Origin of the sequence: Streptomyces sp. CC208A, assembly GCF_030010625.1 — a bacterium.
GTDB lineage: Bacteria > Actinomycetota > Actinomycetes > Streptomycetales > Streptomycetaceae > Streptomyces.
The window spans coordinates 1-81,920 of record NZ_JASCXN010000033.1; the positions used below are offsets into that span (position 1 = coordinate 1).

At 72.7% G+C, this 81,920-nt stretch carries 84 protein-coding genes and 1 pseudogene; 54 read left to right on the plus strand and 31 right to left on the minus strand.

The genetic code is table 11. The features are described from left to right. From QK442_RS28750 to QK442_RS28765, 4 genes are all read left to right on the plus strand, one after another. Window positions 1-403: Hsp70 family protein (locus QK442_RS28750; RefSeq protein ID WP_282697006.1), on the plus strand; the 403-nt coding region annotated here is incomplete at its 5' end. Next, window positions 403-1,044, plus strand: a complete 642-nt coding sequence (grpE, locus tag QK442_RS28755) for a nucleotide exchange factor GrpE (RefSeq protein WP_282697007.1) — start codon at window positions 403-405, stop codon at window positions 1,042-1,044. The genes QK442_RS28750 and grpE, both read left to right, overlap by 1 nt. Before the next feature lie 33 nt (window positions 1,045-1,077). Continuing rightward, window positions 1,078-2,247, plus strand: a complete 1,170-nt coding sequence (dnaJ, locus tag QK442_RS28760; RefSeq protein WP_282697008.1) for a molecular chaperone DnaJ — start codon at window positions 1,078-1,080, stop codon at window positions 2,245-2,247. A 4-nt stretch (window positions 2,248-2,251) separates the two neighbouring features. Then, window positions 2,252-2,701: a helix-turn-helix domain-containing protein gene (locus QK442_RS28765; protein WP_282697009.1), complete on the plus strand. Its 450-nt coding sequence runs from the start codon at window positions 2,252-2,254 to the stop codon at window positions 2,699-2,701. 75 nt (window positions 2,702-2,776) lie between these two features. Here QK442_RS28765 and QK442_RS28770 read toward each other — a convergent pair whose 3' ends face one another. Then, window positions 2,777-3,760, minus strand: coding sequence for a helix-turn-helix transcriptional regulator (locus QK442_RS28770; protein ID WP_282697010.1), 984 nt, complete (start codon window positions 3,758-3,760; stop codon window positions 2,777-2,779). Window positions 3,761-3,885: 125 nt separating this feature from the next. Here QK442_RS28770 and QK442_RS28775 point away from each other — a divergent pair, with 125 nt between their 5' ends. Further along, complete coding sequence (locus tag QK442_RS28775; protein ID WP_282697011.1) at window positions 3,886-4,152, plus strand: hypothetical protein; 267 nt, start codon at window positions 3,886-3,888, stop codon at window positions 4,150-4,152. Then, window positions 4,149-4,469, plus strand: coding sequence for a (2Fe-2S)-binding protein (locus tag QK442_RS28780; RefSeq protein WP_282697012.1), 321 nt, complete (start codon window positions 4,149-4,151; stop codon window positions 4,467-4,469). The genes QK442_RS28775 and QK442_RS28780 overlap by 4 nt, the downstream gene beginning before the upstream one ends. Before the next feature lie 119 nt (window positions 4,470-4,588). On the opposite strand, the gene QK442_RS28785 is transcribed toward QK442_RS28780, so the two are convergent. Beyond that, window positions 4,589-4,993, minus strand: coding sequence for a pyridoxamine 5'-phosphate oxidase family protein (locus tag QK442_RS28785; protein ID WP_282697013.1), 405 nt, complete (start codon window positions 4,991-4,993; stop codon window positions 4,589-4,591). 119 nt (window positions 4,994-5,112) lie between these two features. Between QK442_RS28785 and clpB the strand changes: the two genes are divergently transcribed. The 4 genes from clpB (at window position 5,113) to QK442_RS28805 (ending at window position 8,884) form a co-directional block, all read left to right on the plus strand. Further along, complete coding sequence (gene clpB, locus QK442_RS28790) at window positions 5,113-7,710, plus strand: ATP-dependent chaperone ClpB (RefSeq protein ID WP_282697085.1); 2,598 nt, start codon at window positions 5,113-5,115, stop codon at window positions 7,708-7,710. Window positions 7,711-7,734: 24 nt separating this feature from the next. Further along, the gene (locus QK442_RS28795) at window positions 7,735-7,959 is read left to right on the plus strand and encodes a hypothetical protein (protein WP_282697014.1); all 225 of its coding nucleotides are present in this window, start codon (window positions 7,735-7,737) and stop codon (window positions 7,957-7,959) included. After that, window positions 7,956-8,276, plus strand: a complete 321-nt coding sequence (locus tag QK442_RS28800) for a type II toxin-antitoxin system PemK/MazF family toxin (RefSeq protein ID WP_282697015.1) — start codon at window positions 7,956-7,958, stop codon at window positions 8,274-8,276. Before QK442_RS28795 ends, QK442_RS28800 begins: the two co-directional genes overlap by 4 nt. Window positions 8,277-8,347: 71 nt before the next feature. After that, complete coding sequence (locus QK442_RS28805; protein ID WP_282697016.1) at window positions 8,348-8,884, plus strand: YbjN domain-containing protein; 537 nt, start codon at window positions 8,348-8,350, stop codon at window positions 8,882-8,884. 59 nt (window positions 8,885-8,943) lie between these two features. On the opposite strand, the pseudogene QK442_RS28810 reads toward QK442_RS28805, so the two are convergent. Next, window positions 8,944-9,390: pseudogene (locus QK442_RS28810) on the minus strand (aminotransferase class I/II-fold pyridoxal phosphate-dependent enzyme); the annotation flags it as partial. A gap of 66 nt (window positions 9,391-9,456) precedes the next feature. Here QK442_RS28810 and QK442_RS28815 point away from each other — a divergent pair. Both QK442_RS28815 and QK442_RS28820 read left to right on the plus strand, forming a co-directional pair. Beyond that, window positions 9,457-9,942, plus strand: coding sequence for a prevent-host-death family protein (locus tag QK442_RS28815; protein ID WP_282697017.1), 486 nt, complete (start codon window positions 9,457-9,459; stop codon window positions 9,940-9,942). Further along, a complete protein-coding gene (locus QK442_RS28820; protein WP_282697018.1) occupies window positions 9,939-10,289 on the plus strand; it encodes a hypothetical protein in 351 nt (116 codons plus the stop codon). Before QK442_RS28815 ends, QK442_RS28820 begins: the two co-directional genes overlap by 4 nt. A gap of 77 nt (window positions 10,290-10,366) precedes the next feature. On the opposite strand, the gene QK442_RS28825 is transcribed toward QK442_RS28820, so the two are convergent. Next, window positions 10,367-11,170 carry an alpha/beta hydrolase gene (locus QK442_RS28825; protein WP_282697019.1) on the minus strand — a complete coding sequence of 268 codons (804 nt, stop codon included), beginning with the start codon at window positions 11,168-11,170 and terminating at the stop codon, window positions 10,367-10,369. A gap of 160 nt (window positions 11,171-11,330) precedes the next feature. After that, window positions 11,331-12,536, minus strand: coding sequence for a pyridoxal phosphate-dependent aminotransferase (locus QK442_RS28830; protein WP_282697020.1), 1,206 nt, complete (start codon window positions 12,534-12,536; stop codon window positions 11,331-11,333). A 106-nt stretch (window positions 12,537-12,642) separates the two neighbouring features. Between QK442_RS28830 and QK442_RS28835 the strand changes: the two genes are divergently transcribed. The 16 genes from QK442_RS28835 to QK442_RS28910 all read left to right on the plus strand — a co-directional run bounded on the left by QK442_RS28835 (window position 12,643) and on the right by QK442_RS28910 (window position 28,703). After that, window positions 12,643-12,810, plus strand: coding sequence for a hypothetical protein (locus QK442_RS28835; protein ID WP_282697021.1), 168 nt, complete (start codon window positions 12,643-12,645; stop codon window positions 12,808-12,810). A gap of 305 nt (window positions 12,811-13,115) precedes the next feature. Further along, window positions 13,116-13,634, plus strand: a complete 519-nt coding sequence (locus QK442_RS28840) for a DUF2617 family protein (RefSeq protein WP_282697022.1) — start codon at window positions 13,116-13,118, stop codon at window positions 13,632-13,634. Window positions 13,635-13,726: 92 nt separating this feature from the next. Further along, window positions 13,727-15,421, plus strand: coding sequence for a polyamine aminopropyltransferase (locus tag QK442_RS28845; protein ID WP_282697023.1), 1,695 nt, complete (start codon window positions 13,727-13,729; stop codon window positions 15,419-15,421). A 71-nt stretch (window positions 15,422-15,492) separates the two neighbouring features. Then, window positions 15,493-16,332, plus strand: a complete 840-nt coding sequence (locus QK442_RS28850; RefSeq protein WP_282697024.1) for an SRPBCC family protein — start codon at window positions 15,493-15,495, stop codon at window positions 16,330-16,332. 99 nt (window positions 16,333-16,431) lie between these two features. After that, a complete protein-coding gene (locus QK442_RS28855; protein WP_282697025.1) occupies window positions 16,432-17,223 on the plus strand; it encodes an aldose 1-epimerase in 792 nt (263 codons plus the stop codon). A 25-nt stretch (window positions 17,224-17,248) separates the two neighbouring features. After that, entirely contained in the window at window positions 17,249-17,797 is a 549-nt protein-coding gene (gene pyrE / locus QK442_RS28860) for an orotate phosphoribosyltransferase (RefSeq protein ID WP_282697026.1), read from the plus strand. A gap of 235 nt (window positions 17,798-18,032) precedes the next feature. After that, window positions 18,033-19,055: a class II fructose-bisphosphate aldolase gene (gene fbaA / locus QK442_RS28865; RefSeq protein ID WP_282697027.1), complete on the plus strand. Its 1,023-nt coding sequence runs from the start codon at window positions 18,033-18,035 to the stop codon at window positions 19,053-19,055. Window positions 19,056-19,171: 116 nt separating this feature from the next. After that, window positions 19,172-20,626 (plus strand): MFS transporter, encoded by a 1,455-nt coding sequence (locus QK442_RS28870; RefSeq protein ID WP_282697028.1) that lies wholly within the window; start codon window positions 19,172-19,174, stop codon window positions 20,624-20,626. Window positions 20,627-20,656: 30 nt separating this feature from the next. Then, on the plus strand, window positions 20,657-21,070 hold the full coding sequence (locus tag QK442_RS28875; RefSeq protein WP_282697029.1) for a DUF3151 domain-containing protein: 414 nt from the start codon (window positions 20,657-20,659) through the stop codon (window positions 21,068-21,070). Between the two features lie 237 nt (window positions 21,071-21,307). Continuing rightward, window positions 21,308-22,111 carry a DUF3152 domain-containing protein gene (locus QK442_RS28880; RefSeq protein ID WP_282697030.1) on the plus strand — a complete coding sequence of 268 codons (804 nt, stop codon included), beginning with the start codon at window positions 21,308-21,310 and terminating at the stop codon, window positions 22,109-22,111. 122 nt (window positions 22,112-22,233) lie between these two features. After that, window positions 22,234-23,097 carry a tryptophan 2,3-dioxygenase gene (locus QK442_RS28885; RefSeq protein ID WP_282697031.1) on the plus strand — a complete coding sequence of 288 codons (864 nt, stop codon included), beginning with the start codon at window positions 22,234-22,236 and terminating at the stop codon, window positions 23,095-23,097. Further along, window positions 23,090-24,310: a kynureninase gene (gene kynU / locus QK442_RS28890; protein ID WP_282697032.1), complete on the plus strand. Its 1,221-nt coding sequence runs from the start codon at window positions 23,090-23,092 to the stop codon at window positions 24,308-24,310. The genes QK442_RS28885 and kynU overlap by 8 nt, the downstream gene beginning before the upstream one ends. A 160-nt stretch (window positions 24,311-24,470) precedes the next feature. After that, a complete protein-coding gene (locus QK442_RS28895; RefSeq protein ID WP_282697033.1) occupies window positions 24,471-25,340 on the plus strand; it encodes an alpha/beta hydrolase in 870 nt (289 codons plus the stop codon). A 144-nt stretch (window positions 25,341-25,484) separates the two neighbouring features. Continuing rightward, window positions 25,485-26,759: a histidine kinase gene (locus QK442_RS28900; protein WP_282697086.1), complete on the plus strand. Its 1,275-nt coding sequence runs from the start codon at window positions 25,485-25,487 to the stop codon at window positions 26,757-26,759. Then, window positions 26,756-27,418 carry a response regulator transcription factor gene (locus QK442_RS28905; RefSeq protein WP_282697034.1) on the plus strand — a complete coding sequence of 221 codons (663 nt, stop codon included), beginning with the start codon at window positions 26,756-26,758 and terminating at the stop codon, window positions 27,416-27,418. Before QK442_RS28900 ends, QK442_RS28905 begins: the two co-directional genes overlap by 4 nt. Before the next feature lie 28 nt (window positions 27,419-27,446). After that, complete coding sequence (locus QK442_RS28910; RefSeq protein ID WP_282697035.1) at window positions 27,447-28,703, plus strand: cytochrome P450; 1,257 nt, start codon at window positions 27,447-27,449, stop codon at window positions 28,701-28,703. 32 nt (window positions 28,704-28,735) lie between these two features. Here QK442_RS28910 and QK442_RS28915 read toward each other — a convergent pair whose 3' ends face one another. Together QK442_RS28915 and QK442_RS28920 are read right to left on the minus strand one after the other, a co-directional pair. Continuing rightward, a complete protein-coding gene (locus QK442_RS28915) occupies window positions 28,736-30,316 on the minus strand; it encodes an ABC transporter permease (protein WP_282697036.1) in 1,581 nt (526 codons plus the stop codon). After that, complete coding sequence (locus tag QK442_RS28920) at window positions 30,313-31,230, minus strand: ABC transporter ATP-binding protein (RefSeq protein WP_282697037.1); 918 nt, start codon at window positions 31,228-31,230, stop codon at window positions 30,313-30,315. Before QK442_RS28920 ends, QK442_RS28915 begins: the two co-directional genes overlap by 4 nt. Before the next feature lie 92 nt (window positions 31,231-31,322). On the opposite strand from QK442_RS28920, the gene QK442_RS28925 reads away from it, so the two are divergent. Continuing rightward, complete coding sequence (locus QK442_RS28925; RefSeq protein WP_282697038.1) at window positions 31,323-31,826, plus strand: MarR family transcriptional regulator; 504 nt, start codon at window positions 31,323-31,325, stop codon at window positions 31,824-31,826. A 100-nt stretch (window positions 31,827-31,926) separates the two neighbouring features. Here the strand turns inward: QK442_RS28925 and QK442_RS28930 are convergent, their stop codons facing one another. Next, the gene (locus QK442_RS28930; protein WP_282697039.1) at window positions 31,927-32,766 is read right to left on the minus strand and encodes a diacylglycerol kinase family protein; all 840 of its coding nucleotides are present in this window, start codon (window positions 32,764-32,766) and stop codon (window positions 31,927-31,929) included. Window positions 32,767-32,908: 142 nt separating this feature from the next. Here QK442_RS28930 and QK442_RS28935 point away from each other — a divergent pair, with 142 nt between their 5' ends. Beyond that, on the plus strand, window positions 32,909-34,192 hold the full coding sequence (locus QK442_RS28935) for an adenylosuccinate synthase (protein WP_282697040.1): 1,284 nt from the start codon (window positions 32,909-32,911) through the stop codon (window positions 34,190-34,192). Between the two features lie 142 nt (window positions 34,193-34,334). On the opposite strand, the gene QK442_RS28940 is transcribed toward QK442_RS28935, so the two are convergent. The 3 genes from QK442_RS28940 to QK442_RS28950 are packed head-to-tail and all read right to left on the minus strand — an operon-like array spanning window position 34,335 to window position 37,015. Next, the gene (locus QK442_RS28940) at window positions 34,335-34,748 is read right to left on the minus strand and encodes a PIN domain nuclease (RefSeq protein ID WP_282697041.1); all 414 of its coding nucleotides are present in this window, start codon (window positions 34,746-34,748) and stop codon (window positions 34,335-34,337) included. After that, complete coding sequence (locus tag QK442_RS28945; RefSeq protein ID WP_282697042.1) at window positions 34,745-34,996, minus strand: type II toxin-antitoxin system VapB family antitoxin; 252 nt, start codon at window positions 34,994-34,996, stop codon at window positions 34,745-34,747. Before QK442_RS28945 ends, QK442_RS28940 begins: the two co-directional genes overlap by 4 nt. 57 nt (window positions 34,997-35,053) lie before the next feature. Then, window positions 35,054-37,015 (minus strand): serine/threonine-protein kinase, encoded by a 1,962-nt coding sequence (locus QK442_RS28950; RefSeq protein WP_282697043.1) that lies wholly within the window; start codon window positions 37,013-37,015, stop codon window positions 35,054-35,056. A 165-nt stretch (window positions 37,016-37,180) separates the two neighbouring features. On the opposite strand from QK442_RS28950, the gene QK442_RS28955 reads away from it, so the two are divergent. The 4 genes from QK442_RS28955 (at window position 37,181) to QK442_RS28970 (ending at window position 40,080) form a co-directional block, all read left to right on the plus strand. Next, the gene (locus QK442_RS28955) at window positions 37,181-38,116 is read left to right on the plus strand and encodes an NADP-dependent oxidoreductase (RefSeq protein WP_282697044.1); all 936 of its coding nucleotides are present in this window, start codon (window positions 37,181-37,183) and stop codon (window positions 38,114-38,116) included. Between the two features lie 72 nt (window positions 38,117-38,188). Beyond that, window positions 38,189-38,458: a hypothetical protein gene (locus tag QK442_RS28960; protein WP_282697045.1), complete on the plus strand. Its 270-nt coding sequence runs from the start codon at window positions 38,189-38,191 to the stop codon at window positions 38,456-38,458. Beyond that, window positions 38,455-38,580, plus strand: coding sequence for a hypothetical protein (locus tag QK442_RS28965; RefSeq protein ID WP_282697046.1), 126 nt, complete (start codon window positions 38,455-38,457; stop codon window positions 38,578-38,580). Before QK442_RS28960 ends, QK442_RS28965 begins: the two co-directional genes overlap by 4 nt. A 138-nt stretch (window positions 38,581-38,718) precedes the next feature. Beyond that, entirely contained in the window at window positions 38,719-40,080 is a 1,362-nt protein-coding gene (locus QK442_RS28970; RefSeq protein ID WP_282697047.1) for an aspartate aminotransferase family protein, read from the plus strand. A gap of 269 nt (window positions 40,081-40,349) precedes the next feature. Here the strand turns inward: QK442_RS28970 and QK442_RS28975 are convergent, their stop codons facing one another. Then, complete coding sequence (locus QK442_RS28975) at window positions 40,350-40,553, minus strand: DUF397 domain-containing protein (protein ID WP_282697048.1); 204 nt, start codon at window positions 40,551-40,553, stop codon at window positions 40,350-40,352. Continuing rightward, the gene (locus tag QK442_RS28980; RefSeq protein WP_282697049.1) at window positions 40,550-41,434 is read right to left on the minus strand and encodes a helix-turn-helix transcriptional regulator; all 885 of its coding nucleotides are present in this window, start codon (window positions 41,432-41,434) and stop codon (window positions 40,550-40,552) included. The genes QK442_RS28975 and QK442_RS28980 overlap by 4 nt, the downstream gene beginning before the upstream one ends. 175 nt (window positions 41,435-41,609) lie before the next feature. Here QK442_RS28980 and QK442_RS28985 point away from each other — a divergent pair, with 175 nt between their 5' ends. The 4 genes from QK442_RS28985 (at window position 41,610) to QK442_RS29000 (ending at window position 44,618) form a co-directional block, all read left to right on the plus strand. Continuing rightward, window positions 41,610-42,224 (plus strand): ATP-binding protein, encoded by a 615-nt coding sequence (locus QK442_RS28985; RefSeq protein WP_282697050.1) that lies wholly within the window; start codon window positions 41,610-41,612, stop codon window positions 42,222-42,224. Window positions 42,225-42,296: 72 nt separating this feature from the next. Continuing rightward, window positions 42,297-42,890, plus strand: coding sequence for a Uma2 family endonuclease (locus tag QK442_RS28990; protein ID WP_282697051.1), 594 nt, complete (start codon window positions 42,297-42,299; stop codon window positions 42,888-42,890). Window positions 42,891-43,151: 261 nt separating this feature from the next. Continuing rightward, on the plus strand, window positions 43,152-43,871 hold the full coding sequence (locus tag QK442_RS28995; RefSeq protein WP_282697052.1) for a GntR family transcriptional regulator: 720 nt from the start codon (window positions 43,152-43,154) through the stop codon (window positions 43,869-43,871). A 96-nt stretch (window positions 43,872-43,967) separates the two neighbouring features. Beyond that, on the plus strand, window positions 43,968-44,618 hold the full coding sequence (locus tag QK442_RS29000; protein ID WP_282697053.1) for a hypothetical protein: 651 nt from the start codon (window positions 43,968-43,970) through the stop codon (window positions 44,616-44,618). A 25-nt stretch (window positions 44,619-44,643) separates the two neighbouring features. On the opposite strand, the gene QK442_RS29005 is transcribed toward QK442_RS29000, so the two are convergent. After that, window positions 44,644-45,348: an SLATT domain-containing protein gene (locus tag QK442_RS29005; protein ID WP_282697087.1), complete on the minus strand. Its 705-nt coding sequence runs from the start codon at window positions 45,346-45,348 to the stop codon at window positions 44,644-44,646. Window positions 45,349-45,638: 290 nt separating this feature from the next. Here QK442_RS29005 and QK442_RS29010 point away from each other — a divergent pair, with 290 nt between their 5' ends. The 6 genes from QK442_RS29010 to QK442_RS29035 all read left to right on the plus strand — a co-directional run bounded on the left by QK442_RS29010 (window position 45,639) and on the right by QK442_RS29035 (window position 51,254). Further along, window positions 45,639-45,974 carry a YbaB/EbfC family nucleoid-associated protein gene (locus QK442_RS29010; protein WP_282697054.1) on the plus strand — a complete coding sequence of 112 codons (336 nt, stop codon included), beginning with the start codon at window positions 45,639-45,641 and terminating at the stop codon, window positions 45,972-45,974. 91 nt (window positions 45,975-46,065) lie between these two features. After that, entirely contained in the window at window positions 46,066-46,665 is a 600-nt protein-coding gene (gene recR / locus QK442_RS29015; protein ID WP_282697055.1) for a recombination mediator RecR, read from the plus strand. Between the two features lie 56 nt (window positions 46,666-46,721). Then, window positions 46,722-47,399, plus strand: coding sequence for a DUF5063 domain-containing protein (locus QK442_RS29020; RefSeq protein ID WP_282697056.1), 678 nt, complete (start codon window positions 46,722-46,724; stop codon window positions 47,397-47,399). A gap of 182 nt (window positions 47,400-47,581) precedes the next feature. Then, the gene (locus QK442_RS29025; RefSeq protein WP_282697057.1) at window positions 47,582-48,850 is read left to right on the plus strand and encodes an aspartate kinase; all 1,269 of its coding nucleotides are present in this window, start codon (window positions 47,582-47,584) and stop codon (window positions 48,848-48,850) included. Between the two features lie 398 nt (window positions 48,851-49,248). Further along, complete coding sequence (locus QK442_RS29030; RefSeq protein ID WP_282697058.1) at window positions 49,249-49,995, plus strand: SigE family RNA polymerase sigma factor; 747 nt, start codon at window positions 49,249-49,251, stop codon at window positions 49,993-49,995. Between the two features lie 131 nt (window positions 49,996-50,126). After that, a complete protein-coding gene (locus QK442_RS29035) occupies window positions 50,127-51,254 on the plus strand; it encodes a hypothetical protein (protein WP_282697059.1) in 1,128 nt (375 codons plus the stop codon). A gap of 102 nt (window positions 51,255-51,356) precedes the next feature. Here the strand turns inward: QK442_RS29035 and QK442_RS29040 are convergent, their stop codons facing one another. From QK442_RS29040 to QK442_RS29050, 3 genes are all read right to left on the minus strand, one after another. Next, on the minus strand, window positions 51,357-52,106 hold the full coding sequence (locus tag QK442_RS29040; RefSeq protein WP_282697060.1) for an SURF1 family protein: 750 nt from the start codon (window positions 52,104-52,106) through the stop codon (window positions 51,357-51,359). A gap of 57 nt (window positions 52,107-52,163) precedes the next feature. Beyond that, entirely contained in the window at window positions 52,164-52,466 is a 303-nt protein-coding gene (locus tag QK442_RS29045; protein WP_282697061.1) for a DUF6191 domain-containing protein, read from the minus strand. Window positions 52,467-52,878: 412 nt separating this feature from the next. Beyond that, window positions 52,879-53,907, minus strand: coding sequence for an Lrp/AsnC family transcriptional regulator (locus QK442_RS29050; RefSeq protein ID WP_282697062.1), 1,029 nt, complete (start codon window positions 53,905-53,907; stop codon window positions 52,879-52,881). 169 nt (window positions 53,908-54,076) lie between these two features. Here QK442_RS29050 and QK442_RS29055 point away from each other — a divergent pair, with 169 nt between their 5' ends. Next, window positions 54,077-55,474: a tetratricopeptide repeat protein gene (locus QK442_RS29055; protein WP_282697063.1), complete on the plus strand. Its 1,398-nt coding sequence runs from the start codon at window positions 54,077-54,079 to the stop codon at window positions 55,472-55,474. Between the two features lie 68 nt (window positions 55,475-55,542). Further along, window positions 55,543-55,824, plus strand: a complete 282-nt coding sequence (locus QK442_RS29060; protein ID WP_282697064.1) for a hypothetical protein — start codon at window positions 55,543-55,545, stop codon at window positions 55,822-55,824. A gap of 29 nt (window positions 55,825-55,853) precedes the next feature. On the opposite strand, the gene QK442_RS29065 is transcribed toward QK442_RS29060, so the two are convergent. Continuing rightward, window positions 55,854-57,047, minus strand: a complete 1,194-nt coding sequence (locus QK442_RS29065) for a serine/threonine-protein kinase (protein ID WP_282697065.1) — start codon at window positions 57,045-57,047, stop codon at window positions 55,854-55,856. Window positions 57,048-57,400: 353 nt separating this feature from the next. Here QK442_RS29065 and QK442_RS29070 point away from each other — a divergent pair, with 353 nt between their 5' ends. Then, the gene (locus QK442_RS29070; protein WP_282697066.1) at window positions 57,401-58,279 is read left to right on the plus strand and encodes a glycosyltransferase family 2 protein; all 879 of its coding nucleotides are present in this window, start codon (window positions 57,401-57,403) and stop codon (window positions 58,277-58,279) included. A 21-nt stretch (window positions 58,280-58,300) separates the two neighbouring features. On the opposite strand, the gene QK442_RS29075 is transcribed toward QK442_RS29070, so the two are convergent. The 5 genes from QK442_RS29075 to QK442_RS29095 all read right to left on the minus strand — a co-directional run bounded on the left by QK442_RS29075 (window position 58,301) and on the right by QK442_RS29095 (window position 61,815). After that, window positions 58,301-58,522, minus strand: a complete 222-nt coding sequence (locus tag QK442_RS29075) for a hypothetical protein (RefSeq protein ID WP_282697067.1) — start codon at window positions 58,520-58,522, stop codon at window positions 58,301-58,303. Between the two features lie 89 nt (window positions 58,523-58,611). Further along, window positions 58,612-58,947: an alpha/beta fold hydrolase gene (locus tag QK442_RS29080; RefSeq protein ID WP_282697068.1), complete on the minus strand. Its 336-nt coding sequence runs from the start codon at window positions 58,945-58,947 to the stop codon at window positions 58,612-58,614. A gap of 185 nt (window positions 58,948-59,132) precedes the next feature. Then, window positions 59,133-60,662, minus strand: coding sequence for a flotillin family protein (locus QK442_RS29085; RefSeq protein WP_282697069.1), 1,530 nt, complete (start codon window positions 60,660-60,662; stop codon window positions 59,133-59,135). Window positions 60,663-60,723: 61 nt separating this feature from the next. Beyond that, window positions 60,724-61,227: a hypothetical protein gene (locus QK442_RS29090; protein ID WP_282697070.1), complete on the minus strand. Its 504-nt coding sequence runs from the start codon at window positions 61,225-61,227 to the stop codon at window positions 60,724-60,726. A gap of 93 nt (window positions 61,228-61,320) precedes the next feature. Beyond that, window positions 61,321-61,815 (minus strand): hypothetical protein, encoded by a 495-nt coding sequence (locus QK442_RS29095; RefSeq protein ID WP_282697071.1) that lies wholly within the window; start codon window positions 61,813-61,815, stop codon window positions 61,321-61,323. A 267-nt stretch (window positions 61,816-62,082) separates the two neighbouring features. On the opposite strand from QK442_RS29095, the gene QK442_RS29100 reads away from it, so the two are divergent. Next, on the plus strand, window positions 62,083-62,973 hold the full coding sequence (locus QK442_RS29100; protein WP_282697072.1) for an NAD(P)-binding domain-containing protein: 891 nt from the start codon (window positions 62,083-62,085) through the stop codon (window positions 62,971-62,973). Here QK442_RS29100 and QK442_RS29105 read toward each other — a convergent pair. Beyond that, window positions 62,954-63,691 (minus strand): alpha/beta fold hydrolase, encoded by a 738-nt coding sequence (locus QK442_RS29105; protein ID WP_282697073.1) that lies wholly within the window; start codon window positions 63,689-63,691, stop codon window positions 62,954-62,956. The genes QK442_RS29100 and QK442_RS29105 overlap by 20 nt on opposite strands. A gap of 158 nt (window positions 63,692-63,849) precedes the next feature. Here QK442_RS29105 and QK442_RS29110 point away from each other — a divergent pair, with 158 nt between their 5' ends. From QK442_RS29110 to QK442_RS29125, 4 genes are all read left to right on the plus strand, one after another. After that, on the plus strand, window positions 63,850-64,245 hold the full coding sequence (locus QK442_RS29110) for a nuclear transport factor 2 family protein (protein ID WP_282697074.1): 396 nt from the start codon (window positions 63,850-63,852) through the stop codon (window positions 64,243-64,245). Window positions 64,246-64,337: 92 nt separating this feature from the next. Then, window positions 64,338-65,792 carry an NAD(P)/FAD-dependent oxidoreductase gene (locus QK442_RS29115; protein ID WP_282697075.1) on the plus strand — a complete coding sequence of 485 codons (1,455 nt, stop codon included), beginning with the start codon at window positions 64,338-64,340 and terminating at the stop codon, window positions 65,790-65,792. Between the two features lie 104 nt (window positions 65,793-65,896). Next, on the plus strand, window positions 65,897-67,072 hold the full coding sequence (locus tag QK442_RS29120; RefSeq protein WP_282697076.1) for an acyl-CoA dehydrogenase family protein: 1,176 nt from the start codon (window positions 65,897-65,899) through the stop codon (window positions 67,070-67,072). 83 nt (window positions 67,073-67,155) lie between these two features. Then, complete coding sequence (locus QK442_RS29125; RefSeq protein WP_282697077.1) at window positions 67,156-67,572, plus strand: nuclear transport factor 2 family protein; 417 nt, start codon at window positions 67,156-67,158, stop codon at window positions 67,570-67,572. An 89-nt stretch (window positions 67,573-67,661) separates the two neighbouring features. Here the strand turns inward: QK442_RS29125 and QK442_RS29130 are convergent, their stop codons facing one another. After that, the gene (locus tag QK442_RS29130) at window positions 67,662-68,156 is read right to left on the minus strand and encodes a flavin reductase family protein (RefSeq protein WP_349239689.1); all 495 of its coding nucleotides are present in this window, start codon (window positions 68,154-68,156) and stop codon (window positions 67,662-67,664) included. A 303-nt stretch (window positions 68,157-68,459) separates the two neighbouring features. On the opposite strand from QK442_RS29130, the gene QK442_RS29135 reads away from it, so the two are divergent. Then, a complete protein-coding gene (locus tag QK442_RS29135; RefSeq protein WP_282697078.1) occupies window positions 68,460-70,058 on the plus strand; it encodes an aminotransferase class III-fold pyridoxal phosphate-dependent enzyme in 1,599 nt (532 codons plus the stop codon). Between the two features lie 85 nt (window positions 70,059-70,143). Here the strand turns inward: QK442_RS29135 and QK442_RS29140 are convergent, their stop codons facing one another. The 5 genes from QK442_RS29140 to QK442_RS29160 form a co-directional block, all read right to left on the minus strand. Beyond that, the gene (locus QK442_RS29140; protein ID WP_282697079.1) at window positions 70,144-72,423 is read right to left on the minus strand and encodes a BTAD domain-containing putative transcriptional regulator; all 2,280 of its coding nucleotides are present in this window, start codon (window positions 72,421-72,423) and stop codon (window positions 70,144-70,146) included. A gap of 346 nt (window positions 72,424-72,769) precedes the next feature. Next, the gene (locus tag QK442_RS29145) at window positions 72,770-72,997 is read right to left on the minus strand and encodes a ferredoxin (protein ID WP_282697080.1); all 228 of its coding nucleotides are present in this window, start codon (window positions 72,995-72,997) and stop codon (window positions 72,770-72,772) included. 25 nt (window positions 72,998-73,022) lie between these two features. Next, a complete protein-coding gene (locus QK442_RS29150) occupies window positions 73,023-74,249 on the minus strand; it encodes a cytochrome P450 (protein WP_349239690.1) in 1,227 nt (408 codons plus the stop codon). A 199-nt stretch (window positions 74,250-74,448) separates the two neighbouring features. Next, window positions 74,449-75,030, minus strand: a complete 582-nt coding sequence (locus QK442_RS29155; RefSeq protein WP_282697081.1) for a maleylpyruvate isomerase N-terminal domain-containing protein — start codon at window positions 75,028-75,030, stop codon at window positions 74,449-74,451. Window positions 75,031-75,215: 185 nt separating this feature from the next. After that, on the minus strand, window positions 75,216-76,721 hold the full coding sequence (locus tag QK442_RS29160) for an MFS transporter (RefSeq protein WP_282697082.1): 1,506 nt from the start codon (window positions 76,719-76,721) through the stop codon (window positions 75,216-75,218). Between the two features lie 156 nt (window positions 76,722-76,877). Here QK442_RS29160 and QK442_RS29165 point away from each other — a divergent pair, with 156 nt between their 5' ends. Continuing rightward, a complete protein-coding gene (locus tag QK442_RS29165) occupies window positions 76,878-77,885 on the plus strand; it encodes a helix-turn-helix domain-containing protein (protein ID WP_282697083.1) in 1,008 nt (335 codons plus the stop codon). Window positions 77,886-77,914: 29 nt separating this feature from the next. On the opposite strand, the gene QK442_RS29170 is transcribed toward QK442_RS29165, so the two are convergent. After that, window positions 77,915-81,920 (minus strand): thioester reductase domain-containing protein (locus QK442_RS29170; protein ID WP_282697084.1); only part of this gene is annotated, 4,006 nt, incomplete at its 5' end.

Below are 81,920 nucleotides of genomic sequence, written 5' to 3' on the forward strand. Positions count from 1 at the left end.
GGTCGACCGGATGCGCCAGGAGGCCGAGCAGTACGCGGAGGAGGACCACCGCCGCCGCGAGGCCGCCGAGGCCCGCAACCAGGGCGAGAACCTCGTCTACCAGACCGAGAAGTTCCTCAAGGACAACGAGGACAAGGTCCCGGGTGACGTGAAGTCCGAGGTCGAGGCCGCCGTCGCCGAGCTGAAGGAGAAGCTCAAGGGCGAGGACAACGCCGAGATCCGCACCGCCACCGAGAAGGTCGCGGCCGTCTCCCAGAAGCTCGGCCAGGCCCTCTACGCCGACGCCCAGGCCGCGCAGGCCGGGGGCGGCGCCGGGGCGGCCGGCCAGGCCCAGTCCCAGGACGACGACGTCGTCGACGCCGAGATCGTCGACGACGAGAAGCCGAAGGGTGGCGCTGCCTGATGTCGGAGGAGACCCCGGGCTTCGAGGAGAAGCCCGACGTCCCCGCCGACGGCACGCCCGAGGAGCCGAAGGCCGCCGACTCCGCCGACCGTGCGGAGGGGGCGGCCCCGGCCGGGGACGCTACGGACGTAGCCCTGCTGGCGCAGCTGGACCAGGCCCGTACCGCGCTCGACGAGCGCACCGCGGACCTCCAGCGGCTCCAGGCCGAGTACCAGAACTACCGGCGCCGGGTCGAGCGGGACCGGGTCACGGTCAAGGAGGTCGCCGTCGCCGGCCTCCTGTCCGACCTGCTCCCGGTCCTCGACGACATCGGCCGGGCCCGGGACCACGGCGAGCTCGTGGGCGGCTTCAAGTCGGTCGCCGAATCCCTGGAGACCGTCGTCGCCAAGATGGGGCTCCAGCAGTTCGGCAAGGAGGGCGAGCCCTTCGACCCGACGGTGCACGAGGCCCTGATGCACAGTTACGCGCCGGACGTCACCGAGACGACCTGCGTGGCGATCCTGCAGCCGGGGTACCGGATCGGCGAGCGGACCATCCGGCCCGCCCGCGTGGCCGTCGCCGAGCCCCAGCCGGGCGCTCAGCCCGGCGGTGCCGCGGCGAAGGCCGAGGAGTCGGACGACTCCGAGCAGGACAGCGAGTAGGAGCCGTACCCGTACGCGGGAGGAGGGACGTCGATGAACACGAAGGACTTCGTCGAGAAGGACTACTACAAGGTCCTCGGCGTCCCCAAGGACGCCACCGACGCCGAGATCAAGAAGGCGTACCGGAAACTCGCCCGCGAGAACCATCCGGACGCCAACAAGGGCGACACGGGCGCCGAGGCGCGCTTCAAGGAGATCTCCGAGGCGAACGACGTCCTCGGCGACCCCAAGAAGCGCAAGGAGTACGACGAGGCCCGCGCGCTCTTCGGGAACGGAGGCTTCCGGGCCGGCGGGCCCGGCGGCGGCTCGTTCAACTTCGACCTGGGCGACCTCTTCGGAGGCGGCGCCCAGGGCGGCGCCGGCGGCTTCGGCGGGGGCGGCCTCGGGGACGTCTTCGGCGGCCTGTTCAACCGCGGCGGCGCGGGTCCCCGCACCCAGCCCCGCCGCGGCCAGGACATCGAGTCCGAGGTGACGCTCAGCTTCACCGAGGCCATCGAGGGCGCGACCGTACCGCTGCGGATGTCCAGCCAGCAGCCGTGCGCGGCCTGCTCCGGCACCGGCGACAAGAACGGCACCCCCCGGGTGTGCCCGACCTGCGTCGGCACCGGCCAGGTCTCGCGCGGCAGCGGCGGCGGCTTCTCGCTGACCGACCCGTGCGTGGACTGCAAGGGCCGGGGCCTCATCGCCGAGGACCCCTGCGAGGTCTGCAAGGGCTCCGGCCGGGCCAAGTCCTCGCGCACCATGCAGGTCCGGATCCCGGCGGGAGTCTCCGACGGGCAGAAGATCCGGCTGCGCGGCAAGGGCGCGCCGGGCGAGCGCGGCGGTCCTCACGGCGACCTGTTCGTCGTGGTGCACGTCGACGCCCACCCGGTCTTCGGCCGCAAGGACGACAACCTCACCGTCACGGTGCCGGTCTCCTTCACGGAGGCGGCGCTCGGCGGCGAGATCAGGGTGCCGACCCTCGGCGGCCCCGCGGTCACGCTCAAGCTGCCCGCGGGCACCCCGAACGGCCGGACGATGCGCGCCCGCGGCAAGGGCGCGGTCCGCAAGGACGGCACGCGCGGCGACCTGCTGGTGACGGTGGAGGTCGCGGTGCCGAAGGAGCTGGACGACAAGGCCCGCGAGGCCCTGGAGACCTACCGTGAGGCGACCGCCTCCACGGACCCCAGGGCCGAGCTGTTCCAGGCGGCGAAGGGAGCGTGACGCGGTGGAAGGGCGCCGGCGCAATCCGTACGAACTGACCGACGAGACACCGGTGTACGTCATCTCGGTGGCGGCCCAGCTGTCGGGGCTGCACCCGCAGACCCTGCGCCAGTACGACCGCCTGGGCCTGGTCTCCCCGGACCGCACGGCCGGGCGGGGCCGCCGCTACTCGGCCCGCGACATCGAACTGCTCCGCCAGGTGCAGCAGTTGTCGCAGGACGAGGGCATCAATCTGGCCGGTATCAAGCGCATCATCGAGCTGGAGAACCAGGTCGCGGCGCTCCAGGCCCGTGTCTCCGAGCTCTCGGCGGCCGTCGAGGGCGCGGCGGCCGCGATGCGCCAGCGCGAGGCCCAGGTGCACGCCTCCTACCGGCGCGACCTGGTCCCGTACCAGGACATGCAGCAGCCGAGCGCCCTGGTGGTCTGGCGGCCGGCGCCGAAGCGCGGCGAGTAGCACCGCGGACCCTGTGACCGGGCCCCTCCCCATGCCGGGGGAGGGGCCCGGTCGTGTCCGTCGGTGTGCCGCCGCTCAGTCGTCGCGGTCCAGGATGCCGGAGCGGGCGATCAGGTAGCCGAGTTGGGCGCGGCTGCCGCTGCCGAGGGTGGCCGCCAGTTTGGCGATGTGGGCGCGGCAGGTGCGTACGTTCATGCCGAGGCGCCGGGCGATGGCCTCGTCGACGTGTCCCTCGACGAGGAGTTTGGCGATGGAGAGCTGGATGCCGCTGACGCCCTCGACGGAGGTCGTGTAGGGGACCTCCGCCTCCCACGGGACGCCGTAGAGCCAGAACTGGTCGAAGACGCCCACGAGATAGCGCACGAGGCCCTCGTGGCGCAGTTCCAGGGCGACGCGCCGGTCGGTGCGGGCGGGCACGAAGGCGACCTTGCGGTCGACGACGATCAGTCGGTCGACGATCTCCTCCAGGGTGCGGACCTCCAGGCCGTACGGGCCGATCCGCTCCACGTACCCCATGGTGGCGGAGTGGTGCCGGGCGGTGTGCTGGTAGAGGGTCCGCATCCGGATGCCGCGTTCCAGGAGGGGTTCCACCCGGCGCAGGCCGTCCTGGACGACCTCGGGCTTGCGGCCGCTGCCGGGCTGGATGGTGAGCAGTTCCTCGCCGCACTCGTCGAGGACGCGGTCGAGCGCGTCGTTGATGGCGTCGAGCCCCTCCAGGACGGTGATGGCCTGGACGGCGGAGGGGTCGGGGGTGCTGATCGACATGAACGGCTCGAAGGCGTCGGCCAGTTCCAGGGCCCGCTGCCGCTGCTGCTGGATCTCCTGCTCGATGGGGTGGACCAGCTTGTTCAGGGCGACCGACGGCGGTACGGGGCGGAGCCAGCGCACGTCGTCGGGATCGGTGCGGAGCAGGGCCAGGTCGATGAGACAGGGGTCGCCGTCGAGGTCCTCGCGGGCTATCCGGCCGGCGCGCAGAGCGGCGGCGTACCGGGCTTTTCCGGCATCGCACGGCACTCCGGGGAGATGGCCGGTGTCCATTCCCTCCCGTATTGACACCATGTGGGCCCCCCTCAGGGTCTTGAATTACAGGAACATGATGCCTGGCGGTGGTGGCAGAAGGGATCGGTGTGAGTCATCGTTTTGGACGCGGGGGAGGTAGTGATTAAAAGAGGTGGAGATCGGCCATGACCAGGATGGTTCGTGCACTTGGCGCCATAGCTTTCGCCGCCGCGGCTGCTGTCGGCGCTCTCGCCCTCAACGGCGAACCGACGTGGGACGCTCCGCCCGCGCACGTCGTCGCGGCTCCGAACGAGCCGACGTGGGACTTCGCCCCGGTCGCCGATCGGGAGCCCACGTGGGACTTCGCGCAGGGCGAGCCGACGTGGGACTTCGCCCCCGTCGCCGAGCGGGAGCCCACGTGGGACTCCGCTCCGCTGGACCTCGACGCATGACCGTCCCTCCGGACGACCGGGTCTTCCGCAGGGAGATGGCCTCGGCCTACCGGTCCGGCTGGCACTTCGTCGATCTCGTCACGGCCATCCCCCACCGTGGCGACTCGCTGAAGGTCACCCTGTTCGGAGAACCTGTGATCGTCGCGCGGGAGCAGGACGAGGACGTCCGGGCCTACCGGTGCCTCAGGCGTCCGCGCGGTGCCCCGCAGCCGATCCGCTGTGCCATCCGGTACGGCATGATCTTCGTCAACCTCGACCAGCGGGACCACCGGCTGATCGAGCCCGAGACCCTCACCGCCACCCCCCGCAGTGCCTGAGCGATGCCCCCGTCGTTGTAGATCGCTCAGGTGCTTCCCCCACACAACGGCGCCATCGCGGACCTGAAACGCGATGGCGCCGTTGTGCTTTGTCCGGAAGTCGGCCGTGTCCGGAAGCCTCAGGCGCGGCCCATCGCCCTCGTGAGGGCGATCTCGATGACGACCCGGTCCGGGTTGGGCGTGGGCGTGCGGCCGTAGCGCTCCGCGTAGCGCGCCACCGCGTCCGCGACCGTCTCCGCCTCCGTACGGATGCGGGCGACGCCCTCCAGGGTGGCCCAGCGGCCCTTGTCGACCTGGCAGACCGCGACCCGTGCCCCTTCCGGGCCGGCCGCCAGGACGTTCGCGACCTTCCGGCTGTGCTTGTTGGTGATGACCCGCGCCAGGCCGTTCCCGGGGTCGTACGTGACGCCCACCGCCACCACGTGCGGGGTGCCGTCCGGGCGCGGGGTGGTCAGCGTGCACATGTGGTACTCGCGCCAGAAGCTGAGGTACGAGTCCGTGGGGTTCCTCGGGTCAGTGGCCATGCCCGGAAACTACCGCCGTTCCGCCCCGCTCCGATACCTTGAGCGGAATAGACTCAACTTTATGTACGCTGTATGAGTCAGAGAACGTGAAGGACCACACCCAGGAGGAGACCCCGCACGTGGACGCCGAACTGACCAACAGGAGCCGGGACGCCCTGAACGCGGCGAGCAGCCGCGCCGTGTCCCAGGGGCACGCCGATCTGACCCCCGCGCACCTTCTGCTCGCGCTGCTGGAGGGTCAGGACAACGAGAACATCACCGACCTCCTCGCCGCCGTCGACGCCGACCAGGCCGCCGTCCGCGCCGGGGCGGAGCGGCTGCTCGCCGCGCTGCCGAGCGTGACCGGCTCGACCGTCGCGCCGCCGCAGCCCAACCGCGAGCTGCTCGCCGTCATCGCCGACGCCTCCGAGCGCGCGAAGAAGCTCGGCGACGAGTTCCTGTCCACGGAGCACCTGCTCATCGGCATCGCCGCCAAGGGCGGCAGGGCCGGTGAGGTCCTCGACCGGCAGGGCGCGACCGCCCGCCGCCTCCAGGACGCCTTCGAGAAGGCCCGGGGCAGCCGCCGCGTGACCACCGCCGACCCGGAGGGCTCGTACAAGGCCCTGGAGAAGTTCGGCACGGACTTCACCGCCGCCGCCCGCGAGGGCAGGCTCGACCCGGTGATCGGCCGCGACCACGAGATCCGGCGCGTGGTGCAGGTCCTGTCCCGGCGCACCAAGAACAACCCGGTCCTCATCGGCGAGCCCGGCGTCGGCAAGACCGCCGTCGTCGAGGGCCTCGCCCAGCGGATCGTGAAGGGCGACGTCCCCGAGTCGCTGCGGAACAAGCGCCTGGTCTCCCTGGACCTCGGCGCGATGGTCGCCGGCGCCAAGTACCGCGGCGAGTTCGAGGAGCGGCTCAAGACCGTCCTCTCCGAGATCAAGGAGAGCGACGGCCAGATCATCACCTTCATCGACGAGCTGCACACCGTCGTCGGCGCGGGCGCCGGCGGCGACTCCGCCATGGACGCCGGCAACATGCTGAAGCCGATGCTGGCCCGCGGCGAGCTCCGCATGGTCGGCGCCACCACCCTCGACGAGTACCGCGAGCGGATCGAGAAGGACCCCGCCCTGGAGCGCCGCTTCCAGCAGGTCCTCGTCGCCGAGCCGTCCGTCGAGGACACGGTGGCCATCCTGCGCGGACTCAAGGGCCGGTACGAGGCCCACCACAAGGTGCAGATCAACGACTCCGCCCTGGTGGCCGCCGCGACCCTCTCCGACCGGTACATCACCTCCCGCTTCCTCCCCGACAAGGCCATCGACCTCGTCGACGAGGCCGCCTCCCGGCTCCGCATGGAGATCGACTCCTCGCCGGTCGAGATCGACGAGCTCCAGCGCGCCGTCGACCGGCTCCGCATGGAGGAGCTGGCCCTCGCCAAGGAGACCGACCCGGCGAGCGTGCAGCGCCTGGAGAAGCTGCGCCGCGACCTCGCCGACCGCGAGGAGGAGCTGCGCGGCCTCACCGCCCGCTGGGAGAAGGAGAAGCAGTCCCTCAACCGGGTCGGCGAGCTGAAGGAACGCCTCGACGAGACCCGCGGCCGCGCCGAGCGCGCCCAGCGCGACGGCGACTTCGACACCGCCTCCAAGCTGCTCTACGGCGAGATCCCGACCCTGGAGCGCGAGCTGGCGGAGGCCACCGAGGCCGAGCGCGAGGTCCAGAAGGACACCATGGTCAAGGAGGAGGTCGGACCCGACGACATCGCCGACGTCGTCGGCGCCTGGACCGGCATCCCCGCCGGCCGCCTCCTGGAGGGCGAGACGCAGAAGCTGCTCCGCATGGAGGAGGAGCTCGGCAAGCGGCTCATCGGCCAGACCGAGGCCGTCCGGGCCGTCTCCGACGCGGTGCGCCGCACCCGCGCCGGGATCGCCGACCCCGACCGGCCCACCGGCTCCTTCCTCTTCCTCGGCCCCACCGGCGTCGGCAAGACCGAGCTGGCGAAGGCGCTCGCGGACTTCCTCTTCGACGACGAGCGGGCCATGGTCCGCATCGACATGTCGGAGTACGGCGAGAAGCACAGCGTCGCCCGCCTGGTCGGCGCGCCGCCCGGCTACGTCGGCTACGAGGAGGGCGGCCAGCTGACGGAGGCGGTCCGCCGCCGCCCGTACAGCGTCGTCCTCCTCGACGAGGTCGAGAAGGCGCACCCGGAGGTCTTCGACATCCTGCTCCAGGTCCTCGACGACGGCCGCCTCACCGACGGCCAGGGCCGCACGGTCGACTTCCGCAACACGATCCTGATCCTCACGTCGAACCTGGGCAGCCAGTTCCTGATGGACCCGGTGACCGGCGCGGAGGAGAAGCGGCAGCAGGTCCTGGAGGTCGTCCGGGCCAGCTTCAAGCCGGAGTTCCTCAACCGCCTCGACGACCTGGTGGTCTTCTCGGCGCTCGACAAGGCCGAGCTGGGCCGGATCGCCCGCCTCCAGATCGACCGCCTCGCCAAGCGCCTCGCCGAGCGGCGCCTCACCCTGGACGTCACCCCGGCGGCCCTGGAGTGGCTGGCCGACGAGGGCAACGACCCGGCGTACGGCGCACGCCCGCTGCGCCGCCTCATCCAGACGGCGATCGGCGACCGGCTCGCCAAGGAGATCCTGGCGGGCGAGGTCGTGGACGGCGACACGGTGCGGGTGGACAGGGACGGGGACGAGCTGATCGTGGGAGCGGCCACGGGCAAGACCTTGTAACACGTTTTGCGATACGCTGTCTCCATGGGAACGCTGAACGTCCGTACGGACGAGGCCATGGAGACAGCCATAAGGACACTCGCCGAGGAGTACGGCTCGCGTACCGAAGCTGTGCGGTACGCGCTGCTGCACACCTACCGGGAGAAGCTCATCGCACAGGCGAAGGCGGATGCGGAGCGTCTTGCGGCGGATCCGGACGACCGGGCCGAGATGCTGGCCATCCAGCGCTTCATGGGCGTCACGGAGTGATCTTCCGGGGGGCGCTCTACGAGCTCAGGGCCATGCCCGGAGCCCGAGGACACGAACAGCAGGGCCATCGCTATGCGGTAGTGATCCAGTCCGACCGGTTCGCCACCACCGCGGTGACGGTGGCCCTCACGTCGGCGAGCGCGGGACACGCCGTCTACCGTCCGGAGATCGAGCTCGACGGCAAGACGACGCGGATCCTGACCGACCAGATCCATACGGTCGATCCGAGCCGTCTGGGCGACTTCAAGGGAGCCCTTGACGCCGACGAGCTGAGGGACCTGGATCGGGCCCTCATGCTCAAGCTCGGCCTCTTCTGATCGGGTCGGGGTTGCCACAACCCGCCCGCCATGGGGGAGGATGGCGACATCCGTACGAAGGGAAACACCCGGTGAGCATCGACCCGTCCTCGATTCCGAATTTCGGGGCACAGCCCCAGCCGCAGGCAGGACCGGCGGGCCCCGTCGTCCCCGACCAGGACCTCGTGAAGCAGCTCTTGGACCAGATGGAGCTGAAGTACGTCGTCGACGACGAGGGTGACCTCGCGGCGCCGTGGGAGGACTTCCGCACGTACTTCATGTTCCGTGGCGAGGCCGAGCAGCAGGTGTTCTCGGTGCGCACGTTCTACGACCGTCCGCACGCCGCCGACGACCGCGCCAAGGTCCTGGACGCGATCGACGACTGGAACCGCCGCACCCTGTGGCCCAAGGTCTACACCCACCTGCACGAGGAGGAGGACGGCTCCGCCACCCTCCGCCTCATCGGTGAGGCGCAGATGCTGATCGGCACCGGCGTCGCCCTGGAGCACTTCGTCTCCTCCACGGTGAGCTGGGTCCGCGCCTCCATCGAGTTCGACAAGTGGATCGTCGAGCAGTCCGGCCTGGTCTCCGCCGAGGAGAAGCCCGAGGACGGCGGCGACGAGGCCTGAGCCTCCCCGCACCACCCGGAAGCCGGCCCTCCCTCTCGGGAGGGCCGGCTTCCGGCGTCTCAGGCCGGCCGCTTGAGCCGGTCCACCGCCTCCTGGAGGACTTCGGTCTTCTTGCAGAAGGCGAACCGGACGAAGAGGGAGCCCGCCTCCCGGTGGTCGTAGAAGACGGCGTTCGGGATGGCGACCACCCCGGCCCGCTCCGGCAGCGAACGGCAGAAGGCGAAGCCGTCGGTGGCGCCGAGGGGACGGATGTCGGTGGTGACGAAGTACGTCCCCGCCGGCCGGTACACCGCGAACCCGGCCTGCGCGAGCCCCCCGCTCAGCAGGTCCCGCTTGGCCCGGAGGCCGGCGCGCAGCCCGTCGTAGTACGTGTCGGGCAGGCGCAGCGCCTCGGCGACCGCGTACTGGAACGGCCCGGACGAGACGTAGGTGAGGAACTGCTTCGCCGGGCGGACGGCCGCGGTCAGCTCCTGGCTCGCCGTGGTCCAGCCGACTCCGCGTCCACTCACCTGATTTCTGGGGCCGACTGGTTGAGCATGGCAGTCAGAACACAGTCCGATTACAGTCTGAGTATGGGCATCGTGTACTCGGCATCGGAATCGGAATCCGTATCGTTCACTGATCTGTCCCGGAACCCGAAGGCGGTCGCCGCGAGGGCCGCCGCCTTGGGACGCCTCCGTGTCACGCACCGGGACGCGCCCGACATGGTGCTGACCACGGCCGTACACGCGGAGCGCACCGAGGAGAACCTGACCATCGCGTCCCGACTGTTCCTTGCACTGATGAAGCAGGACGGCGGCGCGGGGTCGCTTCTGCTCGCATTGCCCGAGGTGTTCCCCTGGGTGCGTCACCTGGACGACGAGGAGGTCCGGGCATTCACCGTCGAGCTCCTGGACGCGCTGTCCGACGCCGCCGAGCTGGGCGCCAGGGAGGCTGTGCATCGGGCGATCGTCTCGTGGCGGGCGACCGCCCGCATCAACGCCGATCCCGACCAGCTCAGGGAAGCGCTCCGCCCACTCGGCGATGTCGATCTAGGCCCGGTCGAGGTGCACGAGTGAGCCCGAAGAAAGGAGATCGGGTCAGTGTCCCTCCGCTGAGCGGCTGGAATGTCATCTACGGGACGACGGAGGCCGCGACCGGCTGGGAGGAACCGTGCCGGGTGGCGCTGCCGAACGCGCATCGCTGTCTGGAGGCCCTTCGTACGGACCCGCTGTCGCGGTCCCACCGGAACCGTCAGCACCAGCTCCGAGGCAGGCATGCCACCAGGGAATGGAAGGGCTCCGAGCTGGAGCAGTGGGAGTACGAGATCACCAGTGGCGGCCGGGTCCGCTACCTGGTCAGCCCGGAAACCTCGACCGTGATCCTCGTGTACGCCTCTCCGCGGCATCCGAAGGACACCGAATAGCCTCAGCGGGCAGAGGACCAGCCCCTTGAAGCCGGCCGCTCTCCGGCCCTCCTCCCGGTGCCGCCGACGGTGGGCCGTCAGCGGAAGACCCGCTCGGCCGCCTCCCGGATCGTGCCCGCCAGTGTTTCGGGGGCTGTGCGGTGAGCAGTGTGTCCCTGCCCGGGGAGCGTGACGACCCGCGTGTTCGGCAGGGCGACCGCCAGGTCGGCCAGTCGCTCCCTCAGATGGGCCGGACTTCTGTCACCCTCGACCAGTGTGGTCGGCACGTCGAGCCCCCTGAAGCGGTCGACGCCGACCCCGAGCGCGTCAAGCGCGTCGATGTCGGCGAGCCCCGCTGCCACCTTCGCGGTGAACGCGGTCCGCGCCTTCGGGTCCACGATCAGCCCTTCAGCCGGCTCCGCGGGCTCTTGGGCGATGTCACGCAGATGGATCCGCAACGCCTCGCGAGGATCTCCCGCGGCGAGGGCCTCGCGGGCGCGTCGGGCCGCTTCCGCTCCGACCAACGACCGGGTGGGTACCGGAGGTTCGTAGAGGAACAGGCCTGCGAACGTCCTGGGCGCCTGCACAGCGGCTTCCAGCGCGGCGACCGCCCCCGAGGAGTGTCCGACGAGGAGCACGGGTCCGTCGAGGAGTCCGGTGATCGCGAGAATGTCCGCAGCCTCGACGGCCATCGAGTACGCAGGCGGAACACTCGTCCCGGGAACGTAGATGCGACGGGCGACCCTGACCACCCGGAAATCGTCGATCAGCGACCGCAGGACGCCATCCCAGGACCTGGCGCTCTCACCGCCTCCGTGGACGAGGAGCACCGTCGGCCCTCCGCCGTCATCGAGCGCTGTGATGGGCGTGCCGTCAGCCGACGTCGCGAGAAGCTCAGCCATGCGTACAAGCGTGCGGCGTCCTGCGGGCGGTGAGCAACCGCCACGGTCCGCCCGCCCGGACCTCCCCGAGCGGGCGACACCGCCACCGCACCCTTCGAGTACGGACCTCAGCGGTTCGGCAGCACTCGGTGGGCTCATCCGGAACGAAGGAGATGCCAGTTCAGGACGCCAAGCGACGCAGACGGGCGGTGGCCTCTTGAAGCACGTCGGTCTTCTTGCAGAAGGCGAAGCGGACCTGGGTGCGGCCGGTGTCGGGGTCGTCGTAGAAGACGGAGTTGGGGATGGCGACGACGCCGCAGCGTTCGGGGAGGGCGCGGCAGAAGGCGTGGGCGTCCTTCTCGCCGAGGGGAGTGATGTCGGTGGTGATGAAGTAGGTGCCCTGGGGCTGGTAGACCTCGAACCCGGCGGCGCGCAGGCCGTCGCCGAGCAGGTCGCGCTTGCGTCGCAGGTCGGCGCGGAGGTTGTCGTAGTACGTGTCGGGGAGGCGGAGCGCTTCGGCGATCGCGTACTGGAAGGGGCCCGAGCCGACGTAGGTCAGGTACTGCTTGGCGGTCCGGACGGCGGTCACGAGCTCCCGTGTGCCGGTAGCCCAGCCGACCTTCCAGCCGGTGAAGGAGTACGTCTTGCCGGCCGAGCCGATGGTGACGGTCCGCTCGCGCATGCCGGGCAGGGTCGCGATCGGCAGATGGGCGGCGCCGTCGAAGACCAGGTGCTCGTAGACCTCGTCGGTGACGACCAGGAGGTCCCGTTCGACGGCCAGTTCGGCGACGGCGGTGAGCTCGGCCCGGGTGAGGACGGTGCCGGTGGGGTTGTGCGGGGTGTTGAGGAGGATCAGGCGGGTGCGGGGGGTGACGGCGGCCCGCAGCTCGTCGAGGTCGAGGACGAAGCGTCCATCAGCGGCTCCGCCGCGGGGGCCCTCGTGGGGGCGGAGGGTGACGGGGACGCGGGTGCCGCCAGCCATCGCCACGCAGGCCGCGTACGAGTCGTAGTACGGCTCCAGGGCGATGACCTCGTCGCCGGGCCCGACCAGGGCCAGCAGGCTCGCCGCGATGGCCTCGGTGGCGCCCGCGGTGACCAGGACCTCGGTGTCGGGGTCGTACTCCAGGCCGTAGCGGGCGCGCTGGTGGTCGGCGATCGCGGTGCGCAGTTCGGGGATGCCCGGGCCCGGCGGGTACTGGTTGCCGCGGCCCTCGCGCAGGGCCCGTACCGCCGCCTCGCGCACCTCCTCGGGGCCGTCGGTGTCGGGGAAGCCCTGACCGAGGTTGATCGCCCCGGTCCTTGCGGCGAGCGCGGACATCTCGGCGAAGATCGTCGTCCCGAACTCCGCGAGCCGGCGGTTGAGCGGCGCACTTGTCATGGCGGTCATCCTGGGCCGAAGCTCTGGACTTCCTCAAGTGCGCTTTGGCGTCGGCGCGGGGTGGGAATCCCCCGGGCAGAGGCGGCAGGGCGCCGCCGGACGGGGGACGAGGACGATGGAATTCCTGATCGTGGTGGTCATGGTCGTCGTGGTGGTCGGCCTGATGATGGCCGGCTCCGGCGGCGGGAAGAAGAAGCGGCGCGGCGGCTGGTCCGGTGGGAGCGGGGGTGGCGGCTGCGGCGGGTCCGGCTGTGGGGGCGGCGGCTGCGGCGGGGGCGACTGACGGGGCAACGGGCCCGGGACGAGGCGGGATTGGCGTTCTTCCGGGCCCCGTCGGCCGCGCGGCGATCGATTTCGCTTGAACAAGTGAACTGAAAGGTCCCCGAAGGGGATGGAAACCGCAGCAAGTTGGGTAAAAAGGCTGCGGGTCGTCCGGAGTCCGTGGTTCTCTCGCTCCTGACAGAGACAGCCCTCGGACCGTGTGTGGACCCGAGCCGGCGACCCCGCACCCCCGCCCCCCACTCCTGCCGCTATCCCCTCCGGGGCGCCCCCGGCCCACCCGTCAAACCGTGTTTGCGGAGCCGACCCATGCTCACCACCCTGAAGACCTCCTACACCGACACGCGCGCGGCCGACCTGGCCTGGGCGCTGGGCCGCGAGCCGCTGCCCGCGCTCGCCGTGCTCGACCTCGAACTCTCCGGCGCCAAGCTCCAGTTGAGGCTCCTTGGCGCCTCCCACCAGGTCCTGCTGGAGGAGGCGGGCCGCAACTGCTCCGAGACCGTCGCCTGCATGCCGGGCAGCAGCACCCCGCTGCCGCTCGGCGTCTCCAAACGCATCGGCGAATGGGAGTACGAATTCGCCGCGCGGGTCGAGACGCTCACGCAGGGCTCCTTCGCGGGCCGGGCGCAGGAGCTGCTCGCGCTGGTCGCCGACCACCCCCACGGCCTGGCCGGCACCTTCCCCGGCTCGCCGCACGCCTTCACCGCGATGCTGGCGCAGCGTCACGAGGGGCAGGTGCGGTGGCGGACCTGGCACGCCTACCCACAGGAAGGACAGCTCGTGGTCACCCGCACCAGGATCGGCGCCCGGATGCCCGCCACACTCTGAACGCCCTGCGTGGTCCGACGCGCCTCCTTCCGCCCCAGGTGCACTCGTGTGGGTGACAAGGGGCGAGGGGTTCGTGACGTAGCGTTACGGTCATGATCGAGCCGACCGCGACCCTGTCACCCCCGAGGGTGCGACGCCGACCGCCGCCGCGGCCGCGCGACAGGATGCGGTGGCCGGTCCTCGTCGTCGTCTTCGTCTGCGCCGCCTGCGGCCTCGTCTACGAGCTCGAACTCGTCGCCCTCGCCTCGTACCTGCTCGGCGACTCGGTCACGCAGGCGTCCGTCGTGCTCTCCGTGATGGTCTTCGCGATGGGCCTGGGCTCGCTCCTCGCCAAGCGGCTGCGCTGCCGTGCCGCCGTCGGCTTCGGCCTGGTCGAGGGCGCGCTCGCGCTCATCGGCGGCACCTCGGCCCTGGTGCTGTACGCCTGCTTCGCCTGGTTCGGCGAATCGCGCTGGGTGCTCGTGGCCTTCTCGCTCTCCATCGGGGTGCTCGTCGGCGCGGAGATCCCGCTCCTCATGTCCCTCATACAGCGGGTGCCGGAACGGTCCGCCGCCACCGGCGGGCCGGGCCGGCCCGGCCGGTCGGGGCGGTCCCGTCCGGCCCGCGACCCCGACGACGCGGCCGGCACGGTCGCCGACCTCTTCGCCGCCGACTACGTGGGCGCGCTCGTCGGCGGCCTCGCCTTCCCCTTCCTGCTGCTGCCCTGGCTCGGCCAGCTGAGCGGCGCACTCGTCACCGGCGCGGTCAACGCGGTGGCGGGCGCGGCGCTGGTGCTCTGGCTCTTCCGCCACGACCTCACCACGCGTGGCCGCGCGCTCGTCGTCGGCGTCAACGTCGCCGTCCTCGCCGTCCTCGCCACCGCGACCGCCCTCGTCGGCGACTTCGAGGAGGCCGCCCGCCGGGCCGTGTACGGGGAGCGGGTGCGGGTCGCCGTCCACACCGAGCTCCAGGAGGTCGTGGTCACCGGCGGCCCCGAGGGCCCGCCCGACCTCTACCTCGACGGCCGGCTGCGGGTCGCCGGAGAGGACGAGTACCGCTACCACGAGGCGCTCGTCCACCCCGCGATGAACGGGCCGCACGCGCGCGTCCTCGTCGTCGGCGGCGGCGACGGCCTCGCCGCCCGCGAGGTGCTCCGCTACGGCGACGTCCGCTCCGTCACCGTCGTCGAGATCGACCCCGGCGTCGTCCGGCTCGCCCGCACCGACCCCGCGCTCGCCGCCCTCAACGAGCAGGCCTTCCACGACCCGCGCGTGCGGGTCGTCCACGCCGACGCCTTCCACTGGCTGAGGGCCTCCGCCGACCGCGTGCAGGAACGGTACGACGTGGTGGTCTCCGACCTGCCCGACCCCGGGATCACCCCCAGCACCAAGCTGTACGCCCAGGAGTTCTACGGCCTCGCCGCCCGCGTCCTCGCCGACGGCGGCCGGCTCGTCGTGCACGCCGGATCCGCCACCGACCGGCCCCGCACCTACTGGACCGCCGACGCCACCCTGCGCGCCGCCGGTTACGCCACCCGGCCCTACAGCGCCGAGGGCCGCGCCCCCGGCTTCGCCGCGGGACCCGACCGGGCCGACGGGGCCGGCGGCACCCGCCGCGAACCCGACGACTGGGGCTTCCTGCTCGCCGTCCGCGGCGACCGGCCGCCCGCCCTCGGACTCGCCCCGGACGCGCCCCCGCTCCGCTCCCTCGCCCCCCGCGACCTGCCCGCCGCCGCCCGCCGCGCCGAACGCACCCGGATCGGCGGACTGCCGCCCTCGACGCTGATCCACCCCCGGTACGGCCACTGAGTCCCGCGTACGGCCACTGAGCGGGGGACAACGGGCGACGCGGGGCGCCCCGCTGAGTAGGCTCGTTTCCCATGGAGCATGAGGTGTTCGTCCCGGTCCCGGCCGCGGCCCTGCGGGCCACCCTCACCGACCCGGACCGGGTGGCGCGCTGCGTGCCCGGCCTCCAGCGCGACGTCTCCGAGGAGGCGTCCGAGGCGGGCGAGGACCTCGTCGGGCGGTTCAGGCTCCGCGTCGGCGGCCACACCATCACCTACCGGGGCGGCCTGCGGATCGTCGAACGGGACGGGGCCATCACCTACGAGGGCGAGGGCACCGAGGCCCGCGGCAAGGGGGTCGCCGAGATCTCCCTGACCGTCGTCCTCACCCCGGCGGCCGAAGGCACCGGCCTCAGCTTCACCGGCGCCCTCACCGCCACCGGCCGGCTCGCCGCGGAGCCCGAGGAGGCCCGGGAGGCCGCCCGCACCCGGCTCCTGGACGCCTTCGTGGAGGCCGCCGCCGCCCTCGCCGCCGAGGAGGCCCTGGAGGAGGAGCCCGAGGAGTCCGAGGCGGCCGCGGAGGCCCCCGAAGGAGAGACCTCTTTCGGCACCGGTGGTTTCGACGGCGGTTTCGACGACGAACTCGACAGCGGCTTCGACGAGGACGCGGTCGAGGCCTTCGGCGAGAGCGTGTTCCCCGAGCCCGCGGGACCGCCGGACCTCCCGCAGCCCGCCGAGGCCGCCCACGCGCGCCGGACGATGATCGGCCGGAGCGCCGAGGAGGTCGACCACGCCCCGCCGCGCGGCCGGTACGCCCCCGTCCCCGCCCCCGAGCCCAGCGGCGCAGGCGCCACCCTCCGCTGGGTCGCCCCCGCCGCCGCCCTCGCCCTCGCCTCCGCGGTCATCGTCGGCCGCGCCCTGCGCCGCCGCCGCTGAGACCGCCGCCGCTGAGACCGGAGCCGCTGAGACCGGAGCCGTTGAAACGGCGCCATTGAAACGGTCCAACCAACTGGCCCCAGGACTTAGGGTCGTGGCGTGAGCAACCTGACGCGACTGACGGCGGGCGACGCCGAGCTGACCATCAACCCCGAGCACGGCGGCCGGATCGAGAGCCTCCGCATCGCCGGCACCGAGCTCCTGAAGCAGGGCGAGCGCTACGGCAGCTTCCCGATGGTGCCCTGGTGCGGCCGGACCGGGAACGGTCTGTTCCGCGACGGCGCCACCACCCACCGGCTGCCCGTCGACGCGGCCCCCCACGCCATTCACGGCACCGTCCGCCACCGCCCCTGGACGGTGGCCCGGACCTCCGCCACGGAGGCCGTCCTCACCTGCGAGCTCGACGACCCGTGGCCGTACAAGGGCAGGGTCACCCAGGTCCTCGAACTGGCCGGGGACCGGCTGACGCTGCGGTTCGGGGTGGAGGCGTACGACGACTCCTTCCCGGCGCAGGCCGGCTGGCACCCCTGGTTCCTGCGGAACCTCGGGCGGGGCGGCGAGGACGTACGGATCGGCTTCACGCCCGGCTGGCAGGAGGAGCGCGGCGACGACCACCTGCCCACCGGGCGCCGCGTCGCCCCCACCCCCGGCCCCTGGGACGACTGCTTCGGCATGCCCGACGGTGTCGACGTCACCCTCACCTGGCCGGGCGAGCTGGAGCTCAGGATGACCAGCCGCGCCGAGTGGGTCGTCATCTACGACGAGCCGGAGGACACGGTCTGCGTCGAGCCGCAGTCAGGACCGCCGAACGGCCTCAACACCCACCCCCGCCTGGTCACCCCCATCGACCCCCTGGAGGTCGAGAGCGTCTGGGCCTGGCAGCGGCTCTGAGCCCGGCGCCCTTAAGCTCAGGAGCATGACTGACGTACGCGCTGAACTGCTCCAGCAGATCAAGGACAAGGCCGTGGTGCACGGCAAGGTGACCCTCTCCTCGGGTCTGGAAGCCGACTACTACGTGGACCTGCGCCGGATCACGCTGGACGGGGCGGCGTCGCCGCTGGTCGGCCAGGTCATGCTCGACCTGGTCGAGGACCTCGACTTCGACGCGGTCGGCGGCCTCACCCTGGGCGCCGACCCGGTCGCCACCTCGATGCTGCACGCCTCCGCCGCGCGCGGCGAGCGCCTGGACGCCTTCGTCGTCCGCAAGGCCGCCAAGGCCCACGGCATGCAGCGCCAGGTCGAGGGCCCGGACATCAAGGGCCGCCGGGTCCTGATCGTCGAGGACACCTCCACCACCGGCGGCTCTCCGCTGACCGCCGTCGAGGCGGCCCGCGCCGCCGGTGCCGAGGTCGTCGCCGTCGCCACGATCGTGGACCGCGCCACCGGGGCCGGCGAGAAGATCAGCGGCACGGCGGGCGTCCCGTACCTCTACGCCTACGCGCTCGACGAGCTCGGTCTCGCCTAGCCGCACGGACGAACCGCCGCGAAGTCGTGACGTAGGCCGGGGACCCCGGCGTATGCGGTCCTGACCTGTGCTTTTCCCCTGGGGCGGGGTGTTTCACGTGAAACACCCCGCCCCTCGGCGTGCAGTGCCCGTGGGAGCCCGGGCAGGAGTCTGGAAAGATGGCACCGACGATGACGTCGCCCCTAGGTCAGGGACACAGCAACGCCCACACCCGCACATCACAAGGAGCGGACGAATGCCCATCGCAACCCCCGAGGTCTACGCCGAGATGCTCGACCGGGCGAAGGCTGGCAAGTTCGCCTACCCGGCCATCAACGTGACCTCGTCCCAGACCCTCCACGCGGCGCTGCGCGGCTTCGCCGAGGCCCAGAGCGACGGCATCATCCAGATCTCGACCGGCGGCGCCGAGTTCCTGGGCGGCCAGTACAGCAAGGACATGGTCACGGGCGCCGTCGCCCTGGCCGAGTTCGCCCACATCGTCGCCGCGAAGTACGACATCACCGTCGCGCTGCACACCGACCACTGCCCCAAGGACAAGCTGGACGGCTACGTCCGCCCGCTGCTCGACATCTCCGCCGAGCGCGTCGCCCGGGGCGAGAACCCGCTCTTCCAGTCGCACATGTGGGACGGCTCCGCCGAGACCCTGGCCGACAACCTGGCCATCGGCCAGGAGCTGCTCGCCAAGGCCGCCGCCGCCAACATCATCCTCGAGGTCGAGATCACCCCGACCGGTGGTGAGGAGGACGGCGTCAGCCACGAGATCAACGACGAGCTGTACACCTCCGTCGACGACGCGATCCGCACCGCCGAGGCCCTGGGCCTGGGCGAGAAGGGCCGCTACCTGCTCGCCGCCTCCTTCGGCAACGTGCACGGCGTCTACAAGCCGGGCAACGTCGTCCTGCGCCCCGAGCTCCTCAAGGACCTCCAGGCCGGTGTCGGCGAGAAGTTCGGCAAGAGCTCGCCGTTCGACTTCGTCTTCCACGGCGGCTCCGGCTCGACCGCCGAGGAGATCGCCACCGCCATCGACAACGGCGTGGTGAAGATGAACCTCGACACCGACACCCAGTACGCCTTCACCCGTCCGGTCGTGGACCACATGTTCCGCAACTACGACGGCGTCCTGAAGGTCGACGGCGAGGTCGGCAAGAAGTCCACCTACGACCCGCGCACCTGGGGCAAGCTCGCCGAGGCGGGCATGGCCCAGCGCGTCACCGAGGCGTGCGAGGCGCTGCGCTCGGCCGGCAAGAAGCTGAAGTAAGTCCGTACGCGAAAGGGCCCGGCACCCGCTGAGGGCGCCGGGCCCTTTCGCGTACCCGCGTACCCGCCCCCGGACCCGGGGAGGCACGCGCCCCCGGAACGGGGGATCATGCAGGCATGAGTGCGGCGGCTGGGCCCGAGGTGCGGATGGCCTCAGGGACGGGGCGGTGGATCGTCTTCACGACCGTCCTCGGCTCGGGGATGGCGCTGCTCGACTCGACCGTCGTCAACGTGGCGCTGCCGCACATCGGCGAGGACCTCGGCGCCGACCTCGCCGTGCTCCAGTGGACCGTCAACGCGTACATGCTGACGCTGGCGGGGCTGATCCTGCTCGGCGGCTCGCTCGGCGACCGGTACGGGCGCCGCCGGGTCTTCGTCGTCGGCGTGGTGTGGTTCGCGCTCGCCTCGCTGCTGTGCGGGCTCGCCCCGAACGCCGAGGTGCTCGTCGCGGCCCGCGCCCTCCAGGGCGTCGGCGGGGCGCTGCTCACCCCCGGTTCCCTCGCCCTCATCCAGGCGAGCTTCCACCCCGACGACCGGGCCAGGGCGGTCGGCCTGTGGTCCGGCTTCGGCGGGGTCGGGGCGGCGATCGGGCCGTTCGTCGGCGGCTGGCTGGTCGACGGGCCCGGCTGGCGCTGGGTCTTCCTCCTGAACGTGCCGCTCGCCGCCCTCTGCGTGCCGGTCGCGCTGCGGCACGTGCCCGAGTCGCGGGACGAGACCGCGCACGGCCGGCGCTTCGACGTGCTGGGCGCGGTGCTCGGCGCGGCGGGCCTCGGCCTCGTCACGTACGCGCTGATCAGCGCGGTGTGGTGGGCGGGAGTGGCGGGTGTGGTCGTCGGCGCCGGGTTCGTGGCGGTGGAGCGGCGGCGGGGCGAGCGGGCGATGGTGCCGCCGTCGATCTTCCGCTCCCGGCTTTTCACCGCGGTGAACCTGGTGACGCTGTGCGTGTACGCGGCCTTCGGCGGCTTCTTCTTCCTCGTCGTGATCCAGCTCCAGGTCGTCTCCGGCTACTCGGCCCTCGCCGCCGGTACGGCCCTGCTGCCGACGACCGTCCTGATGCTGCTGCTCTCCGCGAAGGCCGGCGAGCTGGGGGAGCGGATCGGGCCGCGCATCCCGCTGACCGTGGGCCCGCTGCTGTGCGCCGCCGGGATGCTGCTGATGCTGCGGGCCGGGGAGGACGCCTCGTACGTACGGGACGTGCTGCCGGCGCTGCTGGTGCTCGGCGCCGGCATGACGACCCTGGTGGCGCCGCTGACCGCGACGGTCCTGGCCTCCGTCGCCGTCTCCCGCGCCGGGCTCGCCAGCGGCATCAACAACGCGGCGGCGCGGGCGGCCGGTCTGGTCGCGGTGGCGGCGCTGCCGCTCCTGACGGGCATGGGGCCGGAGACGTACCGCTCGCCGGTGGAGTTCGACGCGGCGTTCGGCCGGGCGATGCCGATCTGCGCGGGGGTGCTCGCCGTCGGCGCGCTCCTCGCCTGGACGACGATGCGCACCCCCGCCGAGCTGACGTGCCACCCCGAGTGCCGGCACCACTGCGGAGTGGCCGCCCCGCCCCTGGACCCGGGCACCTCCTGAGCCCGCCGCCGGTGGGGCAGACTGGGGGGCATGGTCACTCATGAGAATCTGCTGGGCGGGCCCGCGCCCACCCGTCTGCCCGACGAGCCCGAGCCGCGTGAGCTGATGGCGCAGGGCGCCGCGCCCGCCGACGTCGCCGCGAAGTACCCGACCTCCTCGCTCGCGTGGGCGCAGCTCGCGGACGACGCCTTCGAGGCGGGCCGCGTGGTGGAGTCGTACGCCTACGCCCGCACCGGCTACCACCGGGGGCTCGACGCGCTGCGCCGCAACGGCTGGAAGGGCCACGGTCCGGTGCCGTGGGAGCACGAGCCGAACCGCGGCTTCCTGCGGGCCCTGCACGCGCTGGCGCGGGCGGCCGGGGAGATCGGCGAGCAGGACGAGTACGAGCGGTGCACGACCTTCCTGCGGGACTCGTCGGAGACCGCCGCCGAGACGCTGGGCTGACCCCGGCCCCCCAGGGGGTTCGCCCCCGGCCGGTACGATCCCCCGGACCGGCCTGAACAGGGGGGAACTGTCGTGGGCAAGCGGGGGGCGCCTGACCGGCGCCATCAGAACCGGCAGAACCGGCAGAACCGGCAGAACCGGCAGAACCGGCAGAACGGGCCGAGGGGGAGGAGCCGCCGCCGCGGGGGGACGCGGGTCACGCGCCGCGGGCGGTTCGTCCTGACGACCCTGGTCCTGATGGGGGTCTCGCTCGGCGCGGGCGTGGCGCTCGCCCACTTCCAGGACGGGGGCGGTGTGGAGGACTCCGCCGCGCCCCCGCCCGTGGCGGCGCCGGAGACGCCGACGACGGCCGCCCCGGCGCCGACCCGCACGCCCACGCCCACGGCCACGGCCACGCGGAAACCGAAGCCGAAGCCGGACCCCACGAAGCCGACGGCGACCGCGACCGCGACCGCGAAGAAGCCCGCGACCGTGCCGAAGTCCGGCCCGGGGACCTTCACCACCGCCTCCGGCTCCGGCAAGGTCACCGGCACCGGCGGGAAGCTGCGCCGGTACCGGGTGCAGGTCGAGCAGGGCATCGACCTGTCGGCGCGCACGGCCGCCCGGGAGATCGAGGCGATCCTCGCCCATCCGCGGAGCTGGGCCGCGCACGGCAGGGGCCGCTTCCAGCTGGTCGAGTCGAACGCCGACTTCGTGATCCGGATCGCCACCCCCGACACCGCCGACGCGCTCTGCGCCCGGCAGGGCTTCAACACGCGCGGCGAGCTGAACTGCGAGACCGCCGACGGCGTCGTGGTGAACCTCAAGCGGTGGATGCTGGGCTCGCCGACCTTCGCGGGGCCGCCGGAGGAGTACCGGCACCTGATCATCAACCACGAGGTGGGGCACGAGATCGGCATCCGGCAGCACATGGGCTGCGGCGGTCCCGGCAAGCCCGCGCCCGCGATGATGCAGCAGATCAAGGGCCTCAACGGATGTCGTTCGAACGCTTTTCCGTATGACGAAGGGGGGGTCTACATCACCGGTCCGATCGTGTCATGATGCGCATGGGACGGCGCGCGCGGAAGCGTGCCTCCTGAGGGGACCGGGGCTCCCGTGGCACGCCGCTGAGCGCGCACGGTGGAGCGGACCGCTACCCGGTAGTTCGTATCGAGGAGACAGAAATGTCGACCTACCAGGGTTCTCCCGATGCCTCCGGAGCCGGTGCGGTCGCCGAAGACGCGCCGAACCTCGACTTCGCGGGCACCACGCCGTACGAGGACTACGTCCAGGCGGACGTCCTCACCCACCTCCAGCACCTCCGCTCGGACGACCCCGGCGAGATGGTCTTCCTGGTCACCACCCAGGTCATGGAGCTGTGGTTCACGGTGATCGTCCACGAGTGGGAGACCGCGAGCCGCGCCCTGCGCGAGGACCGGCTGCCGGTCGCGATCGACGCGCTCAAGCGCTCGGTCCGCGAGCTGGAGGCGCTCAACCACTCCTGGCGCCCGCTCGCCCAGCTCACCCCCGCCCAGTTCAACTCCTACCGCGGCGCGCTCGGCGAGGGCTCCGGCTTCCAGTCGGCGATGTACCGGCGCATGGAGTTCCTGCTCGGCGAGAAGTCCGCGTCCATGCTCGTCCCGCACCGGGGCGCGCCCCGCGTCCACGCCGAGCTGGAGAAGGCGCTGCACGAGCCGAGCCTGTACGACGAGACGCTCGCCTTCCTCGCCCGGCGCGGCCTGCCCGTGCCGCCGTCCGTCCTCGGCCGTGACCTCACCCAGCGGTACGAGCCGTCGGCGCAGGTCGAGGCCGTGTGGGCGTCGCTGTACGCGGCGCCCGAGGAGCACGACGAGCTGGTCCGCCTCGGCGAGGCGCTGAGCGACGTCGCCGAGCTGGTCTGGCGCTGGCGCAACGACCACCTGGTGGCGACCCGGCGCGCGATGGGCGCCAAGACCGGCACCGGCGGCTCCGCGGGCGTGGCCTGGCTGGAGAAGCGCGCCCAGAAGAACGTGTTCCCCGAGCTCTGGACGGCCCGCAGCCATGTCTGACCCCAAGGATCTCAAGCAGGAGGCCGAGCGCCTCGACGCCGCCGACCCGCTCGCCGCCCACCGGGCCAAGTTCGCCCTCGACGAGGAGACCGTCTACCTCGACGGCAACTCGCTCGGCGCGCTCCCCGCCCACGTCCCCGCCCGGATGGCCGAGGTCGTCGGCCGCGAGTGGGGCGAGCTGCGGATCCGCTCCTGGGACGAGTCGGGCTGGTGGACCGCCCCCGAGCGGATCGGCGACCGGATCGCCCCGCTCGTCGGCGCCGCCCCAGGACAGATCGTGGTCGGCGACTCGACCAGCGTGAACGTCTTCAAGGCGGTCGTCGCGGCGGCCCGCCTCGCGGGAGGAGCCGGGGAGGGACGCGACGAGATCCTGGTGGACGGGACGACCTTTCCCACGGACGGGTACATCGCCGAGTCCGCCGCCCGGATGACCGGTCACCGGATCGTGGCCCTCGACCCGGCCGACATCCCCGGCGCGGCGAACGAACGGACGGCGCTCGCACTCGTCAACCACGTCGACTACCGCACCGGCCGCCTCCACGACCTGCCCGGCACCACCGCCGCCCTCCACGCGGCGGGCGCGCTGGCCGTCTGGGACCTGTGCCACAGCGCGGGTGCCCTGCCGGTCGGCCTCGACGCGCACGGCGTCGACCTGGCCGTCGGCTGCACGTACAAGTACCTCAACGGCGGCCCCGGCTCGCCCGCGTACCTGTACGTCGCCGAGCGCCACCAGGCCCGCTTCGACTCGCCGCTGCCGGGCTGGACCTCGCATGCCGACCCCTTCGGCATGACCCCCGGCTACCGGGCCGCCGACGGCGCCGTCCGGGGCCGCGTCGGCACCCCCGACATCCTGTCGATGCTCGCCCTGGAGGCGGCGCTCGACGTGTGGGACGGGGTCGCGGTCGAGGAGGTGCGCGCCAAGTCCCTCGCCCTCACCGACTTCTTCCTGGAGTGCGTGCGGGCGTACGTCCCCGAGGGCCGGGTCGTGCCGGTCACCCCGGAGCCGCACGGCGAGCGCGGCAGCCAGGTGGCGCTCAGCTGCCCGGACGCGCCGGTCGTGATGCCCGAGCTGATCAAGCGCGGTGTGGTCGGCGACCTGCGCCGCCCGGACCTCCTGCGGTTCGGCTTCACCCCGCTGTACGTCGGCTTCGCGGACGCGGAGCGGGCGGCGCGGGTGCTCGCCGAGGTGCTCGCCGGGCTTCCGGCCGACTGACGGGCGACCGACGGCCGGTGACCTTTCGTCAGGTCGCCGTCAGGTCGTCGTCAAGTCGTCGGCAGGTCGGATCTTCACCTGATCTGCGGGGCCCGGACCCTGATACGGTCCCCGCAGGTCAGGCCGATTCGGCCCCGTCACCGAGAGGTTGGAACACCCCATGCCGGACCCCGCCGCGCGCGACGCCGCCGAAGAGGCATCGGCCTTCTCGCACCCGGCCGTCCCCCCCGACGCCACCGCCGCGTACGGCGAACACCCCGATCAGCTCGTCGACTTCTACGCCCCCCGCACCGGCGCCGGGCGCGCCCCGCTCGTCGTCGTCCTGCACGGCGGCGCCTGGCGGGCCCCCTACGACCGGCGGCACATCAGCCCCTTCGCCGGCTTCCTGGCACGCCGCGGCTTCGCCGTCGCCAGCGTCGAGTACCGGCGTGGCCCCGGCCTGCCCCACCAGGACGGTACGGCCCCGGTCGCGGGCCGCTGGCCGGAGACCTTCGACGACGTGGCCGCCGCCCTCGACGCCGTACCGGAACTCGCCGCCGCGCACCTGCCGCGGGCCGACCCGTACCGCACGGTCCTCACCGGGCACTCGGCCGGCGGCCAGCTCGCCCTGTGGGCGGCGGCCCGGCACGTGCTGCCCGCGGGCTCTCCCTGGCGGCTGCCCGCCCCGCCCGCGCTGCGCGGCGTCGTCGCCCTCGCCCCCATCGGCCACTTCGAGCGCGCCCGCGAGCTCGACGTGTGCGGAGGCGCGGTCACCCAGCTCCTGGGCGGCGAGGAGACATACGACGAACGGGCCGCCGCCGCCGACCCGGCGCGGCTGCTGCCCACCGGCATCGCCACCGCCCTCGTCCAGGGCCGCGAGGACGTCGTCGTCCCCGCCGAGGTCGCCGACGCCTTCGTGGAGGCGGCGGCGAAGGCGGGTGAGACGGTCGGCCTGACGCTCCTGGAGGACGTCGGCCACTTCCCGCTGATCGACCCGGCGGCCGACGCGTGCGCGGTGGTCGCGGAGGAGCTCGCGCAGCTGGCTTTCTAGACCCCCGGAGCTCCGTAGTACTCAAGGGGGACGGCCCGGGATCCGCATCCAGCGGGACGCGGCCGTCCCCGCCGGTTCCGTACCGTGGACGGCGTGAATCCGACCCAGACCCCCGACACGGGCAGCCGCAGCCCCGAGCTCCGCATGGCGATGGACGCGCTCGGCGGTCTGCGCGCGGACCTCGTGGACGCCGCCTCCGCCTACCGCCCGCTGCCCGGCCTCGCCCCGGACAGCCCGGCCCTGCGCTTCCTGCCGAAGCGGATACGCCCGCACGCGGGCCTGCTGCCGCACGCGGTGGTGGGCTTCCTGGCCCTGGTGACCTTCCTCTTCGGCTTCGACCGCATCAACGCCATCGACGCCAGGTTCGGCCTGACCGTCCTCGTCTACTGCGTGGTGCCGACCGCCGCCGTCCTGCTCACCCTGGTCCGGCCGGCGCTCGCCTTCTGGGTCTCGCTCGTCTCGACGCCGTTCGTCGCCTACCTCGGCGGGTACGACGGCTGGCCCTGGGCGCCGAACTCCTTCGCCGCCCACCTCTTCGTCCTGGTGATCGTCGCGATGCGGACCCGGCCGCGCACCGCCGGCTGGATGTGGCTGCTCACCGCCGGGTACGCCGGTTTCACCGCCTTCTTCCTCGGCATGGGCCGCTACACCTTCAACGGCGCCGAGATGCTGTTCTCCTCCGCCCTCCTCCTGCTGGCCGTGGCGATCTTCCAGATCCGCCGCCAGGCCCGGCAGGAGGTCACCGCCCAGCAGACCGTCACCGCCGTCGAACGCTCCAAGCGGACCCTCCTGGAGGAGCGGACGACCATCGCCCGCGAGCTGCACGACGTCGTCGCCCACCACATGTCGGTGGTCGCCATCCAGGCCGAGGCCGCGCCCTACCGGGTGGAGAACCCGCCGCCGGAGCTGGAGCAGGCCTTCCGCACCATCCGGGAGAACGCCGTCGCCGCCCTCACCGAGCTGCGCCGCATCCTCGGGGTCGTACGGGCGGAGGACTACGAGGCCCCCGACGCCCCGCAGCCGACCCTCGCCGACCTGGACGGCCTCGTCGCCAACGTCCGCGAGGCCGGGCTCGACGTGGCCCTGACGGTCACCGGCGCGGTGCGCGAGCTGCCGCAGGGCGTGGAGCTGTCCGCGTACCGGATCGTCCAGGAGGCCCTGTCCAACGTGCTGCGGCACGCGCCGGGCGCCGGCGCCAAGGTCGAGCTCGGGTACGTGCTCGGTGGGCTCGGGCTCAGGATCGTCAACGGACCGGCGCGCGGCCTGGTCAAACCGTCCCCCGGCGCCGGGCACGGCATCACCGGCATGCGGGAGCGTGTCACCATGCTCGGCGGGGAGATGACGGCCGAACCGGCCGAGGACGGCGGCTACGAGGTCACCGTCTTCATCCCCGTCCAGCGCGAGGAGGCTGCCCAGTGATCCGGGTACTGATCGTCGACGACCAGGCCATGGTCCGCGAGGGCTTCTCCGTGCTGCTCGGCGCGATGCCGGACATCGAGGTCGTCGGCGAGGCCGTCAACGGCCGGGAGGCGGTCGCCCAGGTGGCCGCCCTCCGCCCGGACGTCGTCCTCATGGACATCCGGATGCCCGAGCTGAACGGCATCGAGGCCACCCGCGAGATCGTCGCCGCCGACGCGGACGCCAAGGTCCTCGTCCTGACCACCTTCGACCTCGACGAGTACGTGTACCAGGCGCTGCGCGCCGGCGCCTCCGGCTTCCTCCTCAAGGACGCCTCCGCCCGGCAGCTCGCCGACGGCGTGCGGATCGTCGCCGCCGGGGAGGCGCTGCTCGCGCCGACCGTGACGAAGCGGCTCATCACCGAGTTCGCGAAGTCCGCCGAGACCGCGCCGAGGGCGCCCGCCGTCGCCCGGATCGGGGAGCTGACCGAGCGGGAGACGGAGGTCCTGGTCCTCATCGCGCAGGGCCTGTCGAACCAGGAGATCGCCGACCACCTCGTCGTCGCCGAGTCGACGATCAAGACCCACGTCAGCCGGATCCTGGTGAAGCTGGGCCTGCGCGACCGGACGCAGGCGGCGGTCTTCGCGTACGAGGCACGGCTGGTGCGGGTCGGGCGTTAGCGGCCGGTACGGGGGTAGCGTCCGTCCCATGGACGCCGCCTTCGACCCCTGGTCCCCGGCCTTCGTCGCCGACCCCTACCCCGCCTACGCCGAGCTGCGGGCCCATGGCCGGGCGCACTGGTACGCGCCCACCCTGGGGGTCCCCCCTGAACGAAGTTCTAGGGGGAGGCTGGTCCCGCACCACGAGGACGTGTCGGCGCTGCTGCGGGACCGGCGCCTGGGCCGTACGTACACCCACCGCTTCACCCACGAGGAGTTCGGGCGCACGGCCCCCGACCCCGCCCACGAGCCCTTCCACACCCTCAACGACCACGGGCTGCTCGACCTGGAGGGCGCCGACCACACCAGGATCCGGCGCCTCGTGTCGAAGGCGTTCACTCCGAGGACGGTGGAGCGGCTCGTGCCGACGGTACGGGAGCTGGCGGCCGGCCTGGTCGGCGAACTGGTCGCGGCGGGTGGCGGGGACCTCCAGGCGACGGTCGCCGAACCCCTGCCGGTCGCGGTGATCGCCGCGATGCTCGGCGTCCCGGAGGAGGACGAGGAGCGGGCCATGCTGCGGCCGTGGTCGGCGGCGATCTGCGGCATGTTCGAGCTCAACCCGTCGGAGGAGACGGCCCGGCGGGCCGTCCGCGCCTCGATCGAGTTCTCCGACTACCTGCGGGAGCTGATCGCCCGGCGGCGGGCCGAGCCCGGTGACGACCTGATCTCGGCGCTGATCGGCGTCGAGGAGCTGTCGGAGCAGGAGATGGTCTCCACCTGCGTGCTGCTGCTCAACGCGGGCCACGAGGCGACGGTCAACACCACCGTGACCGGCTGGTGGACGCTGCTGCGGCACCCGGAGCAGCTGGCGGCCCTGCGCGCGGATCCGGACGGACTGCTGTCCACAGCTGTGGAGGAACTGCTCCGCTACGACACGCCGCTGCAGATGTTCGAGCGCTGGGTCCTGGACGACATCGAGCTCGGCGGCCAGGTCATTCCGCGCGGCGCGGAGGTCGCCCTCCTGTTCGGCTCCGCGAACCGGGACCCGGCCCTCCCCCAGACTTCGTCCGGGGGGACCCCCAGCCCCACGGCCGACGTCCTCGACCTGTCCCGGACCGACAACCCCCACATCACCTTCGGCGCGGGCGTCCACTACTGCCTGGGCGCCCCGCTGGCCCGCCTGGAACTCACCGCCCTGTTCGCCGAACTCCTCCGCCAGGCCCCGACGCTGCGGCTCGCGGCGGAGCCGGAGTGGAGGAAGGGGTATGTGATCAGGGGCGTGGAGGAACTGCTCGTAGAGGTGTAGTGGGGGCCGGTGCACCACCGGCCCCCACGGCCTCAGCAGACGACGTCCCTGCGCCGCAGCCGCCACAGCCCGCCCGCCACCAGGGCCGCCGCGATCGCCGTGAGCACCAGCAGCGGCGCCCACGTCATCTCGGGACCCGGCAGCTTCGGCAGGTGGCCGAAGGGCGAGAGGTCGAGGACCGACTGCGGCAGGTTCAGGGCCGGGCCGATCCAGCCGATCACCAGCGCGAGCCCCGCCACGCCCCACGCCGCCACCGCGGCCTTCGGGAACGCGCCCCACAGCAGCACCGCCACCCCGCCCAGGACCCAGATGGCGGGCAGCTGGGCGAGGGCCGCGCCCAGGACGGGCCCGAAGTCCTTGCCGTACGAGGCGGACAGACCGGCCGCCGCGAGCGCCATGATCAGTACCGTCCCGCCGAAGGCCACGACCAGGTGCCCCGCCGCCCACCGCAGCCGGCCGAGGACGGCGGCGAGGAGCGGTTCGGCGCGCTGCGAGGTCTCCTCGCCGTGCAGCCGCAGCACCGAGCCGACCACGAACAGTCCGGCGATCATTCCGAACATGCCGACCATCGCGGCGAGGAAGGCGTTGGTGAGGGCGCTCTGCCCGCCCATCCGCTCGAAGATCTCCTTCGCCTGTTCGTTGTCGCCGACGATGTCCGCCGCGCCCTCGACCATCCCGCCGAAGACGAGCCCGGCCACGAGGAACCCGAGCGACCAGCCGAGCAGTCCGCCCCGCTGCAGCCGCCAGGCCAGCGCGCCGGCCGTCGCGAGCCGCCCCTCCGCCGGGCCCGGCCGGGCCGGCAGGAAGCTCATGCCGACGTCGCGCCGCCCGGTCAGCGCGTACGCCACCGCCGTCTGGACCAGGACCGCCGCGGCGATCAGCAGCACCACCCACCAGCGCTCGCCGGCGAACGGCCGGACCTGTTCCGCCCAGCCGACGGGCGAGACCCAGGTCAGTACGGAGGAGCCGCCCTCCGTCCCCGCGTCGCCCGCCGCCCGCAGCACGAACGCGACGCCGAGGACCGCGGCCGTCAGGCCCTTCGCGAGCCGCGCGCTCTCGGTGAGCTGCGCGACGATCGTGGCGGTGGCGGCGAAGAGCATGCCGGTGCCGCCCACCGCGAGGCCGAGGGCGAGCGCCCCGCCGAGGCCCTGGCCGGCGAGCCCGGCCGTGATGATCAGCGCGACGGCGGTGTTGGCGACGAGTGCGGTGAGCAGCGCCGCCGTCAGCGGGGCGCGGCGGCCCACCGCCCCGGCGGAGAGCAGCTCCTGACGGCCCGTCTCCTCCTCCTCGCGGGTGTGCCGGACGACGATGACGAGGCTCATCACGGCCGCGAGGGTCGCCGCGAAGACCCCGAACCGCCAGGCGACGAGCCCGCCGACGGAGTCGTCGAAGACCGGCCCGTACAGCGACCGGATGGAGCTGTTGGCGTTCATCGAGGCGGCGATCTGCGCCCGCTTGGCGTCGGTGTCGTACAGCCCTCCGATCGTGCCGACGCCGCCGGCGACCATGCCGCCGATGACCACGACCCACAGCGGCAGCATCAGCCGGTCGCGGCGGAGCGCGAGCCGGGTGAGGGTGCCGGTGCCGGTCAGGGGGACGGAGAGCGTGCTCATCGCGCCATCGCCTCGTTCGTCGTGCCCGTGGCGTCGTCGGTGTAGTGGCGGAGGAACAGCTCCTCCAGGGTGGGCGGGGTGCTGGTCAGCGAGCGCACGCCGGACTCGGTGAGGGACCGCAGCACCGCGTCGAGCTTGTCGGTGTCGACCTGGAGCCGGACCCGCCGGCCCTGCACGTCGAGGTCGTGCACGCCGGGCAGGTGGGCGAGCCCGTTCGGCGCGCCGGCGAGCTCGGCGCTGACGCTGGTACGGGTGAGGTGGCGCAGGTCCGCGAGCGAGCCGCTCTCCACCGTGCGGCCCTTGCGGATGATGCTGACCCGGTCGCAGAGGGTCTCGACCTCGCTGAGGATGTGCGAGGACAGGAGGACGGTCGCACCGCGCTCGCGGGCCTCGGCGATGCAGCCCTGGAACACGCCCTCCATCAGCGGGTCGAGGCCGCTGGTGGGCTCGTCGAGGATCAGCAGGTCGGCGTCGGAGGCGAAGGCGGCGACCAGGGCGACCTTCTGCCGGTTGCCCTTGGAGTAGGTGCGGCCCTTCTTCGTCGGGTCGAGCTCGAAGCGCTCGATCAGCTCGGCCCGCCGCGCCTTGTCGAGCCCTCCGCGCAGCCGGCCGAAGAGGTCGATGACCTCGCCGCCGGAGAGGTTGCGCCACAGGGTGACGTCACCGGGGACGTAGGCGATCCGCCGGTGCAGTTCGACGGCGTCGGACCAGGGGTCCTTGCCGAGCACCCGGACGGCGCCGGAGTCGGCGCGGAGGAGTCCGAGGAGGACCCGGATGGTGGTGGACTTCCCGGAGCCGTTGGGGCCGAGGAAGCCGTGGACCTCACCGGCCTCGACGACGAGGTCGAGACCGTCCAGCGCGTGGGTGCGTCCGAACGCCTTGTGGAGCCCGGCGACCGTGATTGCCTTCGTCATGGTTCAGAACGTACGCTGATTTCACAAAGTTGTGAAGTTAAGAAAGCGTATAAAATCGAGGCGGCCGGGTGAGCGAGGGAGACGATGACCGCATGACCAGCAGCAGCGCAGAAGACCGGGCAGAAGACCGGGCGCGGTTCGTCGAACGCTTCGCCGCCGAGCTGACCGAAGCGGGCATGCAGCGCATGGCGTCCCGGGTCTTCGCGGCCCTGCTCGCCTCCGAGTCCGGCTCGATGACCTCGGCCGAACTGGCCGAACGGCTGCGGATCAGCCCGGCGGCCGTCTCCGGCGCGATCCGCTACCTCACCCAGGTCGGCATGGTCGGCCGCGAACGCGACCCCGGCACCCGCCGCGACCGCTACGTCCTCCACCACGAACTCTGGTACGAGGCCTTCACCCGCCGCGACCAGGTCCTGACCCGCTGGGAGAAGGTCCTCCGCGACGGAGTCGAGGCCCTCGGCCCCGACACGGCCGCGGGCGCGCGCGTCGCGGAGACCGCCGAGTTCTTCGAGTTCATCCAGCAGGAACTGCACGGCATGCTCGCCCGCTGGCGCCTCCACCGCGACGCTCAGTCCGAGGAGAGGGCCTCCGCCTGACCGACGGCCCCCAGCCGCTCGAAGAACGCCCGCCCTTCGATCCAGGCGACGACCACGGGGCCCGCGTTCCGTCGCAGGGGAGATCAGGCGCAGGGGGGGATCAGGTCTCGTCCGCTCCCCCGGGAGGGGCGGAAGGCGCGGGGAGAACGGGCAGGGTGAGGCTCCACGCGGCCTCGCGGACCGTCCAGGTGCGGCGGGCGAGGGGTGGGGACGTGCGGGAGTCGGCGTCGTAGCGGAAGAGGGGGCCCGAGACCGTGAGCGTGCGGGCCTCCACGCGGACCGGTGGGGCGTGCGGGGGGCGGACGACGACCTCCGCGACGCCGCCGAGGGGGCGGAGCGTCAGCGACTCCACGGGGTCGTCCAGGTCCCGCAGCAGCACCCCGTCCGCCTCCACCCGCAGCCGGTGGGTGCGCGTGCCGCGCTGTGCGGGGACGCGGACCAGGGTGCGTACCAGCGTGCGGCAGGTGTTCCACATCGTGGGCGACGGCGGCGGGGCGGGTGCGGGGGCCGCCATCCCGATCCGTACGCCGCCGAGCACCACCCCGTCGCCGTCGTCGACCAGCAGGTCGAGGCGCCGGGCCACCCCCTCCACCACCGCCCGCGCCGCCCCCACCGGGCCCTGCGGCACGCCGAGCGACCGGGCGAGGCCGAGCGAGCCGGGCGTGCCGACCGGGACGACCGACAGCGCGCCGCGCGCCAGGGTGCGCTCCCGGTGCAGCAGGGTCACCGTGCGCAGCAGCGCCCGGTCGTCGCCGACCACGACGGGGCGCCGGGCACCCCGCCGGGCCAGGGCGCGGGCGAATTCCTCCGGGCCGTCCGGCAGGCAGATCTTCGTTTCCGCCGCCGCGGACAGCACATCTTTCGCGATCCGTACGGACTCGCCGTCGTTTCGGCGGGCGACCGGGTCGACGATGACCAGCAGCTGGTCGTGATCCGACACCTCGGTCCTTCCTCGGGTAGTCTCTTTGTGCAAGAGCCCCTTGCGCTATTGCGCCAGGGGCTTCGTCTATTCCGGGGCACACCGGTGAGGCGGCGTAGGCCCCCTGACCTTGGAATGCCCCGCCCGGAAGGGGTGTACGCCTGTGCCCGCACTTGTGCTGCTCGGTGCTCAGTGGGGTGACGAGGGCAAGGGGAAGGCCACCGACCTCCTCGGTGGATCCGTGGACTACGTGGTGCGCTACCAGGGCGGCAACAACGCCGGCCACACGGTCGTCGTAGGCGACCAGAAGTACGCGCTCCACCTCCTCCCCTCCGGAATCCTCTCGCCGGGGTGCACCCCGGTCATCGGCAACGGCGTCGTCGTCGACCCGGCGGTCCTGCTCTCCGAGCTGAGCGGGCTGAACGACCGCGGCGTCGACACGTCCAAGCTGCTGATCAGCGGCAACGCCCACCTGATCACCCCGTACAACGTCACCCTCGACAAGGTGACGGAACGGTTCCTCGGCAAGCGCAAGATCGGCACCACCGGGCGCGGCATCGGCCCCACCTACGCCGACAAGATCAACCGCGTCGGCATCCGGGTCCAGGACCTGTACGACGAGTCGATCCTCACCCAGAAGGTCGAAGCGGCCCTGGAGCAGAAGAACCAGCTCCTCGCCAAGGTCTTCAACCGGCGCGCCATCGAGTCCGGCCGGATCGTCGAGGAGATGCTCCAGTACGCGGACCAGATCAAGCCGTACGTCGCCGACACCACCCTGATCCTCAACAACGCCATCGACGAGGGCAAGGTCGTCCTCTTCGAGGGCGGCCAGGGCACCCTCCTGGACGTGGACCACGGCACGTACCCCTTCGTCACCTCCTCGAACCCGACCTCCGGCGGTGCCTGCACCGGCGCGGGCGTCGGCCCGACGAAGATCAGCCGGGTCATCGGCATCCTGAAGGCGTACACCACCCGCGTCGGTGCCGGCCCGTTCCCGACCGAGCTCTTCGACGAGGACGGCGAGGCGCTGCGCCGCATCGGCGGCGAGCGGGGCGTCACCACCGGCCGTGACCGCCGCTGCGGCTGGTTCGACGCGGTCATCGCCCGCTACGCCACCCGCGTCAACGGCCTGACCGACTTCTTCCTCACCAAGCTGGACGTGCTGACCGGCTGGGAGGAGATCCCGGTCTGCGTCGCGTACGAGATCGACGGCAAGCGCGTCGAGGAGCTCCCGTACTCCCAGACCGACTTCCACCACGCGAAGCCGATCTACGAGACCCTCCCGGGCTGGTCCGAGGACATCACGAAGGCCAAGACCTTCGCCGACCTCCCGAAGAACGCCCAGAACTACGTGAAGGCGCTGGAGGACATGTCCGGCGCCCCGATCTCCGCCATCGGCGTCGGCCCCGGCCGCACCGAGACGATCGAGATCAACTCCTTCCTGTAGGGCGTACCGGGGCGGCGGTCGGCGTGCGAGCGCCGACCGCCGTCATGTTTCGCCGAGGGCCCCGGCCGACACCATCGCGGAGATCGGAAGGACCCACGCGGACGCGGACGCGGAGGCCGGGCTGTGACCGGGCGGCCGCCTCCTACCGCCGGGTGTCGTCCGTGAGCATCAGGGTGGGTTGGCCGGTGTGCCGGGCGATCGCCTCGAAGTCGCGGTCGCAGTGCAGCAGGGTGAGGCCGGACAGTTCGGCCACGGCCGCGACGAGAAGGTCGACCGGTCCGGCGCTGCGGTGTTCACCGTGGTCGACGAGCTGTTGCTGGACCTGCCGGGCCCGCCGGAAGGTGTCGTCCGGGAACGGCACCCACGCATAGAACCCGGCCAGATGCTGCCGCACCATTTTGTGGTGTGCGGCTGACCGCGCGGAGCGAAGGACCTCCAGCTCTGTGAGCTCGCACATGCCGACCAGCCCGGAGTCCAGGGCCTCCCCCCACCCCCAGGCGTCTGCGCCGTGCTGCAGGAAGCGCGCCACCGCCGAGGTGTCGGCCAGGTACTTCACGTGGCTTGCCCCCGGTCGTCGTCGCCGACCGCGCGGCCGGGGCGGTAGGAGGACTTGTCCGTCAGGGCGTCGAGGTCCAGGGCTTCGGCGGCGAGACGCTCCGCCGCCATGCGCGCCTCATGACGCTTGACCCTGTCGCTGACCTCGCGAAGGGCGCGGTTGACGGTGTCCTTCTTCGTCTTGGTGCCGAACGCGTCCTGCGCTATGGCCAGTGCTTCTTCGTCGATCTCGATCAGTGTCTTGCCCATGGGACACCCCTCTCCGTATATCCGAAGTGTAACGCGGATATACGGAGAGGGGGCATGTCAGTCCGCCCGGCGGTACTCGGCCGGCTCGGTGTCGGTCATCGGGTAGACCTGGAGGAGCTCCTTGCCCTGGTACGTCGTCAGGACCAGGTAGCTGCCGACGTCCATCAGCTGGCACTCGGAGTCGGCGCCGGGGTCGGCCGTCAGCGGGCCGATGACGTACGGGGCCGTCGTGCTCGCCAGGATCCCCGTCCAGGTGCAGTTGACCGAGTCCGCCAGGGCCCTGCCCTCGTCGTCGGTGCGCGGGTAGGCGCTCAGCGAGCGGAAGACGGCGGCGCCGACCGGGCCCTGGGTGATCGTCACCTCGTTGGTGTAGCGGTCCCTCTCCGGCCCCTCGACCAGCGGGTCCGACTTCCAGCGGCCGAGGTACTTCCCGGGCAGGATCTCCGAGCCGGTGCGGGCCTTGCGGAAGGTGGCCTTCGCGGCGCCGGAGGACCATTCGAGGACCTCGGGGGAGCGCAGGGTGAGCGTCTGGTGGGCGGCCGCCAGGCACCGCTGGGCGGGCACGCTGGTGGTCACGTCGGACTCGCCGAGGACGACCTTGTCCTCGTCGGCGGAGACGAGCCGCGAGCGGCCCATGCACAGCCGGCCGTCGCCGACGTGGGTGTAGACGGCGGTCTTGGTGCCGGGCGCGCCCTGGACGAGTTCGATCCGGACGGTCTCGCGGGGGTGCTCCTGGGTGCCCTGGAGGACGCCCTCCCAGGCGCCGAGGAAGGCGGCGGGGATCGCCCCGGCGGACGGGGAGGAGGAGGCGGAGGAGCGGGAGGGCGAGCCGGTGCCCTTGCCCTCGTGGCCGGTGTCGTCGCCCGGGGCGCCGAGGGGCCAGAGGGCGTACCCGATGCCCGCGGCGGCCGCGACGGCGGCGGTCGTGAGGGCGGCGACAAGGACCCGCCGCCGGGACCGGGGCCGGGGCCCGCCCGCGGTGGGCGGCCCGGCCGTCGGGTCGTCGGCCGCCGGGCCGCCCGCCGTACGGTCGGAGCCGGAGCCGGAGCCGGAGCCGGTACGGGTGTGCCGGTCGCCGTCCTCCGGTACGGGGAGGCGCCCCGTACCGGACCCGTCCGTGCCCTCCGCCCCGCCCTCCGCCTCCAGGAGCCGGGCGGCGTGCCGGCCGAGCCGGGCGAGGACGTCGGCGGGCAGCCACGGGTCGGCGACCGGCAGCGTCTCCGCGATCTCGGCCGCCGTCGGCCGGGCCGCCGGGTCCTTGGCGAGACAGGCCCGGATCAGGCCGGTCAGGGCGGGCGCCACGTCCGTCAGGTCCGGCTCGTCGTGGGCGATCCGGAACATGAGGGCGTGCACGCCGCTGTCGGAGGTGCCGAAGGGGGAACGCCCCGTCGCCGCGTACGCGAGGACGGAGCCCAGGCAGAAGACGTCGGACGCGGGGGTCAGCTTCTCGCCGCGCACCTGCTCGGGCGACATGAAGCCGGGGGAGCCGACGACGGCCCCGGTGCTGGTGAGGCCGCCGTCGGTGACGGTGTCGACGGCACGGGCGATGCCGAAGTCGATGACCCGGGGGCCGTCGACGGTCAGCAGCACGTTGGAGGGCTTGAGGTCACGGTGGACGAGCCCGGCCCGGTGGATGTGGTCGAGGGCGCGGCCGAGACCGGCGGCCAGGGCGCGGACGGTGTCGGGCGGCAGCGGTCCGTACTCGTCGCCGACGACGGTCCGCAGCGACGGTCCTGGTACGTACCCGATGGCCACCCACGGGGAGGCGGCGGCGGTGTCGGAGCCGAGGACGGGCGCGGTCCCGGTGCCGCCGACCCGTTCCAGCGCCTCGACCTCGCGGGCGAAGCGGCGCCGGAACTCGTCCTGGGCGGCCAGCTCGGCGTGCACCACCTTCACGGCGACGGTCCGCCCGCCGGCCGAACGCGCGAGGAACACCCGGCCCATGCCGCCGGCCCCGAGCCGGCCGATGAGTCGGAACGGGCCGATGCTGACCGGGTCTTCCGCGTTCAATGGCTCCACGTCGAAAGAGGATGCCAGACCGGACGGGGACGGAGGGTCACGGTCCGGCGTCAGCCCTCCGGGCTCTTCCCGCCGGGGTCCTCCGGGTGGCCCGGCAGAGGTTGCCCGGGCCGGAGAGGCGTGGGTGTAATGGCCACGAGGGGGCCCTTCCGGAGGAGGAACCCCATGCGTGTCGTCGAAGTGAGCGCCTACGGCGGACCCGAAGTCCTCCGATCGGCCCGCCGCCCCGAACCGGACCCCGCCCCCGGCCGTGTCCGGGTGCGGCTCAGGGCCGCCTCGGTCAACCAGGCGGACCTCGCGATCCGCTCCGGCCGGTTCGCCGCCGCGCTCGACCCGCTGGCCCCGCCCTTCGTGCTCGGCTACGACTTCGCCGGGACGCTGCTCGACCCGGCGCCCGGTCTCCCGGTGGGCACCCGCGTGGCGGGCTTCGTGCCGTGGGTGGCGGAGCGGACCGGTCAGGGGACGTACGCCGAGATGGTCCTGGCGGACCCGGAGTGGCTGGCCCCGATCCCGGACGAGGTGGACTTCACGGCGGCGGCCTCACTGCCGCTCTCCGCGCTGACCGCCGCGCAGGCCCTGGACCTGGTGGCGCTGCCGGAGGGCTCGACGCTCCTGGTCACGGGGGCGAGCGGGGTGGTGGGCCGGTTCGCGGTGCAGCTCGCGGCACGGGCGGGCTACCGGGTGATCGCCCTCGGCGAGGCCGACGACGCGAGCGAGCTGCGGGTCCTCGGCGCCGAGGGGACGGTGGGGCGCGGGCCGTCGGAGACCGTGAACGCCGCGGTGCGGGGCTTCGCGCCGGACGGGGTGGACGGCGTCTTCGACGCGGCCCTGATCGCCGAACCGCTCCTTCCTGTGGTCAAGGACGGCGGCGTCTTCGTCTCCGCGACGCCCGAGCGGATGCCGTCGGCCGAGCGGGACATCCGGGTGGACGCGGTGGCCGGCCACCCGGACGCGGCCCGTCTGAAGGAGCTCCTGGAACTGGTCGCCGCGGGCGGCCTCGCGACCCGGGTGGCGGACGTGCTGCCGCTGGAGGAGGCGGCGGAGGCGCACCGGAGGGTGGAGGCGGGCCACCGGCCGGGCCGCCTGGTCCTGATGATCTGACCCGCCCCGGCAGCCGGCGCACCGTCGGCTCCACCGATCGCGGCCCGCCCGCCTGGATGCAACCATGCGCGCATGGTTGTCCTGCGGATTCGTGACGTGCCCGAGGAGATGCGGAACCGGCTGGCGGCCATAGCGGCCGAGCGCGGCCAGTCCCTCCAGGCGTACCTCTACGACGTGCTCGCCGACGAGGTACGGCGCCGGGACGACCTGGCCGTCCTCGAAGCGTTCTCCGCCGGACGCCACGGCACCCGCGTCGACACCGCGGACGTCCTCGACGCCCTGCACGCCGCCCGCGCCGAGCGGGATCGCGCGCTCGGGGTGCCACCGGAGGACGCCGAGTGACCGTCGTCGACGCCTCGGCCCTCGCGTCCGCGGAGGCGTACGGCTGCGCGCCGGTCACCGCCGACGGCGGTCTCGCGCGCGCCTCCGGCCTCCGCTGCCCGGTCGAGGTGATCGGCGGCTGAGGCCCCCGAGCGGGTGGCGACGGAATCCGCAGCCGACCGCTCCCCGCGCGGCGGCCTGGCAAGGTGTCGTGTCCGGCGCGCTCTCGGTGGACAAGATGGTGATGGCCGCCCCACCTGCGGTTCCTTACCCTTCGGGACATGACCCCTCATGTCGTACCCGATCCGCAGGCCGGCGCGGCCGTCAAGGCCGCCGACCGCGCGCACGTCTTCCACTCGTGGTCCGCCCAGGGCCTGATCGACCCGCTCGCCGTGGCCGGCGCGGAGGGCTCGTACTTCTGGGACTACGACGGCAACCGCTACCTCGACTTCACCAGCGGCCTCGTCTACACCAACATCGGCTACCAGCACCCCAAGGTGGTCGCCGCCATCCAGGAGCAGGCCGGGAAGCTCGCGACCTTCGCGCCCGCCTTCGCCGTCGACGTCCGCTCCGAGGCCGCACGCCTCATCGCCGAGCGCACCCCCGGCGACCTGAACAAGATCTTCTTCACCAACGGCGGCGCAGAGGCCGTCGAGAACGCCGTCCGGATGGCCCGGCTGCACACCGGCCGCCACAAGGTGCTCTCCGCCTTCCGCTCGTACCACGGCGCCACCTCCACCGCGATCAACCTCACCGGCGACCCGCGCCGCTGGGCCTCCGACACCGGCTCGGCCGGCGTGGTGCGCTTCTGGGCGCCGTTCCTCTACCGCTCGCCGTTCTACGCGACCACCGAGGAGCAGGAGTGCGAGCGCGCCCTCGCGCACCTGGAGGACACCATCGCCTTCGAGGGTCCCGGCACCATCGCCGCGATCATCCTGGAGACCGTCCCCGGCACCGCCGGCATCATGACCCCGCCGCCCGGCTACCTCGCCGGCGTCCGCGCGATCTGCGACAAGTACGGCATCGTCTTCGTCCTCGACGAGGTCATGGCCGGCTTCGGCCGCACCGGGAAGTGGTTCGCCGCCGAGCACTTCGACGTCGTCCCCGACCTGATGACCTTCGCCAAGGGCGTCAACTCCGGCTACGTGCCCCTCGGCGGCGTCGCCATCAGCGAGGAGATCGCCGCCACCTTCGACACCCGCCCCTACCCCGGCGGCCTCACCTACTCCGGCCACCCGCTGGCCTGCGCCGCCGCCGTAGCCACCATCCACGTGATGGAGGACGAAAAGGTCGTCGAGAACGCCGCCCGCATCGGCGAGACCGTCCTCGGCCCCGGCCTCCGCGAACTCGCCGAGCGCCACCCGTCCGTCGGAGAGGTCCGCGGCCTGGGCGTCTTCTGGGCGCTCGACCTGGTCAAGAACAAGGAGACCCGCGAACCGCTCGTCCCCTACAACGCCTCCGGCGAGGCCAACGCCCCCATGGCCGCCTTCGCCGCCGCCGCGAAGCAGCACGGCCTGTGGCCCTTCGTGAACATGAACCGCACCCACGCGGTCCCCGCCTGCAACGTCACCGACGACGAGGTCAAGGAGGGCCTGGCCGCCCTGGACGCGGCCCTGACGGTCGCCGACCGGCACACGGTCTGACGGACGGCCCCGCGCCCGGGACGGCGGCATTGCCGTCGGCGCCGTCCCGGGCGCGCGGGGCATCAGGTCCTGGAGGCCGGTGGCGGTCGAGGGGAACCTGTCACGGGGCCGCCTCGGCGCCCCGGTAGCGGCCCGCAGACTGCGGGTGACCGACCACGCATCCGACTGGGGCGGTCCCGTGAACGACGGCGCCGCGAGGTCCGTGGGCCGGGGTGGTCGGCGGCGCGGATCTTCTCGAAGGCGCGCCGGTCTCCTCGCTGGGACGCGGGTCAGCCCAGGTGGGAGAGGAAGGCGCGCCATGCCTGGGGGGTGAAGGCGAGGGCGGGGCCGGCGGGGCGCTTGCTGTCGCGGACGGGGACGAGGTGGGGGAGGTTGGGGGCGACCTCGACGCACTCGTTGTTCCCGCCGCTGTACGTGCTGGTGCGCCACTTCGCGCCCGTCAGGTCCGGCGTTCCGTGGCGTCCGCTGATCATGGTCTGTGCTCCTTGGCCCTGCGCTGGATGACAGCACGGGATTCCACAGGAGAAAGAGCGGATGTGCGCGCGGCATCGAACAGGTCCTGGTAGCGGGAGACCTCGGCCTCCCTCTCCAGCCAGATGGAGCCGGTCGGGTTGTCCGCCAGCACCACGTCGAGCGCCCCCTCCTCGCGGAACCCCAGCACTACGTACGGCCCGAACATACTCGCATGCGCTCCACGGGAGAACGGCAGCACCTGGATGGTCACGTTGGGGAGCTCGGTGGCGGCCAGCAGGTGCTCCAGCTGTTCCCGCATGACCTGTCCTCCACCGACTTGCTGGAGCAGCACACCCTCGGAGAGGACGGCCCAGAGCTCCAGCGGAGAGTCACCCGTGAGCCGCTCCTGGCGGGCGAGGCGCACGTGGACGAACTTCTCGATCTCGTCGCCCGTCTGCCATTGCTGGGAGGCCACGGTCACGGCCCGGATGTAGTCCGGCGTCTGGAGGAGACCGGGGATCAGCTGCGCTTGGAAGGTGCGGATGGAGCCCGCCATGGCTTCCAGGGCGATGTAGTCGCGATAGGTGTCCGCCAGCACGGACCCGTACTGGTTCCACCACCCCTCCCTGCGGCGCCGGTTGGCCTTCCTGGCCAGGGCGCCCAGTCGCGTCCGTACGTCTTCGTCGGACACCTGGTAGGCGTGCAACATCGCAGTGAGGTCCGGCAGTCGGACAGCCACCCGGCCGTTCTCGATACGACTGATCTTGCCCTTGGTGCAGTCGAGCGCCTCCGCCGCTTGGGCGGTGGTGAGCCCGGAAGCCTCGCGCAAACGGCGTAGCTCATCGCCGAGTTGGCGGCCAAGGACCGTTGACGCGTTCGTGGTGGCGCTCTTCGCAAGCATGGCAACACGTCTAGCAGAGCGAGAGTCTCCAGGGGATCGGTTTAACTCGAAAAGGCGAACTTTGACGCCAACTCAATCTGCAACGTTGCAGATTCGCGTGATGTCGGGCCATCCTCCTGGTCATGGCACCGGCTACCCGATGCCGGTGGACCGTCGACCCTCAGGGGGTTGCACCATGACCACACTCAACGAAGTCGCCTTCCGCCTCTCCCGCCGCCCCCGCAGCGCGCCCAGAGCGAGGGCGGTGCTGCACGCCGTGCTGGGGGACTGGGGCGCGGGCCAGGACGTCGCGGACACCGCAGCGCTCGTCCTCTCCGAGCTCGTCACGAACGCGCTGCGCGTGCGCGTGCCCAGCGACCGGCAGGTGGGCATCCGGATCGCGCACACCGCGACGGACGGGCTCCTCCGCCTGGAGGTGAGCGACGCGGGGGAGGGGTGTCCGGAGGTCCAGGCGCCCGGGGAGGACGAGACCCGGGGGCGAGGTCTCCAGCTCGTGGACGCGCTCACGTACAGGTGGGGCGTCAGCCCCCGCGTCGGCGGAATCGGGAAGACGGTGTGGGCGGAGCTGAAGGCTCCGGAGCTGACGCCGCCGCCGAGGACGGCGGAGGTCGCGGCCGTCACCGTGCGGGCGGGCCAGGCCGTACGGGTCTGGGGCGAGTGGCGCACGGTCCGCAGCGTGGGGACGGAACGGTACGCGACGGGCGGGCTGGCGGTCGTCCTCGGGCTGGACGAGGGGCCGCTGCTGCGGGTGCCTGCGGCGGAGCCGTTGGCGGTACGGACGCTGCCGTAGAGTGACACGCGGATCCGTCACGATCAGGTTCTGGCCCCCATACTCGCTCCATGCCGGCAAGGAGGAGACACCTTGGCCAGCCCGTCCCCCCGCCCCATTCCAGTCCGTCGTGGACACCTGCGCGAAGCCGCCGAGAAGATCGAGCAGGCCACTGGTATGCGCGTGGAGATCATCGGAGGAAAGCTCGTGATGTCCCCGAGCCCCAGTGGCAAGCACGCCGGGATCGTCATCGACCTGCGCGACACCATTCGCCCCGGCCTCGATGCCATGCACGAGGCGTACGAGAACGTCTCCGTCCCCATGCCGGGGGATCCGGACGACTACTCGATCCCGGATCTGACCATCGGGCCGCGCGCGTTCAAGGACGAGGACGGCTGGTTGCTGGACGCGGACGCGGTCGAGCTGGCCGTGGAAGTGATCTCGCCGAACGAGCGGCTGAAGGGCATCAACGAGAAGACCGCCTGGTACGCGGCCGCGCGTGTTGCCCGGCTGCTGCAGATCGATCCGCGTACGGGCACGTGGTCGTTGTTCACTCGCCCCGGAGAGGGCGAGTACAAGGCGGTGGTGCACGGAAAGTACGGCGAGGAGGTGCCGCTCCCGGAGGAGCTGGGAGGCGACCTCACCACGACGGGCCTACCGCTCTACGGCGCGCAGCCGGGCCGCTGACGACGGCGGTAGGCCCGTGCTCGTCCTCCCTGCTCGGCGCCCGGTAGCCCTGGAAGAGGGCGGCGCGGCTGACGCGGGGGCACGTCGGGCCCTGCGATCCCGCCGTCTGCGGCGGCATGCCCGTGCGGGTACGCGAGCAGGACCCTTTCGGTGACCGGTGTGCTGCCGACGCGGCCGGTCAGACCCTGTGACGAGGGCCTCTCCCGAGCAACCGGGTCTGGATTACAGTCTTCCGGAACCTCACGGAGGGGGCCCACCCGCATGCCCGGCACGTCCGCGACCAGCGCCGTCACCCGCAGCACCCTCAGCCGGCAGATCGCGGACGCGCTCCGTGACGAAGTCCTCGCGGGGCGTCTCCAGCCCGGGCAGGAGTTCACCGTCAAGCAGATCGCCGAGCAGTACGGCGTCTCCGCCACCCCCGTCCGCGAGGCGCTCGTCGACCTCTGTGCCCAGGGGCTGCTCGACTCCGACCAGCACCGGGGCTTCCGCGTCCACGAGTTCTCGGTGGCCGACTACCGGGACATGGTGGAGGCCCGGATGCTCGTCGCCGACGGGATCTTCCGGAGGTACGCCGGGCGGGACCGGGTGGCGCTGCCCGAGCCCGACCCGGGGATCGGGGTCGTCCTGGTGTCGATACGCCGCCGGGGCGAGGCCGCCGTGCGGGCCGCCCGCGCCGGTGATCTGGACGTCCTCATCGGGTACGACATCCGCTACTGGCGCGAGCTGGGGCGGCTCGTCGCCCGCAACGACCACATCGCCGAGTTCCTGCACCGGCTCCGGGTCCAGTCCTGGGCCTTCTCCGTGCCCCGCCTGCGGGCCGAGCGCGAGCTCGGCGGCCGGCTCTGGGCCGGGCACGTGGAGCTCGTGGACGCCGTCACCCGCGGGGACGCGGAGGCCGCCGCCGGGGTCGTACGGGGCTACAACGCGCACTGCCTGGCATGGGCCGACCGGCTGGAGGGCCGTGCGCCCCGTACGGGTTGAGCCACCGCTTCCGGGGGCAGGTCCTCCTCGGGTGGGCGTCGTCGGCGCCGCCGACTACCCTGGCCCTCCCCGGAACTGACGGAGAGCGAGCCTCCCTTGGCCTGTGACCTGTGGCTGGTCCCCCTCGTCGACGTGCTGTGCCACAGCCCCGACAACCCCTTCGCCGAAGACCTGGCCGCCTACGACGCCGTGCTCAGCGCCTCGGGACTGCCGACCGTGCCCGTGTACGCGTACATGCCGGGGCTCTCCGGCGACGTCGCCCCGGTCGCCGGCTTCGACTACGAGGCCCTGCACTTCCTGCGCCGCGCCTACCTGCTGGCGGTCTGCGGGCTGCCGGTCGAGCCGGTCGGCGAGCTCGGCGGGGACTACGAGCAGCTCCTGGAGATGTTCGAGAGCACCGCCCAGCAGTCGCACCTGGTCTGGCACTACGACCACGCGGGCGCCTACGTGCCGGTGGACTTCCCCGTACCGCTCTCCAGCGAGGAGCTCCTGGAGGGCGGCGGGCCGCTCGGCTCCTCGTACGGGCTGCTGCGGGAACTGGAGTTCGTCGCCCCGGCCCTCGGCATCGACCCGGCGAACCCGCCGGCCGCCCCCGCCCCGCCCGCCCGGCCCACCGACCTGGAGGAGCCCGCCGCGCCGCCACCGTACGAGGACGGGCCCTTCGCCCGCGAGCGGCACGTCTGGCTGGGGCTGCACGCGGCGGCGACCCGCAGCCTCGCCCAGGGGTCGATGATCATCCTCAGCTAGTACGCATCCCGGCCCCCGGCGGCCCTCAGCGGGTCTCCGGGGGGCGCTGGCGCGGCATGTTCGGGCGGGTGCCGGGGGGCAGCGGGAAGCGGCCCGCGGGGTGTGCCGTCTCCGGGCGGGCCGGTACGACCCCGGCCGACTGGAGCGCCAGCGGCGCCGGGCCCGAGCGGAACTCGACCATCCAGTCCGCGGTCTCCGCCCGCACCAGCTCCGTGACGTCCTCCGAGAAGCGGCGCAGCACCCCCAGGCACCGCTCGGCGGCCTCGCTGGCCGTCCCCTCCGTCGGCCCCAGGACCTCCCGGACGCTCTCCGAGGCCCAGTCGAACTGGAGCGCCTGGAGGCGGCGCTGCACGGCCTGGGCGGTCGCCACGTCCCTTATCCAGCCGGACGTCAGGCCGAAGTACCGGTCGCAGGCCAGGCAGGCCGCGCCGAGCAGCAGCGAGAGGTAGCCCCAGCCGGCCGTGCCCCCGGCGACCCCGGTCAGGTCGAGCAGCGGCAGCGCGGCCCCGGCGATCACGCCGAGCGCGGTGCCGATCCGCAGCACGCGCGCGAAGCGGCGCTTCCAGACCCGGTCCGCGAGGTACCACTCGGCGGTCCGCAGGGCGTTCGACTCCACCCACCGGTAGAGCTCGTCGAGGCGTTCCGCGGGCTCGCCCCAGTCGCCCAGGGGGAAGGGCTTCCCCGTCAGATCTCTGCGGACGTCTTCCCCGGGCTGCCCCGGCGGCTGCATCTCCGGCTGGTGGCTCACCGGGGGACTCCTCTGCTCAGCCCAGCGTTCGTGTCGCTCGTGTCCTTCTGTGACGTGCGGTGCACGTGGTGCCTGCCCTTCCTACCGCCGAATGGTGGGCGGTGGGCCCGGAATCCCGGGATTTCCGCCCGCAAGAGGGTGTTGATCAGGTAGAGGAGCCCGCAGTTTCTCACCCGAAAGAGTCGTCGCGGCAGGGCGGTCCCCGACCACGTAGGCTCGGGAGCACCGGAAACAAGACGTGACCGACCGACCTTCAACCACGAGGAGTGACCGTGATCCCCGGTGGCGGCCAGCCCAACATGCAGCAGATCCTCCAGCAGGCGCAGAAGATGCAGCAGGACCTCGCCCGCGCCCAGCAGGAGCTCGCGGCGACCGAGGTCGAGGGCCAGGCGGGCGGCGGCCTCGTCAAGGCCACGGTGACCGGCTCCGGCGAGCTGCGCGCCCTGGTCATCGACCCGAAGGCGGTCGACCCGGAGGACACCGAGACCCTGGCCGACCTGGTCGTCGCCGCCGTCAAGGCCGCGAACGACAACGCGCAGCAGCTCCAGCAGGCCAAGCTGGGCCCGCTGGCCCAGGGCCTCGGCGGGATGCCGGGCCTGGGCTTCTAACGGGTACTTCCAGCCACTACCGTAAGAAGACACGTAGGACACGTAAGAAGACACGTAAGACAGCAAGAGCACTTGCCGGAAGGGCGTTCCGTTGTACGAAGGCGTGGTCCAGGACCTGATCGACGAGCTGGGCAGGCTGCCCGGCGTCGGTCCCAAGAGCGCGCAGCGGATCGCCTTCCACGTCCTGCAGGCCGAGCCGACGGACGTGCGCCGGCTCGCCCACGCGCTCCTGGAGGTCAAGGAGAAGGTCCGGTTCTGCGCGGTCTGCGGGAACGTGGCGCAGCAGGAGCGGTGCAACATCTGCCGCGACCCGCGCCGGGACCCGTCCGTGATCTGCGTGGTCGAGGAGCCGAAGGACGTCGTCGCGATCGAGCGGACCCGCGAGTTCCGGGGGCGGTACCACGTCCTCGGCGGCGCGATCAGCCCGATCGAGGGCGTCGGCCCGGACGACCTGCGGATCAGGGAGCTGCTCGCCCGTCTCGCGGACGGGGAGGTCACCGAGCTGATCCTGGCGACCGACCCCAACCTGGAGGGCGAGGCCACCGCCACGTACCTGGCGCGGATGATCAAGCCGATGGGGCTCAAGGTCACCCGCCTGGCGAGCGGGCTGCCGGTCGGCGGCGACCTGGAGTACGCCGACGAGGTGACGCTCGGCCGTGCCTTCGAGGGACGGAGGCTGCTAGATGTATGACGACCGGGCGCGGGAGGACCGGGCCGGTGCCGGCGAGCTCTCAGGGAGGCTCCTCGATGTCTGACCCCACGCTGCACTCCATCACGCAGGACCCCGGCGACTTCGCCGTCCAGATCGCCGACTCCGTCGAGAGCTTCATCGTCGCCACGACCGAGGTCGCCAAGGGCGACGAGCCGGACAGCGCGGTGCCCTTCCTGCTCCTGGAGATCTCCCAGCTGCTCCTCGCGGGCGGCCGTCTCGGGGCGCACGAGGACATCCTCCCGGACGAGCGGTACGAGACGGACGCGGGCCCGGAGCCGGACGCGGACGAGCTGCGGGAGCGGTTCGCGGCGATGCTGGAGCCGGTGGACGTCTTCTCCGAGGTCTTCGACCCGTACGAGCCCCGCAAGGCGCCGGTCCCGGCCCGTATCTCCGACAACCTCGCGGACATCGTCACCGACCTCCGCCACGGCCTCGCCCACTACCGCGCGGGCCGCACCTCCGAGGCGCTGTGGTGGTGGCAGTTCTCGTACTTCTCCAACTGGGGCCCGACCGCCTCGGCCACCCTCCGCGCCCTGCAGTCCCTGGTCGCCCACGTCCGCCTGGACCAGCCGCTGGCCGCCCTGGACGGCCTCGACACCGACGAGGACCTGACCGACGACGACCTCGCGGAGGAGGCGGGCCGGGTGATGGTCCGGGAGATCGCGGGACCGCTGGGGCTGAAGGGGATCAAGGGGCTTCAGGATCCCGTCTGATCCAGGATCCTGTCTGATCCAGGACCCCGTCTGATCCGGAATCCGCCCGTTTCGGGGTCCTCTTTGATCATTCTTTGAGCACCCGGTCTCAGAATGTGATAGCGGGTCGGCGTTTTTCGGCTGCTCGTTAGACTGAGCCGACCGCAGCACGGGCTGTGGCACCGACCGAGCGAGGAGCGCACGTGGGCCTTGTCGTGCAGAAGTACGGAGGCTCCTCCGTTGCCGATGCCGAGGGCATCAAGCGCGTCGCCAAGCGGATCGTGGAAGCCAAGAAGAACGGCCACCAGGTGGTCGTCGTGGTCTCCGCGATGGGCGACACGACGGACGAGCTGATCGATCTCGCCGAGCAGGTTTCTCCCATGCCTGCCGGACGTGAGTTCGACATGCTGCTGACCGCCGGAGAGCGGATCTCCATGGCCCTGCTGGCCATGGCGATCAAAAACCTGGGCCACGAGGCCCAGTCGTTCACCGGCAGCCAGGCGGGTGTCATCACCGACTCGGTCCACAACAAAGCGCGCATCATCGATGTCACGCCGGGCCGCATCCGCACCGCCCTCGACGAGGGCAACATCGCCATCGTCGCCGGCTTCCAGGGCGTGTCCCAGGACAAGAAGGACATCACCACCCTCGGCCGCGGCGGCTCCGACACCACGGCCGTGGCGCTCGCCGCCGCGCTCGACGCCGAGGTCTGCGAGATCTACACCGACGTCGACGGCGTGTTCACCGCCGACCCGCGCGTGGTGAAGAAGGCGAAGAAGATCGACTGGATCTCCTTCGAGGACATGCTGGAGCTCGCCGCCTCCGGCTCCAAGGTGCTGCTGCACCGCTGCGTCGAGTACGCACGCCGCTACAACATCCCGATCCACGTCCGGTCCTCGTTCTCGGGGCTCCAGGGCACGTGGGTCAGCAACGAACCGACAGGGGACAAGGTGGAGCAGGCCATCATCTCCGGTGTCGCCCACGACACCTCCGAGGCGAAGATCACCGTCGTCGGCGTGCCGGACAAGCCGGGCGAGGCCGCGGCCATCTTCCGTGCCGTCGCGGACGCCGAGATCAACATCGACATGATCGTGCAGAACGTGTCGGCGGCCTCCACCGGTCTCACCGACATCTCCTTCACCCTCCCCAAGGCCGAGGGCCGCAAGGCCATCGACGCCCTGGAGCGGACGAAGGCGGTCATCGGCTTCGACTCGCTGCGCTACGACGACCAGATCGGCAAGATCTCTCTCGTCGGCGCCGGCATGAAGACCAACCCGGGCGTCACCGCGGACTTCTTCAAGGCGCTGTCCGACGCGGGCGTCAACATCGAGCTCATCTCGACCTCCGAGATCCGCATCTCGGTCGTCACCCGCGCCGACGACGTCAACGAGGCCGTGCGCGCCGTCCACACCGCCTTCGGTCTGGACAGCGACTCGGACGAGGCCGTCGTCTACGGCGGCACCGGGCGCTGACCCGCCCCGCCCCGCGCCCCACGGCGTTCCCTCCCCGCCCGGCCGCTCGCCAGCGGCCGGGCGGGGTCGTCGTGTCCGGGGAGTCCTCGCGTCCGGAAGTCGTCGCATCCGATTGCGGTGGCTTCGCAGCATCTGTGAACGACCTGTGAGCAAGTCGGCCCCGTAACCCCCTTGAACTGCGGTGATGCGGTGACGGACGATGCTCTCCCCCCTTGCCGCGCCTCGTGGTCGGGCGGGACTCGTCTCCGCGCCGACCCAGGGACAGGGCGCGGAGCACGCGAAGGAACGGGGATACGGGGCAACGGGGGAGAACGGTCACGCATGAGGACGAACAGCTCACCGCCGAGAACGGCGGCGCACGCGTACAACCATCCCGGGGGAACACGAGTCCAACAGGCGTGGCAGACGTACTCGACATCCCTGCGCTCTCCCCGCTCCGCGGGGCGGGCACAGCCGTGCTCCCCCTGCGGGCGCCCGGCGCCGTGCCCGGACGCGGCACCGCGCTCTTCCGCCCGCTCGGGCGCCCGAGCGCACCTCCGCGCCCGCTCGACGGCCCGCCGGTGACCACCGTCGTGCCCACCGAGTCCCGCGCGAGCGGAGTCAGCGGCATCCCCGCGCCGCGCACGAGTGCCGAGGGCGCCGCCACCGGCACCGGCACCACCGTCGACCACCTCACCGAGACGTACCGCGCCCACTACCGGTCGCTCCTCGGTCTCGCCGCCCTCCTCCTCGACGACACCGCCTCCTGCGAGGACGTCGTCCAGGAGGCGTTCATCCGGGTCCACTCGGCCCGCCGGCGCGTCCGTGACCCCGAGAAGACCCTCGCCTACCTGCGCCAGACCGTGGTCAACCTCTCCCGGTCCGCGCTGCGCCGCCGCATCCTCGGCCTCAAGCTGCTGTCCAAGCCGATGCCGGACATGGCGAGCGCCGAGGAGGGGGCGTACGACCAGCTGGAGCGCGAGGCCCTCATCAAGGCGATGAAGGGGCTCCAGCGCCGCCAGCGCGAGGTCCTCGTCCTGCGCTACTTCGCCGACATGACGGAGGTCCAGGTCGCCGAGACCCTCGGGATCTCCCTCGGCTCGGTGAAGGCGTACGGCTCCCGGGGCATGGCCGCGCTCCGCGTCGCCATGGGGGCGAAGCAGTGAGCCGGGAGCGGGAGGACGGCGGGAGGCCGGACGAGCGGGACGGGGCCGAGGAGCGCCCCGCCCCCGACGAACGCAGCGGACGCGTCACCGAGCAGGGACGCGTCGGACGTGACGACCTGAGTGGACGACGAATGACGCACTTCGAGCCCGGCGAGGGCGACAGCGCGGACGAGCTCGCGCTGAAGCAGCTGTTCCATGGCGCCGTCTCGGGGCTCGAACCGTCCGGGGACGCCCTCGACCACCTGCGGCGCGCCGTCCCGGCCCGTCGCGCCCGCAAGCGGCAGGCGCTCATCGGCGCCGCGGCCGCCGTGGTCCTCGTCGGCACCGCGGTCCCCGCCCTCGTGCACGTCGCGGGCTCCCCGGGGCTCACCGCCGCCCACCCGGTCAACGCGGGCCACGGCGAGGAGGCCCAGGGCGGCACCGGCGCCGAGGCCGAGACCGAGGGCCCCACCGCCACCACGGCGCCGTCCGCCACGGTCCCGCCCACCACCGCCCCCACCCGGGACGCCGCCAAGGGCGGGGACCGCCCGGGACCCTCCGGCACCCGGACCGGGAAGGGCCCCGCCGCAGGAACCGACGGCGGGGCGGCCCGCTGCGGCACCGGCACGCTCCGGTCGGCGGGCGGGTACCGCAGCGGCCCCGACGACACCGGTGTCGTCTACGGCGGCTTCACCGTCGTCAACGGCTCCTCCGACGCCTGCCTGGTCGACGGCGACGGCCTCGTCGGCGTCGCGACCATCGGCTCCGCCGACCCGAACCGGATCGCCGTCGTGCGGCACAGCAGCGGCGACCCGGCGACCGGCCTGCCCGACCCCTCGCAGGAGTCCTCCTCGGTGCTGCTCGAACCGGGCGGCTCGTACCAGGTGAAGTTCGCCTGGGTGCCGAGCGGGACCTGCCCGTCCGGCGAGACCACCACGCCGACGCCGACCGAGCCGACGCCTCCGGCCCCGACCGAGCCCACGCCGACGCCGACCGAGCCGACGCCTCCGGCCCCGACCGAGCCCACGCCCACCGCCAGCGGCGGCGGCGAGGGCACCGACGCGGGCGGCACCGAGGCCGGCGGCGGCACCGGGACCGGCACCGACAGCGAGGAGACCGGCACCGAGGGTGGCGTGACCACGCAGCTGCTGCGCGCCGAACCGCTCCAGGGCAGCGTCTCCGTCAGCCACACCGCGGAGCCCGGCGACCCCACCGTCACCACGGTCCTGTCCGGTGCCTGCGCCGGCACGGTCTACCGCACGGGCCTCCTCAAGAACTGAGGTCTCCTCAAGGACCGGGGTCTCCTCAAGGACCGAGGCGGGCCGTAGGACGAAGGGGCCGCGGGATCAGCTCGATCCCGCGGCCCCTTCGTCCTACCGTCCTCAGCTCTCCGCGAGCCCCAGCGCCGCGTCGCGGGCCGCCTCCGCCTCCCGGCGCACCAGCCGGAACCACATGAAGACGACGAAGCCCGCGAAGACGAACCACTCCGCCGTGTAGCCGAGGTTCTGGAAGGCCTTCGCGTCCAGGCCCGTGCCCGCCGCCGCGGCCGCGGGGACCGGCGTGAGACCGGCGGGCGACTCGGCGAGCGTGATCCACGCGTCGTACACGTCGTCGTCCACCACGTTCACGAGCGAGGCCGCGCTGATCATGCCGAGCTGCCCCTCGGGCAGCCCGCCCGCGGTCCGCACGCCCTTGGTGCCCTGGTTCTCCGAGGCCTGGAGCGCGCCCACCACCGTCACCTCGCCGGACGGCGGGGCCGGGGCCTGGGCGCCCGCCGGCAGCCAGCCGCGGACGACCGGCAGCGACCGTCCCGCGTCCGTCCGCAGCAGCGTCAGCACGTACGCGCCGGTCCGCCCGTCCAGCTCGCGGTCCGGCACCAGGAACTGCTCCCCGTACCGGCCGCGGGCCTCGGCGGCCCGGCCGGAGGTCTCCTTGTCCACCGGCAGCAGCGACGCCAGCGGCGCGGCGGCGGTCGCGGTCGCGGCCGGGCGCCGCTCGGCCTCCTGGTGGGAGTCGACGCGATCCTCGAACTTGCCCAGCTGCCAGGTGCCCATGAAGACGCAGAACGGGATGGCCAGCAGGACGAAGAGATTGATCCCCCACCAGCGGGGGGTCCTCAGGAACCGGTACACGCCACCACGGTACGGGGGCGGGCGCGCCGCCCCTTCAGGAGGGCACCCGAATCCACCTCAGGGCCGCGTATCCGGCCCTCCGAGCCGGACCACCGCGCGCCCGCCCGCCAGGTCCACCGTGGTCCGGTGCGGCGGCGCGCCGTCCTCCTCGTCGTCGCGGAGCAGCAGCGCGCTCCGCCGCTCCTTCAGCTCGCTCTGCTTGCCGGGCGAGAAGGTGGCGTGCAGCTGCTCGAAGCCGGTCGAGGAGACCGTGCCCCGGCGCTTCCCCCGGCCGGTCATGCGCAGGAACTGGTCGGCGAAGGCGATCACGGTCAGCAGGATCACCAGACCGGGCAGCGTCACGAACACGGCGAACTCCATGCCCCCCAGGAGACCACGGCCGCACGGACCCCCGGAAGGGCCGGGGAGGCCGGGAGAGCCGGGGAGCCGGGGGCCGGACGGGTCGGGGAGCGGGACCGGGAGAGGGGCCGGGCTGGCCGGGCCGGCCGGGAGGGCCGGGAGGGTCGGGGAGAAGGGCCGGGAGAGCTGGGAACGGGCGGGTCGGGGAGAGCTGAGAGGGCCGGGGGAGCTGAGGGGACCGGGGAGGCCGGGGGCCGGGCGGGTCGAGAAGAGGGCCGGGAGGGCCGGAAGGGCCGGGGAGGGCCGGGGCCGGGACGGCCGGGAGGGGCCGGGGAGAGCCGAAGAGGGCTGGGGAGCGCCGGGGAGCGCCGGGGAGAGCTGGGAGAGCCGGGGCCGGGCGGGTCCGGGGGAGGTGCCGGGAGGGCCGGGCGGCTCACGCCTCCGGTCGTACGTGGTGGGTCCGGCGGCCGTCCGCGCCGAGGACCTGCGCGCCGATCTTGTACGTGCGCAGGCCGACCGCCGTCCCCGTGATCCGCAGCGCAGGGGCGGCCCGGACGAGGCCCGCGGTGATCTCGTGCAGCTCCTCGACCGAGCCCAGCCACATCGCCACCACCAGGTTGTGCGGGCCGGTCACCGAGGTGATCACCTGGGTGCGGCGGACCCGGGTCAGGGCCGCCACCGTCACCGGCTCGTCCAGCGGCGCCACCTGCGCCGTCACCATCGCCCACACCGGCCGTCCGGAGAAGCGGGGCGCCGGCTGGCAGTGGTGGTGGAGCGCGCCGCCCGCCGTCAGGACGTCGAGCCGGCGCCGTACCGTCGACTCGCTCGTGCCGCACGTCCTGGCCAGCTCGGCGGCGCTCCGGCGGGCGTCTCCGGCCAGCTCCGCGACGAGCCGCCGGTCCAGCTCCGACACCTGGGGGACCACGCGCGCGCGTGGCGGGTCCCGGCGCTCCGGGGCGGTGGCGTCCGCGAGCAACCGGGCCTGCGCGGGGTCGAGCTGCTCGATCCGGGAGCGGTAGGGACGGTTGTGCAGCCGGGTGACGACCTGGGTGCGGGCCCGCAGCACCCCGGGCAGTCGGCGGACCCGGCCGGTGACGTAGGCGTCGAGGGCGGGCAGGTCCGGGGCGGTCAGGAGGAGCACCAGGTCGGCGCCGCCGGTCACCGCGTGGACGCCGAGGGTGCCGGGGTCGCCGGACAGCTCGGCCGCGGTGGCCTCGGTGGTGCCCGCGGTGCACTCCAGCTCGACCCAGGCGTACAGCGGGGGCCCGCCGCCGTGCCGGGCGACGAGCAGCGAGGTCCAGGCGTAGCCGCCGGCGGTGAGGTGCTCCCAGCGGCGGGCGAGGGTGTCGGGGCCCGCCCCCAGGACGGCGGCGAGCTGGGTCCAGCTCGCCCGTGGCAGGATCTGGAGCGCGTGGATCAGCGACATGTCCGTCTCGCCCAGGACGGATTCCCCGGTCCGCATGTCCCTCCCTGGCCGATCCCCGGAAAACCGCGCTCGTGGGCCCCGGGGAACCTCAGGATGGGGAACCGGGGCACGTGCATTCAAGCCGCATCCGCGCCGGAAGGCCACGAGAACGGCCCGACGTATACGGCCGGGGCACAGGGAACGAGGACGTACGGGGATGGGGTCCATGGGGCGAGCGGCGGGGGAGTCACCCGGCTACGAGGTGCTGTGGGGCGAACCGGTCGGCTCCGGACAGCTCGCCGCCGCCGAGGAGGGGTACGTGGCCTGCGGCCCCGCCGAGCGGCTGCTGTGGGAGCGACTCTCGGTCTTCGAGGGCGCCTTCGACCGGCGGGCGGTCGGGGAGGTCTGCGGGTACGGGGCGCTGGCCGGCGTCGACGTGGAGGCCGTCCTGGACCGCCTCGCGCCCCGGGCGCTGCTGCCGGTGGACGACCTGTTCGACGAGGAGGACGGCGGGCCGCGCCACTGGATGCCGCACGCCATGCGGGCGGTCGGGGCCCGGCGGCTCACCGCCCGGGGCGACCGCGGTCTTGTGGTCCTGCACCACCGCAGGTGGTGCGTGAAGGTCGCCCGGCGGGCCGCGGAGTGGTGGCAGCGGGGCCGGCAGCTGGACGCCCGCGACCTGGCGCTGCGGGAACTCCCCGACCTGGCCGCCGCCATGGACCCGACGACGGCGCAGCTCGCGCCCGGCGACGAGGCCGGTCCGGCGCTGGAGATCGCGGTCTCGCTGTGGTTCCTGTGGGTGGCCTGCGGGCGGACCGCCGAGGGGCGGACCCGGCTGCGGCACGCCCTCGCGCTGCACCAGGGCCCGCCGCCCGCCCGCGCCCTGTGGCTGGCCGCCTTCCTGGAGCTGGAGTCGGGCCGCCCCGAGGACGCCGACCCGCTGCTCGTCCAGGCGTGGGCGGGCGCGGTACGGGACGGGGACGAGCGGTGCCTGGGGCTCCTCGCCCACCTCCGCGGCGCCATCGCCCTCCACCAGGGCCGGACCCGGGCGGCGGCGGACGAGTTCCGGCAGGCGCTGGAGCTGCTCGGGGACGCCCCCGGCTTCGGCCCCACCCAGGAGGCGTGCTGGGCGTCGCTCGCGCTCTGCTACAGCCGTACCGACCCGGAGGCCGCGCAGGAGGCGCTGGACCGGCTGGAGCTCGGCGGGGCGGGACGGCGTACCTGGGCGGGCCGCGACGTCTTCGCCGACGCCTGGGCGGACCACGCCAGGGCCGAACTCCTCGCCTGGGACGGGGAGTGGGACCGCGCCGCCGACCACGCCCGCCGGGCGCTCCGCGAGCACCTGCGGCTCGGCTCCTCGGTCGGCGCCGCCTGCGCCGCAGAACTCCTCGCCCGGATACGGCTGCTCGCCGGCCGCCCCGACCGGGCCGCCCATCTCCTGGGCGCCGTCGACCTGTTGCGGGCCTCCGTCTTCGACACCTCCTACAAGCCGGGGCGGTACTGCACGGCGTCCCGGGACCGCAGCGACGAGGCGCTGCGGGAGCTGCTCGACGACCCGGAACTGCGGGAGGCGTACGAGGAGGGGGCACGGCGGGGTCTGTTCGCCCTGTCCCGGGAGCGGTGAGGCCCCGGCCCTCCCGGAGAGCGGGGGCGGGCGGTCGTCCCTACCCTGGAGAGGGACGGAGGTGACCCATGAGGCGACGCCACCACTTCCACATCGACTACCGGGGGCATTCGGTCTCGGCGACCGTGGAGACCGGCATGCGGCCCGTGGTCGAGGTCCTGGTCGACGGCAAGGAGACCGGGTACGAGAAGGCCCACGGCGACCGGCCGGTGACCGTCCCCGTCGAGCTGCCGACGGACCCGCCGGTCCAGGTGGCCGTGCGCGCCACCCTGGGCCCGGGCGTACCCCGCTGCCTCCTGATCACGGAGGGCGACGGGGAGCCGCACGTCATGGCGCCCCGGCTGTACTGAGCGGTGCGAACAGAGCGGCGCGGGCCGGCTCAGGAGAGCCAGGCCATGCCGATGAAGAGGAAGACGACGAAGGCGACGACCCCGGCGACGGCGGCCGTCTTGCGCGGCCTGCGGCGGGACAGCTCGGCGAGCGCGTTCCCGGCGGACCCGCCGCCCCGCGGCTCGGGAGCCCGCCGCCGCCCCGTCCCGGCGGGCGGGGCGGAGACGGACGTGGGCGCGGACAGGGGCCCCGACCCCGGCCCGGGGGAGGGCACGCGGGGGGCGGGCCCGGCGGCCGGCGGGGGCGGGGTGCGCACCGGCGCGCCCGGTACGGCTCCGGACCCGGGCCCGGCGTGGCCGGGCACGGGCCCCCCGGCGGGGGGCATGGCGGGCGCGGCCGGGGGCATGGCGGGCGCCGCGGGGCGGGGCGCGTACTCCCGCCAGGCGCCGGAGCCGAACCAGTCGGCGATGGCCTGTGCGGGCGGGCGCTGCTCCGGCTGCTTGGCGAGCAGGCTCAGCAGGTACGCCTCGAAGGCGGGCGTGAGGACCACCCCGAGCCGGCTCGGCGGCGTCGGCGCGCTGTCGATGTGCTGGTACAGCAGGGCGGTCGCGGTGTCCGCGCGGAACGGCGGGTGCCCGGTGAGCAGCTGGTAGAGGACGCAGCCCAGCGAGTACACGTCGGAGGCGGGCGAGGCCGGCTTGCCGAGGGCCCGCTCGGGGGCCAGGTAGAGGCCGGTGCCGACGATCTGCCCGGTGGTCGTCAGACCGGCGGAGGGGTCGTCGACGAAGCGGGCGATGCCGAAGTCGGCCAGCTTGACCGTGCCCTGGGCGTCCATGAGCAGGTTGCCGGGCTTGATGTCGCGGTGCACCACGCCCTGCCGGTGGGCGGCGGCGAGCCCGGCGGCGGCGTGCGCGGCGACCACGGCGACCCGCTCGGCGGGCAGGACCAGGGGCTGGGCGGGGGACGAGGCGAGGCTGTCGCCCTCGACCAGCTCCATCACCAGGAAGAGCTTGCCGTCCCAGGTGCCGAAGTCGAAGACGCCGACGACGTGCGGGTGGCTGAGCCGGGCGGCGGTCTGCGCCTCCAGGCGGAAGCGGTCCGCGCCCGCCGGGTCGGTGGACTGCGCCAGCATCAGCTTCACGGCGACGGGCCTGCCGAGGACCTCGTCGGTGCCCTGCCACACCTCGCCCATGCCACCACGGCCGATACACCCGTGCAGCCGATATCGGTCCGCGACCAGCACCAGGGGACGCCCTTTCGACAAGCGATCATTTGACGGCAGAGGACCAGGGTAGAGCCGCCGCCCGCGCGGTCTCGCCGCGCTCCCCCCGAAGCGGAACCGGAGCGGAACCGGAGCGGAACCCCCGTCGTACGCACGGACGTACGGAAGGGCTCCGGGGGTTCCGGCGGAGGCGGACGAGGTCCTGCGGATCCCGCTCGCGGGGCGTCCGGGTTCCCTCCGGGGCCGGTCCGGGTTCCCTCCGGGTTCCGTCCCGGTTCCTTCCGGGTTCCCGGAGGGTGAACAATGGATGCCGCGGGGCCGGCGGTCGTCGGCCCTTGTGCGAGACCCGACCCCGATCTGGAACGGAGTGGACCGTGGCGCGACCGCGAGTGGGCGTGGCGGTACTGACGATGGGCACCCGCCCCGCCGAGCTGGGCGCGCTGCTCGACTCGGTGGCGAAGCAGGACGAGCCCGCCGCCCGGATCGTCGTGGTCGGCAACGGCACCGGTTCGCTGCCCGCGCTCCCCGAGGGCGTCACCGGCGTGGAGCTGCCCGAGAACCGGGGCGTGACCGGCGGGCGGAACGTGGCCATCGACACCCTCCGTTCCTTCGGCGACGTGGACGTCCTGGTCGACCTCGACGACGACGGCCTGCTGGTCGACACCGACGTCTTCCGCCGCCTGGCCGACCTGTACGAGACCGAGCCGAAGCTCGGTGTCGTCTCCTTCCGGATCGCCGACGAGACCGGCGAGACCCAGCGCCGGCACATCCCCCGGCTCGGCGCGAAGGACCCGATGCGCGGCGGCGAGGTGACCACCTTCCTCGGCGGCGGCCACGGCCTGTCGATGCCGATGCTCGACCGGATCGGCGGCTGGCCGGAGGAGTTCTTCTTCGCGCACGAGGAGACCGACCTCGCCTGGCGGGCCCTCGACGCGGGCTGGCGGATCCGGTACGAGCCCGGACTGCTGCTCCAGCACCCGAAGACCAGCCCGGCCCGGCACGACGTCTACTACCGGATGACCGCCCGCAACCGGGTGTGGCTGGCCAAGCGGAACCTCCCGGCCCCGCTGGTCCCGCTCTACCTGGCGGTCTGGGTCCTCCTGACGGTCGCCCGCACCCGCTCGGTCAGGGGCCTGCGCGCCTGGTTCGCGGGCTTCGCGGAGGGCCTGCGGGCGCCGGCGGGGCCGCGCCGCCCGATGCGCTGGTCGACGGTGCTGCGCATGACGCGCCTGGGCCGCCCGCCGATCATCTGACGCCTTTTCCGGTTCAGGCCGTCAGGAAGTCCCGGCCGTCAGGAAGTCCTCGACCACGTCCGCCCAGCCCTTGGGGTCCTCCCAGAACGGCAGGTGCCCGGTGGCGAGTTCGACGCTCCGGGCGCCGGGGACGGCGGCGAGCGCGCGCTGGGGGTACCTCCCTGCTCGAGCGAAGCCGAGAGCTCGGGGGACGGCGGGGGCGACGAGCGGGTCCTCGGCGGTGACGACGACGAGCGTCGGCACCGCGAGGCGCCCCAGGTCCTCCCGTACGTCGACGAGCCCGGCGAGCTCCAGATAGGCGGGGGTCTCCGCCGGCAGCGCCGGCGCGAGCGTCAGCGCGGCCCGCAGCAGGTGGGGGCGGTCCTGTCGAGAAACGTCCCGCCGAGGCCGTTGAGGGCCAGGTGCTCGGCCGGCAGCCGGCGCTGCCCCGTCGCGTACAGCTCCCGCCACAGGGAGACGGCCAGGCGCGTCCGGTGGTCGGGGTACGCGAACGGCGCGGTCAGCACCAGGGCGGTGACCCGCTCGGGGTGCCGCACCGCGAGCCGTACGGCCGGCGGGGCGCCGAGCGAGTACCCGCAGACGGCGGAGGTCCCGGCCCCGGCGGCGTCCGCGGCGGCCGCCAGACCGTCCACGGCCTCGTCGACCCCGGCCCCGCCCCGGGACGGCAACTCCCCCGTACGCAGCGGAACCGGTCCTCCAGGCGCCTCTCGATCTCCCCGAAGTGCCCCTCGGCGCTTCCCCCGGCCCCGTGCAGCAGCAGTAGCCCCGACACGCCGACTCCCTGTCTGTGGACAACAGTTCGGCCCCGTCCCCTGCCTGTCACGGCTGGGGACGGGGCCGCCCTCGTCCTCGCTCAGTCGGTGATCTCGACCTTCCCGTTCGCCGAGGGGGACGGGACCGCCGGGGCCGTGGGGACGGCCTTGGCGGTGAGGCTCTGGAGGAGGCCCGCCAGGTCGACTCCCGTGGTGGAGCCGAGGAGTTCGATGCCCTGCGTCACGTTGTCCGCGACCGCGCGGGGCAGCTTCCCGGCGCCGTCGGTGGAGATGACGGTCATCTTGTCGATGGCGGAGAGGGGCTCCGCCGCCTTCGCGACGACCTGCGGCAGGACCTCGACCAGCATCTGGAGCACGGCCGCCTCGCCGTACCGCTCGAAGGCGTCGGCCCGCTTGTGCATGGCCTCGGCCTCGGCGGAGCCCTTCGCCGCGATGGCTGCGGCCTCCGCGTCGCCTTCGAGGCGGACGGCCTCCGCGATGGCGGCGCGCAGGGCCCGCTCGGCCTCACCGCGCTTGGCGCCCTCGATGGCCTCGGCCTCGGCGAGGGCCTGGCGGCGCTGCTTCTCGCCCTCACCGGTGAGCCGGGCCCGCTCGGCCTCGGCCTCGGCCGCCGCGATGGCCGCCATCCGCTCGCCCTCGGCCTGCTTCACCCGGGCGGTGCGCTGCGCCTCGGCCTGCTGCTCGGCCTCGTACCGCCTGGCGTCGGCGGGCTTGCGGACCTCGGTGTCGAGCTGGCGGTCGGTCAGGGCGGCCTGCCGGGCGGCGACCTTCTCCTGCTCGGTGAGGATCTCCTGCTGGCGGGCGGCCTCGGCGAGCGGTCCCGCGGCGTTGGCCTGGGCGGCGGCCTCGTCGGTCTGCGCCTTGATCTCGGCCTGCTTCAGGTAGAGCGTCCGCTGGGCGACCGCGATCTCCTCCTCGGCCTTCAGCCGGGCCTGCTCGGCGGCGCGCCGGGCCTCGGCCTCGGCGATGTCGGCCTCCTGCTTGGCGCGGGCGGCCTCGGGCCGGCCGAGGTCCTCCAGGTAGGAGCCCTCGGTGGTGATGTCCTGGATCTGGAAGGCGTCGAGGACGAGGCCCTGCCCGGAGAGGCTCGCCTCGGCCTCCTCGGCGACCTGCCCGGCGAAGGCGGCCCGGTCGCGGATAATGTCCTCGACGGACATCCGGCCGACGATCGACCGCAGCGCGCCGGAGAGCACCTCCTGGGTGAAGCCGACGATGCCGTCCTGCTGCATCAGGAAGCGCTGGGCGGCGGCGCGGATGGAGTCCTCGGTGCCGCCGACCTTGACGATGGCGACGCCCTCCAGGTTGGCCTTCACGCCGCGCAGGGTGACGGCGCCGCGCACGGCGACCGGGATGTGCCGGCTGGAGAGGTCGAGGGTGAACTTCTGCTGCACGAACGGCACGACGAAGACCCCGCCGCCGACGACGACCTTCTGGCCGCTGTTGTCCGTGTAGACGCGGCCGGTCGCCGGATCGGTGGCCTTCTTGCCGCGCCGGCCGGTGATGATGAACGCCTCGCTCGGGCCCGCGACCTTGTAGCGGGTGACGACCACGAGGCCGAGCAGGACGAGCAGGACGACGATGCCCACCACGGCGGTGAGAACAGGGCTCATGGCGAACCCTCCTTCGATCAGGACTCAAGGGGAGGAGCGGAGACGAAAAAAGCGGCTGCGGTCAGCGTTCGACCGGACGGACGTGGACGGACGTGGACGAGAGGACCGACTCGACCCACACCTCGGTGCCGCGCGGGACGGGCCCGGACGCCTTGGCCGCGTACTTCACGGGCTGGCCGCCCAGATACAGCAGGACCTCGCCGTAGCCGTCCGCCGGTACGGCGGTGACCACGGAGCCGGAGCTGCCGGTCAGGTCCTCACCGCGCGGTGCGGGCGCGGTCGCGTCGTGCAGCAGGACCCGGCTGAACCTCCAGGTCAGCCAGCCCACGCCGCACCCCGCGACCACGCCCGCACCGGTGGCGACCCCCACCCCCGTGCCGCTCGTGCCGAGCACGAGCGCCCCCGTGAAGCCGAGTGCCGAAAGGAACCCGGCGACCACAGGCAGCGACAGGACCCCGTCCAGCCCCCCGAAGCCGTCGAGGAGTCCTTCGAGGACCCCGCCGAAGACCAGGCTCAGGACGAGCAGCAGCAGACCGACAATGCCGAGACCGAGAAACCAGACCATGTCCCCGCTCCTTCGACTGCCGCTTCCTGTCCGCCGTCCAGAGGATCGTTTCACCGGGGAGGGCCCGCTCGCATTGCCGGTCCCCGGCAATGTTTACGTGTCCTTGATGCCGTCCGGCGACGCTTGGGTCCAGTGGTCCGCATGCCCCCGTATCGCCCGGCCCAGGGCCCGTACCGCCTCCTCGCCCGGCGGGCCGGCGGGGAGGCGGCGGGCGGCGCATTCGATGAGGAGGGTGGCCGCTATGAGCTCCTGGTGAGGGGTGAGGCCCGGTTCCCGCGCCGGACCGCGGGGCGGCGGCTCGGCGGGGAGCGGGTCCGCCGCCGTTTCGAGGGCGTGGCGGGCCCGGGCGAGGAAGGCGGAGCAGAGGTGTCGGTCGGGGCCGTCCGGCCGGTCCAGGGAGAGGGGCAGTGCCGTCGCGAACTCGTGGAGGATCGACTCGGCGTGCTCCCGGAGCAGGGCGGACGCCGGGGTCGGTCTCCGTACCGGGGCCGGTCCGGTTCTTCTCGGCGCGCCGTGGAAGGGCGCGGCGCGGCGGAGCCCTTCGGTGAGTGCTTCGGCGAAATGCCGGCCGATGAACACGGAACTCATGGCCGGTCCCGGGTCGGGGTGAGAGGGACTTCTCACGGTGCCTCCTTGGCGGCGCTCGCTGCACCGAAATCGAACCATCGGGGGCACATCCCGGACTCATATTCGAGTAATGATGTGATCCGCATATGATCCGGATTTTTTTACGGCGGTAATTTTGTGGATCCCGTCAAGAATTCCTCTTTTCCCTTCCGGAGGCGGACGGAAGCATCGTCCGTGAGTGCGGCGCAGCGCGGCGCGGCACAGCGGAACAGGAAAGAACGAGAGCACATGAACACGGAACACGACGCCACGCACGCCCCGGTGACGGTCCTCGGCCTCGGCCTGATGGGGCAGGCCCTCGCCCGTGCCCTGCTCAAGCAGGGACACCCCACGACGGTCTGGAACCGGTCGCCGGAGAAGGCCGACGACCTCGCCGCCCACGGGGCGTCGGCGGCGGGCACGGCGGCCGAGGCGGTCACCGCCGCCCCCCTCGTACTGGTCTGCCTGTCGACGTACGAGGCCGTCCGCTCCGTCCTCGGCCCGCTCACCGGCGAGCTCGCGGGCCGCACCCTGGTCAACCTGACCTCGGGCACCCCGGAACAGGCCCGCGCCGAGGCGCGCTGGGCCGCGGAGCACGGCATCGGGTACCTCGACGGCGCCGTCATGTCCGTGCCCCAGGGGATCGGCGAACCCGGCACCGTACTGCTCTACAGCGGGGTGTACGACGCCTACGAGGTCCACCGGGAGACGCTCGGGGCGCTGGGCGGCGGCACGGCCTACCTGGACACCGACGCCGGTCTCGCCTCGGTCTACGACGTGGCCCTGCTCGGGCTCATGTGGTCGACCATGGCCGGCTTCGTCCACGCCACGGCCCTCGTCGGCACGGAGAACGTGGACGCGGCGGTCTTCACCCGGGTGGGCAACCGGTGGCTGGAGACCGTCAGCGGCTACCTCACCGCGTACGCGGACCAGATCGACACCGGCCGCTACCCGGCCGACGCCACCCTGCGGACCCAGACCGCGGCCATGGACCACGTCATCCACGCCAGCGAGCAGGGCGGCATCGACAGCGGGCTGCCCCGGCTCGTCAAGGCGCTCACCGAGCGCGCGATCGCGGCCGGTCACGGCGAGGACAGCTTCGCCAGCCTGGTGGAGGTGTTCAGGCGACCCGGGCGGTGAGCGCGGACGAGACCACGTCGGCCACTTCGTCCGTCGCGTCGCCGAGGTAGAAGTGGCCGCCGGGGAAGACCTTCAGCTCGAACGAGGCCGTGGTGTGTTCCCGCCAGGCCGCCGCCTGGCCGACGGTGACCAGCGGGTCGTCCGCGCCGATGAGGACGCTCAGCGGGCTGGCCAGCGGCGGGCCCCCCGTCCAGTGGTAGCGGCCGAGCGCCGCGTAGTCGGCCCGTAGCACCGGCATCGCCAGCTCCAGCAGCTCGGGATCGTCGAGCAGGGCGCTGTCCGTGCCGCCGAGCCGCCGGATCTCCGTGAGCAGGGCCGCGTCGTCGCGCGGCCCTGCTTCGCGTCGCAGGGGCGAGGGAGCGCCGCGCCCCGAGAGGAAGAGCCGCAGCGGCGCCGGCACCGGCCGCCGCGCGAGCAGACGCGCCGTCTCGTGGGCGACGATCGCCCCCATGCTGTGCCCGAAGAGCGCGTACGGCCGGTCCGGCTCGCCGATCGCCTCCGTGACCAGACCGGCCAGCAGGCGCAGATCCGTGACGGCCGGTTCGCGCCGGCGGTCCTGACGGCCCGGGTACTGCACGGACACCACCTCGATGTCCGGGGCGAGCGCCCTGGCCAGCGTGACGTACGCGCTCGCCGCCCCGCCCGCGTGCGGAAAGCAGATCAGCCGGGCCGCGTTCTCGGACGCCGGGACGTAGCACCTGAACCATTCGCTCTTCACCCCCGCAGCATCGCCGCCGCGACTCAAGGCGGAGTCATGGCCCGGTAATTCCCCTGGATGAACGGGGGATGAGCCCTGCCCGGATACCTTCTGGCCACACAGCACCACGCCCGTCCATTCCGCATCCGCACACCCGACTGGAAAGGAGCGGTATCCCGATGGCCGTAATCGACAGCCGTGAACTCGCCCGTGAAGTGGAAGAGCACACCGAGCGCTATGTCCAGGCTTTCAATTCCGGGGACGCCGACGCCGTCAACTCCATGTACACGAGCGAGGCTGTCGCGGTCTGGGAGCCCGGCAAGCCCCTCACCGGCGACGAGCGCCGCGCGTCCGTGGAGGAGTTCCTCACCCGGAAGCCGAAGATGCGGGCGAAGACCCGGCACTCCTACGTGACCGGGGACACCGCGCTTCTGATCGTCGACTGGTCGATCGCCACCACCGACGACGACGGGGAGCCCGAGCTCCTCACCGGTGTCGGGGTCGACGTGCTGCGCCGCGACGACCGGGGCACGTGGCGCTACGCCATCGACGACCCGTACGGCGACGGCGTCTGAGCCGCCGCGCCGGTGGCCCTGCCGCACCACAGCGGCAGGGCCCTTCCCCGATCGCACGACGACGGACGACGACCGCCAGGGGGTATGCGGCGATGAACACCAGGGACGAGACGGCAGCGGGAGAGCGGGGCAGGGGGGCGTCGCGGCGGAGCGTCGTCGCATCGGCCGCGGCCGCCGCCGCCGCGCTCGTCGGAATCGGCGCGGCCCCGGAGGCCCGCGCCACGACGCCGGAGCAGGACTCCGGCCAGGACCACTTCCACGACCGTTACGACGCCATCGTCGTCGGCGCGGGCTTCGCCGGGGTGACCGCGGCCCGCGAGCTGGCGGCGGCGGGCGCCAGGACCCTCGTCCTGGAGGCCAGGAACCGCATCGGCGGACGCACCTGGACCGACACCTTCGCCGGCCGGCGGGTCGAGATCGGCGGCACCTGGGTCGAGCCGACGATCCAGCCGTACGTCGCCCGGGAGCTCGAGCGCTACGGCATCCCGCTCGTCGCGGACACCCCGCCCGAGCGCACCTTCTTCCCCACCCCGGACGGCCCCAGGGAGTTCGGGGTCGAGGAGGGCTTCGGCCGGATGGGGGAGGTGTACGCGCCGATCTTCGACGGCTCGCGCGAGTACTTCGAGCGCCCCTACGAGCCGCTGCACCGCGCCGATCTCCTGCGCGACCTGGACGGGCTCTCGCTCCGCGACCGCCTGGACCGGATGCGGCTCTCCCCGGCCGACGAGCTGCTCGTCAGCGGGCAGACCGGGACCCTCTCGGGCGGCTCCAGCGCCGAGGGCGCGCTGACCGCGCTTGCCCAGCGGTGGGCCCTCGCCGGCTGGAGCAACGAGGGCTGGAACAGCACCAACAGCCGGCGCGTCGAGAACGGCACGTACCGGCTCCTGAAGGCCATGCTCGACGACTGCCCGCCCGCCCTGCTGCTCGGCTCGCCCGTCGCCGCCGTCGACCAGTACCACGGCCGGGCAGCGGTCACCACGGTCTCCGGCCGGGTCTTCCACGCCGGGACCGTGGTGATGGCGATCCCCGCCAACATGTGGCGGACCATCGCCTTCCGGCCGGGCCTCCCGCGGGCGCAGGCCACCGCGTCCGCGCAGGGGCTCGCCGTCGCCCACGCCACCAAGCTGTGGATCCACGCCCGCGGTTCGGCGGGCCGCTGCTACGCCCAGGGCGCCGAGGGCTCCCCGATGTCCCTGCTGATACCGGACCAGCTGCTGCCCGACGGCAGTCAGCTGTTCATCGGCTTCAGCGTCGACCCGTCCTTCGACGCGACCGACCGGGCCGCCGTCCGCAGGGCGGTACGGCTCCTCGGCCCGGACATCGAGGTCATCGACGTCCGGGTGCAGGACTGGGGCAACGACCGGTACGCGCGCGGTGGCTGGACCTTCCGCAAGCCCGGCCAGCTGACCTCGCTCTATCCGGCGGTTCAGCAGCCGCACGGCCGTGTCGTCTTCGCGGGCAGCGACATCGCCGACGGCTGGAGCGGCTACATCGACGGCGCGATCGAGTCCGGCTTCAGGGCCGCCGGCCAGGCGCTGTCCCTCTGACACCGCCGCCCCGACACGGTCCGCGAGCACGGTCCGCGAGCAAGACCCGCATTTCCGCCAACAGCCTTTCACCGTCATCGTCCTGGAAGAGAGAGGGCCCGTACATGGCCACGAACACCAAGGTGGAGTCCGTCCTGGAAGCGGTACGGGCGATCGTCCCGACGCTTCGCGAGAACGGTGAGAAGTCCGAGGACCAGCGCTGGATCCTGGACGAGAACATCGAACTCCTCGAAAAGGCCGGCGTCTTCCGCATGGCCACCCCCGAGAGGTTCGGCGGCCTGGACCTCAGCCTCGCCGACCAGGCGAGGGTCATCGCCGAGATCTCCCGCGGCTGCCCGTCCACCGGCTGGGTCACCATGGTCTGGACGACCAGCGCCTGGACGGCCACGCTCTACCCCGACCGCGCCCAGGAGGAGATCTTCGCCGGCGGCGACGTCCGCATCTCCAGCGCCTTCGCCCCCACCGGCAAGGTCGTCCCCGTCGAAGGCGGCTACCGCATCAGCGGCACCTGGCGCTTCAACACGGGCTGCCGCGGGGCGGACTGGAACTTCACCGCCGCGATGCTGGAGCACCCCGACGGCAGCAGCGAAGAGGTGATGGCCATCGTCCCGATGTCCGAGATGACCATCGCCGACGACTGGCACGTCTCCGCGGGCGCCGCCACCGGCAGCTGCACCACCACCATCGAGGACGTGTTCGTCCCGGCCCATCACGTCGTCACCTTCGAGGAGGTGATGTTCAGCGCCACCGGCGACCGTTCCAACACCGGTGCCACCGGCCGCAACTACGGTCTGCTGAGCTTCGTGATGGCCGAGTGCGCGGCGGTGTTCATCGGCATCGCCCGGGGCGCGTACGAGCTCTTCCTGGAGCGGCTGCCCGGACGCGGCATCACCTACACGCAGTGGGAGGACCAGAGCCGGCACCCGCTGACGCAGGTCCAGGTCGCCACCGCCGCCAACAAGATCACCGCGGCCGAGAGCATGGCCGAGGTGTGGCTGAAGCTCCTCCAGGAGCGCGCCGACGCCGGCGAGCAGCCGACGCTGGAGGAGAAGGCCGTCGTCCGCGGCCAGGCCAACTTCGCCGCCCAGCTCGCGAAGGAGGCGGTGGAGCTGCTGTACACCGCCAGCGGCGGCAGCGTCATCCAGCGCGGCGTGCCCTTCCAGCGTTTCCACCGGGACATCCAGGGCTTCTCGCTGCACGCCCTCGTGCAGGTCAACGCGAACCTGGAGCTGCAGGGCCGGGTGCTGCTCGGTCTTGAGCCGGAGACCGACTTCCTCTGATCCCGCCGGTCCTTCGACCCAGCCGGTCCTCGACCGGTCGAGCAAGCACCAGTCAACCAAGCGAGAGTGGAGACCGATCCGCCATGACCGTCCACATCGACCCCGACAAGCCGGACCTGACCTCCGACACCGAGACCCAGAACGACATCTTCCTGCAGGTCTTCAACGCCGGTGACGGCGAGCTCTTCGACCGCCTCTACCGCGAGGACGCGATATCGAACTTCTCCGGCAGCCCGCTCACCGGCGCCGAGCGGCTGCGGTGGTTCAAGGAGTTCCTCTCGGCCAAGCCCACGCTGGAGGCGCGGGTCACGCACTCGTACGTCGCCGGCGACGTGGCCCTGATCGGCGTGGAGTTCAGCATCGACAGCACCGGCCCCGACGGTGAGCCCGTCCACCTGGAGGGACGCTGCACCGACGTGCTGCGCCGGGTGGAGGACGGCCGCTGGCTGATGGCCGTCGACCGGCCGGTGGCCGGCTCGCTGCTGCCCGAGTCCGCGTAGCCGTACGCGCGAAGAGGAACGGCCCGTGTACCGGCCGGCGTCAGCCGGCGGCACATGGGCCGGGTTCTTTTCCGGGCGGGGCCGGTCGACTACCGGGGGGCGCGCGCCAGGCGGTGGTAGCCGCCGTCGAAGTAGAGCAGACCGTCACCGCCCTTCTCGCTGCGGCTCGCGCTCACCACGCCGCCGATGAACACGGAGTGGTCACCGGAGCCGTAGCCCTCCGAGAGCTCGCACTCCAGCCAGGCCAGCGCCCCCGCGAGCAGCGGCGATCCGGTCGCCGGTCCTGGCACCCAGTCCACGCCCTCGAACTGGGCGGGCCCCAGGGGCCGCTTCTTGTCCGCGAAGAACCGGGCCAGGCCCTCCTGTTCGACGTCCATGATCGACACCCCGAAGGCGCCCGCGCCGGAGATGGCGTCGTGCATCACCGCGCTGTGGGCGATGCAGCACAGGACGGACGGAGGGTCGAGCGACACGGACGTGAACGCGTTGGCGGTCATCCCGTGGAGGTGGGCGCCTCCGACGGTGAGGACCACGACGCCCGTCGCGAACTGGGACATGGTGCTGCGCAGTTCCTGAGGCGTCACCGGGCGCGGTTCTCGTATGCCCGGGACCGGTTCCGTCTGAACGGGCAAGGAATTCACACCATCCCCCTCGAATAACTCATCATGGAATAGTTTCCGGTCTTCCGGAAATGGAAAAGCGGAACGCCCCCAACGTAGCCGAAAGGCTTCGGCGCCTTCTCATCACGGGGTAATTCGGTGCCGATCGCCCGAGAGCGGCCGTCGATGACCGGAGCATGACCGGGATTGGATTCAATTCTTCGGTGCGCCGGCGGGGCCGCCTCGGCGCGTCCACTCCGACACCGTAGGACCGGAAAAGAGGGCGTCATGAATTCTGCCTCCGACTCCACCGAACTCGAGCTCGCGGAGCCGCATCTGCGGGAGGTTCTCTCCACCGTGGGGCTCGACGTCGAGTACGTGCGCTCCGAAGGGAACACGCTCTACCGGCTCGACGCCGACGGCCGCGAGATCGCCGTCCTCGACTACGCCGGCGGCTACGGCTCCCTGATGTTCGGCCACAACCACCCCGCCCTCACCGCCCGCGCGAAGCAGCTCCTCGACGAGGGGACCCCGACGCACGCGCAGTTCTCCCGCCACCCCTACGCGAACCGGGTCGCCACGGAACTCAACCGGATCGTCCACCGTGAACTCGGCGACGACGAACCGTACTTCGCGATCTTCGCCAACAGCGGCGCGGAGGCGATCGAAGCCGCCGTCAAGCACGCCGAGCTGGACCGCGGGGCGCGCGCCGCCGCGCTCGTCGACGAGATCGAGACCCATGCCGCCGCCGTACGCGAGACGGCCGCGTCCGGCACCGCGGTGATCGCCGGAGGCGCCCTCGCCCGGCTCGGACTCGACGACTCCGCCGACGGCGCCCACGACGTGGAGCGGCTGCTGGCCGGCATCGCCCGGCACAACGCCGAACAGCGGTCCAGGCCGCCGCTCTTCCTGACGCTCGAAGGCTCGTTCCACGGGAAGCTCGTCGGCAGCGTCCAGCTCACCCACAACGCCGGCTACCGCACCCCCTTCTCCTCGCTCGCCGCACAGGCCCGCTTCGTCCCCCTCGACCGGCCGGAGGAGCTGCGGAAGACGGTCGAGAACGAGCGCGGCACGCTGCTCGACCCGGTGATCGCGGACGGGGTCGTGGACGTCGTGGAGCGCGAGTACCCGGTGTTCTGCGCCTTCCTCGTCGAACCGATCCAGGGCGAGGGCGGCATCAACGTGCTGTCCGAGGCGTTCGCGCGGGAGATCCAGGAGGTGTGCGCCGCGATCGACTGCCCGGTCGTCATAGACGAGATCCAGTGCGGCATGGGCAGGACCGGCACGTTCCTCGCCAGCTCCGCCATCGGCCTGAAGGGCGACTACTACGCCCTCGCGAAGAGCCTCGGCGGCGGGATCGCCAAGTCCGCGGTGATGCTCGTCCGGGAGGCCCGCTACCGCCGGGAGTTCGAGCTCGTGCACAGCTCGACCTTCGCCAAGGACAGCTTCTCCTGCCACATCGCGCTCCAGGTCCTCGGGATGCTGGAGGCCGAGGACGGCCGGGCCTACCGGATCGCCGCCGAGCGCGGCCGGGCGCTCGCCGGGGCGCTCACCTCGGTCCTCGGCGCCTTCCCCACGGTGCTCAGGGAGGTCCGCGGCAAGGGCCTCATGCTGGGCCTGGACTTCGCCGACCAGGCGGACTCCCCGTCGCCCGTCCTCCGGGAGCTGTCGGCCGCCGGCTTCCTCGGCTACGCGATAGCCGGCTATCTGCTGCGGGAGCACCGGATCCGCACGTTCCCGACGGCGAGCGCGGTGAACACCCTCCGTTTTGAACCGTCGCTGCTGCTGACGGACGAGGAGATCGGCCGCCTGGAGACGGCGCTGCGCGATGTGTGCGCCGTCCTGCGCGAGCAGGACGGGAACCGTCTGCTGCCGTCGGCCGCCTGAGCACGCGCCGGGTGTCCATGGGGGCCGGAGCCCCCGGACACCCGGCGTTCTTCGTCCTCCGGGCTGGGTCGGCCCGTCGGACCCGTCAGACCCGCTGTCTGGCCCGGCGGCAGCCATGGGCGGGGGTGGGGACGGGGACGGTGACGTGGTCCACGTCCGTCAGCTCCTGCACGAAACCGGGGGCCGGGGGCGCCGGGGCCGGGCTCCGCCTCGCGGACAGCCCCGCCGTCTCCTGGTCGAGCGTGATCGTCGTCGCGTGGCGCCGGCCGCCTCCCCACCCCGGCCGCCGTCTCAGCAGCTCGGGCCGGGCGCTCGCCATCACCAGCAGCGGTACGGAGCCGAAGCACTCGCTGAGGCCCTCGACGAAGTCGAGCAGACGGTCGTCGGCGCGGTGCACCTGCTCGAAGACCAGCGCGAGCGGCTGGTCGTGGGCGACCGCTTCCATGAAGTGGACCCAGCTCAGGGAGGACGCCCCGGCGTCGGCGGTGGTGCCGTCGTCCGTTCCGGGGGCGTCACCGAGGAGCAGCTCGCACAGCCCCGCCCGTACCCGGTCCGCGCGCTCCGCGGACAGCGGGAGACCGTCGACGGCGGTGGCCACCCGGCTCCGGACGACGTCGGCCGGATCGTCCGGCAGGATCCCGCAGTACGCGGAGAGCATCTCCGCCTGGATCGCCCGCGGGCCGCCGCGCAGGGCGGGCCGTACGGTACCGACCAGGCATCTGGCCCGGTCCGGCTGGGTCGGGATCCAGTGCGAGAAATCGGTGACGAAGCGGTTCTTCCCGCTGCCCTCCTCGCCGAGGACCGTGACCATCTGCGGGGTGCTGCGGCGCTGGGCGCGCCGGAACACGCTCTGCAGCAGCTGGAGTTCGCACTCGCGGTCCGCTCCGCCGAGCGGCTCGTCGACGCTCTCGACGCACCAGGACTCGGGTGCGTCGCCGCGGCGGTAGACGAAGCCGCCGCGTACGGCCCGCCGGGTCCGGTCGCAGACCAGGACCTCGCGGTCCGGGGTGTGCTCAAGCAGCGTCTGGCACTCCTCCAGGAGGGTGCCCGTGACGGAGGTGGTGCCCTCGGCACCGGGGCGGGTGCGGACCAGGGCCTCTCCGGTGGAGACGGCCACCCGGACCTCGGGGCCGGGCGCGGCGGGGTCGGCGGTGGCTCCGGCGAGGGCGTCCCGGACCGAGAGCCCGGCCCGTACGGCTCGTTCCGCGTCGGTACGGAGGGTGCCGGGGGACTCGAAGAGCGCCATGGTCACCGGTCCGATGGAGGCGACGACGGTGCCGTCGTACGACTCGATCTCCTTCTCGACGCGGCCCAGCGCGTCGACGAGGAGGTCGTCGGCGTCCCCGCCGGCCGCGCTGATCGCGGCCGGGTCGAAGCGCGTACGGATGAGCACGACGCTGGTCTGCTTGCGCTGCGCCGAGCCGGCACCTGGTCGGGGGTGCCGCTCGGGCGAGGCGGACGAGGGGGGAGAGGCCGGAGAAGTGGGGGTGGACGGGGAGGCGGGGGGAGCGGGGAGGGCGGTGGGGGTGGACGGGGAGGCGGGGGAGGGCGCTGGGGAGAAGGGCGGCGCCGCGGACGCGAGCTCCGGTCGCGCGGCGGGCGCCCCGCGTAAGACGACGGGCGTCCCGCGCGGGGACGCCTCCTGTCTCCAGGTCTGCCAGGGCTCGCCGGGGGACGAGCAGCCCGGGGTCGCCAGGGCGGGATCGTGGGCGAGGATCCCCCGCTGGAGGTTCTGGAGTCCGCGGCTGGGCTCCAGGCCGAGTTCGTCGACGAGGGCCGACCGTACACGCGTGTAGACATTGAGCGCGTCGGCCTGCCGGCCGCAGCGGTAGAGGGCCAGCATCAGCTGGGCGCAGGAGCGTTCCCGCAGCACCTCCGTCTCGACCATGGCCTTCAGTTCGCCGATGATCGCGTGGTGCCGGCCCGAGGCCAGCTCCGCTTCGAAGTAGTCCTCCAGGGCGTCCAGCCGGACGCCCTGGAGCGAGGTCAGCTCGGGCCAGCCGATGCCGGCCTCGACGAGGTCGGCCATCGGGACGCCCCGCCACAGATCCAGGGCCCCGCGCAGGGTCCGCGCGGCCGTGTGGGGCGAACCGGAGGACAACTCGGCCCGGCCGGCCTCCAGTTGGGCGTAGAACCGGAAGAGGTCGATCCTGTCGGGATCGGTACGCAGGACGTAGCCGGGCGCCTGGGTCACCAGAGCGGCGGACGAGAGCACGCTCCGCAGGCCCCACACGGCGTTCTGCAGTATCTGCCGTGCGGACGCGGGCGCTTCGTCGACCGGCCAGAGCGCGTCCAGGAGCTGGCTCGTCGCCACGACGCGGTTGGCCTGCAGCAGCAGGAATCCGAGGGTGGCCCGCTGTCTCATTCCCCCGAGAGCGACGGGCTGGCCGTCGACCAAGACTTCAAGTGGACCTAGAACTTGAAACTGCATACCCCTCGCCTTTACGTGAATTTCACATGACCGCATGAGGAAATGCCTGAAACCGTTCGTCCCGCACCCGGATCTCGGCGCGCGAGGTCGACCCCGTGGAGTTCGCGCAACAATCCACAGCGTACTGACCGAAAAGCGGTCGACCCAGACCCCCATCGGAGATCTGCGTCACATCCGGGCAAAAGCCCTGGGGGACGCAAAACTGCGCGTTGTGCCATCGGCAGCACAACGCGCAGCGGGTCGTCCGGGATGCGGTCCGAGGCGCTCCGGAAAGTAATGGTCAACCCGATGGAGGAATCTCCGAGTCGTCCTCGGTGAGGCTGATCGCCTCCATCGGACAGCAGGAAATGACACCCTCCGCTTCCGCTATCTCGTCGGCATCGGAGAGTTCGGTCTTCAGCACCACGGCGGAACCTTCGTCGCCCAGCCGGAACAGGTCGGGCGCGACCGCCGCGCACAGCCCGGAGCCCCCGCACTCCCGCCGGTCGACACTCAGCGTTCTCGTCATCCTGGGTCCCCTCCCGGTGCCGGCCTCAGCGCTCCCCGTCGCCGTGGAGGACGACGGGAAGGGAGGTCAGGCTCCGCAGCAGCCAGGTCTCGTTGTAGGCGATCTCCTCGCGCGGCACGGCGAGCCGCAGGTCCGGGAAGCGGTCGAAGAGGGCCGGGATGGCGATCGCGGACTCCAGCCGGGCCAGGGCGGCGCCGAGGCAGTTGTGCAGGCCGTGCCCGAGGCCCAGGTGGCGGGGGCCGTCGCGGGTGATGTCCAGCCGGTCCGGGTCCTCGAAGCGCCTCGGGTCGCGGTTGGCGGACTGCAGCGCGGCCACCACGGGGGCGCCGGCCGGCAGCTTCACCCCGCCGATCTCCACGTCCTCCTTGGCGAAGCGGAAGAGCCCGATGGTCAGGGCGCCCTCGAAGCGCAGGAACTCCTCGACCGCCGAGCCGATCAGCTCCGGCTGGTCGGCCAGGAGTTTCCGCTGGTCGGGGTTGTCGAGCAGGGCCAGCACCGCCGAGCCGATCAGGTTCCTGGTGGTGTCGAGGCCCACCATGATCATCAGGGCCACCATGGCGACCAGTTCCGCCTCGTTCAGCCGGTCGTCGCCGTCCCGCGCCGCGATCAGGCTGGAGGTGAGGTCGTCGCCCGGCCGCAGGCGCTTCTCGGCGATCAGCGCCTTTCCGTACGCGCTGATCTCCTCGAAGGCGCGGGTGGCGTCGTCCTGGAGGTCCGGGTCGGAGGTGAACGCCCGCTCGATCGCGTGGAGCATCTCCTGGAAGCGGTCGAGCGGAATGCCCATGATCTCGCCCATGACCTCGGCGGGCACGATGCTCGCGTACGTCATGACGTCCGGCTCGTCCTGCGCGGCGAGGCGGTCGAGGGCGGACTCCACGATGCGGGAGATCGGTTCCTCCCACTGCGCGGTGCGGCGGGGGGTGAAGGCGCTCATCGCGAGCCGGCGGACCCGCGTGTGGTCCGGCGGGTCGAGGACGGTGAGGATCCGCTCGACCGGGGTGCCCTCCGCGTAGACGAGTCCGGCGTCCTTGAACTCCTGCGCCGCCCACGCGGCCGCGTCATTGCTGAAGCGCTGGTCGCCGAGCAGGGCGTGCACGTCCTCGAAACGGCTCACTATCCACATCGGCACATTCCCGACGGGGAATTCGAATTCATGCACCGGGGAATTGTCGCGGAGCCAGGCGAACATCGGGTAAGGGTCCTGGTAGTACTCGGACCCAAAGAGTTTCGGGGGCGTTACGTGAGTGGCCATTTCGCCTCCATTATGGGATACTGGACCGCGATTCTCATACGGCCTCCAGGGGACTTGTCGAAGATTAGTACGTGCTGCCCTCATTTCGCTAACGAATCACTAACCGGCGAAATCCGGCCATGTTTCCGGGAACGACGCACGCACCCCCGGCGGCCCTGACGGGAACGTTCCGGGGGTGTGTACGGGACGATTCGCGGAATCAGCGCACGGTGCCGTTCCACTTCCAGTTGCGCCGGCGCGGAAGTCCGGGCAGTTCCGTCCGTCCGGTGCACCAGAGAAGGGTGTCGGACGCGCCGAAGCCGGTCGGGGCGTCCGGGAAGAGCCGCTCGACCACGGGTGCCGCCATCTCGTCCGAGGGGGCCCAGTCGAAACCGAGGCCCTGGGCGATGTCCCGGGTGTGCACGGTCAGTTCGAGGACGCCCATGGCCGCGAAGCCGGGACCGTCGGAGTGGCCGTACGGGTGCCAGGCCCTGACGTCGGGCGACGCCTCGCGGACCGCGGAGGCCAGGATGGAGCCGGAGATGCGGAGCCCTTCCAGGGCGTTGCGGATCGGCGCCGACGGGTCGATCGAGGCGAACAGGGTGATGTAGCGGTCCGTCGGCTGGGCGATGAGCAGGCCCGCGTAACCGACGACGCCGAGCGCGATGTGGTCGAGGGTCGCCCGGCACGTCCAGTCGAGGTCGCCCGCCTTCAGCTGCCAGCTCTGGTCCGCCCCCTTCTCCAGGACGGCGGTGGTCTCGGCGGCTGCCGCGGTCACGAGTTCGGGCCAGGAAGTGATCATTGCTGTCTTTCCGCTCGGTGGATGAGTGCGGGCCTCCGGAGGGCGGAGGCCGTAAGTGCGGTACAGGTGAGTCTTTCTGACGTGGCGCCAGAAAACGGCCGTCTCGGAGGAGACGGCCGGAGGCGGTGTGGCTCCGGGGGCGCCGGAGCCACACCACGGGGCATCTTTCACCCCGTCGGAGGGATTCAATCCCGGCTGGCCGCGGGAGTCGGCTGTTCCACGGCGGAGTGACCGGATCCCACCGGGTCACTTGGCCGGGACTGGCGCACCAGGAACAGCGTCAGGGCGACGATCAGTCCGACGCCGGCCATCACCGCGGTGGCGAGGAAGGCCGACTGGTAGCCCTCGGTCAGGGCGACGCGGTCGGTGCCGCCGGAGGTGACGGCCATCGCCACGCTGGAGCAGACGGCGATGCCGAGCGCCGCGCCGATCTGGAAGACCGAGTTGTTGATGCCGGAGGCCAGGCCGGACTCGCCCTCCTTGGCGCCGCTGAGCGCCGCGATGGAGGACGCCACCACCGTCGTACCGATACCGGAGCCGAAGATCAGCAGGCCCCAGAAGAGGTCGCCGAAGTAGTCGCCGTCGGCCGACACCCGCGACAGCAGGAGCGTGCCCGTGCCGAGCAGGATCGTGCCGACCACGGCGACCGGCTTGAAGCCGAAGCGCGTCGCCACCGGGCCGCTGACGTTCGAGCCGACGATCGACATGAACGAGTAGATCGCCGTGCTCAGGCCGAAGAACACCGCCGTGTAGCCGAGGACCTGCTGCGCGTACAGGGAGGTGATCAGGGCGCCTCCGTACGTGGCCATGGCGACGAGGAGCATCATCACGTTGCCGCCGACCAGGGCGGGCGAGCGGAAGACGCGCAGCGGCACCAGCGGGCTCGCGGCGCGCTGCTCGATGGCGCAGAAGACGCCGATGAGCACGAGGGCCGCGACGATCAGGCCGAGGGTCCGGGCGTCGCCCCAGCCGACCGTGGGCGCCTCGACGATCGCGTAGATCAGCAGGGCGATGGCGGCGGTGACGGTCACGGCGCCGGCCGGGTCGAAGGAGCGGTTCTCCTTGTTGATCGGCGTCTCGCGCAGCAGGCGCGGGCCGAGCGCCAGGACCACCAGGGCGATCGGGATGTTGATGAAGAAGATCCACTCCCAGCCCAGGCCCTCCGTGATCGGACCGCCGATCAGCAGGGCCGCGGTGGCGCCGAACGCGCCGATGCCGGTCCAGATGCCCAGCGCCCGGTTGCGCTCGGAACCCTCGCCGAACATGGTCATCAGCACGGCCATCGCGGTCGGCGCCATGATCGCGGCGGCGATGCCCTGGATGATCCGGGTCACCACCAGCACCTCGCTGTTCCAGGCGAGGCCGCACACCACGGACGTCACCAGGAAGAGCACGGTGCCGACCATGAACATCCGCCTGCCGCCCAGCAGGTCGGCGGTCCGGCCGCCGAAGAGGAGCAGGCCGCCGAAGCTGAGGAGGTAGGCGCTCAGCACCCACTGGACGCCGCCGGCCGAGAAACCGAGTTCGGTCTCGATGTCCGGCAGCGCCAGGATCACGATCTGCGAGTCGACGATCACCATGAAATAGGCCGCGCACAGGAGGGCGAGGGCCTTCCATCTACGGGGGTCCGGCCCCGGGTCGCCCGTGTGCGCAGCGGGCGACGCGCCGTGGTCGACCAGTCCGCTGTCCATCAGTCGTCTCTCTCCTCAGGTAACCGGCGCGGGTGCGCGCCCAGCCGAGTGCTCCGGATCAAGTGCTCTCCACGGTCCCACCCGCCCGACGGCCGCCGACAGTGGCAGAAGTGACGTCGTACGAAAAATTCCTGCCGCCTGTCGTACCCTGAGGACATGAGTGTGGGAACGGTTGCCATCGCAGTGATCGACAACACCAACATCCCCGTCGGGGACGTCTACGAACTGGGCATCGCCTGCTCGGTGTTCGGCACTCCCCAGCCCGACCTCTCCGATTCCTGGTACGACCTGCGGCTGTGCGCGGACCGGCCGGACACCCCCGGCCGGGGCTTCGGCTTCGCGCTCACGACCCCCTACGGCCTGGAGGACCTCGCCGACGCGGACACCGTGATCGTCCCCTCCGTGCCGGACGCCGTCGTCCACGAGGACAGACCCCTGCCCGCCGTGCTCCTCGACGCCCTGCGCACGGCGGCCGCCCGCGGCGCCCGCATGGTCTCCCTGTGCAACGGCGCGTTCGCGCTCGCCGAGGCCGGGCTGCTCGACGGCCGCCGGGCCACCGCCCACTGGATGCACACCGCGACGCTCGCCAAGCGCTTCCCCGAGGTCGAGGTCGACGACAGCGTCCTCTACGTCGACGACGGCGACGTCCTCACGAGCGCGGGGCTCAGCGCCGGCCTCGACCTGTGCCTGCACATCGTGCGGCGCGACCTGGGCGCCCACGTCGCCAACCAGCTGGCGCGCCGCATGGTCGTGCCCGCCCACCGGCCGGGCGGCCAGAGCCAGTTCATCGACCTGGGCGTGCCGGTCTCCGACGACGACAGCCTGAGCCCGGTGCTCCAGTGGGCGACGCAGAACCTCGACCAGCCGCTGTCCGTCGACGACCTGGCGCGGCGGGCGGGGATGAGCCCGCGCACCTTCTTCCGGCGGCTGCAGTCGGCCACCGGCACGACCCCGCTGCAGTGGCTGCTCAACCAGCGCCTGGCGCGGGCCCAGAGCCTGCTCGAATCCACCGACCTGCCCATCGAGAAGATCAGCGAGTACAGCGGGCTCGGCACGTCGACGAACCTGCGGAGGCACTTCAACATCCACATCGGCGTCTCGCCGAGCGACTACCGGCGGGCGTTCCCCTGCCGAACGGCCGCTCAGCCCACCATGGCGGGCTGAGCGGCCGTCCGGGCCGGGGCGCCGCCCGGTCAGACCGTGACCGGCTCCCGGTGCGGCACCTCCGGGAAGTGGCCGACCTCGACGAAGAACCCGACGTACCGCGCGAAGAGTTCGGCGGTCAGCGGCGGGCAGACGACGCCGGTGCCGGCGAGCGCCGCCTCGGTCCCCGAGGTGTCGATCGGCGGATAGAAGGCATCCGTGTCCGAGGTCATCATCTCGAAGGCGTGCAGCAGCGGTTGGAGCGCGTTGTCCCGGTCGGCCCGGACCCGCGCGCTCCAGCCGTCCCAGTCCCGCTCGCCCAGGACGTATCCGAGCCCGCGCAGGAACCGCACGCACTGGTCCAGGCCGAGCGAGCTCTGGTTGAAGAGGTGGAACGTGCCGCCGGCGCCGTCGGCGCTCCGCGAGATGCGGAGGATCGCGGCGCTGACGTAGTCGACGGGCAGCAGGTGGAACCGGCCGCCGACCCCCGCGGGCGCGGCGCCCGACTGCAGGATGCCCTTGAGGCTCAGCCAGACGAAGTCACGGGTCTGGCAGGCGCCGTTGACCGTGTCCCCGGAGATCACGTCGACCCGGTAGACGGAGACCGGCAGCCCCCGGTCCCTGGCGAGCCCGATGATCTGCTCGGCCACCCACTTGCTCTGCAGATAGCCGCTGGGCAGGGCCTCGGCGGGACCGGTCGGATCCGTGACCTTCAGCGGCACGCCGGGCTCCCGCACCCCGTCGAAGACGCCGACGGTGGAGACGTAGTGCACGGGCACCGTGCGGTGACGGGCCGCCAGCCGCAGCACCTCCTCGGTGCCGCCGACGTTCGCCGCCCGCAGCGACGCGTACGGCTGGAGCCAGTGGACCCGCGCCCCGTTGTGGTAGACGACGTCGACCGTACGGGCGAGCTCGTCGAACCGCTCCTCGGACAGCCCCAGACGTTCCTCCGCGAGATCGCCGAGCACGATCGACAGCCGGTCCTCGTCCACGCCGTCCCAGAGCCGGTACCACTCCATGTTGGCCCGCAGCCGGGCCAGCGCCTCCCCGGCGTCGGCGCCGCGCACCAGGCAGTGCACCCGCGCCTCCGTCGTACGCAGCAGGTCGCGCAGCAGGAAGGCCCCGAGGAAACCCGTCGCACCGGTCAGCAGGATCTCGCGCGGCTCCTCGCAGAGGCGTACGACCTCCGGGGCGGGCCGGATGTCGTCGGCCAGCCGCACCTCGGCCGCGAAGTCCGGCAGCGCGCCGTCCGGAACCTCCTCCCCGGCCGGCCCGCCGAGCACCTGGGCGCGCACGTAGGCGGCGAGACCGGCGGGCGTGGGGTGGTCGAACACCACGGTCGCGGGCAGCCGCGTGCCCGTCAGCGCGCCGAGCCGGTTGCGGAGCTCGACGGACGTCAGCGAGTCGAAGCCCAGCGTGGGCAGCGGCCGGTCCGCCTCGATACGGGAGGTGTCGGCGTGACCGAGCACCCCCGCGATCTGCGCGAGCACCGCCTCCAGCACCGCCCGCTCCTGCTCCGCGCCGCTCATCCCGGCCAGCGAGCCGGCCAGCGGGACCGCCCCGTCCCCGGCGGCCGCGGCCGTACGCCGGAACGGCAGCCGCACCAGGCCGCCGAGGACCGCCGGCACCCGCCCCGACTGCGCCCGCAGCGCGGACACGTCCAGAGGCGAGGCGACGACCGACGCCCGGCCGAGAGCGAGCCCCAGGTCGAAGAGGGCGGGCCCCCGGTCCTGGGGAACCGGCCGGAAGCCGCTGCGCGCGATCCGGCGCAGGTCCGTCTCGCCGAGATGCCCGCTCATGCCGCCGGTCTGCTCCCACAGACCCCACGCGAGCGAGACGGCCGGCAGGCCCTGAGCGGCACGGTGCTGGGCGAGGGCGTCCAGGAACTGGTTCGCGGCGGCGTAGTTGGACTGCCCCGGCCCGCCGACCACCGCGGCGATCGAGGAGAACAGGACGAAGGCCTTCAGCTCCGTGTCCCGGGTGAGCCGGTGCAGATTCCACGCGGCGTCGACCTTGGGCCGCAGCACCGCGTGCAGCCGCTCGGGCGTGAGCGTCCCGACCAGCCCGTCGTCCAGCACACCCGCCGTGTGCACCACACCCGTGAGCGGATGCGCGGCGGGAACCGACGCGAGGAGCCCGGCGAGGGCGTCGTGGTCCGCGGCGTCGCAGGCCACGACGGACACGTGCGCGCCCAGCGCCGTGAGCTCGGCCTCCAGCTCGGCCGCGCCGGCGGCGGCGGGGCCGCGACGGCTGGTGAGGATCAGGTGACGCACCCCGTGCTCGGTGACCAGGTGCCGGGCGAACAGGGCACCCAGGCTGCCGGTTCCGCCGGTGATCAGGACGGTGCCGTCCGGGTCCCAGGGGGTGGGCGCGGGGTCGTGGGCCGGGGCGGGGGCGCGGTGGAGGCGGGGGACGAGGACGCGGCCCGCACGGACGGCGAGCTGGGGTTCCGCGGTGGTGAGGACGCGGGGGAGGAGCGCGGTGAGCCGGGCGGTGTCGTGGGGGTCGTCGGTGTCGACGAGGGTGATGCGGTCGGGTGCTTCGGACTGGGCCGATCGGACCAGACCCCAGACGGCGGCCGCGGGGAGGTCGGTGACGTCTTCGTCGTCGGTGGTGGCGACCGCGCCGGTGGTGAGGACGACGAGGGGGGTGTCGGCCAGTCGTTCGTCGTCGAGCCACTGGCGTATCAGTCCCAGCATCCGCTCGGTCGCGGTGTGCGCCGCCGCGGCGGCCGAGCCGTCCGGCCCGGCCGGACTCCCGTGGACCACCGCGAACGGAACGTGCCGCCCCGCCGCGACGCTGTCGGCGACCTCGGCCGGGGTCACGTGACGCCCGTCCTCCCCCAGCACCGGCCAGTCGCTCTCCGGCCCCGTGCCCTCGTCGGGCAGGGCGAGCGGCGACCACTCCGTGTGGAAGAGGGCCTCGTGCCGCAGGACCCCGTCACGCCGGTCGAGGTCGCCCGCCCGCACCGGACGGGTGGTGAGCGAGCCGACGACGGCCACCGGCTGCCCGTGCGCGTCGGCGAGCTCGACGCGCACCCCCTCGCCCTCCGCCGGGATGACGCGGACGCGGAGAGCCGATGCACCGACCGCCCACAGCCGGACGTCGCGCCACTGGGCGAAGAACGGGGCCTCCGCGCCGTCGTCGTCCGTACGCCCCAGGAGCGTGAGCCGCACGGCCGCGTCCAGGAGCGAGGGATGCAGCCCGAAGCCACCGTCCTCGTCGGCCGTCCCGTCGGGGAGTCGTACCTCCGCGAGGAGTTCGTCGCCCTGCCGCCAGGCCGCGGTGAGCCCCCGGAAGGCCGTCCCCTCCCCCTCTTCGAGCACGATCGGCTCGGCCCCCGCGGGCGGCCAGACGGCCGGCTCACCGGTGAGCCGGAAGGGCCCACCGGCGGCGGTCACGCTCACCTCGCCGTGCGCGTGCGCCGTCCACGGCGCGTCGGCGCTGTCGGGCCGGCTGTGCACGGTGACCCGCCGCCGCCCCGCCGCGTCCGGGACGCTCACGGCGACCTGGAGCTGCACCGCGGCAGCCCCCGGCAGCACCAGGGGAGCGTCCAGGACCAGACGGTCGAGGACGTTCGCGCCGAACTCGTCACCGGCCCGTATCACCAGCTCCACGAGCGCCGAGGCGGGCAGCACCGGAACCCCGAGCAGGGTGTGGCCGGCGAGCCAGGGATGCGTACGCAGCGACAGACGGCTGGTGAACAGGGCCTCGTCCGACCCCGCCACGGCGACCGCCGCACCGAGCAGCGCATGACCCGTCGGCCGCAGCCCCAGATCGCCGGCATCGGTACGACCGGCTGTGGCGTCGACCCAGTAGCGCTCGTGCTGGAAGGCGTAGGTGGGGAGGGGTACGCGGCGGGCGGCGGTTCCGGTGTAGGTGCTGGTCCAGTCGACGTCGGTGCCGTGGACGAAGAGGGTGGCGAGGGCGGTGAGCAGGCTTTGTGTCTCGTCACGGTTCTTGCGGAGGGCGGGGACGGCGGTGTCGGTCTGGTCGGCGGCCATGGCGGTCAGGACGCCGTCGGGGCCGAGTTCGAGGAGGGTGGACGCTCCTTCG

Bases quoted from the DNA above. Each gene is read 5' to 3' on its own strand.
- QK442_RS28895 (WP_282697033.1), top strand. From the start codon at position 24,471: ATGCCGGACCCCGCCGCGCGCGACGCCGCCGAAGAGGCATCGGCCTTC.
- QK442_RS29160 (WP_282697082.1), bottom strand. From the start codon at position 76,721: ATGGACAGCGGACTGGTCGACCACGGCGCGTCGCCCGCTGCGCACACG.
- QK442_RS28910 (WP_282697035.1), top strand. From the start codon at position 27,447: ATGGACGCCGCCTTCGACCCCTGGTCCCCGGCCTTCGTCGCCGACCCC.
- QK442_RS28795 (WP_282697014.1), top strand. From the start codon at position 7,735: ATGGGAACGCTGAACGTCCGTACGGACGAGGCCATGGAGACAGCCATA.
- QK442_RS29110 (WP_282697074.1), top strand. From the start codon at position 63,850: ATGGCCGTAATCGACAGCCGTGAACTCGCCCGTGAAGTGGAAGAGCAC.
- QK442_RS28880 (WP_282697030.1), top strand. From the start codon at position 21,308: ATGGGGGTCTCGCTCGGCGCGGGCGTGGCGCTCGCCCACTTCCAGGAC.
- QK442_RS28915 (WP_282697036.1), bottom strand. From the start codon at position 30,316: ATGAGCACGCTCTCCGTCCCCCTGACCGGCACCGGCACCCTCACCCGG.
- QK442_RS29090 (WP_282697070.1), bottom strand. From the start codon at position 61,227: ATGGTCTGGTTTCTCGGTCTCGGCATTGTCGGTCTGCTGCTGCTCGTC.
- QK442_RS29020 (WP_282697056.1), top strand. From the start codon at position 46,722: ATGTCTGACCCCACGCTGCACTCCATCACGCAGGACCCCGGCGACTTC.
- QK442_RS29100 (WP_282697072.1), top strand. From the start codon at position 62,083: ATGAACACGGAACACGACGCCACGCACGCCCCGGTGACGGTCCTCGGC.
- QK442_RS28780 (WP_282697012.1), top strand. From the start codon at position 4,149: ATGACCGTCCCTCCGGACGACCGGGTCTTCCGCAGGGAGATGGCCTCG.
- QK442_RS28945 (WP_282697042.1), bottom strand. From the start codon at position 34,996: ATGGGCAAGACACTGATCGAGATCGACGAAGAAGCACTGGCCATAGCG.
- dnaJ (WP_282697008.1), top strand. From the start codon at position 1,078: ATGAACACGAAGGACTTCGTCGAGAAGGACTACTACAAGGTCCTCGGC.
- QK442_RS29135 (WP_282697078.1), top strand. From the start codon at position 68,460: ATGAATTCTGCCTCCGACTCCACCGAACTCGAGCTCGCGGAGCCGCAT.
- QK442_RS29145 (WP_282697080.1), bottom strand. From the start codon at position 72,997: ATGACGAGAACGCTGAGTGTCGACCGGCGGGAGTGCGGGGGCTCCGGG.
- QK442_RS29150 (WP_349239690.1), bottom strand. From the start codon at position 74,249: ATGGCCACTCACGTAACGCCCCCGAAACTCTTTGGGTCCGAGTACTAC.
- QK442_RS28815 (WP_282697017.1), top strand. From the start codon at position 9,457: ATGGGCATCGTGTACTCGGCATCGGAATCGGAATCCGTATCGTTCACT.
- QK442_RS28825 (WP_282697019.1), bottom strand. From the start codon at position 11,170: ATGGCTGAGCTTCTCGCGACGTCGGCTGACGGCACGCCCATCACAGCG.
- QK442_RS28845 (WP_282697023.1), top strand. From the start codon at position 13,727: ATGATCGAGCCGACCGCGACCCTGTCACCCCCGAGGGTGCGACGCCGA.
- QK442_RS29005 (WP_282697087.1), bottom strand. From the start codon at position 45,348: ATGCAGCCGCCGGGGCAGCCCGGGGAAGACGTCCGCAGAGATCTGACG.
- QK442_RS28995 (WP_282697052.1), top strand. From the start codon at position 43,152: ATGCCCGGCACGTCCGCGACCAGCGCCGTCACCCGCAGCACCCTCAGC.
- QK442_RS29115 (WP_282697075.1), top strand. From the start codon at position 64,338: ATGAACACCAGGGACGAGACGGCAGCGGGAGAGCGGGGCAGGGGGGCG.
- QK442_RS29155 (WP_282697081.1), bottom strand. From the start codon at position 75,030: ATGATCACTTCCTGGCCCGAACTCGTGACCGCGGCAGCCGCCGAGACC.
- QK442_RS28970 (WP_282697047.1), top strand. From the start codon at position 38,719: ATGACCCCTCATGTCGTACCCGATCCGCAGGCCGGCGCGGCCGTCAAG.
- QK442_RS29055 (WP_282697063.1), top strand. From the start codon at position 54,077: ATGGGGCGAGCGGCGGGGGAGTCACCCGGCTACGAGGTGCTGTGGGGC.
- QK442_RS28955 (WP_282697044.1), top strand. From the start codon at position 37,181: ATGCGTGTCGTCGAAGTGAGCGCCTACGGCGGACCCGAAGTCCTCCGA.
- QK442_RS28870 (WP_282697028.1), top strand. From the start codon at position 19,172: ATGAGTGCGGCGGCTGGGCCCGAGGTGCGGATGGCCTCAGGGACGGGG.
- QK442_RS28875 (WP_282697029.1), top strand. From the start codon at position 20,657: ATGGTCACTCATGAGAATCTGCTGGGCGGGCCCGCGCCCACCCGTCTG.
- QK442_RS28830 (WP_282697020.1), bottom strand. From the start codon at position 12,536: ATGACCGCCATGACAAGTGCGCCGCTCAACCGCCGGCTCGCGGAGTTC.
- QK442_RS28850 (WP_282697024.1), top strand. From the start codon at position 15,493: ATGGAGCATGAGGTGTTCGTCCCGGTCCCGGCCGCGGCCCTGCGGGCC.
- QK442_RS28840 (WP_282697022.1), top strand. From the start codon at position 13,116: ATGCTCACCACCCTGAAGACCTCCTACACCGACACGCGCGCGGCCGAC.
- kynU (WP_282697032.1), top strand. From the start codon at position 23,090: ATGTCTGACCCCAAGGATCTCAAGCAGGAGGCCGAGCGCCTCGACGCC.
- QK442_RS28900 (WP_282697086.1), top strand. From the start codon at position 25,485: ATGGCGATGGACGCGCTCGGCGGTCTGCGCGCGGACCTCGTGGACGCC.
- QK442_RS28885 (WP_282697031.1), top strand. From the start codon at position 22,234: ATGTCGACCTACCAGGGTTCTCCCGATGCCTCCGGAGCCGGTGCGGTC.
- QK442_RS28980 (WP_282697049.1), bottom strand. From the start codon at position 41,434: ATGCTTGCGAAGAGCGCCACCACGAACGCGTCAACGGTCCTTGGCCGC.
- QK442_RS29060 (WP_282697064.1), top strand. From the start codon at position 55,543: ATGAGGCGACGCCACCACTTCCACATCGACTACCGGGGGCATTCGGTC.
- QK442_RS28785 (WP_282697013.1), bottom strand. From the start codon at position 4,993: ATGGCCACTGACCCGAGGAACCCCACGGACTCGTACCTCAGCTTCTGG.
- QK442_RS28975 (WP_282697048.1), bottom strand. From the start codon at position 40,553: ATGATCAGCGGACGCCACGGAACGCCGGACCTGACGGGCGCGAAGTGG.
- QK442_RS28775 (WP_282697011.1), top strand. From the start codon at position 3,886: ATGACCAGGATGGTTCGTGCACTTGGCGCCATAGCTTTCGCCGCCGCG.
- QK442_RS29120 (WP_282697076.1), top strand. From the start codon at position 65,897: ATGGCCACGAACACCAAGGTGGAGTCCGTCCTGGAAGCGGTACGGGCG.
- grpE (WP_282697007.1), top strand. From the start codon at position 403: ATGTCGGAGGAGACCCCGGGCTTCGAGGAGAAGCCCGACGTCCCCGCC.
- QK442_RS29140 (WP_282697079.1), bottom strand. From the start codon at position 72,423: ATGAGACAGCGGGCCACCCTCGGATTCCTGCTGCTGCAGGCCAACCGC.
- QK442_RS29165 (WP_282697083.1), top strand. From the start codon at position 76,878: ATGAGTGTGGGAACGGTTGCCATCGCAGTGATCGACAACACCAACATC.
- QK442_RS29045 (WP_282697061.1), bottom strand. From the start codon at position 52,466: ATGGAGTTCGCCGTGTTCGTGACGCTGCCCGGTCTGGTGATCCTGCTG.
- QK442_RS29035 (WP_282697059.1), top strand. From the start codon at position 50,127: ATGACGCACTTCGAGCCCGGCGAGGGCGACAGCGCGGACGAGCTCGCG.
- fbaA (WP_282697027.1), top strand. From the start codon at position 18,033: ATGCCCATCGCAACCCCCGAGGTCTACGCCGAGATGCTCGACCGGGCG.
- pyrE (WP_282697026.1), top strand. From the start codon at position 17,249: ATGACTGACGTACGCGCTGAACTGCTCCAGCAGATCAAGGACAAGGCC.
- QK442_RS28985 (WP_282697050.1), top strand. From the start codon at position 41,610: ATGACCACACTCAACGAAGTCGCCTTCCGCCTCTCCCGCCGCCCCCGC.
- QK442_RS29125 (WP_282697077.1), top strand. From the start codon at position 67,156: ATGACCGTCCACATCGACCCCGACAAGCCGGACCTGACCTCCGACACC.
- QK442_RS28925 (WP_282697038.1), top strand. From the start codon at position 31,323: ATGACCAGCAGCAGCGCAGAAGACCGGGCAGAAGACCGGGCGCGGTTC.
- QK442_RS29050 (WP_282697062.1), bottom strand. From the start codon at position 53,907: ATGCGGACCGGGGAATCCGTCCTGGGCGAGACGGACATGTCGCTGATC.
- QK442_RS28920 (WP_282697037.1), bottom strand. From the start codon at position 31,230: ATGACGAAGGCAATCACGGTCGCCGGGCTCCACAAGGCGTTCGGACGC.
- QK442_RS28835 (WP_282697021.1), top strand. From the start codon at position 12,643: ATGGAATTCCTGATCGTGGTGGTCATGGTCGTCGTGGTGGTCGGCCTG.
- QK442_RS29095 (WP_282697071.1), bottom strand. From the start codon at position 61,815: ATGAGTTCCGTGTTCATCGGCCGGCATTTCGCCGAAGCACTCACCGAA.
- QK442_RS28770 (WP_282697010.1), bottom strand. From the start codon at position 3,760: ATGGTGTCAATACGGGAGGGAATGGACACCGGCCATCTCCCCGGAGTG.
- QK442_RS29085 (WP_282697069.1), bottom strand. From the start codon at position 60,662: ATGAGCCCTGTTCTCACCGCCGTGGTGGGCATCGTCGTCCTGCTCGTC.
- QK442_RS28960 (WP_282697045.1), top strand. From the start codon at position 38,189: ATGGTTGTCCTGCGGATTCGTGACGTGCCCGAGGAGATGCGGAACCGG.